Source organism: Arthrobacter sp. Soil_C_60 (assembly GCF_057656375.1).
Genome location: NZ_JBDGKM010000010.1, coordinates 1 through 115343, shown reverse-complemented (window position 1 = coordinate 115343; position 115343 = coordinate 1). Strand labels below are relative to the sequence as shown.

Annotated in this window: 104 protein-coding genes, 2 tRNA genes and 1 riboswitch (1 of these 107 running past the window's edge); of the genes, 30 read left to right on the top strand and 76 right to left on the bottom strand. The window is 65.7% G+C overall.

What is annotated here, in order from left to right; all coding sequences use genetic code 11:
• The 5 genes in view from AC3A4M_RS18325 to AC3A4M_RS18305 are tightly spaced (at most 50 nt apart) and all read right to left on the bottom strand, a layout consistent with a single transcriptional unit that may run on beyond the window.
• Positions 1-1545: the 5' portion of a molybdopterin-dependent oxidoreductase gene (locus AC3A4M_RS18325; protein ID WP_498737523.1), read on the bottom strand. Its footprint begins 96 nt before the window's first position; only the first 1545 of its 1641 coding nucleotides appear in the window; its start codon is at positions 1543-1545; its stop codon lies off the left edge, out of view.
• Between the two features lie 50 nt (positions 1546-1595).
• A complete protein-coding gene (locus AC3A4M_RS18320) occupies positions 1596-2663 on the bottom strand; it encodes a sulfate/molybdate ABC transporter ATP-binding protein (RefSeq protein ID WP_498737521.1) in 1068 nt (355 codons plus the stop codon).
• Positions 2660-3547 (bottom strand): ABC transporter permease, encoded by an 888-nt coding sequence (locus AC3A4M_RS18315; RefSeq protein ID WP_498737519.1) that lies wholly within the window; start codon positions 3545-3547, stop codon positions 2660-2662. Before AC3A4M_RS18315 ends, AC3A4M_RS18320 begins: the two co-directional genes overlap by 4 nt.
• Complete coding sequence (modA, locus tag AC3A4M_RS18310; RefSeq protein ID WP_498737518.1) at positions 3544-4371, bottom strand: molybdate ABC transporter substrate-binding protein; 828 nt, start codon at positions 4369-4371, stop codon at positions 3544-3546. The genes AC3A4M_RS18315 and modA overlap by 4 nt, the downstream gene beginning before the upstream one ends.
• Complete coding sequence (locus AC3A4M_RS18305) at positions 4368-4787, bottom strand: TOBE domain-containing protein (RefSeq protein ID WP_498737516.1); 420 nt, start codon at positions 4785-4787, stop codon at positions 4368-4370. Before AC3A4M_RS18305 ends, modA begins: the two co-directional genes overlap by 4 nt.
• A gap of 114 nt (positions 4788-4901) precedes the next feature.
• On the opposite strand from AC3A4M_RS18305, the gene moaA reads away from it, so the two are divergent.
• Both moaA and AC3A4M_RS18295 read left to right on the top strand, forming a co-directional pair.
• On the top strand, positions 4902-6008 hold the full coding sequence (gene moaA / locus AC3A4M_RS18300; RefSeq protein WP_498737514.1) for a GTP 3',8-cyclase MoaA: 1107 nt from the start codon (positions 4902-4904) through the stop codon (positions 6006-6008).
• Positions 6009-6015: 7 nt separating this feature from the next.
• Complete coding sequence (locus tag AC3A4M_RS18295; RefSeq protein ID WP_498737513.1) at positions 6016-6288, top strand: MoaD/ThiS family protein; 273 nt, start codon at positions 6016-6018, stop codon at positions 6286-6288.
• Between the two features lie 121 nt (positions 6289-6409).
• On the opposite strand, the gene AC3A4M_RS18290 is transcribed toward AC3A4M_RS18295, so the two are convergent.
• The 9 genes from AC3A4M_RS18290 to AC3A4M_RS18250 form a co-directional block, all read right to left on the bottom strand.
• On the bottom strand, positions 6410-7897 hold the full coding sequence (locus AC3A4M_RS18290; protein WP_498737511.1) for an alanine/glycine:cation symporter family protein: 1488 nt from the start codon (positions 7895-7897) through the stop codon (positions 6410-6412).
• 244 nt (positions 7898-8141) lie between these two features.
• Positions 8142-9518, bottom strand: coding sequence for a M16 family metallopeptidase (locus AC3A4M_RS18285; RefSeq protein ID WP_498737509.1), 1377 nt, complete (start codon positions 9516-9518; stop codon positions 8142-8144).
• 66 nt (positions 9519-9584) lie between these two features.
• Positions 9585-11843, bottom strand: coding sequence for a polyribonucleotide nucleotidyltransferase (locus AC3A4M_RS18280; RefSeq protein WP_498737611.1), 2259 nt, complete (start codon positions 11841-11843; stop codon positions 9585-9587).
• A 331-nt stretch (positions 11844-12174) separates the two neighbouring features.
• Entirely contained in the window at positions 12175-12444 is a 270-nt protein-coding gene (rpsO, locus tag AC3A4M_RS18275) for a 30S ribosomal protein S15 (protein ID WP_074702713.1), read from the bottom strand.
• 150 nt (positions 12445-12594) lie between these two features.
• Positions 12595-13575, bottom strand: a complete 981-nt coding sequence (locus AC3A4M_RS18270) for a bifunctional riboflavin kinase/FAD synthetase (protein ID WP_498737507.1) — start codon at positions 13573-13575, stop codon at positions 12595-12597.
• 102 nt (positions 13576-13677) lie between these two features.
• Positions 13678-14121 carry a hypothetical protein gene (locus AC3A4M_RS18265; protein WP_498737505.1) on the bottom strand — a complete coding sequence of 148 codons (444 nt, stop codon included), beginning with the start codon at positions 14119-14121 and terminating at the stop codon, positions 13678-13680.
• Between the two features lie 14 nt (positions 14122-14135).
• On the bottom strand, positions 14136-14510 hold the full coding sequence (locus AC3A4M_RS18260) for a hypothetical protein (protein WP_498737503.1): 375 nt from the start codon (positions 14508-14510) through the stop codon (positions 14136-14138).
• The gene (gene truB, locus AC3A4M_RS18255) at positions 14510-15499 is read right to left on the bottom strand and encodes a tRNA pseudouridine(55) synthase TruB (RefSeq protein WP_498737502.1); all 990 of its coding nucleotides are present in this window, start codon (positions 15497-15499) and stop codon (positions 14510-14512) included. The genes AC3A4M_RS18260 and truB overlap by 1 nt, the downstream gene beginning before the upstream one ends.
• The gene (locus AC3A4M_RS18250; protein WP_498737501.1) at positions 15480-15971 is read right to left on the bottom strand and encodes a nucleoside deaminase; all 492 of its coding nucleotides are present in this window, start codon (positions 15969-15971) and stop codon (positions 15480-15482) included. Before AC3A4M_RS18250 ends, truB begins: the two co-directional genes overlap by 20 nt.
• 188 nt (positions 15972-16159) lie before the next feature.
• On the opposite strand from AC3A4M_RS18250, the gene AC3A4M_RS18245 reads away from it, so the two are divergent.
• Entirely contained in the window at positions 16160-17293 is a 1134-nt protein-coding gene (locus AC3A4M_RS18245) for a ScyD/ScyE family protein (protein ID WP_498737499.1), read from the top strand.
• A 104-nt stretch (positions 17294-17397) separates the two neighbouring features.
• On the opposite strand, the gene rbfA is transcribed toward AC3A4M_RS18245, so the two are convergent.
• The 5 genes from rbfA to rimP all read right to left on the bottom strand — a co-directional run bounded on the left by rbfA (position 17398) and on the right by rimP (position 23044).
• Positions 17398-17868 carry a 30S ribosome-binding factor RbfA gene (rbfA, locus tag AC3A4M_RS18240; RefSeq protein WP_139005976.1) on the bottom strand — a complete coding sequence of 157 codons (471 nt, stop codon included), beginning with the start codon at positions 17866-17868 and terminating at the stop codon, positions 17398-17400.
• Positions 17869-17946: 78 nt separating this feature from the next.
• Positions 17947-20850 (bottom strand): translation initiation factor IF-2, encoded by a 2904-nt coding sequence (gene infB / locus AC3A4M_RS18235; RefSeq protein WP_498737497.1) that lies wholly within the window; start codon positions 20848-20850, stop codon positions 17947-17949.
• A gap of 136 nt (positions 20851-20986) precedes the next feature.
• The gene (locus tag AC3A4M_RS18230; RefSeq protein ID WP_498737496.1) at positions 20987-21388 is read right to left on the bottom strand and encodes a YlxR family protein; all 402 of its coding nucleotides are present in this window, start codon (positions 21386-21388) and stop codon (positions 20987-20989) included.
• A gap of 62 nt (positions 21389-21450) precedes the next feature.
• Complete coding sequence (gene nusA / locus AC3A4M_RS18225; protein WP_498737495.1) at positions 21451-22428, bottom strand: transcription termination factor NusA; 978 nt, start codon at positions 22426-22428, stop codon at positions 21451-21453.
• Between the two features lies 1 nt (position 22429).
• Positions 22430-23044, bottom strand: a complete 615-nt coding sequence (gene rimP / locus AC3A4M_RS18220) for a ribosome maturation factor RimP (protein ID WP_498737493.1) — start codon at positions 23042-23044, stop codon at positions 22430-22432.
• A gap of 113 nt (positions 23045-23157) precedes the next feature.
• Here rimP and AC3A4M_RS18215 point away from each other — a divergent pair, with 113 nt between their 5' ends.
• A complete protein-coding gene (locus tag AC3A4M_RS18215) occupies positions 23158-24396 on the top strand; it encodes a DUF4439 domain-containing protein (protein ID WP_498737491.1) in 1239 nt (412 codons plus the stop codon).
• On the top strand, positions 24393-25376 hold the full coding sequence (locus AC3A4M_RS18210) for an aminoglycoside phosphotransferase family protein (RefSeq protein WP_498737490.1): 984 nt from the start codon (positions 24393-24395) through the stop codon (positions 25374-25376). The genes AC3A4M_RS18215 and AC3A4M_RS18210 overlap by 4 nt, the downstream gene beginning before the upstream one ends.
• Before the next feature lie 30 nt (positions 25377-25406).
• Here the strand turns inward: AC3A4M_RS18210 and AC3A4M_RS18205 are convergent, their stop codons facing one another.
• The 16 genes from AC3A4M_RS18205 to AC3A4M_RS18130 form a co-directional block, all read right to left on the bottom strand.
• Positions 25407-26216, bottom strand: coding sequence for a sulfite exporter TauE/SafE family protein (locus tag AC3A4M_RS18205; protein ID WP_498737488.1), 810 nt, complete (start codon positions 26214-26216; stop codon positions 25407-25409).
• Positions 26213-28012, bottom strand: a complete 1800-nt coding sequence (locus AC3A4M_RS18200) for a proline--tRNA ligase (RefSeq protein ID WP_498737486.1) — start codon at positions 28010-28012, stop codon at positions 26213-26215. The genes AC3A4M_RS18205 and AC3A4M_RS18200 overlap by 4 nt, the downstream gene beginning before the upstream one ends.
• Before the next feature lie 131 nt (positions 28013-28143).
• Positions 28144-29070: a GNAT family N-acetyltransferase gene (locus tag AC3A4M_RS18195; RefSeq protein ID WP_498737484.1), complete on the bottom strand. Its 927-nt coding sequence runs from the start codon at positions 29068-29070 to the stop codon at positions 28144-28146.
• A complete protein-coding gene (gene ispG, locus AC3A4M_RS18190; protein ID WP_139005967.1) occupies positions 29024-30190 on the bottom strand; it encodes a flavodoxin-dependent (E)-4-hydroxy-3-methylbut-2-enyl-diphosphate synthase in 1167 nt (388 codons plus the stop codon). Before ispG ends, AC3A4M_RS18195 begins: the two co-directional genes overlap by 47 nt.
• A gap of 90 nt (positions 30191-30280) precedes the next feature.
• The gene (locus AC3A4M_RS18185) at positions 30281-30571 is read right to left on the bottom strand and encodes a YciI family protein (protein WP_139005966.1); all 291 of its coding nucleotides are present in this window, start codon (positions 30569-30571) and stop codon (positions 30281-30283) included.
• A 34-nt stretch (positions 30572-30605) separates the two neighbouring features.
• The gene (locus AC3A4M_RS18180) at positions 30606-32246 is read right to left on the bottom strand and encodes a hypothetical protein (protein WP_498737481.1); all 1641 of its coding nucleotides are present in this window, start codon (positions 32244-32246) and stop codon (positions 30606-30608) included.
• Between the two features lie 92 nt (positions 32247-32338).
• Positions 32339-33706 (bottom strand): M50 family metallopeptidase, encoded by a 1368-nt coding sequence (locus AC3A4M_RS18175; RefSeq protein WP_498737479.1) that lies wholly within the window; start codon positions 33704-33706, stop codon positions 32339-32341.
• A complete protein-coding gene (gene dxr / locus AC3A4M_RS18170; protein WP_498737477.1) occupies positions 33703-34914 on the bottom strand; it encodes a 1-deoxy-D-xylulose-5-phosphate reductoisomerase in 1212 nt (403 codons plus the stop codon). Before dxr ends, AC3A4M_RS18175 begins: the two co-directional genes overlap by 4 nt.
• Positions 34915-35034: 120 nt before the next feature.
• Positions 35035-35700, bottom strand: coding sequence for an NAD(P)H-binding protein (locus AC3A4M_RS18165; protein WP_498737475.1), 666 nt, complete (start codon positions 35698-35700; stop codon positions 35035-35037).
• A 61-nt stretch (positions 35701-35761) separates the two neighbouring features.
• A complete protein-coding gene (locus AC3A4M_RS18160; protein ID WP_498737473.1) occupies positions 35762-36571 on the bottom strand; it encodes an HpcH/HpaI aldolase/citrate lyase family protein in 810 nt (269 codons plus the stop codon).
• Positions 36571-37125, bottom strand: a complete 555-nt coding sequence (locus AC3A4M_RS18155; RefSeq protein WP_498737471.1) for a MaoC family dehydratase — start codon at positions 37123-37125, stop codon at positions 36571-36573. Before AC3A4M_RS18155 ends, AC3A4M_RS18160 begins: the two co-directional genes overlap by 1 nt.
• Positions 37122-37775 carry a CoA transferase subunit B gene (locus tag AC3A4M_RS18150; protein WP_498737469.1) on the bottom strand — a complete coding sequence of 218 codons (654 nt, stop codon included), beginning with the start codon at positions 37773-37775 and terminating at the stop codon, positions 37122-37124. Before AC3A4M_RS18150 ends, AC3A4M_RS18155 begins: the two co-directional genes overlap by 4 nt.
• A 2-nt stretch (positions 37776-37777) precedes the next feature.
• Positions 37778-38548, bottom strand: coding sequence for a CoA transferase subunit A (locus AC3A4M_RS18145; protein WP_498737467.1), 771 nt, complete (start codon positions 38546-38548; stop codon positions 37778-37780).
• A gap of 39 nt (positions 38549-38587) precedes the next feature.
• Positions 38588-39763, bottom strand: coding sequence for an acyl-CoA dehydrogenase family protein (locus AC3A4M_RS18140; protein WP_498737465.1), 1176 nt, complete (start codon positions 39761-39763; stop codon positions 38588-38590).
• A complete protein-coding gene (locus AC3A4M_RS18135; protein ID WP_498737464.1) occupies positions 39756-41885 on the bottom strand; it encodes an acetyl/propionyl/methylcrotonyl-CoA carboxylase subunit alpha in 2130 nt (709 codons plus the stop codon). The genes AC3A4M_RS18140 and AC3A4M_RS18135 overlap by 8 nt, the downstream gene beginning before the upstream one ends.
• A gap of 5 nt (positions 41886-41890) precedes the next feature.
• On the bottom strand, positions 41891-43495 hold the full coding sequence (locus AC3A4M_RS18130; protein ID WP_498737462.1) for a carboxyl transferase domain-containing protein: 1605 nt from the start codon (positions 43493-43495) through the stop codon (positions 41891-41893).
• A 209-nt stretch (positions 43496-43704) separates the two neighbouring features.
• On the opposite strand from AC3A4M_RS18130, the gene AC3A4M_RS18125 reads away from it, so the two are divergent.
• The gene (locus tag AC3A4M_RS18125; RefSeq protein WP_498728591.1) at positions 43705-44316 is read left to right on the top strand and encodes an SACE_7040 family transcriptional regulator; all 612 of its coding nucleotides are present in this window, start codon (positions 43705-43707) and stop codon (positions 44314-44316) included.
• 34 nt (positions 44317-44350) lie between these two features.
• Positions 44351-44818 carry a GNAT family N-acetyltransferase gene (locus tag AC3A4M_RS18120; protein WP_139005954.1) on the top strand — a complete coding sequence of 156 codons (468 nt, stop codon included), beginning with the start codon at positions 44351-44353 and terminating at the stop codon, positions 44816-44818.
• Positions 44819-44821: 3 nt separating this feature from the next.
• On the opposite strand, the gene AC3A4M_RS18115 is transcribed toward AC3A4M_RS18120, so the two are convergent.
• Genes AC3A4M_RS18115 through pdhA form a run of 3 tightly spaced genes read right to left on the bottom strand, consistent with a single transcriptional unit; the run spans position 44822 to position 48338 of the window.
• Entirely contained in the window at positions 44822-46234 is a 1413-nt protein-coding gene (locus AC3A4M_RS18115; RefSeq protein WP_498737460.1) for a dihydrolipoamide acetyltransferase family protein, read from the bottom strand.
• Positions 46234-47244, bottom strand: a complete 1011-nt coding sequence (locus tag AC3A4M_RS18110) for an alpha-ketoacid dehydrogenase subunit beta (protein WP_498728593.1) — start codon at positions 47242-47244, stop codon at positions 46234-46236. Before AC3A4M_RS18110 ends, AC3A4M_RS18115 begins: the two co-directional genes overlap by 1 nt.
• The gene (gene pdhA, locus AC3A4M_RS18105) at positions 47241-48338 is read right to left on the bottom strand and encodes a pyruvate dehydrogenase (acetyl-transferring) E1 component subunit alpha (RefSeq protein ID WP_498737459.1); all 1098 of its coding nucleotides are present in this window, start codon (positions 48336-48338) and stop codon (positions 47241-47243) included. Before pdhA ends, AC3A4M_RS18110 begins: the two co-directional genes overlap by 4 nt.
• Before the next feature lie 213 nt (positions 48339-48551).
• On the opposite strand from pdhA, the gene AC3A4M_RS18100 reads away from it, so the two are divergent.
• Entirely contained in the window at positions 48552-49031 is a 480-nt protein-coding gene (locus tag AC3A4M_RS18100; protein WP_498737457.1) for an Lrp/AsnC family transcriptional regulator, read from the top strand.
• A 24-nt stretch (positions 49032-49055) separates the two neighbouring features.
• Positions 49056-50147: an alanine dehydrogenase gene (gene ald, locus AC3A4M_RS18095; RefSeq protein ID WP_498737455.1), complete on the top strand. Its 1092-nt coding sequence runs from the start codon at positions 49056-49058 to the stop codon at positions 50145-50147.
• A gap of 6 nt (positions 50148-50153) precedes the next feature.
• On the opposite strand, the gene AC3A4M_RS18090 is transcribed toward ald, so the two are convergent.
• The 3 genes from AC3A4M_RS18090 to AC3A4M_RS18080 all read right to left on the bottom strand — a co-directional run bounded on the left by AC3A4M_RS18090 (position 50154) and on the right by AC3A4M_RS18080 (position 53341).
• A complete protein-coding gene (locus tag AC3A4M_RS18090) occupies positions 50154-51176 on the bottom strand; it encodes an NAD-dependent epimerase/dehydratase family protein (RefSeq protein ID WP_498737454.1) in 1023 nt (340 codons plus the stop codon).
• A gap of 177 nt (positions 51177-51353) precedes the next feature.
• Complete coding sequence (locus AC3A4M_RS18085; protein ID WP_498728597.1) at positions 51354-52970, bottom strand: monocarboxylic acid transporter; 1617 nt, start codon at positions 52968-52970, stop codon at positions 51354-51356.
• Positions 52970-53341: a DUF485 domain-containing protein gene (locus AC3A4M_RS18080; RefSeq protein ID WP_498737452.1), complete on the bottom strand. Its 372-nt coding sequence runs from the start codon at positions 53339-53341 to the stop codon at positions 52970-52972. The genes AC3A4M_RS18085 and AC3A4M_RS18080 overlap by 1 nt, the downstream gene beginning before the upstream one ends.
• 255 nt (positions 53342-53596) lie before the next feature.
• Between AC3A4M_RS18080 and AC3A4M_RS18075 the strand changes: the two genes are divergently transcribed.
• The 4 genes from AC3A4M_RS18075 (at position 53597) to AC3A4M_RS18060 (ending at position 57587) form a co-directional block, all read left to right on the top strand.
• Positions 53597-54799: a histidine kinase gene (locus tag AC3A4M_RS18075; protein WP_498737450.1), complete on the top strand. Its 1203-nt coding sequence runs from the start codon at positions 53597-53599 to the stop codon at positions 54797-54799.
• A 90-nt stretch (positions 54800-54889) separates the two neighbouring features.
• A complete protein-coding gene (locus AC3A4M_RS18070) occupies positions 54890-55609 on the top strand; it encodes a LytR/AlgR family response regulator transcription factor (RefSeq protein ID WP_498728599.1) in 720 nt (239 codons plus the stop codon).
• Complete coding sequence (locus AC3A4M_RS18065) at positions 55606-56097, top strand: hypothetical protein (RefSeq protein ID WP_498737448.1); 492 nt, start codon at positions 55606-55608, stop codon at positions 56095-56097. The genes AC3A4M_RS18070 and AC3A4M_RS18065 overlap by 4 nt, the downstream gene beginning before the upstream one ends.
• Positions 56094-57587 carry a sodium/solute symporter gene (locus tag AC3A4M_RS18060; protein ID WP_498737447.1) on the top strand — a complete coding sequence of 498 codons (1494 nt, stop codon included), beginning with the start codon at positions 56094-56096 and terminating at the stop codon, positions 57585-57587. The genes AC3A4M_RS18065 and AC3A4M_RS18060 overlap by 4 nt, the downstream gene beginning before the upstream one ends.
• A 34-nt stretch (positions 57588-57621) precedes the next feature.
• Here the strand turns inward: AC3A4M_RS18060 and AC3A4M_RS18055 are convergent, their stop codons facing one another.
• From AC3A4M_RS18055 to rpsB, 6 genes are all read right to left on the bottom strand, one after another.
• Entirely contained in the window at positions 57622-58212 is a 591-nt protein-coding gene (locus AC3A4M_RS18055; protein ID WP_498737609.1) for a DivIVA domain-containing protein, read from the bottom strand.
• Positions 58213-58325: 113 nt separating this feature from the next.
• Positions 58326-59252: a phosphatidate cytidylyltransferase gene (locus AC3A4M_RS18050; protein ID WP_498737446.1), complete on the bottom strand. Its 927-nt coding sequence runs from the start codon at positions 59250-59252 to the stop codon at positions 58326-58328.
• Entirely contained in the window at positions 59252-59809 is a 558-nt protein-coding gene (frr, locus tag AC3A4M_RS18045; RefSeq protein ID WP_074702753.1) for a ribosome recycling factor, read from the bottom strand. The genes AC3A4M_RS18050 and frr overlap by 1 nt, the downstream gene beginning before the upstream one ends.
• 113 nt (positions 59810-59922) lie before the next feature.
• Positions 59923-60672, bottom strand: a complete 750-nt coding sequence (gene pyrH, locus AC3A4M_RS18040; protein ID WP_498728603.1) for a UMP kinase — start codon at positions 60670-60672, stop codon at positions 59923-59925.
• Positions 60673-60851: 179 nt separating this feature from the next.
• Complete coding sequence (tsf, locus tag AC3A4M_RS18035) at positions 60852-61691, bottom strand: translation elongation factor Ts (RefSeq protein ID WP_498728604.1); 840 nt, start codon at positions 61689-61691, stop codon at positions 60852-60854.
• 126 nt (positions 61692-61817) lie between these two features.
• Positions 61818-62714, bottom strand: coding sequence for a 30S ribosomal protein S2 (rpsB, locus tag AC3A4M_RS18030; protein ID WP_498728605.1), 897 nt, complete (start codon positions 62712-62714; stop codon positions 61818-61820).
• Between the two features lie 476 nt (positions 62715-63190).
• Between rpsB and AC3A4M_RS18025 the strand changes: the two genes are divergently transcribed.
• On the top strand, positions 63191-63763 hold the full coding sequence (locus AC3A4M_RS18025) for a M23 family metallopeptidase (protein ID WP_498737444.1): 573 nt from the start codon (positions 63191-63193) through the stop codon (positions 63761-63763).
• A 25-nt stretch (positions 63764-63788) separates the two neighbouring features.
• Here AC3A4M_RS18025 and AC3A4M_RS18020 read toward each other — a convergent pair whose 3' ends face one another.
• From AC3A4M_RS18020 to AC3A4M_RS17995, 6 genes are all read right to left on the bottom strand, one after another.
• Positions 63789-64979: an acyl-CoA dehydrogenase family protein gene (locus AC3A4M_RS18020; RefSeq protein ID WP_498737442.1), complete on the bottom strand. Its 1191-nt coding sequence runs from the start codon at positions 64977-64979 to the stop codon at positions 63789-63791.
• A gap of 251 nt (positions 64980-65230) precedes the next feature.
• A tRNA-Ile gene (locus tag AC3A4M_RS18015) sits at positions 65231-65304 on the bottom strand.
• A 91-nt stretch (positions 65305-65395) separates the two neighbouring features.
• Positions 65396-66595, bottom strand: a complete 1200-nt coding sequence (locus AC3A4M_RS18010; protein WP_498737441.1) for a glycosyltransferase — start codon at positions 66593-66595, stop codon at positions 65396-65398.
• A gap of 57 nt (positions 66596-66652) precedes the next feature.
• On the bottom strand, positions 66653-67570 hold the full coding sequence (locus tag AC3A4M_RS18005; protein WP_498737440.1) for a DMT family transporter: 918 nt from the start codon (positions 67568-67570) through the stop codon (positions 66653-66655).
• 57 nt (positions 67571-67627) lie between these two features.
• Positions 67628-68281 (bottom strand): CDP-alcohol phosphatidyltransferase family protein, encoded by a 654-nt coding sequence (locus AC3A4M_RS18000; protein ID WP_498737438.1) that lies wholly within the window; start codon positions 68279-68281, stop codon positions 67628-67630.
• 101 nt (positions 68282-68382) lie between these two features.
• Positions 68383-69225 carry a phage holin family protein gene (locus AC3A4M_RS17995; protein ID WP_498737437.1) on the bottom strand — a complete coding sequence of 281 codons (843 nt, stop codon included), beginning with the start codon at positions 69223-69225 and terminating at the stop codon, positions 68383-68385.
• Positions 69226-69445: 220 nt separating this feature from the next.
• Between AC3A4M_RS17995 and AC3A4M_RS17990 the strand changes: the two genes are divergently transcribed.
• A complete protein-coding gene (locus AC3A4M_RS17990; RefSeq protein WP_498737435.1) occupies positions 69446-70867 on the top strand; it encodes a GH1 family beta-glucosidase in 1422 nt (473 codons plus the stop codon).
• Positions 70868-70962: 95 nt separating this feature from the next.
• Here AC3A4M_RS17990 and AC3A4M_RS17985 read toward each other — a convergent pair.
• The 8 genes from AC3A4M_RS17985 to AC3A4M_RS17950 all read right to left on the bottom strand — a co-directional run bounded on the left by AC3A4M_RS17985 (position 70963) and on the right by AC3A4M_RS17950 (position 81561).
• Positions 70963-71038: transfer RNA gene (locus AC3A4M_RS17985), tRNA-Asn, on the bottom strand.
• A gap of 172 nt (positions 71039-71210) precedes the next feature.
• Positions 71211-73256, bottom strand: coding sequence for a DNA primase (gene dnaG, locus AC3A4M_RS17980; RefSeq protein WP_498737433.1), 2046 nt, complete (start codon positions 73254-73256; stop codon positions 71211-71213).
• Between the two features lie 162 nt (positions 73257-73418).
• Positions 73419-74723, bottom strand: a complete 1305-nt coding sequence (locus AC3A4M_RS17975) for a deoxyguanosinetriphosphate triphosphohydrolase (protein WP_498737432.1) — start codon at positions 74721-74723, stop codon at positions 73419-73421.
• Positions 74707-75888, bottom strand: coding sequence for a tRNA dihydrouridine synthase DusB (dusB, locus tag AC3A4M_RS17970; RefSeq protein ID WP_498737430.1), 1182 nt, complete (start codon positions 75886-75888; stop codon positions 74707-74709). Before dusB ends, AC3A4M_RS17975 begins: the two co-directional genes overlap by 17 nt.
• 125 nt (positions 75889-76013) lie before the next feature.
• Positions 76014-77477: a YibE/F family protein gene (locus AC3A4M_RS17965; protein WP_498737428.1), complete on the bottom strand. Its 1464-nt coding sequence runs from the start codon at positions 77475-77477 to the stop codon at positions 76014-76016.
• Between the two features lie 79 nt (positions 77478-77556).
• On the bottom strand, positions 77557-78468 hold the full coding sequence (locus AC3A4M_RS17960; protein WP_139005928.1) for a GNAT family N-acetyltransferase: 912 nt from the start codon (positions 78466-78468) through the stop codon (positions 77557-77559).
• Positions 78469-78544: 76 nt separating this feature from the next.
• Positions 78545-79933 (bottom strand): glycine--tRNA ligase, encoded by a 1389-nt coding sequence (locus AC3A4M_RS17955; protein WP_498737425.1) that lies wholly within the window; start codon positions 79931-79933, stop codon positions 78545-78547.
• 140 nt (positions 79934-80073) lie between these two features.
• Positions 80074-81561 carry an HNH endonuclease signature motif containing protein gene (locus AC3A4M_RS17950; RefSeq protein WP_498737423.1) on the bottom strand — a complete coding sequence of 496 codons (1488 nt, stop codon included), beginning with the start codon at positions 81559-81561 and terminating at the stop codon, positions 80074-80076.
• A 78-nt stretch (positions 81562-81639) separates the two neighbouring features.
• On the opposite strand from AC3A4M_RS17950, the gene AC3A4M_RS17945 reads away from it, so the two are divergent.
• A complete protein-coding gene (locus AC3A4M_RS17945; protein WP_498737421.1) occupies positions 81640-81921 on the top strand; it encodes a hypothetical protein in 282 nt (93 codons plus the stop codon).
• Positions 81922-82269: 348 nt separating this feature from the next.
• Here the strand turns inward: AC3A4M_RS17945 and AC3A4M_RS17940 are convergent, their stop codons facing one another.
• The 3 genes from AC3A4M_RS17940 to AC3A4M_RS17930 form a co-directional block, all read right to left on the bottom strand.
• The gene (locus AC3A4M_RS17940) at positions 82270-82482 is read right to left on the bottom strand and encodes a hypothetical protein (RefSeq protein WP_498737420.1); all 213 of its coding nucleotides are present in this window, start codon (positions 82480-82482) and stop codon (positions 82270-82272) included.
• A gap of 125 nt (positions 82483-82607) precedes the next feature.
• Positions 82608-83768: a hypothetical protein gene (locus tag AC3A4M_RS17935; RefSeq protein ID WP_498737419.1), complete on the bottom strand. Its 1161-nt coding sequence runs from the start codon at positions 83766-83768 to the stop codon at positions 82608-82610.
• Positions 83765-84772: a DMT family transporter gene (locus AC3A4M_RS17930; protein ID WP_498737417.1), complete on the bottom strand. Its 1008-nt coding sequence runs from the start codon at positions 84770-84772 to the stop codon at positions 83765-83767. Before AC3A4M_RS17930 ends, AC3A4M_RS17935 begins: the two co-directional genes overlap by 4 nt.
• 103 nt (positions 84773-84875) lie before the next feature.
• Between AC3A4M_RS17930 and AC3A4M_RS17925 the strand changes: the two genes are divergently transcribed.
• A complete protein-coding gene (locus AC3A4M_RS17925; RefSeq protein WP_169996527.1) occupies positions 84876-85103 on the top strand; it encodes an RNA-binding S4 domain-containing protein in 228 nt (75 codons plus the stop codon).
• Positions 85104-85239: 136 nt separating this feature from the next.
• On the opposite strand, the gene AC3A4M_RS17920 is transcribed toward AC3A4M_RS17925, so the two are convergent.
• Positions 85240-85890: an alpha/beta hydrolase gene (locus AC3A4M_RS17920; RefSeq protein ID WP_498737415.1), complete on the bottom strand. Its 651-nt coding sequence runs from the start codon at positions 85888-85890 to the stop codon at positions 85240-85242.
• An 88-nt stretch (positions 85891-85978) separates the two neighbouring features.
• Between AC3A4M_RS17920 and AC3A4M_RS17915 the strand changes: the two genes are divergently transcribed.
• From AC3A4M_RS17915 to AC3A4M_RS17905, 3 genes are read left to right on the top strand one after another with little or no spacing between them, the layout of a single operon-like run.
• Complete coding sequence (locus AC3A4M_RS17915) at positions 85979-86818, top strand: SGNH/GDSL hydrolase family protein (protein ID WP_498737414.1); 840 nt, start codon at positions 85979-85981, stop codon at positions 86816-86818.
• Positions 86819-86832: 14 nt separating this feature from the next.
• Entirely contained in the window at positions 86833-88101 is a 1269-nt protein-coding gene (locus AC3A4M_RS17910) for a winged helix DNA-binding domain-containing protein (RefSeq protein WP_498737413.1), read from the top strand.
• 52 nt (positions 88102-88153) lie between these two features.
• Positions 88154-88468, top strand: coding sequence for a hypothetical protein (locus AC3A4M_RS17905; protein WP_498737412.1), 315 nt, complete (start codon positions 88154-88156; stop codon positions 88466-88468).
• A 5-nt stretch (positions 88469-88473) separates the two neighbouring features.
• On the opposite strand, the gene metX is transcribed toward AC3A4M_RS17905, so the two are convergent.
• A complete protein-coding gene (gene metX, locus AC3A4M_RS17900) occupies positions 88474-89553 on the bottom strand; it encodes a homoserine O-acetyltransferase MetX (protein WP_498737608.1) in 1080 nt (359 codons plus the stop codon).
• Positions 89554-89634: 81 nt separating this feature from the next.
• The gene (locus AC3A4M_RS17895) at positions 89635-90954 is read right to left on the bottom strand and encodes a bifunctional o-acetylhomoserine/o-acetylserine sulfhydrylase (RefSeq protein ID WP_498737410.1); all 1320 of its coding nucleotides are present in this window, start codon (positions 90952-90954) and stop codon (positions 89635-89637) included.
• 66 nt (positions 90955-91020) lie between these two features.
• Positions 91021-91135, bottom strand: a riboswitch (SAM riboswitch).
• Positions 91136-91245: 110 nt separating this feature from the next.
• Here AC3A4M_RS17895 and AC3A4M_RS17890 point away from each other — a divergent pair.
• Positions 91246-91887, top strand: a complete 642-nt coding sequence (locus tag AC3A4M_RS17890; RefSeq protein WP_139006617.1) for a VOC family protein — start codon at positions 91246-91248, stop codon at positions 91885-91887.
• Between the two features lie 1367 nt (positions 91888-93254).
• On the opposite strand, the gene AC3A4M_RS17885 is transcribed toward AC3A4M_RS17890, so the two are convergent.
• Positions 93255-94043: a CPBP family intramembrane glutamic endopeptidase gene (locus AC3A4M_RS17885; protein WP_498737409.1), complete on the bottom strand. Its 789-nt coding sequence runs from the start codon at positions 94041-94043 to the stop codon at positions 93255-93257.
• A gap of 143 nt (positions 94044-94186) precedes the next feature.
• On the opposite strand from AC3A4M_RS17885, the gene AC3A4M_RS17880 reads away from it, so the two are divergent.
• Positions 94187-94786, top strand: a complete 600-nt coding sequence (locus AC3A4M_RS17880) for a TIGR03086 family metal-binding protein (protein WP_498737407.1) — start codon at positions 94187-94189, stop codon at positions 94784-94786.
• Positions 94787-94811: 25 nt separating this feature from the next.
• Here AC3A4M_RS17880 and hutI read toward each other — a convergent pair whose 3' ends face one another.
• The 5 genes from hutI to AC3A4M_RS17855 form a co-directional block, all read right to left on the bottom strand.
• The gene (gene hutI, locus AC3A4M_RS17875; protein ID WP_498737406.1) at positions 94812-96044 is read right to left on the bottom strand and encodes an imidazolonepropionase; all 1233 of its coding nucleotides are present in this window, start codon (positions 96042-96044) and stop codon (positions 94812-94814) included.
• Complete coding sequence (locus tag AC3A4M_RS17870) at positions 96041-97471, bottom strand: formimidoylglutamate deiminase (RefSeq protein ID WP_498737405.1); 1431 nt, start codon at positions 97469-97471, stop codon at positions 96041-96043. The genes hutI and AC3A4M_RS17870 overlap by 4 nt, the downstream gene beginning before the upstream one ends.
• Positions 97468-98667 (bottom strand): allantoate amidohydrolase, encoded by a 1200-nt coding sequence (locus AC3A4M_RS17865; protein WP_498737403.1) that lies wholly within the window; start codon positions 98665-98667, stop codon positions 97468-97470. Before AC3A4M_RS17865 ends, AC3A4M_RS17870 begins: the two co-directional genes overlap by 4 nt.
• 61 nt (positions 98668-98728) lie before the next feature.
• Positions 98729-100411 (bottom strand): urocanate hydratase, encoded by a 1683-nt coding sequence (hutU, locus tag AC3A4M_RS17860; protein ID WP_498737401.1) that lies wholly within the window; start codon positions 100409-100411, stop codon positions 98729-98731.
• A 50-nt stretch (positions 100412-100461) separates the two neighbouring features.
• Positions 100462-101166 (bottom strand): IclR family transcriptional regulator, encoded by a 705-nt coding sequence (locus AC3A4M_RS17855; RefSeq protein ID WP_498737399.1) that lies wholly within the window; start codon positions 101164-101166, stop codon positions 100462-100464.
• A 201-nt stretch (positions 101167-101367) separates the two neighbouring features.
• Between AC3A4M_RS17855 and AC3A4M_RS17850 the strand changes: the two genes are divergently transcribed.
• From AC3A4M_RS17850 to AC3A4M_RS17840, 3 genes are all read left to right on the top strand, one after another.
• Complete coding sequence (locus tag AC3A4M_RS17850; protein WP_498737398.1) at positions 101368-102396, top strand: ABC transporter substrate-binding protein; 1029 nt, start codon at positions 101368-101370, stop codon at positions 102394-102396.
• A 48-nt stretch (positions 102397-102444) separates the two neighbouring features.
• Positions 102445-104025: a histidine ammonia-lyase gene (gene hutH, locus AC3A4M_RS17845; protein WP_498728634.1), complete on the top strand. Its 1581-nt coding sequence runs from the start codon at positions 102445-102447 to the stop codon at positions 104023-104025.
• A 64-nt stretch (positions 104026-104089) separates the two neighbouring features.
• On the top strand, positions 104090-105211 hold the full coding sequence (locus AC3A4M_RS17840; RefSeq protein ID WP_498737396.1) for a sialate O-acetylesterase: 1122 nt from the start codon (positions 104090-104092) through the stop codon (positions 105209-105211).
• Between the two features lie 64 nt (positions 105212-105275).
• Here AC3A4M_RS17840 and AC3A4M_RS17835 read toward each other — a convergent pair whose 3' ends face one another.
• From AC3A4M_RS17835 to tdh, 3 genes are read right to left on the bottom strand one after another with little or no spacing between them, the layout of a single operon-like run.
• On the bottom strand, positions 105276-106283 hold the full coding sequence (locus AC3A4M_RS17835; RefSeq protein ID WP_498737395.1) for a DUF695 domain-containing protein: 1008 nt from the start codon (positions 106281-106283) through the stop codon (positions 105276-105278).
• Positions 106284-106293: 10 nt separating this feature from the next.
• Entirely contained in the window at positions 106294-107508 is a 1215-nt protein-coding gene (locus AC3A4M_RS17830; protein ID WP_498737393.1) for a glycine C-acetyltransferase, read from the bottom strand.
• A 10-nt stretch (positions 107509-107518) separates the two neighbouring features.
• Positions 107519-108565, bottom strand: coding sequence for an L-threonine 3-dehydrogenase (tdh, locus tag AC3A4M_RS17825; protein ID WP_498737391.1), 1047 nt, complete (start codon positions 108563-108565; stop codon positions 107519-107521).
• Between the two features lie 272 nt (positions 108566-108837).
• On the opposite strand from tdh, the gene AC3A4M_RS17820 reads away from it, so the two are divergent.
• From AC3A4M_RS17820 to AC3A4M_RS17800, 5 genes are all read left to right on the top strand, one after another.
• On the top strand, positions 108838-110046 hold the full coding sequence (locus tag AC3A4M_RS17820) for a cytochrome P450 (RefSeq protein ID WP_498737390.1): 1209 nt from the start codon (positions 108838-108840) through the stop codon (positions 110044-110046).
• Between the two features lie 148 nt (positions 110047-110194).
• A complete protein-coding gene (locus tag AC3A4M_RS17815) occupies positions 110195-111535 on the top strand; it encodes a GAF domain-containing protein (protein WP_498737389.1) in 1341 nt (446 codons plus the stop codon).
• 19 nt (positions 111536-111554) lie between these two features.
• Entirely contained in the window at positions 111555-113084 is a 1530-nt protein-coding gene (locus AC3A4M_RS17810; RefSeq protein ID WP_498737388.1) for a DHA2 family efflux MFS transporter permease subunit, read from the top strand.
• Positions 113085-113246: 162 nt separating this feature from the next.
• Entirely contained in the window at positions 113247-114770 is a 1524-nt protein-coding gene (gene exaC / locus AC3A4M_RS17805) for an acetaldehyde dehydrogenase ExaC (RefSeq protein WP_498737387.1), read from the top strand.
• Between the two features lie 2 nt (positions 114771-114772).
• Positions 114773-115174 (top strand): DUF779 domain-containing protein, encoded by a 402-nt coding sequence (locus tag AC3A4M_RS17800; RefSeq protein ID WP_498737386.1) that lies wholly within the window; start codon positions 114773-114775, stop codon positions 115172-115174.
• The last annotated feature ends 169 nt before the right edge of the window (positions 115175-115343 follow it).

Genomic DNA, 115343 nt, shown 5'->3' with positions numbered 1-115343 from the left:
GGCGCGGACCTGGAGCCGGTGGCGGCCTGCCGGCGCGTTCCACCGGTACCGGTACTGCCGCCAGGTGTCCGCGGAGATGGGGTCGCCCAGTTCGGCCTCCTGCCAGGCGCCGTCGTCGATCCGCAGCTGCACGGCGCTGATGCCGGTGTGCTGGGACCAGGCCACACCGCCGATGTCCACCTCCCCGGGCTCGAGCCGTCCGCCGTTGCGTGGCGTATCGATCCGCGAGCTCATTTTCACCGGTCCCCGGGCACTCCAGCCCCGGGTGGTCCAGTACGCGGTCTCGTCCTCGAAGCGGGTCAGTTTCAGTTCGGTGACCCACTTGGTGGCGGAGACGTAGCCGAAGAGCCCGGGCACCACCAGCCGCACCGGGAAGCCGTGTTCGAGCGGCAGCGGTTGGCCGTTCATGCCGATGGCCAGCAGGGCGTCCCGCTCGTCGGTCAGCACTTCCAGCGGTGTTGAAGCGGTCCAGCCGTCCACGCTGCGCGAGAGCACCATGTCCGCCCCGGTCTGCGGGCGTGCCCTGGCCAGCAAGTCCCGGACCGGCCAGCCCAGCCATTTCGCATTGCCGATCAGGTCGCCGCCCACCGGATTGGAGACGCAGCACAGCGTGATGTACCGCTCCGTCAGCACCTGGCCCGCCAGCTCATCGAAGTCCAGCTCCACTTCCTCGTCGACCATGCCGGTCACGCGCAGCCGCCACTGGTCCACATTGACCACGGGCACCGCGAGGGCAGTGTCGATCCGGTAGAAGTCCGGATTGGGCGTCACGAGCGGCGTGATGCCGGCTATCGGCAGCGTCGCGCCTGCCGGGATCGCTTCCGCAGGATCAGCCGGGGCGGGAAGCCGGAAGGCCTGGCGGAGGCGGGCAGCGCTCTGCTGGGCGCCGCGGATGCTCGAAGCGACGACGGCGGTCAGCGCCGCCGCTGCCGCGGTACCTCCCAGCCACAACAGGAAGGTGCGGCGGGCCGGGTCCTGCCCCGGACCGGCCGGCCGCGACTGAGCGTCGGCGGCTAGGACGCAGCGCCGGACCAGGACCTGCAGCATTACCAGGGCCACGATGCCGGCGACCACCGGGGCGGCCAACGCCAGCTGCTCCGCCTGCGGGCTGGCCAGCACGGCCGCCGCGCCCGCCGCCGCAAAGGCGAGAATGACAGCGCTGCCGGCGAACCGCCGTCGTACTTCGAGCACTCCGGCGAGGCCGCCGAGGGCCGCGATGACCAGCGCCATGGCCACGAAGAACGCGGCCTTGTCCGCCGTCCCGAAGACCGCGATCGCCGCGTCCTTCACCACCGGCGGCAGCACGTCGATGACGGCCGATCCAACCGCAGTCAGCGGCGAGACGGAAGGGCTCAGGAACGCCGCGGCCAGTTCGCCGGCCGCGGTTCCCAGCAGGGCAGCAGCTGCCCCGGCGGCCGCCGCCCATCGGTTCGGCGCAGAGCTGTGTGGCGAGGAACTGTACGGCGCGGATTCGATCGGTGCCGCTTCGTTGGCCGCCGGTTGGTTCGGTGCCCCTCGGTTCGGTGTCCCTGGATTCGGTGCCATCGGGCCTCCAGCCTCGCGGGTTTCTCCGGCGGTTGCGGCGACCGAACGGGTCAGGCGCCCTTGGCCGGATAAATGCTGACCTCCGCCGCCTTCACGGCGAAGAACATGCTGCGGCCCGGGTAGATATCCAATTCGGCCGCGGCAGCAGCCGTGACCTCCGCGGCGAGCTGACCGGCCCGTACCTTTAAGTGTCCGGCGGCCGGCTCCAGATCGTCAACGGTCACCGCCAGCACATTGCGCGGGCTGCCGTGCGGCCGCTCGGCAAAGACGGAGACGGCAGCGGGGCGGAAGGCGGCCACCGCGGACTCCCCCGGTTCCAGCGGCTGGACTGCTGTCCCCGCCACCGGCGATCCTGAGGGAATACCGGGCTGGCCCTCGCCCGCGCGCAGGCCATCCTCGGCCGCCGTGCCGCCGATGACGTTCAGGCCGGCCAGTTCCGCGGTGAAGGCGCTGCGCGGATGCGCGATGAGCTGCTTCGGCGTGCCCTGCTCCACCACGCGGCCGTGTTCCAGGACCAGGACGCGGTCCGCCAGCAGGAGGGCATCGAGAATATCGTGGGTGACGATGACGGCGCGGCGGCCGGCGAGCACCCGCCGGAGCATGCGCCGGATCACCGGAGCCACTGTGGCATCCAGCGCCGCGAGCGGTTCGTCCAGCAGCAGCAGGTTTGGTTCCGCCGCCAATGCCCGGGCGATCGCCACACGCTGGGCCTGTCCGCCGGACAGCTCGGCCGGGCGGCGCGCGGCCAGGTGCGTGGCCTCGGCCTCCGCCAGCCACTCCAGGGCACGCTTCCGGGCGGCCCGCTTCCGGACTCCCTGGCTCCGCGGGCCGAAGGCGACATTCTCAAGCGCGCTCAGCTGGGGGAACAACAGCGCATCCTGGGACAGCAACGCCACCGACCGCCGGTGCGGCGGCAGGACGGTGCCCGATCCGAACAAGGCGCGCCCGTCCAGCACCGCCTCGCCCTGGTCCGGGCGGACCAGCCCCGCGATGATGGCCAGCACGCTGGATTTCCCGGCCCCGTTCGCTCCCATTAGGGCGACGGTCTCGCCGTCGTTCACCCTGAAGCTGACGTCCAGCTGCCGCTCGGCCAAGGCGGCCTGCAGGGTAAAACTCACTGCCTGCCCCCGTTCCGGCGGCCGGTGCGGCCGTAGGTCAGCGCCACAATGACGACGGCGGCCGCGACCAGCAGCATCGAAAGGGCCACGGCGGCGTCCGGATCCGTCTCGCGCTGGAGGTAGATTTCCAGCGGCAAGGTCCGGGTCACGCCGGTCAGGCTGCCGGCAAAGGTCAAGGTGGCACCGAACTCGCCCAGCGCCCGGGCGAAGCACAGCACCGTGCCCGACGCCAGCGCGGGCAGCAGCAGAGGCAGCGTCACCCGGCGCAGCACTGTCGAAGGACGGGCGCCCAGGGTGGCGGCGGCCTGCTCGTAGCGGCTGCCCGCGCTGCGCAGCGACGCTTCAACGCTGAGCACCAGGAACGGCAGCGCAACGAAGCTCTGCGCGAGGACAACGGCCGTGGTGGAGAAGGCGATCTGGATCCCCCAGAGCTCCAAGGTGCTGCCCAGCAGGCCCTGGCGGCCGAAGGTATAGAGCAGGGCCATACCACCGACGACGGGCGGCAGTACCAGCGGCAGCAGGACCAGCGCCCGAAGCAGCTTGCGGCCCGGGAAACTGGAGCGGGCCAGCACCAGTGACAGCGGCGTGCCCAGCAGCAGGCACACCAGGGTGCTGGCGGACGCGGTGCGCAGGCTCAGGCCCAAGGCGGCCAGTGCGCCGTCGCTCGTAATCAACGGCCAGAAACCGGCCCAGTCCACCCGCAGCGCCATGGCCAGCAACGGCAGCAGCACCAGCACGGTTCCGGCCGCGGCGAAGATGAAGACCGCGGCCGGCAGCCCCGTAGTCCCCCGCCGGCCGGACTGCCGCCCCGCCAGGGGCGGCGGCGCGCCGAGGCCGGCTGTTCCGTCCCGTCCGGGGCGTGTGCCGGCTGGACCGATGGTCATGGCCTGCCAAACCCCGCGTCGGTGAGCACACGCTGCCCTTGCTCACCGGTCACATATTCCACGAACTCCCGGGCGAGCTCCTCCCGGCCGGTTCCGGCGGCGCCGGCAGTAACCGCGATCGGGTAGGTCACCGCGGCGTTCGCGGCATGCGGCACGGGGATGGTCCGGACCTTGTCCCCGGCGCGCACGGCGTCGGTCCGGTACACAAAGCCGGCATCCGCCTCGCCCGCGGTCACTTTCCCGAGGACCGCCGTCACCGAATTTTCCTCGCTGACCGGCGCAAGTCCCACGCCGGCGGCCTCGGCCACTTTCCGGGCCGCAGCACCGCACGGCACCTGCGGGGCGCACAGCACCAGCTTCACGTCCGGCCGTTCCAGGTCCGCCAGCGTTTCGATGCCCGCAGGGTTGGCGAACGGCACCACGAGGGCCGGCGTGTTGGTGGCCAGGTCCTGCACGCTGCCGGCAACTCCCCCGGACTCCTCCACGCGCGCCAAGGTGGCTGCGTCCGCCGAGGCAAAGACATCAGCCGGCGCGCCCTCGATGATCTGGGTGGCGAGATCGGCCGATCCGGCAAAGTTCAGGCGCACGGTGCTGCCCTGGACATCGGCCTCGAAGGATTCCGCCAGCGCAGTGAACGGTGCGGCCAGCGACGCGGCCGCATAGACCGTAATGGTGCTCTCCCCCGCGCCTCCTTGACCGGCTGCGCCGTCCGGACCGGTGCCGCAGGCAGCAAGTCCCATGGTTCCCGCCAGCGCCAGCAGTCCTACGGCAAGCCGCCCGGGCCTTGCAGTCCTCCGGCTGGCCTGCTGTACCGTCGATCTCACGGCCGGCCCCTCACTGGCTGGGCGGCCGGCGTCTGCACGATCACGTTAGTTGCCTTCACCACGGCGGTGGCCACCGAGCCGGGTTCCAGCCCCAGCTCGCGGACGGCCTCGGCGCTCATCAGCGATACGACACGGTGCGGGCCGCACTGCAGCTCCACCTGCGCCATCACCGTGTCCATCACCACGGAGGTCACCAGCCCCACAAAGCGGTTCCGGGCCGAACTGCCGGCCGCCGCCAGGTCCGCCGGCAGGGCGGCCTGTTCTTTGGCCAGGGCGGCCAGCTCCGTCCCGGCGACCACGGTCCGCCCGGCGGCATCGCGCTGCCCGGTCAGCGTACCGGCGTCGATCCATCGTCGGACGGTATCGTCACTGACCCCGAGGAAGCGCGCAGCCTCTGTTACTCGTATTTGCGTCACGAACCTAAGCATAGTTCCGCATCTGCGGGTTGAACAGGTGAATGCCAGCTAGCGGCTGTCCACATGGGGAGACGGGGCTCGGCAAGGCACCCGGCGCTGACGTACCCTCGATACATGAGCGTTAATTTGGGGATGCCGCAGGTCGCAGCCGGCGCCCGCGGCACTGCTGCCTTGGCCGCGCGTCCGGTGGATGCCGGCGCCGGGCTGATTGATCGTTTCGGCCGCTCCGCGACAGATCTGCGCATCTCGCTGACGGACAAATGCAATCTGCGCTGCACTTACTGCATGCCGGCCGAGGGTCTCGACTGGCTGAACAAGGAGCAGGTCCTCACGGACACCGAAATCGTCCGGCTGGTGGACATCGCCGTCGACCACCTGGGTGTGCGCGAACTGCGCCTGACCGGCGGAGAGCCCCTCGTGCGCGCCGGATTGACGGACATCATCGCCGGCGTCCGGAACAACCATCCGGATCTGCCGGTGTCGCTGACCACCAACGGCCTCGGACTGGACAAGAAGGCCCGGATACTCAAGGACGCCGGTCTGACCCGCATCAACGTTTCGATGGATTCCCTGCATCCGGAAACCTTCGCCCAGCTCACCCGCCGGCCTTTCCTGGACCGCGTGCTCAAGGGGATCGAAGAAGCACACCGGGTGGGCCTCGGTCTGATCAAGATCAACGCGGTACTGATGCGCGGCATTAACGACCAGGAAGCCGCCGGCCTGCTGGAATGGGCCGTCAGCCACGGCTACGAACTGCGCTTCATCGAGCAAATGCCACTCGACGCAGACCACGGCTGGACCCGGAAAAACATGATTTCGGCCGCCGAGATCCGTGCCCTGCTGGAGCAGGAGTTCGTCCTCACCGCTGATCCGCGGCGCCGTGACGGCGCCCCGGCGGAAAGGTGGGAAGTACGACGGCGCTCTGCCCCCGGCGTCGTAGTCGGCACCGTAGGCATCATCGCCTCGGTTACCGAGCCTTTCTGCGCGGACTGCCGCCGGACCCGGGTCACGGCCGAAGGCAAGGTCCGTTCCTGCCTGTTCTCCCATGAGGAAACTGATCTGCGCGATCTGCTCCGCAGCGGCGCCGGGGACGATGCCGTCGCCGAACGGTGGCGGGAAGCGATGTGGGCCAAACCACGGGCACACGGAATGGACCATACCGGGCTGGGCGCCGAAGACTTCGTCCAGCCCGAGCGAAGCATGAGCGCGATCGGCGGTTGATTTGTTGTTGTTGATCAGATACTTCGGCGCGGCCCAGGCCGCGGCCGGCGTCGAAGAGGAAAAGGTTGTCCTGCCCGAAGGCGGCACCCTGGCCGACGTTTTGGACGTGCTGGTCCGGGAACACCCGCACGCAGGTACAGAGTCCAAGGGTGCACCGGCGCTGGAGTCGGTGATCGCGCGCAGCAGTTTCCTGCGCAACGAGATTGCCTGCAAGGACCGTTCGGCAGTCCTTGAAGATCAGGACATCATCGACATCCTCCCGCCCTTCGCCGGCGGCTAACCACCCGTGTCGAAGGGTGGCCGTCAGGCAGCGTACTTCGGCAGAATCCTCAAACATGAAGGCCCCGTTTCCGGTAACCAGAAACGGGGCCTTCATCGCAGCTAGACGCCGCTGTTGAGCGCTATCGGCCCCCGCCCTGCGGCACCTGACGCTCATGATGGTGCGAGGACCCGACCACGTCGCCGGCCTTCCACTCGTCCCAGCCGGGCTGGTCCCGCATGAATGCCTCGATCTCGTCCTTGTTTGCCTTGAGCTCCGGATCATGCTTGAGGTAGTGCCGGGTCTCGCGCACAATCAGGCCGGAGAGAATGAGCAGCCCGAGGAGGTTAGGCAGGGCCATCAGGCCATTCATCACATCGGAGAAGTTCCAGACCACCGCCAGCGGAACCGTGCAGCCGATGAAGACCACCAGGGAGAAGACCACCCGGTAGGGAGTCACGCCGCGCCGGCCGAACAACCGCTCAACGTTGCGTTCGCCGTAGTACGCCCAGCCAAGAATCGTCGAAAAGGCGAACAGGACCAGCCCGATGGTGACGATCCAGTGGCCCCACTCGCCAGGCAGGCCGTGGCTGAACGCCTCGCCGGTCATCAGCGCTGCCGAATCGCCGCCGAGATCCCAAACGCCCGTGGTGATTATCACCAGCCCGGTGCAGGTAACCACGATGATCGTGTCGATGAAGGTCTGCGTCATGGAGACCAGGCCTTGACGTACCGGATGGGTTGTCTGCGCTGCAGCAGCCGCGATCGCGGCCGACCCCATGCCCGACTCATTGGAGAAGATGCCGCGGGCCACGCCCATCTGGATGACCAGCATGATAGCGGAACCGGTGAACCCGCCAACGGCAGCCGTGCCGGTGAAGGCGTCGGTGAAGATCAGGGCCAGGGCGGCAGGAACGCCGTCGATGTTAGCAATCAGGATGTAGATGGCCCCGAGCACGTAGAACACGATCATGACCGGAACAAAGCCTGCCGTCACGCGGCCGATGGACTTGATTCCGCCCACCAGCACCAGCAGCGTCAGGACGGACAGCACTGCGCCGGTGACCCACAGCGGGATGTTCCAGCTGCTCTCAACGTTCGTCGCGATGGAGTTGCCCTGGGTCATGTTGCCGATACCGAAGGAGGCCAGGAACGCGAAGACGGCGAAGGAGAGGGCCAGGATCTTACCGAAACGGTTCTTGATGCCGCGCTCAAGGTAATACTGCGGTCCGCCCGACTTTTCGCCGGCATCGTCGGTGGTGCGGAACCGGACGCCCAGGAAGGCCTCCGAGTACTTCGACGCCATCCCCAGCAGCGCGGTCACCCACATCCAGAACAGGGCGCCGGGGCCGCCGATACCAATAGCGGTGGCGACGCCGACAATGTTGCCCGTGCCCACGGTGGCAGCCAGGGCCGTCGTCAGCGCCTGGAACTGCGAAATATCGCCCTCGGCCCCTGCGTCCTTGCGCGTGAACAGTCCGAGCCGGAGCGCCACGCCCAGTTTCAGGAACTGCATTCCACCCAAGCGGATCGTCAGGTAAAGACCGGTGCCCAGCAGCAGCGGTATGAGCAGAAATGGACCCCAGACAACCGAACTAACGGCCGATAGAAACTCCGTTAAGTCTTCCAAAACATTCTCCAATTGCGGTGCGGTAGATGCATGTGACTGCAGTCACCCACAGCCGGAATCAGTCTAGTACGCCGGTGGAGTCCATTCATATTTCCTGCCCGCGACAGGCCCGCTACACGGCGGGACGTGTGTCATGTAGCGCGGAATACCCCGCAGGCTCGTCCCGCAGGCGCCCAAAATAACGGCGGCCGGGTGCCCGGTTTCTTTCCCGGACACCCGGCCGCCGGGTGGAAATTACGGAACCTCAGAGACCAAAGTCCGCCGGTGAATCAAACGGACCGACGACGGTTACCGTGCGCGGTGCGGCGGCCAGTTCGGCAGCCAGCGCCTGCACTTCCTCCGGCGTGACCACGCGGATCCTCGTCAGCGTCTCGTCCGCGTCCAGGAACTCTCCAGAGACGAGTTCCGCCCGGCCAAGCCGCGACATCCGCGACCCGCTGTCTTCCAGCGCCAGGACGATGCCGCCGGACAACTGCCCGACTGCCTTGCGCAGTTCTTCGGCCGTAATTCCGTCCGAGGCCAGCTTGTCCAGCTCGGCACCCAGCAGTTCGATAACCTGCTTGGTCTTCGCCGGAGAGCAGCCCGCGTACATACCGAAGTAGCCGGCATCCGCGTAGGACCCCGCGAAGGAGTACGTGGCGTAGACAAGCCCGCGCTTTTCCCTGACTTCCTGGAACAGCCGCGACGACATGCCGCCACCAAGGACGGCGTTGAGGACGCTCATCACGAACCGGCGCTCGTCGGTGGCGACTATGGATTGGCAGCCCATGACGATGTTGGCCTGCTCGACCGGACGCCGGTGGACGTGGATGCCGGCTACGGAGGTGATCTCCGTGCGCTCGGCGGAGCGGCGCTGTACCGGTGCGGCTCCGGGTTCGAGTACCCAACCCGCGCCTTCCAGAGCCTGCAGAACCAGCCGGCAGACGTCGTCGTGCTCCAATCCTCCCGCTGCGGTCACAACCAGCTCATCCGGACGGTAGTACCGCTGGTAGTGGTCCCAGACAGCGGTGCGGGGCACGGCCATGATCGCCTCGGGAGTACCGCCGATGGGCCGGCCAAGGGGGTGGCCGGCCAGGACGGCCTCGACGAACTTCTCGTGGCAGACGTCCGAGGGGTCGTCATTGTCCATCGCCAGTTCTTCGAGGATGACGTCGCGTTCCTGCTCCAGCTCGCTGTTGTCGAGCACGGCGGAGGTGATCATGTCCGCGATGACGTCGATGGCCATCGGCAGATCGGTGTCGAGCACGCGGGCGTAGTAGCAGGTGTTTTCCTTCGCCGTCGCGGCATTGGATTCCCCGCCGACCTCGTCAAAAGCCGACGCGATGTCGAGCGCCGTGCGCCGCTTCGTTCCCTTGAACATCAGGTGCTCCAGGAAGTGCGTCGAGCCGTGCTGGCCCTCCGCCTCGTCCCGGGAGCCAACGCCGACCCAGAAACCGATGGTCGCCGAACGCTGTCCGGGCATCGCTTCGGTCAGCACTCGGACGCCGCCGGGGAGCACGGAACGCCGCACAACGGAGCCGCCCGGATCACCGTGGATCAACGTGGGATCGGCCCCGCCGAGATCGGTGGCGTCCGTATGGCCTTCAGTGGCGGATAAGGGCAAATGGATTCCTCGGGACATAGCGGAACTCCCCGCCGCAGAGCGTGACTCTGCAGCGGGGAGTTCGTTGCCAAATGCTTCAGGCATTTACTCTGCGGAACCTTCCGCCGGCTCCAGGACGTCCTCGCCGGAAGCCTCGTCGCCGGCCGCCTCTTCGGCAACTACCGGGGACAGCGAGAGCTTTCCGCGGTCGTCGATCTTGGTGATTTCGACCTGGACCTTCTGACCTACGGAGACAACTTCGTCGACATTGTCCACCCGCTTGCCGCCGGCCAGCTTGCGCAGCTCGGAGATGTGCAGCAGGCCGTCCTTGCCCGGTGTCAGAGACACGAAGGCGCCGAACGTGGTGGTCTTGACGACCGTGCCCAGGTAACGCTCGCCGACCTCGGGAACCTGCGGGTTCGCGATGGCGTTGATGGCGGAGCGGGCTGCCTCGGCGGAGCCGCCGTCGGTGGCGCCGATCAGCACGGTGCCGTCATCTTCGATGGAGATGTCTGCGCCGGTGTCCTCCTGGATCTGGTTGATCATCTTGCCCTTCGGGCCAATGACCTCGCCGATCTTGTCCACGGGGATCTTCACCGAGATGATCCGCGGCGCGAACTCGGAAAGCTCGTCCGGGGTATCGATCGCGGCCTCGAGTACGCCCAGGATGTGCAGGCGCGCTTCGCGGGCCTGCTTCAGTGCGGCGGCCAGAACCGAGGCGGGGATGCCGTCCAGCTTGGTGTCGAGCTGGATCGCGGTGACGAATTCGGCAGTACCGGCAACCTTGAAGTCCATGTCGCCGTAGGCATCTTCGGCACCGAGGATGTCGGTCAGCGCCGCGTAGCGGGTTTCGCCGTCGACCTGGTCGGAAACCAGACCCATGGCGATGCCGGCAACCGGAGCCTTCAGCGGCACACCGGCGTTGAGCAGGGACAGCGTCGAGGCGCAGACCGAGCCCATCGAGGTGGAGCCGTTGGAGCTGAGAGCTTCGGAGACCTGGCGGATGGCGTACGGGAATTCTTCACGCGAGGGCAGCACCGGAACCAGGGCGCGCTCGGCGAGGGCACCGTGGCCGATTTCGCGGCGCTTCGGCGAACCGACACGGCCGGTCTCACCGGTGGAGTAGGGCGGGAAGTTGTAGTTGTGCATGTAGCGCTTGCGCGTTACCGGCGACAGCGAATCGATCTGCTGTTCCATCTTGAGCATGTTCAGCGTGGTGACACCCATGATCTGGGTTTCGCCGCGCTCGAAGATGGCTGAACCGTGGACGCGGGGCAGAACCTCTACCTCGGCGGTCAGCGTGCGGATGTCCGTCAGGCCACGGCCGTCGATGCGGACCTGGTCCTTCAGGATGCGCTGGCGGACTACCTGCTTGGTGACGGAGTTGAAGGCAGCCGAAACTTCCTTCTCGCGCCCGGCGAACTGGGCTTCCTCGGAGCCGCCGAACTGCGCCAGGATCTCGGCCTTGAAGTCGTCCGCAGCATCGTTGCGGGTCTGCTTGTCGGCGATCGAGAAGATCTCGGTCAGCTTCGTGGCAGCAGCGGCTTCCACGGCAGCGAACACATCGTCCTCGTAGTCCTTGAAGACCGGGAACTCGACGGTCGGCTTGGCAGCGGCCGCGGCCAGCTGAGCCTGAGCGTCGCACAGGGACTTGATGAACGGCTTGGCCGCTTCCAGACCCTCGGCAACAACCTCTTCGGTCGGGGCGGGGGCGCCCTCTTCCTTGATCAGCTGCCAAGCGTTGTCCGTAGCTTCGGCCTCGACCATCATGATGGCAACGTCGTCACCGGCGACACGGCCGGCAACAACCATGCTGAAGACGGCCTTCTCCAGTTCGGTGTGCTTCGGGAACGCAACCCACTGGCCTTCGATCAGCGCCACGCGCACGCCGCCGATGGGGCCGGAGAACGGCAGGCCCGAGAGCTGGGTGGACATGGAGGACGCGTTGATCGCGACGACGTCGTACAGCACGTCCGGGTTGATCGCCAGGACGGTGACAACGATCTGCACCTCGTTGCGCAGACCCTTTACAAAGGCCGGCCGCAGCGGGCGGTCCATCAGGCGGCAGGCCAGGATGGCTTCTGTGGACGGTCGGCCTTCGCGGCGGAAGAACGATCCGGGGATGCGGCCGGCGGCGTACATGCGCTCTTCGACATCCACCGTCAGGGGGAAGAAGTCAAAGCCCTCGCGCGGGGACTTGCCGGCGGTGGTGGCGGACAGCAGTGCGGTGTCTTCGTCGATGTAGACCATCGCCGAGCCTGCGGCCTGCTGAGCAACGCGGCCGGTTTCAAACCGGATAACGCGCTTGCCGAAACGGCCATTGTCAATGACCGCTTCCGAGAACTGAATTTCGGGACCCTCCAAGAGAGTCACCTCCGTTTCTGTGGTGTCGGAGGTAACCAGCATCGGCCCAGACTTGCCTGCTTCCCTCGGTGGGAAGCGCCTGCGGCTGGCCATGGGGCCTGTCAACACCCGGTCTTCGATCGAGACCCCCGGGCGGCTGTGCATTTGCTGCACCGGCCACTCCCGGAAATCACTACCGAGGACCGCGAATGCTTACGACGCCGGTCACTCCTGTTTTGTAATTATGGTTGCCCACCTGCCGGATCCCGGCCGGTGGGTTTGCGCCAAGCAAAGCGAAGGCGGCTCTTTCCTATGCCTTCAGCAGTTCAGAAAGAGCCGCCTTCACAGCAGACTAGCGGCGCAGGCCGAGACGCTCAATGAGCGCACGGTAGCGCGTGATGTCGGTGTCGCGCAGGTAAGCCAGCATGCGGCGACGACGACCAACCAGGGCCATCAGGCCGCGGCGGGTGTGGTGGTCATGCTTGTGCATCTTCAGGTGTTCCGTCAGGTCCGAGATGCGGCGGGACAGAACTGCAATCTGTACCTCGGGTGAACCCGTGTCGCCCTCGTGGGTGGCGTATTCCTTGATGATTTCCTGCTTGATAGCGGCGTCCAATGCCACAATAACTCCTAGAAGTTGTGCCGTGAGGCCCGTTTCAGCACTTCGCTGCCGGGGTCTCCGCGCTCGGCCGGGATTGCCGGAGCGAGCATAGAGAAATCCAGCCGCCACGGACCGCAGCCGAATTCAGCCCTCAGTTTACCTGTCCGGGCGTTAGTCTGTCGAAAGCAGGGCCCGGGACTGGTCGACGTCGATCTCCATTTGGGCGATCAAAGCCTCCGGTCCGGTGTAGGCCACCATGCCGCGCAGCCGGTGGACGAACTCCACCACGACCTGCTGGCCGTAGAGGTCGAAGTCCCCGTTCGCTTCCTTCGGGCGGTCGATCACGTGGGCCTCGACCCGGCGGCTGGCGCCTTCGAAGGTCGGGTTCGAACCCACCGAGATGGCGGCCGGCCAGCGCCGACCCGAGGCGTCGATCAACCAGCCGGCGTAGACGCCGTCAGCGGGGATCAGCCCGCTGGCATCCGGGGAAAGGTTAGCGGTCGGGAAACCCAGTTCGCGGCCGCGGGCATCCCCATGGACCACCTCGCCGCGCACCCGGTGCAGCCGGCCCATCACCTGGGCAGCCGTCACCACGTCGCCCTCGGCCAGTGCTTCCCGGACCCAGGAGGAGGAACAGCGCCTGCCCCTGAGGTGGGACTCCGGCGCGTCCGGCTGGTCCGAGCCGTATTCTTCGATGACGTCGACGGCGAAGCCGAACTGCTCACCGAGTTCCTGCATGGTGTTCAGGTCACCGGAATTGCCCTTGCCGAACCGGACATCGTGGCCAATAACGACGGCGGACGCCCCCAGCGCTTCAACGAAGACTTTGCGGACAAACTCCTCCGGCGTATCCGCTGCCAGTTCGAGCGTGTAGGTCATCATGAGCAGGCCGTCGATACCGGTCTCTTCGAGCGCCTCGATACGGTCCTGCAGCCCCATAATCTGCTGGGGCGCTGCCTCCGGCCGGTGGATCTGTGCGGGATGGGGGTCGAACGAGATGGCGACGGCGTTGGCGCTGTGGCGTGCGGCAGTCTCCACGAGTTTGGCCAGCACCTGCTGGTGGCCGCGGTGCACGCCGTCGAAATTGCCCAGCGTTACCACTGATGGACCAAAACCGGAAGGTACTTCGGCCAGGTCTTTCCAGTAGTGCACAGCAGGCTCCTCGCATCGTTAGCTATTCATGAGCTGTTCAGTCTCGGCGCACCGGTAAAAATCCGGCGGCGCCGTTGTCCATTATGGACGATCGCGGCGGTATTACCGCATTCGTTCCTGCCCGGCCCGGTGCCGCCAGAGCCACCAGAGTCCGAGCAGCGGCAGAACCAGCGGGATGTAGCCATAGCCTTGCCCGAAGCCGGACCATACGGTGTCCTCCGGCAGCAGGGCCGGATCCAGCAGGCTCAGCAGACCCACGGCGACAACGCCGAGCAGTTCAATACTGATGGCAGCGACGGAGATCCAGTACCAGCGCAGGCCCTTCTTGGCCAAAGCAACGGTGGCCAAGATATAGACCAAGGCGGCAAAGGCCGAGAGCAGGTAGGCAACCGGTGCCTCGGCGAATTTCGTGGCGATCTGATAGGACGCGCGGGCCGTGGCCGAGATGGCGAAGACACCGTATACGGCCACAATCAGCCGACCCGGTCCGCTTGAACGGGAGCCGGTTTCCACCGGTTCTGCCGGGGTTTCCTGAGGGGAAGTCATGCTGTTCTCCGCTTTCATACTGCCAAGGCTCCGTCCCAAATCTGCTCCATCCGCACGAGCATCACGAAAATGGTCAGGCCCACCGCACCCAGGATCAGGTTGCTCCAGCGGGTTCGCTCCAGAATGGACCACCAGAAGGCCGCGACCGGGACCAGCAGGGCGGTAATCCAGTACCCCCAGAACTCCCAGACCTCTCCCGCGACTGCCTCTCCCCCGGCCTGCCGCACGATGGCGGCAATGCCGTACACCAGCAGGAAGAGCTCGACGGCGGCTACCGAAAGGATCGTGATGTCATTGGGCGGCTGCTTGATCACCGCAGCGACAAGGCAAATCAGTGCGGCGAGGAGGCAAACGACTGCTCCGGTAATGAAAAACCCGTCGACGACCACTAACGCTTACCCTCATCATTCCCGGCGGCGAACACCAGCAGGGGCTTGGCCGTTTCGCCTTTGTTCTCCAAAAGTGCAACCAAAGTTCCATCCGGCGCAAACGCTGCCACCGGCGCCGGGTCCTGCCCGGCGGAGATCCGCCGTCCATGGGACAGATCGGCTGCTTCGGCGTCGTTGAGTTCACGTGCCGGGAACAGTGCGCGCGCAGCATCGTCCAGCTCGAGCATCTGCAGTTCCTCTGCCAGTTCCTCCAGCGTTGCTGCTGCCTCGATGCTGTACGGCCCGACCTGCGTGCGGCGAAGGGCCGTCAGGTGCCCGCCCACTCCCAGCGCATTGCCGAGGTCGCGGGCGAGGGCACGGATGTACGTTCCGGACGAGCATTCCACGGTCACGTCCACGTCGAGCAGTTTGCCGCCGCGTTCGCGCCGGATCTGATGGATATCGAAACGGCTGACGGTCACCGGCCGGGCAGCCAGTTTCACCTCGTTGCCGGCCCGGACCCGTGCATATGACCGCTCGCCGTTGACCTTGATGGCGGAAACGCTGCTGGGAACCTGCTGGATTTCTCCCGTCAGCGTGGCGACGGCGGTATGGATCTCCTGTTCGGTGACCGCGGCGGCAATGGTTTCGTTGAGGACGTCCCCCTCGGCGTCGTCCGTGACGGTCGACTGGCCCAGCCTGATGGTTGCCGTGTAGGTCTTCGAGGTGCCTACGATGTAGGTCAGCAGCCGGGTGGCCCGGTTGACGCCCACCACCAGCACACCGGTGGCCATCGGGTCCAGGGTGCCGGCATGGCCCACTTTTCGGGTCCCCGCCAGCCGCCGCATGCGGCCCACCACGTCATGGCTGGTCCACCCCTGCGGCTTGTCCACGATTATTAGTCCTGAACGGACCGGCCCGGAATTCACGCCTTTCAGTATATGGGGTTGGCTGCCCGGTCCAGTCAAGCCGGCGGCGGCCCCGGGAACCTCAGTACTCCGTTTTGGCATCGAGTTGTTCCCAGCTGCGGAAGGGTTCTTGCGAGGTCGGCACCACAATCTGCTCCACCGGCATGAGACTAAGATCTCCCCGGCCCTGGATGTAGTCGTAGAAGGCGGCGTCGTCAAAGCCGGCCCGGGCAGCATCGTGGCGGTCGGCGGCAAAGTACACCCGGTCCAGCCTCGACCAGAGCGCAGCGGAAAGGCATAGCGGACACGGTTCGCAACTGCTGTAGAGGGAGCAGCCGGTCAGATTGAAGGTTCCGAGTTCGCTGCAGGCATGGCGGATGGCCACGACTTCCGCATGCGCCGTCGGATCATTGTTGGCGGTCACACGGTTACTGCCCTCGAAGATCCTTCCGTCAGGGGCCACCACAATCGCGCCGAAGGGCCCACCTTCGGCATCGACGTTGCGCACGGCCAGGGCTACCGTCCGGGCCAGATATTCGGCTACGCGATCAGCATTGTTTTCCATAGTTTCCATTAATCCTTTGATCGTTGACAGCGGGATAACGCAGGACTACCTTGACCCTACTGCTATCAGGGAAGCAGCCGTTGGGGAGCACCGAGGGCCGCCGGTGCTGTTGCCTCATAGGCATTAACATCTTCATCCAACAGGCCCCATCCGTGCCTGCCGGGCACGCCTGCCGGTCATGCACAGGAGCAATAGCTGTGAAAAGCACCAAGCTATACATCGCCTTGCCCATCGCCCTTGGAATGGTTCTGACCTCCGGGATCGCCCCAGATAACGCGGCGCACGGTGATGATCCCCGTCCGCGCCACGTCGAAACGCTCACCGTGGATCCCCCGCTGTTCTCTCCGTTGAGCCTGGCGACTGGCAGGCACAACACCGAGGTTTACGTGACACAAAACTTCGCTGGCGCCCTCGACCGCATCACGGAGGACGGGGACTTGCGCAATGTCTATAAAACGGCACAGAAGGGCACGGAAGTCGGCGCGGTATCGCGCTTCCGTGACACCTTGTATTTCATGGAGGGTACCGGTGCCGGCGAACACGATCCTGCACCGAACGTCCAGGTGATCAAGTCCCGGTCCGATGACGGCAGGATCCATGACATCGCCGATGTTGCCAAGCATGAGGCCAAGCATAATCCGGACGGGAACGTGACCTATGGCTTCCGCCACGTCGACAGCAAGAGCTGCCTCGACAGGATCAAGATGCCCATGGACCGGCCCGACAAGTACAAAGGCGGCGTGGATTCGCACGCCTATGCCACGGCGGTGAACCGGCGCAGTATCTTTGTGGCCGATGCCGGAGCCAACGCGATCTTCAGGATCAACAAAGATTCCGAACGGGTGAGGACCGTTGCGGTACTTCCCGCGACCAGGGTCAAAATCACCGAGGAGCTGGCCCGGGAGAAGAAACTGCCGGACTGCGTTGTCGGTGAACGTCTGTATCTTGAGCCGGTACCTACCGACGTGGAAATCGGCGACGACGGTTGGCTGTACGTCAGCACGCTGCCCGGCGGGGCCGAAGACACCAGCTGGGGAGAACTCGGCGCCGTCTACAAGGTCCACCCGAGGACGGGAAAGACTATCGAAATAGCGGACGGATTCGCCGGCGCCACCGGGCTGGCGCTGAGCAGGCGCGGGGCTATTTATGTGGCCGAGATGTTCGGCGACAAGATCTCCGTCGTCAAGGAGGGCAGCGACAGAGTGCGTACGTTCCTCAAGACCAAAGTCCCGGGAGCGGTGGAGATCGAGGGCCGGACCCTTTACGCCACCATGAACGCTGCACCGCAGATGCCTGCGGCCGGACAGGTGATCAAGGTCCGTCTCCGGTAACAGCACGGCGTCACGCTAGGTGCAGCCACCATCGGACTGCCGGGGACACCCAGAAGGCGGCAGACGTAAGGTCTGCCGCCTTCTGCACTGCGGATCGGCGTAGGCTACTTGGCTGCCTCGTCCGGTTCGTCGGTAAAGCCCTCTTCGTCGTCGTCCTCTTCGTCCTTGCGGTAAGGATCGGATTCGCCGGCGAAAACTGCGCCTTCTGCCAGGGCCGCAACCTCGGCATCGCGGGCCTTGGCGGCCCGCAGCAGTTCCTCCAGATGACTGGCGTTAACCGGGATCTCGTCCGGGACGAACTCCAGGGTCGGGGTCAGCCGTACCGTGATGTTCTTGCCCACCTCGGAGCGCAGGACCCCCTTCGCGGACTCCAGCGCCTTGCGGGTGTCCGCTTGCTGGGTCTCGTCGCCGAAAACCGTGTAGTAAAGCGTGGCGTGCTGCAAGTCGTTGGTGACGCGGGCGTCCGTAATGGTGACAAAACCGAGCCGCGGGTCCTTGACCCTGCGCTCCAGCGCTTGTGCAACCACAACTTTAATCCGGTCTGCCAGTTTTGCGGCGCGTGCTGGATCGGCCATAGCCCCTCCTCATGGTGTGTTGGTGAAAGTGCAGGCGCCCGGCGGTCGTGACCGCCAGGCGCCTGCATCGGAGAATCCCTAGGCGCGCGGCTTCTCGCGCATCTCGAAGGTCTCGATCATGTCGCCTTCCTTCAGGTCGTTGAACGACCCCAGGCCGATACCGCACTCGAAGCCTTCGCGGACCTCGGTGGCGTCATCCTTGAACCGCTTCAGCGAGTCAACGTTGAGGTTGTCGCCGATGATCTTGCCATCGCGGCTGACACGGGCCTTGGTATTACGCCGGATGATGCCGGAGCGGACGATGGAACCTGCGATGTTTCCATGCTTGGACGAACGGAAGATCTCGCGGATTTCAGCCGTACCAAGCTGGAACTCCTCGTATTCCGGCTTGAGCATGCCCTTGAGGGCCAGCTCGATATCGTCGATGGCCGAGTAGATGACCGAGTAGAAGCGCATGTCAACGCCCTCTCGGTCAGCCAGTTCAGCCACGCGCTCGGCGGGCTTGACGTTGAACCCGATGATGATCGCGTTATCGACCGTCGCCAGGTTGACGTCGTTCTGCGTGATGGCGCCGACACCGCGGTGGATGACGCGCAGCTGTACATCTTCGCCAACGTCGATCTTGAGCAGCGAGTCTTCCAGAGCTTCAACCGCACCGGAAACGTCACCCTTGAGGATGAGGTTGAGGGTATCAACCTTGCCCTCGGCAACAGCCTTGTCGAAGTCTTCCAGGCTGATGCGCTTGCGGCGCTTGGCCAGGGCGGCGTTGCGGTCCGCAGCCTCACGCTTCTCAGCGATCTGGCGGGCGGTCCGCTCGTCGTCGGTAACCAGGAAGGTGTCGCCGGCACGCGGCACGGTCGACAGACCCAGGACCTGGACCGGACGGGACGGCTCCGCGGCTTCGACCGTGTCGCCGTTCTCATTGAACATGGCGCGGACGCGGCCGTGGGCAATACCAGCAACGATCGTGTCGCCGACATGCAGCGTACCGGACTGGACCAGCACGGTTGCCACCGCACCACGGCCCTTGTCCAGGTTCGCTTCGATAGCGATACCGCGGGCGTCCTTGTTCGGGTTGGCACGCAGGTCCAGCGCAGCGTCTGCAGTCAGCAGCACGGCCGAAAGCAGATCGTCGATGTTCAGGTTCTGACGCGCAGAGACGTCCACGAACATCGTGTCGCCGCCGTACTCTTCCGGAACCAGACCATACTCGGTCAGCTGGCCGCGGATCTTGTCCGGGTTGGCGCCTTCCTTGTCGATCTTGTTCACGGCCACGACGATCGGCACATTGGCCGCCTGGGCGTGGTTGAGCGCCTCGATGGTCTGCGGCATGACGCCGTCATCGGCTGCGACAACCAGGATGGCGATGTCGGTGACCTTCGCACCACGGGCACGCATGGCGGTGAACGCCTCGTGGCCCGGAGTATCGATAAAGGTGATCCGACGGTCGCGTCCATCGTGCTCGACGCCGATCTGGTATGCACCAATGTGCTGGGTAATGCCGCCGTGCTCGCCTTCGACAACCTTGGTGTTGCGGATGGCGTCGAGCAGTCGGGTCTTACCGTGGTCAACGTGGCCCATGACCGTGACAACGGCCGCACGCTTCTCCAGCTCTTCATCGCCCTCAGCCTCGAGTTCGGCTTCGAGGTCGATGTCGAAGGAGTCCAGCAGCTCGCGCTCTTCGTCCTCGGGGGAAACAACCTGGATCTTGTAGCCCAGTTCCTCGCCCAGCAGTTCGAAGGTTTCCTCGTCCAGCGACTGCGTGGCCGTGGCCATTTCGCCGAGGTGGAACAGCACGGTGACCAGTGCGGCCGGGTTTGCCTCGATCTTGTCGGCAAAGTCCGTGATCGAAGAACCACGGCGCAGGCGCACAACAGTCTTCCCGTCGCCGCGGGGTACGCTCACGCCACCCAGCGACGGAGCACTCATCTGCTCCAGTTCCTGACGCTTGGCGCGCTTGGACTTGCGCTGCTTGCCGCGGCCGGCGCCTCCCTTACCGAAGGCGCCCTGGGTGCCACCGCGTCCGCGGCCACCCTTGCCAAAGCCACCGCCGGCGGGCGCACCGCCACCGGGACCACCTGTACCTGGACGGCCGGGAGCACCCGGACGGCCCGGAGCACCGCCGCGGCCGGCAGGTGCCGGACGCTCGGTACGATTCGGCATCATGCCCGGAGTCGGACGTGCACCGCCGGGACCGCCGCCCGGACGGGGAGCACCCGGACGGGGAGCGCCGGGACGCGGGGCACCCGGACGGGGAGCACCCGGACGCGGAGCACCGGGGCGGGGACCGCCCTGGCCTGCAGCCGGACGCGGCCCGCCCTGTCCTGCTGCCGCCGGACGGGGAGCCCCGTCACGACCGCCGCGGGGCATGCCCTGGGACGTTGCAAAAGGATTGTTTCCCGGACGCGGTGCACGCTCGCCATCACGCTCGCGGTCGCCACGGGCGCCGCGGGGCATGCCCTGCGAGGTAGCAAACGGGTTGTTGCCGGGGCGGGGGGCGCCACCTGCACGAGTGCCGCCCGGACGCGGAGCAGCGGCGCCGGGCTTCGCCGGTGCTGCTGCGCCTGGCTTCGCCGGTGCCGGAGTATCGGCCTTGGCAGCCGGAGCCGCCGGTGCTGCAGGCGCGGCCGGAGCCGGAGCCTGGGGAGCCGGTGCTGCAGGAGCCGGAGCCTGGGCGGCCGGCGCAGCAGGCGCTTCGGGCGCACTGGGTGCGGCCGGCTGTGCGGCAGCTGGCTTCGCTTCGGTTTTGGGCCCGGGCGTCGGAGCAGCCGCCGGCTTCGGTGCAGCCTTGGCTGCCGGAGCGGGGGAAGCATTCTTCGCCGGAGCGGCAGGGTAGGCGTCGCGAAGTTTCTTCACGACGGGAGCCTCAATCGTGGATGAGGCGGACCGGACGAATTCGCCCAGTTCCTGCAGTTTTGCTACTGCATCTTTCGAGGTAATACCGAGCTCTTTCGCGAGCTCGTGTACGCGGACCTTGGCCACATTTCTCCTGTCTCGGTCCGCACCGAGCCAGGCACGAACCGTCTATTTCTTGCTGCGGCCTTCCGTGCCGTGCAGAACGCACATCGCACTCAGACCGTGGGCAGCGCACAACAGATAAGTCATCGTTGGGCACTCATCACTTGGCACTCATCGGGTTTCCATCAGTTTTCTGACCCGCTTTCAGGTTGGACGGTTGGTGTGATCCGGTCGCGTTTTCCGCGGCCGGATCAAGTGCTTGGAAGTAACCTTCCACGGCACGGCTATCAACTTTACCCCTAAAGGCCCTGTTGAAGGCACGCCGCTTCACAGCCATTGCCAGGCATTCGGGTTGGGGATGCAGCCAAGCACCCCGCCCGGGCAGGCGGCGAAATTGATCTACGACGACGGTGCTCGCACCATCTGCTGTGACCAAACGCAGCAAACCGGCCTGGTCATCCCGACGGCGGCAGCCCACGCAGGTGCGCTGCGGCGAAGCCGCAACGGTGTCCTGCTGGCGGGAATCACGCCCACCGGGCTGGAAGTCGGAAGACCGGACCATGTTTATTCTAGCGCTTTCCCTAGCCAGTCTACGAACTGGAGCTGCGGCCGCAGTGCCGGAGGCTACTGCTGGACCGCCACAGCATCGGACACGATGTCGATCCGCCAGCCGGTGAGCTTGGCAGCCAAACGGGCATTCTGTCCTTCTTTACCAATGGCGAGGGACAGCTGATAGTCCGGCACGACCACCCGCGCGGCACGCAGGTCAGCGTCCGTGATGGTGACCGAAGACACGCGCGAGGGAGAGAGGGCATTGCCGATGAACGTCGCCGGGTCCTCGCTGAAGTCCACGATGTCGATCTTCTCATCGTGCAGTTCGGTCATGACGGCGCGCACGCGGGAACCCATCTCGCCGATGCAGGCGCCCTTGGCGTTGAGCCCGGGAATGTTGGCCTTCACAGCGATCTTGGTGCGGTGGCCCGCCTCGCGCGCCAGCGCCACGATCTCGACGCTGTTGTCCGCGATCTCCGGGACCTCCAGTTCGAAGAGTTTGCGGACCAGGCCCGGATGCGAGCGGGAAAGCGTAATCGAGGGACCCTTCATGCCACGGTGCACATCCACTACGTAGGCACGCAGGCGCGCACCATGCGGGTACTTCTCCCCCGGCACCTGTTCAGGCGGTGGCAGCAGTGCCTCGACGGTGCCGAGGTCAACCTGGACCATGTTGGGATTGTGGCCCTGCTGGATCAGCCCGGAGACGAGCTCGCCTTCCTTGCCGCGGAAAATGCCGAGCACGTTGTCGTCCTCGGCGTCCCGCAGGCGCTGCAGGATGATCTGGCGCGCGGTGGAAGCCGCAATGCGGCCGAACCCGCTCGGGGTGTCGTCGAACTCGCCGACAACGGTGCCGTCCTCGTCCATTTCGGCGGCCCAGATGGTCACATGCCCGCTCTTGCGGTCCAGCTCGGCGCGGGCTTTATCGATCGAGCCCGGCGTCTTGTGGTAAGCCACCAGCAGCGCCTGCTCAATCGTGGGAATGAGCAGGTCCAGGGGGATTTCGCGTTCACGTTCCAGGAACCGCAGGGCGCTCATGTCGATATCCATGTCAGGCCTCCTCATCTTCTAGTTCGCCGCGCATTTCCGCTGCGGCCAGGTCTTCATCCAAGTGCGTGAATTCTATTTCCACCTTGCCGCTGCGGATGTTCGCAAAGGCCAGTTGGACGGGTTCCCCGTGCTTGGGCTTCATGCCCTTCTTCACGGGGATGTCGGGCCGTATCGTGACGGATTCGTCCCCGACTTCCAGCAGTCGCCCGGTGACGTTGTCGCCGTCGAGAACTTTCACCGACACCTTGCGGCCGAGATTGCGGCGCCAGTGCCGCGGCTCGGTCAGCGGCCGGCTCACGCCGGGGGAAGAAACTTCAAGATCATAGGGGGCGCCCTCATCATGCGGGTCCTCGTCCAGCGCCGCGGACAGGCTCTGCGAGACCTCCGCAATCTTGTCCAGGCTCACGCCGCCCTGCTGGTCCTCGGGCAGATCCACGATCACGTGTACGGTGCGCTGGGTTCCGGCGATGCGCACTTCGATGTCTTCCAAGTACAGGTCGCTGGCAGCCACGGTGGGGGCCAATAGTTCCTTCAGCCGCGACGCTTCCAATTGGGTCTGGGCGCCGGATGGTTTCCCCGACTGGAACACGCCGGTGTGATCGGGTCGATCCGCCATAGCTGCCTCCCGCTAGATGTTGTTGTAGCTACTAGACTAGCGACTTTCTCAAGCCCTCGTGACACGCTGATGAGCCACGCGCCGCACCGTGTGGTGCGTCCGTGCCTGCTGCCATGACATTATCAACTGTTGTGGGAACAACGTCAGGACGGCCGGCCAAGGGCACGGCCGGCACCAAGGCCGGCGGCAGAGCCGGCCGCTTTTTCCGGCGCACCTTACTGCTTTTGCTTGCCGCCGCACTGGTCGTCAGCATCGGCACCGTCGTCACCAGCCTGGAGACCGTCCCTCCTCCGCTGAGCACCACCGAACAGGCGCGTCTGGACGCCGAGCAGCGGCTTCTGGCGGTAGCCGGAGATCTTCGTCACCTCGCTTCGGTTGACGGCAATTCAAACAACGACGACGGCGCCTCGGCACCGCTGCTGACCGCCGCTTCCGCGCTGGAACAGCAGGCCCGCCTGTTCCCGCTGCAGACCTCCTGGCCGTCGGGAGCAGCCGCCCCGGAGCCCGGTCCCGGGAACGGTCCCGGCATCCTCGATGCAGAGACACCCAGCCCCACAACCACCAAGCGGGCCTCGCGCGAAGCCGGGGCGCCGACGCTCGACGGCACGCTTCAACGGCTGGCCTCGACCTCCCGTTTCCTGCTCTCCGCGTCCTTGGACGTGGACCCCGGCCTTGCGCGCCTGCTGGCCTCCGTCGGCGCATCGGCCTTCAGCCAGGCATCCTTGCTGCACGAGGCTTATCCGGACACCAAACAACCGGTGCCCTGGAAATCCGATGTGGTGGATCCGCCGACCGAATGCGGCCGGCCCGACGCTGAAGACCAGGAGTCTCAGTCATCGGCTCCCGGGGGTGGACTGCCGGCGGAAGCACAGGCCGTATCCGCCGTCGTTGTCAGTGAATACAAGCTGGCGTTCCTGTACCAGACCGCGCTGCCCCGGATCACGGGTGCACAGCGTGAAGCCGCGGCGGAGAACTATGCAGCGCATCGGGACCTGATGGAGCGCTGGGAGGAGCTGGCCGCGGACTCCTGCGTGGACCTGCCGCTCCGCGAGCCGGCCTATGCACTTCCCGAGGGCTTCCTCGACGAGCCGTGGCAGGGGCTCGGCGATGCGGAAGGCGAGGCGGCGCTGGCGCTGGGCGATCTGGTGGCCCTCGGCGACGGCGCACTGCGGGCGGCCGCGGCCTCGGACCTGCAGGGAGCAGTTGAGCGGATCGCGGCCACGACCGGGGAGCCGCCGCTCACCCCCGGCCTCGACCTTCGGGCAAGCGGCAGCCCAGTCTCCCCGTCCGGAACGTCCGAAACTGCCGGTGCGGCATCGCCGGCGCCGCCCACGAAGGACGGCCCGCAATGATCCCGATGGAGCTCCCGGCCGACCTGCGGCTCAACGCGCTGCAGTTGCCCGGCGGCTCCCGCTGGCTCCAGGAGTTCAACAATCTGTGCGCTGCCATGTTAGACAGCTGGCAGTTGGAGGCAGACCCCGCCGACGGCGGTCCCTGGTTCGGCCAGCTGGCGGCAGTGGTGCCGGTGCGCACCCCATCCGGCAGACCAGCGGTGCTGAAGCTCGCGGTTCCGCACGATGAAGCGCTGCTCGAGTCCGCTGCGCTGCGGATCTGGGACGGCCGCGGTGCCGTAGCCCTGCTGCGTAGCGAGGAGGACCCTTTTGTGCAGTTGCTCGAGCGGCTGGACGGCGACCGGTCCCTGCTCGATGTCCCGCTGGACGAGACTGCGGCAGTGTGGGGACCGTTGGTGCGGCAGCTGCACCGGTCCCCCGAAGCGGCAGAGATCTGGCCGCCCTTTGAGACCGTAGCGGCGATGGCCGAGCAGTGGTCGGATTCGCTGCCTGCGGACTGGTCTGCGCTCGGGGAGCCCTTTGACCGCTGGCTGCTCGAATGCGCGCTGGAGGTCTGCCAGGTCCGGGGCACGGTAGGCCGCCGTGAAGCCCGTGATGTTCTGGTCCACACCGACCTGCATTACGGGAACGTGCTGGCCCGGACGCATCCTGCAGGCAGTTTCGCGGCCATCGATCCGAAGCCCATGCTGGGCGAGGCGGAATTCGAGGTGGCGCCGATGCTCTGGAACCGGATACCGGACCTGCATGCCACGGATCCGGAAGCCCACCTGGTCCGGCGCTGTGAGGAACTCTGCGCGGCGGCGGAATTGGAGACAGAGACCGCACGGCAGTGGAGCATCGTCCGCGAGGTGGCCAACGCACTGGACTATCTGCAGCACGGCAACAGCGGCCACGCGCAACGGTCCCTCTGGGTTGCCTCCACGCTCGCCGGACGAACCCTCCCCGGGCTTCCGCCGGCACATGAACTGCAACTGCCGTAAGCGGGGCGGCACCGTAGCATGCCCGGCTGCCTAAGCTGCCGGGTCCCCCAGGAAATTCTCCTGCACCACGTCGTAGCCCAGCTTGATGATCAGGGCCGCGACCACGAGCAGGAAGACCACGCGGATGAATTTGCTGCCCTGGGTTACCGCCATCCGGGCGCCCAGATAGCCGCCGGCCATGTTTGCCAGGCCGAGAATCAGGCCGAGTCCCCACAGCAGGGCGCCGCTGGGCAGGAAGAACAGCAGGGCGCCGAAGTTGGTGGCCATGTTCACGATCTTGGCCTTCGCACTGGCGGCCAGGAAGTTATATCCGAGCATGGCCACCATCGCGATGATCAGGAACGAGCCCGTTCCGGGGCCGATCAGCCCGTCGTAAAACCCGATGACTAGTCCGATGCCGGCGGCGGTGCCGAAATGCCGCACCCCGGTGTAGCGCAGTTTGGTGAGGGTGCCCGCCGTCGGACGCAGGGCAGTAAAAATTGCGACGGCGATGAGCGCCGCTACGATGATCGGCTTGAACACTTCCGAGGGCAGCACCGTGGCGACGATGGCGCCGCCGAAGCTGCCCGCCAGCGCGACGCCGGCCATGGGCAGGGCGGTCTTCAGGTCGGGGTGCGCGCGCCGGTAATACGTGATGGCGCTCGTGGTGGTCCCGAAGATCGAGCCCATCTTGTTGGTCGCCAACGCCTGCACAGGGCTGATGCCGGGCACCAGCAGCAGCGCCGGCAACTGGATCAGGCCGCCGCCGCCGACCACTGCATCAACCCAGCCGGCGGCGAAACCGGCCACCACCACAAGGATGATGGTGGCCAGTTCCAGTTCCTCCAGTCCGGAGATCACTTCCCGGCGAGGGCGGCCACCTGTGCGACGGCCCCCTCCAGAGGTACGTTCTGCGCTTCGCCGGTGGCGCGGTCCTTGACCTCGACGACACCGTCGGCCAGGCCGCGGCCGACCACGAGGATGGTCGGCACCCCGATGAGTTCCGCGTCGCCGAACTTCACACCGGGGGAAACCTTGGGCCGGTCATCGTAGATGACTTCCAGTCCGGCGGCCGCGAGCTCTTCGGAGAGCTTGTTCGCGGCGTCGAAGATTTCCTGTCCGCGGCCGGTTGCGACGACGTGGACGTCAGCCGGGGCGACGTTGCGCGGCCAGATCAGTCCCTTGTCGTCGTGGTTGGATTCGGCGAGGGCGGCCACGGCACGGGTAACACCGACGCCGTACGAACCCATGGTGACGGTGGCCAGCTTGCCGTTCTTGTCCAGCACCTGCAGCCCCAGCGCCTCGGCGTACTTGCGGCCCAGCTGGAAGATATGGCCCATCTCGATGCCGCGGGCAGCCTCGAGCGGACCGGAGCCGTCGGGCGCTTCGTCGCCGGCGCGCACATCGACACTCTCGATGACGCCGTCCCAGGTGAAGTCCCGACCGGCCACCAGCCCGAAGACGTGCTTGCCGTCGACGTTGGCACCCGTGATCCAGCTGGTCCCGGAGACCACTCGCGGGTCCACCAGGTAGAGCAGTCCGGTCTTGCCTTCGGTGCCGAGCACTGCAGCGTTCAGGCTCTCGCCCGGGCCGATGTAGCCCCGGACCAGTCCCGGGTGCTTCTTGAGGTCGTCCTCGTTGGCGGCCTCGATGCCGATTTCCCCGCCGATCGGCAGGAAGCCCCCGATGTTGGCTTCGACCCGCTTGAGGTCCACAGCGCGGTCGCCCGGCACGCCGAGCACCACGACCTGGCGCTCCCCGGTCGGCAGGGTGACGGCCAGAACCACGTTTTTCAGCGTGTCGGCAGCCGTCCATTCGCCCTCCGGACGCGGTGCCAGCTCGTTGGCCGCGGCCACGAGGGTGTCGATGGTAGGGGTGTCCGGGGTGTCCTTGACCTCCGCCTCGGGCAGGTTGGTGAAGTCGATCTCCGCCGGAACCACGGTGGTGACCGCTTCGACATTGGCCGCGTAGCCGCCGGCCGAGCGGACGAAGGTGTCTTCGCCGACCTCGGTCGGGTGCAGGAATTCCTCGCTCTTGGACCCGCCCATGGCGCCTGCCGTGGCCTTCACGGGCACTACTTCGAGTCCCAGCCGCTCGAAAATACGCAAGTAGGCTCCGCGGTGGGCCTGATAGCTGTCCTCGAGTCCGGCGTCGTCAATATCGAAGGAATACGAATCCTTCATGATGAACTCCCGGCCGCGCAGCAGCCCTGCACGGGGACGCGCTTCGTCGCGGTACTTGGTCTGGATCTGGTACAGGCAGACAGGCAGATCCTTGTACGAGGAGTACAGATCCTTGACCAGCAGCGTGAACATTTCCTCGTGCGTGGGAGCCAGCAGGTAGTCCGCGCCCTTGCGGTCCTGAAGGCGGAAGAGCCCCTCGCCGTACTCGGTCCAGCGGTTGGTGGCCTCGTACGGTTCGCGCGGCAGCAGCGCCGGGAAATGGACTTCCTGGGCACCGATGGCGGACATCTCCTCGCGGATGATGGTTTCCACCTTGGCCAGGACCTTCAGCCCCAGCGGCAGCCAGGAGTAGATGCCGGGAGCCGCGCGGCGGATATACCCGGCGCGCACCAGCAACCGGTGGCTGGCCACCTCGGCGTCGACGGGATCTTCGCGCAGTGTGCGCAGGAACAGGGTGGAGAGTCGCAGGACCACGCTTGGTTTCCGTTTCTAAAGTTCGTTGTGTCGCAACAGCAGATCAGTAACTAATCCTACGGTCGCCGGACGGTTCGGGTGAATTTGGGGCAGAGTGTCGCCGGCAGCGCATCCTGTTGGACGGCAGCTTCTTAGAAGAGCACGGTGGCGAAGGTGCCGACCTGCTCAAAGCCCACACGCTGGTAGGCGGCAACGGCGCGCTGGTTGTAGTCGTTGACGTACAGGCTCGCTACCGGGGCGAACTTGCGCGAAAGTTCGACGACGGCGGCCATGTACGCTGCCGCAAGACCCTTGCCGCGGTAGGCCGGGTTCATCCAGACGCCCTGAATCTGCACCGCATCGGCCGAGACGTTGCCTAACTCGGCCTTGAAAACCACGTCACCGCCTGGCTCGCGGTAGACCAGGGAGTGCCCCTTGTCGATCAGGCTCCGCACGCGCTGGCGGTAGTGGTGTCCGCCGGCAGCCATGGGGGAATAGCCGACTTCCTCTTCGAACATGGCCACGCAAGCCGGCAGCAGCACGTCCAGATCCGCCCCGGTGGAGAAGCGGACCGCCGGATCCGCCGCTACGGCGGGCTTACCGCGCAGTTCCATCAGCGGCTGGTTGGGCCGTACGTCGAAAGGACGGGTGGAATTGTGCTGGAAGGAACTCCAGATACCCAGTACGGCTTCCGCCGGGCCGAAGATGGACGAGGTCCGGCGGTTGCTGGAGGCTAGAAACTGACCGAGGTTGGCACCCTGTTCGGCGCTGAGCGCAGTGGGCACCAGATTGACCCCGCTCCAGCATGCACCGGCCAAAGCGCCGTCGGCGAAGTAGCCGAGGATTTCTGCGCCCGAGGGGGTGGGCGCAGCCGTTTTTGTGGATTCCAGATGCGCGGCGAGGAACACGTTGGACACCGGATCCTGTTTCACCAACTCCCAGAGCCGAGGCGTGTCCCCTTCGTCGAGGACCCGGATTTCGGCATGCCCCAGCGCGACCGCGGCTTCGCAGCCGGAATCCGTGCGCAGCCGGTTAGCTGACGTTAACCACGGGGCTACCCTTGACAGCATTTTCGCCATCGGTCTCCCCCATTTCCTCCGCAATTCTCATTGCTTCTTCGATGAGTGTCTCAACAATCTGGTCCTCGGGCACAGTTTTGATGACTTCGCCCTTCACAAAGATCTGGCCCTTGCCGTTGCCGGAGGCTACGCCCAGGTCCGCCTCGCGGGCTTCACCAGGGCCATTGACAACGCAGCCCATAACAGCCACGCGCAGCGGAACTTCCATGCCTTCCAGCCCGGCGGTGACCTGGTCAGCGAGCGTGTAGACATCAACCTGGGCGCGGCCGCAGGACGGGCAGGACACGATTTCCAGCTTGCGCGGACGCAGGTTCAATGACTGCAGGATCTGGTTGCCAACCTTGATCTCCTCTACCGGCGGTGCCGAGAGAGAAACACGGATGGTGTCGCCGATGCCCTTGGACAGCAGGGCACCGAAAGCGGTGGCGGACTTGATGGTGCCTTGGAAAGCCGGACCGGCCTCGGTAACGCCCAGGTGCAGCGGCCAGTCGCCCCGCTCCGCCAGCAGTTCGTAGGCGCGGACCATCACTACCGGGTCATTGTGCTTGACGGAGATCTTGAAGTCGTGGAAGTCATGCTCTTCGAACAGCGAAGCCTCCCAGACGGCGGACTCCACCAGGGCCTCCGGGGTGGCCTTGCCGTACTTTTGCATCAGGCGCGGATCCAGCGAACCGGCGTTGACGCCGATCCGGATGGACACTCCGGCGTCCTTGGCGGCCTTGGCAATCTCTTTGACCTGGTCGTCGAATTTGCGGATGTTGCCCGGGTTCACCCGCACCGCCGCACAGCCGGCGTCGATCGCAGCGTAAACATACTTCGGCTGGAAGTGGATGTCCGCAATGACCGGGATCTGCGACTTCTTTGCGATGATGGGCAGCGCCTCGGCGTCGTCGGCGCTGGGGCACGCCACTCGGACAATATCGCAGCCGGAAGCCGTCAGTTCGGCGATCTGCTGCAAGGTGGCATTGATGTCCGTGGTCGGTGTGGTGGTCATGGACTGGACGCTGACCGGCGAGTCCGATCCAACGCCAACCGAGCCGACCTTGATCTGGCGCGTTTTACGGCGCGGCGCCAGGACAGGCAGCGGTGCGTTTGGCATTCCAAGGTTGACCGAGGTCAAAACATCCTCCAGGGGGCAGTGTGCAGAACAGCTTTCATTATCCTCCGGCAACCCGGATCTTGCGAAGATACCGGCCAGCTGTGGGAAAGATCATGCGTAGTCGGCGAAAGCTCCGGTCACGGGCTTCCACTCCGTTACCCGCAGGCCGGAAACGAAGTTCTGCACATTGAACGGGTCCTGCTTCAGTTCCTCCAGCAGGGCGGCTTCGCTCCCGGCGGTGAACAGCAGCAGCGCGCCGGTGCCGTCGGCGTACGGGCCCGAAGCCAGCAAACGGCCTTCGTTGACGAAACCCTTCAGCCATTCGCGGTGGGCGGCACGATGCGTGTCGCGGCCCTCTTCGGTATCGGCGGCGTAAACATACTCGACGGCAAAAACACTCATGCCGACACCTTACCTGCCCTCGGGGCCGTGTTAATCATTGGTAGGACACGAACCAAGGCGCCGGTTTGACGTCGCCGTAGGTCCGCTCCGGGGAGAACATCGGGGTGTCCTCATCGTAGAAGTTCTTCCAGCCCATCCACACGTCGTCGGGCAGGTCCTGCCGCAGCGCGCGCCAGGTCTCCAGCTTCTGTCCCGGTCCGCCGTGGCCATCGGCGTGGATGACGACGGCGAGCTCGTCATGCCCGGTCTCAAGCTGCTCCCGGTTGGAGATCATCCGCAACTGGAACTGGTGCAGGATCAGCACCTTCTGCGGCAGGTTGTTCTCCCGCGTCAACCCGGCCAACCAGTCGCCGACCTGGTTGATCTCTGCTGCGGTGACCGAGCCGATCTGCTCCATGTGCCGCTCGCCGTCCCGCAACCGCCACTCCGGGTCCAGGGCCAGGCCGACATGCGGTTCCTTGAGCAGTTCCTCGTACGCCTTGGCCTGGGTAAGGAAGTCGGTTCGGCCGGGCTGCAGGTCCAGCACCACGTACACGCCGGCTTCGCCTGCGGCATCTACCCAGGTCCGCAGCAGGTCGATGTCCGTGGCGGAAGAATAATCGCCGTCCTCGCCGGCGGATCCGGTGGCGACCGTGGCAATGATCTCGAACGCCGGAATTACCGGCTCGTCGCTCAGGCCCTTGTACTCGCCGGCCAGCTTCTTGGCCCGGTCGATGGCGGCGTCCACATCCTGTTCGCCGAGGGCACCCAGCGCGGGACCGGACGGGTGGCCGTAGAGCGCGACCATCCGCCGCGTCGGGAAGGCCAGCATGCCTCCGCCGGGCAGTTCCGCTGCCATCAGGGCGGTTTCGGTCCGGGCCGCGAACTGTGCCGTATTGCCGAAGTCCCCGCCGATGGCGAGAATGTTGTGCTCCGGTTCGGCGCGCAGGAAGTCTACGGTTTCGGGGTTGGCCCGGGGGTCGGCCGCGGCATCGACGTGGGTGCGCACACCGGCGGCCTGAAGCACGGCCACGGTGGCAGGGAGTTCTTTCCTGGCGTCTTCGCCAAGCAGCACCGAGAACGGTGACGCTTCTTCCGGCCCAGCAACCTCGTCCATTGGCTGGCCCGGACCAAGAATCTCGACGCCGCCCAGTACGCTTTCCCACTCCGCCGCGCCGGAGCCTGCCGCGGATCCGGAGGCTGCGGCGGTTCCGGTGGGTCCCGGCGACCCGGATGGCGCGGCAGACGCCTCAGGAGCCGCGGATTCGGCAGCTCCGGCCGGCGCACCGAAAGTCTTGACCTGGCGGACACCAAGCCGCTCCAGCTCGGCCTCGAGCCCGTCCACTGCCAGCAGCAGCGGCACTCCGGCAGAACTGGCCTCGGCGGCGGCAGCTTCGATGGCAGCGGCGTCCCCTTCCGGGGCCACCACAGCCACCGGGCTGGACTGGAACAGGGTTTGGCTGGAGGCCAGCGCCGCCTCGGCGTCGCTCCCTGTGATGACAGCAGGCTCCGCGGCGCCAGTGTTGAGGTAGACCCGGTTGTCGTCCCGGTCGGACCCGCTTTCCGCTGCGGACCCGGACGCGCCGGGCCTGCCGTTCTGTCCGGCCGTGCACCCGCTCAGCACCAGCGCCGCGACCAGTGCGGACGCGGCCAGTATCCGGGGCCAGCCGGACTTGCCGCTGCCGTGCTTGGACATGCCACCTCCATACGTCGATTCTGCTGCCAGTGTATCCAGCGGCTCCGCCGTCGTTGTGGAGGTTCTGATGCAGGCGGTTCGGGCCTGCGCTGCTACCCGAAGATGTTGACCGGTTTGACGATGTCGGCGTAGATCAGCAGGGCGCCCATGCCCATCATCAGGATGGCCACCGCGTAGGTCAGCGGCAGCAATTTGGCAATGTCCACCGGGCCCGGATCCGGCCTGCGGAACAGCTTGGCGAAGCCGCGCCGAACTGCTTCCCACAGCGCCCCGGCGACGTGTCCGCCGTCGAGCGGCAAAAGCGGGATCAGGTTGAACACGAACAGGGCGAGATTCACCGAACCGACCAAACCGATCAGCGACGCCGCCCGTGCCTCGAAGGGAATTTCTTCCATGGCGCTGATCTCGCCGGCAATCCGGCCCACGCCCACCACGCTCATCGGCCCGTTGGGATCGCGCGGGGCATCGCTGAAGGCGGCCTCGGCAACGTCGGCCAGCCGCTGCGGCAGATTAAGCACGACGCCGGCAATCGCCTGCAGGTTCTCCCCCACCGCGGGCAGCACGGCCGTGACCGGCTGCGGCACCAGTTCCTGGGTCGAGCCCATGCCCACGAAGCCGACCTCTTCCATTACCGGGTCGCCGTTGGCATCGAGCACCAGCTCGTTGGAGTCGTCGAAGACCGGACGTTCCGAGAGCACGGGCGTGATGGTGGTGCTGATGCTCTGCCCGTCGCGCTCAAGCGTGATGGGCGTTGCCTGGCCGGCGGCGTCCCGGATCCAGCGGGTGAGTTCGTACCAGTCAGTTACCGGCTTTCCGTCGAAGGACGTGACGGTATCGCCGGGCAGGATTCCCGCGGCCGTTGCCGGTGCCTGCGGGTCCGACGGCAGGCAGTCGGTCTGCCCGGTTTCGGCCTGCTGCGCGGCGCTGACAACGCATTTGTTGACCTCGCTGATGGTGGTGCTGGGCTGCGCCGAGCCGAAGCCCACCATCACGATCCCGAGCAGGACCACGCCGATCACCAGGTTCACGAACGGGCCGCCGAGCATGATGATCATGCGCTTGTAGACCGGGAGCTTGTAGAACACGCGGTTGTCATCGCCCGGTTGCAGCCGTTCCGCCTCGGCCTGCCGGGCATCGTTGGCCAGCTGCTGGAAAATGCCGGTGCTGGACTGGCGCACTGATGCCGCCGCGCCGGACGCCGCCGCTCCCGCCTTGACCTTCGCCGGCGGGTACATACCGATCATGGAGACATAGCCGCCGAGCGGAATCGCCTTGACGCCGTACTCGGTTTCGCCCTTTTTCTTCGACCAGAGAGTCTTCCCGAAGCCCACCATGTACTGGGTGACCCGGACCTTGAACAGTTTGGCCGGCAGCAGGTGGCCCACTTCGTGCAGCGCGATGGAGAGCGCAATGCCCACCGCGACGAAGAGGACTCCGAGAATAAAGAGAAGTACGGTCACATCATTCCTAAACGTTTGCGGGCCTCGGTTCGTGCCCACGTTTCTGCCGCCAGCACGGACTCCACGGTCAGTTCGGCGGAGCCGGCGTGGTCGGCTACTACTGCGGCGACGGTATCCACGATATCCACAAAACCGATCCGGCCGTCGTGGAAGGCATCCACCGCTTCCTCGTTGGCAGCGTTGTAGACGGCCATGAAGGTGCTGCCCTGGGCGGCGGCCTGCTTGGCCAGCCGGACCGCGGGAAACACCTCGTCGTCCAGCGGCTCAAAGGTCCACGTCACCGCGTTGGACCAGTCGCACGGCCTCGCCGCCCCCGGAACCCGCTCCGGCCAGCCGAGCCCCAGCGCGATGGGCAGGCGCATATCCGGTGGCGACGCCTGGGCGATGGTCGAGCCATCCGCGAACTGGACCATGGAGTGGACCACGGACTGCGGGTGCACCACCACATCGATCTTCTCCAGCGGCACGTCGAAGAGCAGGTGCGCCTCGATGACTTCAAGCGCCTTGTTGACCATGGTGGCCGAATTCGTGGTCACCATCCGGCCCATGTCCCAGGTCGGGTGCGCCAGCGCCTGCTGCGGGGTCACGGCGCGCAGTTCGGCACGGGTCCTACCGCGGAACGGCCCGCCGGACGCGGTGACGATCAGCCGGTCCACCTCGGCCGCCGAGCCGGAGCGCAGCGCCTGGGCCAGTGCGGAATGCTCCGAGTCCACCGGAACCAGCTGGCCGGGTTTGGCCGCGCGCTTGACCAGCTCGCCGCCGGCGATGAGGGACTCCTTGTTCGCCAGCGCCAGCAGATGGCCGGCTTCCAGCGCAGCCAGGGTCGGCACTAGGCCGATCGAACCGGTAATGCCATTGAGTACGACGTCGGCATTCGGCCAGGCGGCGATCCTCGCCGACGCGTCGTGGCCGGCAAAGAGTTCCGGTTCGTAGCCGCTGATGCCTGCGTCTGCGGCCGCTGCCTTGATCGCCGTTGCCAGGTCCTCCCGCGTACCGTTGGCAATCCCTACGGCTTCCGCCCGGGTGTGGACGGCCTGCCGGGCAACCAGTTCCAGATTGCCGCCGCCGGCCGCTACGGCCGTCACCTCGAAACGCTCCGCGGCGCCGTCGATCACGTCGATGCCCTGGGTTCCGATGGAACCGGTGGACCCCAGCAGCACTACTTTCCGTGGTCGGCCGGCTGCCTCTGGGTCGCTAAGAAAATCCATGTCTTCCAGTATCCCGCACCCGACCGCGGCCGGAAGCACCCGGAGAAGAGGCAGCGCTCGGTGCGAGGGCACCGCACCGGGCGCTGGGACGGCTCAGAAATCTGCAGCAATCCTCCGCAACTAGGCGAAGGCGGCTACTGCTTCCTTGACCGGAACATCTCCGGAGATCAGGTTGAGCAGCTGGCGCTCACCGGCGCCCGTGCGCAGCAGTTCCGCCAGCACCGTGGCAACGTCGGCGCGCGGCACGGGACCGCGTTCCTCGACCAGGTCCAGGCGGACGAGACCGCTGCCGGCGTCGTCGGTCAGTTGGCCGGGACGGACGATGGTCCACTTCAGGTCGCGAGTTTTGAGGTCTTCTTCGGCTGCCAGCTTGGCCCGCAGGTAGGCAACGAAGACCTCGTCCATGCCCTCCGGGGTAGCGCCGCCGCGAACCAGGTCATTGCCCATCGAGGAAATCTGGATGAAGCGTTCGACGCCGGCGGCCTCGGCGGCATCCGCCAGCAGCACCGCGGCACCCAGGTCCACGGTTTCCTTCCGCTCGACCCCGCTGCCCGGCCCGGCTCCGGCTGCGAAGACCGCCGCATCGGCGCCCTTCAGGATTTTCGCGACCTCGTCCACCGAGGCGCTCTCCAGATCCACCACCTCGGGGATGGCGCCGTCCACCATCAGATCGGCGCTCTGCTCCGGTTTGCGGATCAGCCCCACCACCTCATGCTGGTCCGCGGCCAGGATCCTGGTCAGTTCGCGTGCGATTTTTCCATGTCCACCTGCAATAACTATGCGCATGACCGGTGCAACCACACTTCGCTGCAGGCTATTCCAACCCGGCGCTCGTCCTCGTTTCCCGTCATCCTGCCAGCCCGGCCCGGCGCAGGGTCTGCTCGGCGTGCTTGATCAGCGGGCCGTCCACCATCTTGCCGCGGAAACGGAACACACCCGGTTCCGTCCGGGCCGCCTCCAGCAGCGCCGCGGCATCGGCGACGGCCGCCTCGGAAGGGAGGTATGCGGCGCGGATGACCGGTATCTGGCTTGGATGGATCACGGCCTTGGCTCCGAATCCGCAGGCCACGGCGTCGTCGGCCTCGGCAGCCAGTCCGTCCAGATCCGGAATGTCCACGTAGACCGAATCGATGGCCGTCTTGCCGTAGGCGCCAGCCGCCAGCAGGACCTGCGAGCGCGCCTGCCGGGCGACGTCCCGGTACGTTCCGGCGGGGTTCCGGCTGGAGGTTCCGCCGAGCGAGGCCAGCAGGTCTTCCGCGCCCCACATCAGCGCGACGACGTTCCCGGTGCGCGCGATGTCCGGGGCGGCAAGGATGCCCAGCGCCGTCTCGCACAGCGCCACGACGCCGTACCCTGCCAGCCCGGCAATGGCCTCCGCGTTCTCCGATTTGGCCAGCATGATGGTGGTGTAGCCGGTACGCTGCAGTGCCGCCATGTCCAAGGCGTGGTCTTCGGTTCCGAGCGGATTGACCCGCACGATGGTCCGCTCCGGATCCAGCGGGTTGTCGACGACGGCTTGCCGGGCCTGCGCCCGATCCGCCGGTGCCACGGCGTCCTCCAGGTCCAGGATGACCGCATCCGCGCGGTCCGCCGCCTTGGCATATCGCTCGGGCCGGTCCGCGGGACAGAACAGGATGGCCGGGCCCATGGTAAACATCAGCCGAGCTCCTGGTTCCGGAAGCGGTTCCTGGCCTCCGGCTCGGTCTGGCTCTGCCGGTGCCCTTCTTCGGTCCACATCAGGCAACTGCGGACCGCCGTGGCGACAATGTCCTCGTGCTGGTTCCGGCCGGTATGGCTCATGGTGACAATCCCCTGGCCGCGCCGCGAGGCCGAGAGCCGTTTGTCCGTCACGATCGTCTCCGTGTACAGCGTGTCGCCGTGGAAGAGCGGATGCGGAAAGTTGATGTCCGTCAGTCCCAGCTGGGCCACGATGGTGCCCTGCGTGAGCTGGGTAACGGATTGGCCCACCACAGTGGCGAGCGTAAACATGGAGTTCACCAGCCGCTGCCCGAACGGCTGCGACGCGGACCAGTCGGCGTCCAGGTGCAGGGCCTGGCTGTTCATGGTCATCGTGGTGAACAGGACGTTGTCCGCTTCGGTGATGGTCCGGCCCGGCCGGTGCGCGTAGACGGTGCCGGGCTGGAGCTCGTCGTAGTAGAGGCCGCGCTGCGTGATGGTGGTCCGCAGATCCTCGCCGCTTCCGGTGCTCATACGTCGTCGACCTCGTGCTCCTCGATGTTCAGGTCCGCACCAGTGGCGGCCACGACCTCGTCCACGCCGACGCCCGGCGCTACTTCACGCAGCACCAGTCCGTCTTCGGTCACATCGATGACGGCCAGGTCGGTGATGATCCGGTCCACGCAGCCCTTGCCGGTCAGCGGGAGCGAGCAGCTCTTGAGGATCTTCGGGTTGCCCTTCCGGTCCACGTGCTCCATCATCACGATCAGCCGCTTGGCGCCGAAGACCAGGTCCATGGCCCCGCCCATGCCCTTGACCATCTTGCCCGGCACCATCCAGTTGGCCAGGTCTCCGTTTTCGGCGACTTCCATCGCGCCGAGGACCGCCACGTCCACGTGTCCGCCGCGGACCATGCCGAAGGAGGTCGCCGAGTCGAAGATCGCCGCACCCCGGTTGAGCGTGACCGTTTCCTTGCCGGCGTTGATCAGATCCGGGTCAAGGTTCTCCTCGGTGGGATAGGGCCCGACGCCGAGAATGCCGTTCTCGGAATGCAGCACCACCTCCACGCCGTCGGGAATGTAATTGGGGATGAGGGTGGGCATCCCGATGCCTAGGTTCACGTACTGGCCGTTGCGCAGCTCCTTGGCTACGCGGGCGGCGAGTTCGGTGCGCGTCAGTGCCATCGTCAGTTCCCCTTCCCCGTGCCGGCCTCGGTGACCGTACGCTTCTCGATCCGTTTCTCCACGTCACCGGCCACCACCACGCGCTGGACGAAGATACCCGGCGTGTGGATGTGCTGCGGATCCAGCTCGCCCGGTTCCACCAGTTCCTCCACCTCGGCGATGGTGACTTTGCCTGCCATCGCCGCCAGCGGATTGAAGTTCATCGCGGTCACGTGGAAGACCAGGTTGCCCAGCCGGTCGCCCTTCCATGCATGCACCAGACCGAAGTCCGGCCGCAGCGACTCTTCGAGCACGTAGTCCGCGCCGCCGAAGCTCCGCACCTCCTTAGGTGCCGAAGCAATCGCAACGTTCCCCTCGGCGTCGTACTTTTGCGGCAGTCCCCCCTCGCTGACCTGTGTGCCGACCCCCGCCGTCGTATAGAAGGCCGGAATGCCGGCGCCGCCGGCGCGCAGTTTCTCGGCCAGCGTGCCCTGCGGGGTCAGCTCCACCTCGAGTTCGCCGGCGAGGTATTGCCGCGCGAACTCCTTGTTCTCGCCCACATAGGAGCTGATGGTCCGGCGGATCCTGCCGTCCGCCAGCAGCACGCCGAGACCCCAGTCGTCCACGCCGCAGTTGTTGCTGATGGTTTCCAGGTCCTTGGTGCCGCGGTCGTGGAGGGCCTGGATCAGGGTCACCGGGATGCCGCACAGGCCGAAACCTCCCACGGCCAGCGAGGCCCCGTCCTGGATATCGGCCACGGCTTCCGCCGCGCTGCCTACAACCTTCTTAATCACGTTGTCCCTAGCCTTCCGTCGATCGTGGCTGGTGCGCGGTCAGAGCCCCAGTTCGCGGGCGATGAGCATCAGCTGCACCTCGGTGGTCCCTTCGCCGATTTCAAGAATCTTCGAGTCCCGGTAATGCCGTGCCACCCGGGACTCATTGATGAACCCGAACCCGCCGAAGATCTGCGTGGCGTCGCGGGCGTTGTCCATGGCCGCTTCGCCTGCCACCATCTTTGCAATAGCGGAGTGGGTTTTGAAGGGCTTGCCGGCAAGCATCCTCGCCGCGGCGTCGTAGTAGGCCAGCCGGGCGGTGTGGGCGCGGGCCTTCATGCGGGCGATCTTGAACTGGATCGCCTGGAAGGAACCGATATTGGTCCCGAAGGCCTGGCGGTCCTTGGCGTACCGCACCGATTCGTCCACGCAGCCCTGCGCCGCGCCGGTGGCGAGCGCGGCGATCGCGATGCGGCCCTCGTCCAGGATCTGCAGGAAGTTGGCGTAGCCCCGCCCGCGCTCCCCCAGGAGGTTGGCTTCGGGCACATGCACGTCCTTCAACGTGAGCGGATGCGTGTCCGACGCATTCCAGCCGACCTTGTTGTAGGCCTTCTCCGCGGTAAAGCCGGGCGTGTCCGTAGGCACCAGGATGGTGGAGATTTCCTTCTTGGTGGTCCCGTCCTGCCGCTCCGAGGTGCCCGTGACCGCCGTGACGGTGACCAGCTTGGTGATGTCCGTGCCGGAGTTGGTGATGAACTCCTTGCTCCCGTTGATGACCCATTGGCTGCCCTGGTCCCCTGCCACCAGCTGGGCCCGGGTCTTGGTGCCGCCCGCGTCCGATCCGGCCTCGGGTTCCGTCAGGCCGAAGCCGGCGAGCGCCTGGCCGCTGGCGAGCATGGGCAGCCACGCAGCCTTCTGCTCCTCCGTGCCGAAGCGGTAGATCGGCATGGCGCCCAGCGAGACGCCGGCCTCCAGAGTGATGGCCACCGACTGGTCCACCCGGCCCAGCTCCTCCAAGGCCAGCGCCAGCGCGAAGTAGTCCCCGCCCATGCCGCCGTATTCTTCCGGGAAGGGCAGCCCGAAAAGGCCCATCTCGCCCATCTGTTTGACCACCTCGTAGGGGAAGGTGTGGTCTTCGTCGTGTTTGGCGGACACCGGGGCCACTACTTGGTCGGCGAAGTCCCGGACGGTGTCCACCAGGTCCTGGTGGTCCTCGCTGAGGGAAAAATCAGGCATGCTCGGCTTCCTTCTGTTCCGTTGCTTCCGTCCCGCCGGCAGGATCTGCTGCGGCGACGACGGCGACAATCTGGCCGGCTTTGACCAGATCGCCGGGTTTGAGATGGACACTTACTTCTCCGGCCACGGCCGCGGTGAGCTGGTGCTCCATTTTCATGGCTTCCACGGTCAGCACGGTCTGCCCTGCCTCCACGTGGTCCCCGTTGCTCACGGCGACGGCGGTCACGGTGCCCGGCATCGGCGAGCGCACCTCGGGTGACAGCTCGCCCTCCTCGCGGTGGATCCGCTCCAGCGCCTCGGCCAGGCGGCGCTTCCGGTCCCGTACCGTCAACGCGGCACTGAAGCCGGCGTCGGCGAGCCAGACCGTGCCGGTGCCGGGATCCACGGCGTGGCGGAAGGGCTTGCGCACCCCATTGACGACAGCGGCGCCCGCCTCATGCTCAAGGCTCACCTTAAAGCTGCTCCCGGCTACTTCCACACGGAAGCTTGCCAGGCTGCCCGGGCTCCCGGAATCCAGTCGGGTCAGCGCAACCTCGCGCGGTTCCCCGTGGGGCATGGCAAAACTGATCACGGTGGGCACGGCGCCGCCCACCCGCCAGCCATCGCCGGCGGTCCACGGGGAATCAGCCCGCAGGGAGCCAGACTGCGGGGAGCCAGCCCTCAGGGACTCCGGCGGCCCGGTTTCCTGCCTGGCCCGTCTGCCCTCCAGCCAGGCCACCCCGGCAACCGCGAGTTCGCCGTCGCTGATCCGGCGGAACGCCAGGTGCGGCAGTTTCCGTTCGATGAGCGTGGTGTCCAGGCGGCCGGCGCGCACGTCGTCGTCGTTCAGGAGCAGCCGCAGGTACTCGACGTTGTTGGGCACGCCCAGCACCACGGTCTCCCCCAGCGCCCGGTCCAGCCGGTCCAGCGCCTCCTCCCGGTCCTCGCCCCAGGCAATGACCTTGGCGAGCATCGGGTCGTAGCTGCTGGAAATTTCGAGCCCGGGCAGCAGCGAACTGTCCACCCGGATGCCGTCGCCGGATGCTTCGTGCAGCGCCAGCACCGTACCCGCGGAGGGCAGGAAGTCCTGTTCCGGATTCTCCGCATACAGGCGCGCTTCCACCGCATGTCCGATGAGAACGACATCGGACTGGGCTATCGTCAGCTGCCCGCCTGCTGCGATGCGCAGCTGCCATTCGACCAGATCCAGCCCGGTGACCAGTTCCGTCACCGGGTGCTCCACCTGCAGCCGGGTGTTCATCTCCATAAAGTAGAACTCGTCCGGCGCCTCGTCGGAGACCAGGAATTCGACCGTGCCGGCCCCGCTGTAGTCCACGCTGCGGGCGGCGTTGCACGCGGCCTCGCCGATCCGGGCGCGGGTGGCCTCGTCGAGCAGCGGCGAGGGGGCTTCCTCGATCACCTTCTGGTGCCGGCGCTGGAGGGAGCATTCGCGTTCGCCCAGGTGGATGACGTTGCCGTGGTTGTCGGCCAGAACCTGCACCTCAATATGGCGCGGGCTGCGGATCAGCTTCTCCAGGAACAGCGTGTCGTCCCCGAAGGCGGACGCAGCCACACGGCGGGCAGTGGCCAGGGTCGCCGGCAGCTGGTCCGGGCCGTCCACAACGTGCATGCCCTTCCCGCCGCCGCCGGCCGAAGGCTTGATCAGCAGCGGGTAGCCCACGCCGTCGGCCGCATTGACCAGCTGCTCATCGCTCAGCCCGGGTTCGGCCAGGCCGGGCACCACCGGCACTTGGTAGCCGGCCACGTGGTTCTTGGACCGGATCTTGTCCCCCATAACGCCGATGGCCTTCACGTTCGGCCCGATGAAGGTGATGCCGGCGGCCTCCAGCGCCTCGGCAAAGGCGAGGCTTTCGCTCAGGAAACCGTAGCCCGGGTGGACGGCCTCGGCGCCGGTTTCGCGGCAGGCGGAGATGATGGCCTCGATGTTCAGGTAGCTGGCCGTCGGCGCCGGCGGGCCGATCCTGACCGCAAGGTCGGCTTCGCGCACGTGCCGGGCATCGGCGTCGGCGTCGGAATAGACGGCGACCGTTCTGATGCCCAGCCGGCGGCAGGTGCGGATCACCCGGCAGGCTATTTCCCCGCGGTTGGCGATCAGTACCGTAGTGAAGAGCTGTTCGGGCATGGCGCTCACATTCTGAACAGGCCGAAGGACGTCTCCGGCAGCGGCTGGCGGGCACAGACATCCAGCGCGAGGCCAAGGACCCGGCGCGTGTCCGCCGGGTCGATGATCCCGTCATCCCAGATCCTGGCGGTGGAATAGTATGGGTTGCCCTGCGCCTCGTACTGCTCGCGGATGGGTGCCTTGAAGGCTTCCTCCTCCGCGGCCGGCCATTCGCCGCCCGCGGCTTCGATCTGGTCGCGCTTGACGGTGGAGAGTACCGACGAGGCCTGATTGCCGCCCATCACAGAGATCCGGCTGGCCGGCCACATCCAAAGGAAACGCGGCGAGTAGGCGCGCCCGCACATGGAGTAGTTGCCCGCGCCGAACGAGCCGCCGATGATGACGGTCAATTTGGGCACGCGGGCGGTGGCGACGGCGGTGACCATCTTGGCACCGTGTTTGGCGATGCCGCCTGCCTCGTAATCGCGGCCGACCATGAACCCGGAGAGGTTCTGCAGGAAAACCAGCGGGATGCCGCGCTGGTCGCAGAGCTCGATGAAGTGGGCCCCCTTGAGCGCGGACTCGCTGAACAGCACGCCGTTATTGGCCACGATCCCGACTTGGTGCCCGTGGATCCGGGCGAAGCCGGTGACCAGCGTGGCCCCGTACTCCCGCTTGAACTCGTGGAACAGGCTCCCGTCCACCACCCGGGCGATTACCTCCCGGACGTCGTAGGAGGCGTTCACATCCGTGGGGACCGTCCCATAGAGCTCCGTGGGATCGGCCGACGGCGGTTCGGCGGCTGCCACGTCCCAGGCCGGCTCGACTACGGGCAGGGTGGAAACGATGTCCCGGACGATTTCCAGGGCGTGCTGGTCCGTTTCGGCCAGATGGTCCGTTACGCCGGAGACCTTGGCGTGGACGTCCCCGCCGCCGAGGTCCTCGGCACTGACCACTTCGCCGATGGCAGCCTTCACCAGTGGCGGACCACCCAGGAAGATGGTGCCCTGGTTGCGTACGATGACGCTTTCGTCGCTCATCGCCGGCACGTAGGCCCCGCCGGCCGTGCAGGAACCCAGGACGGCCGCGATCTGCGGAATCTTGCGCGCCGAGAGATTGGCCTGGTTGTAGAAGATCCGGCCGAAATGCTCCCGGTCAGGAAAGACCTCGTCCTGTTTGGGCAGGAAGGCTCCGCCGGAATCCACCAAGTAGATGCACGGCAGGTTGTTTTCCAGCGCCACTTCCTGGGCCCGCAGGTGCTTCTTCACCGTCATCGGGTAATAGGTTCCGCCCTTGACCGTGGCGTCATTGGAGATCACCAGGACATGGCGCCCGTGCACGAGCCCGATCCCGGTGATGATCCCGGCGCCGGGCGAATCGCCGTCGTACATTCCGTCCGCGGCCAGCGGTGAGAGCTCCAGGAAGGGGCTGCCCGCGTCCAGCAGGGCATCGACGCGCTCGCGCGGCAGCAGTTTGCCGCGGTCCACGTGGCGCCGCCGGGACTTTTCCGGACCGCCAAGCGCCGCCGTCGCGAGCTTGCCGCGCAGTTCCTCAACCAGTGCGCATTGCGCCGCTTCGTTCTCCAGGTAGCCCGGGCTGGTAGTGTCCACCCGGGAAGGCAGTGTCTCCATCGACATCTTTCTTCGCGCGGTAGGTGCCGTTTTCCAGTCCCGCTGCCGTTCAGCAAGCTGGCCAACGAAACGCTTTTGGTTAGTCTGTACTAACTGAAATTCAGGTTAGTTCGCGTTAACCGGATTGTCCAGCATTCATCCGAACAGGAGGGACGTACGTGTCCCCTAGCTCAGCCACCGGAACCGGCTCACCAGCGGGCCCAGGGCCTGTGGCCAGTGCCGACACGGGCAGGGTCACCGGCCGGAGCCTGGCGAAGGCCTCGCGCCGCGCGGCCCTGCTGAGCGCCGCCGCGAAACTCTTCGCGGAGCGCGGCTTCAACGGCGTCTCGATCGAGGACCTCGGCTCCGCCGCGGGTGTCAGCGGTCCCGCCGTCTACCGGCACTTCAGCAGCAAGCATGCGGTGCTGTCCGCCCTGCTGACCGGGGTGAGCCAGGACCTGCTCGACGGCGGAAAGGCCGTGGTGGAAAATTCCCCCGGTCCCGAAGAGGCCCTGCGCGGACTGATCGAATTCCAGGTGGACTTTGCCCTGCGCAATCCGGACGTCATCCGTGTCCACGACCGCGATCTGGACAGCTTGCCGCCGGAGGATTCACAGACCGTGCGGGCCCTCCAGCGGGCCTACGTCGAAGTCTGGGTTGCTGTCCTTTCCCGGCTGCTTCCCGAGCACGAGCCCGCCCGCTTGCGGGTGCGCGCCCATGCCGCCTTCGGCCTGATCAACTCCACGCCGCACACCACCCACCGGGGCAAGGCGGTGCGCGACAAGGCGTGGCGGCGCAATCTGCTGGAAACAATGGCATGGGCGGCGCTGAAAGCCGAGTAGGCTTCAATAAAGACCCCTAGCCGAAAGGTTCGCCATGATTGAGCTTCGCCCCGTGGAACCTGCCGACCTCGACAAGTTCTTCGAGTACCAGCAGGATCCCGACTCCAACCGTATGGCTGCTTTCACCGCCAAAAATCCCTCCGACCGTGGAGTTTTCAACCACCACTGGCAGAACATCCTCAACGACGAGGCCATCACTGTCCGCACCGTCACCGCCGACGGCGAAGTGGTTGGCAGCGTCATGGCCTACCCCTCGGACGGCTACCCGGAACTGACGTTCTGGACCGCGAAGTCGCACTGGGGGCACGGCATCACCACGGCAGCGGTGGAGAAGTTCCTCGGCGAATTCACCGCCCGCCCCATCCGCGCACGGGCCGTCAAGGACAACCTGGGCTCCATCAAGGTCCTGGAGAAGGCCGGCTTCAAGGCCATCGGCGAGGCCCAGGGCTTTGCCAACGCCCGGGCCGCCGTGGTCACCGAAGAAATCCTGGAACTGGTCTAGCCCTCACACCATCGTCAGGACCATCCCCGGCTCGGCCAGGATGGTCCCGACGTCGGCCAGGAACGTCGCCCCCTGCTGTCCGTCCACGAGGCGGTGGTCGAAGGACAGGCTGAGCGTGACAACCTGGCGCAGGGCAATGCCGCCCTGGTATTCCCAAGGTTGCCTGCGGACCGAGCCCATGGCCAGGATCGCCGCCTCCCCCGGATTGATGATGGGTGTGCCGGCGTCGATGCCGAAGACACCGATGTTCGTGATCGAAATGGTTCCGCCGGACAAGTCTGCCGGGACTGTCTTCCCCGATCTTGCCGCGCCCGTCAGCTCCCCCAGTGCCTGTGCGAGTTGACGCAGGTCCATTGTGTTAGCGTCCTTGATGTTGGGCACGATCAGTCCGCGTTCGGTCGCGGCGGCGATGCCCAGATTCACATAATTCTGCCGGATGATCTCCTGGTTGTCCTCGTCCCAGCGCCAGTTCAGCGAGGGATTACGCTCCAGCGCGATGCACATAGCCTTGGCCAGGACGGTCAACGGCGTGACCTTGATGTCCCTGAAGGCACGGCTCTCCCGCAGTTTGGCCAGCAGCTCCATCGTCGGCGTGACATCCACGGTCAGGAACGACGTGGCATGCGGGGCAGTAAAGGCGCTGGCCACCATCGCGGCGGCGGTATGCTTCCGCACGCCCTTGATCGGAATGCGGCTTTCGCGCTCCGCGGCACCCGCCAGCCATCCCCCCGCCCGCGTGGTGGCGGCTTCAGCCGGCTGCTCCTTACCTCGTTCGCCGTCTCCACCAGCGCCGGCGTGGAAACGCTCGACGTCGGCCCGCGTGATCAACCCCTGCTCACCCGTTCCGGTTACCTTAGCGAGATCAATACCCAGATCCCGGGCCAGCTTGCGGACCGGAGGAGTGGACCGCGGCCGCTCCTGCACGGATTCCGCCCCCTCCCCGGCGGGCCCGGCGGTCGCTGCAACAACGGATTCGCGTGCCCGAAGCGTGCTGTCCGCCGCAACCGCTCCCCCTGCGTCCACGGCACCGGCACGACGGCGGCGCCTGGGCGCGCCTGCTGCTTCGGCCCGTGCGCCGTACCCCACCAGATTCGCCTCGCGGCCACCCGCCGTGGCGGTTGCCGACGCGTTCGACGATTGGCCACCGGTGCCGTTCTCGGACGGGTCGCCGGAGCCGGCCACTTCGAAGGAGACAATCGGTTCTCCCACGTTGACCGTACTGCCCGGTGCTTCATGCAGGGCGGTGATAACGCCGGCAAACGGGGACGGCAATTCCACGACGGCCTTGGCGGTTTCCACTTCGCCCAGGATCTGGTTCAGCTCCACCCTGTCGCCCTCGGCAACGTGCCAGCTGACGATTTCCGACTCGGTGAGCCCTTCGCCCAGATCCGGCAGCTTAAAAACCTTGATTCCCATCAATTCCCCTCCAGCCCGCTGAGCGAATTCGTCCGGCCCAGGACGCGGTCCACGCCATCCAGAATCCGGTCCAGATCGGGAAGATGGTGGTGTTCCATCTTTGCCGGCGGGTAGGGAATATCGAATCCGGTGACACGGACGGGTGCGTGTTCCAGATGGTAGAAGCACCGTTCGGTGATGCTCGCCGCCACCTCCGCACCGAGCCCTCCGGTCATGGCCGCTTCATGGGTGATGACCAGGCGGCCGGTCTTGCGGACCGAGCTCTCCAGTGTGGCGAAGTCCAGCGGGGAGAGCGAGCGCAGGTCGATGACTTCCACCGAGATACCTTCTTCCCGCGCGGCCAGGGCAGCGTCCTTGGCAACCTGCACCAGGGCGCCGTACGCCACCAGGGTCACGTCTTCGCCGGGGATCTCCACGCGAGCCTGCTCGAGGGAGAAGGATTCCAGGTCAACCTCTTCGTCCACCTCCCCCTTGACGTGGTACCGCCGCTTGGGTTCGAAGAAGAGCACCGGGTCATCGCAGGCTATGGCCTGCTGGATCATCGCGAATGCATCCTGCGGATTGGATACCGAGATCACCCGCAGGCCGGAGGTATGCATGAAATAAGCCTCCGGCGATTCCGAATGATGCTCCGCCGCTCCGATTCCGCCGCCGAACGGAACCCGGATAGTCAGCGGCATCTTGACCCTCCCCTGGGTGCGGTAGTGCAGTTTGGCTACCTGGCTCACTATCTGGTTGAAGGCCGGATAGATGAACCCGTCAAACTGTATTTCGCACACCGGCCGGTATCCGCGGTACGCCATACCCACGGCTGTACCCAGAATGGCGGATTCCGCCAGCGGGGCATCGATGACCCGGTGGGCACCGAAGTCTTTCTGCAGTTCATCGGTAATGCGGAAGACACCGCCCAGCTTGCCGATGTCTTCGCCGATCAGCACGACCTTGGAATCATGTTCCATCGCCTTGCGCAGGCCGGTATTGATAGCCCGACCAAAAGTCATGGTGCTCATCGCGTGCCTCCCCCTGCCGCCTCGAACGAGGCGAGATAACGGGAATAGTGCTCCCGTTGGCGCTCCAGCACCGGGTGCGGTGTGGTGTAGACGTTATTGAAGACGTCCAGTTCGCCGGGCTCTGGCAGGGTCACACAGCCGTGCCGCAGTAGCCCGGCGACCTCGTCCGCCTTGGCGTTCACCCGATCGGTGAAGTCACCGGCCAACAGCCCTTCGGCGTCCAGCAGTCTGGCCAGCCGGTCGATCGGATCGCGGCCCTTCCAGTCTTCAAGTTCGTTCGGGTCCCGGTATCTGGTGGGATCGTCCGCCGTCGTATGCGGACCCATGCGGTAGGTGACCGCCTCGATAAAGCTCGGCCCGCCGCCGCTGCGCGCCCGCTCCAAAGCCTCGCGCGTCACGGCCATGCAGCCGAGGACATCGTTGCCGTCCACACGCACGCTCGGAATGCCGAAGCCGGGGGCACGGTCCGCGATGTCCCGCTGCGCCTGGAGGGTGACCGGTTCCGAAATGGCCCACTGGTTGTTCTGGCAAAAGAAGACCACCGGCGCCTGGAAGCTGGCAGCGAAGACCATGGCCTCGTTGACGTCGCCCTGGCTGGTGGCCCCGTCGCCGAAATACGCTACGGCGACAGAGTCTGCGCCGTCCAACTTGGTGGCCATGGCGTAGCCGGTTGCGTGCAGGGTCTGGGCCCCGATAATTACCTGCGGCGTGGCCATGTTGATCTCATACGGGTCCCAGCCGGAGGGTGCGTTCCCGCGCCAGACTCTGATCATGTCCGTGTAGTCGACCCCGCGGCAATAGGCCACGCCATTCTCGCGGTAGCTGGAAAAGACGAAATCGTCCTGGCGGAGCGCGCGGCCCGATCCGATCTGCGCCGCCTCCTGCCCCAGCAACGGGGGCCAGAGCGCCAGTTCACCCTGTCGCTGCAGGGCGGTCGCCTCCTGGTCTACCCGGCGCACCACCACCATGTCTTCGTACAGCCCCTGGAGGCGGGCCCCGTCGATATCCGCTACCCATTCATCGTAAGGACCGGCAGCCCGGGTTCCCTCCGGTGTCAGCAGCTGGACGAGATTTTCCCCGGATACTGACCTCATGCCATGTAAGGACACTTGATGCACGCAACCTTTTCTCGTTGTGTCGGTCCCGCGGATCTTGTGGATCCGGCGGCACCTTTGCAGACCTTCCGGCGCCTTTGCCGGCAGGTAGTTGTGACGATACTCACAGAATGCAGCAAGCGCAATAACCCCAGCCAAAACTGGGCATTATGCTCTGTCGCAGCAGTTTTGACCGTGCTAACGTTGCGCATTATGCAGCCTCTGGATGGCACCGACACGCGATTGCTGATGGCCTTGGCGCAGGACCCGCGGCGTACCGTCGTGGCCCTGGCCCAAGAGCTGGGACTGTCGCGCAATACGGTCCAGGCCCGCATGAGCCAGCTGGAGAAGAAATCCGTTTTCCTCTCCTTCGACCGCCGCATCAGTCCGGCTGCCCTCGGCTACCCGCTTGCTGCCTTCATCCACATCCACGTCCAGCAGCCCAAGCTGGAGCAGATCACTAACGAGCTGGCCCTGATTCCCGAGGTACTGGAGGCCTTCGGCATTACCGGACAGGCCGACATCCTGGCCCGGGTAGTCTCCACCGGCGCCGAAGACCTGTTCCGGATCAACGGGAAGGTCCTGGCCATCGACGGCGTGGAGCGCACGGACACTTCGCTGGCCATGCATGAGCTGGTGCCGTTCCGCATCGGGCCGCTGCTGCAGCGCGCCGGCGGACCGGACGCGGACTGACGTAAAGAGAAAGGCGAAGATGCCATGCGAGTCGGTGTTCCCCGTGAAGTAAAGAACAACGAGTTCCGGGTCGCCATTACTCCATCCGGTGTACACGAGCTCACGCTGGCCGGCCATGACGTGCTCGTAGAAACCGGGGCAGGCAACGGCTCCTCCATCACGGACGAGGATTATGCCGCCGCCGGCGCCACGGTGCTCGGCTCGGCGGACGAGACGTGGGCGCGGGCCGAGATGGTGCTGAAGGTCAAGGAACCGGTGGCGGAGGAATACTACCGGCTGCGCGAGGACCTGACCCTCTTCACCTACCTCCATCTGGCCGCCGATGCGGCGCTGACCAAGGAATTGTGCGACCGCGGCGTGACGGCCGTGGCCTACGAAACGGTGCAACTAGCGGACCGCTCGCTGCCGCTGCTGGCGCCGATGTCCGAGGTGGCAGGCCGGCTCGCACCGCAGGTCGGGGCCCACACACTGATGAAGTCCCAAAGCGGGCGCGGGATCCTGCTCGGCGGCATCCCCGGCACGCACGCGGCCAACGTCGTCGTTATCGGTGCCGGTGTGGCGGGCTCCAACGCGGTTTCCATCGCCGTCGGAATGCGGGCGAATGTCACGGTGCTGGACACGAACGTCCGCCGGCTGCAGGAACTCGACGACCTCTACCACGGCAGGGTCAATACCATCGTCAGCAATGCGTTGGAACTCGACGCCGCAGTCAGCGACGCGGACATGGTCATCGGCGCGGTGCTGGTGCCGGGGGCCAAAGCGCCCAAGCTGGTCAGCAACGAACTGGTCAGCCGGATGCGGTCGGGGGCGGTGCTGGTGGACATCTCCATCGATCAGGGCGGCTGTTTCGAGGACTCCCGTCCCACCACCCACGCGTATCCCACCTATCCGGTCCACGACACGATGTTCTACTGTGTGGCCAACATGCCCGGGGCGGTGCCGCGCACCTCTACCTACGCGCTGACCAATGCCACCCTGCCCTATGTGAAAGCGATAACGCAGGACGGGTTGGACGCGGCCGCCCGCAGATTGCCCGAGCTGTTGCCCGGCATCAACACCCGGGACGGCCGCATTGTCTCCGAGCCGGTCCGGCTGGCCCACCCGCAGCTGGCCTGACCCCGGCTACGCCACGGCGTATTTGGCCGGCAACCGTCCGGACTCCACCAGCCAGCGGACAGTGTCCCGGATCGTTTCGTCAAAGGGCCGGGCATGCACATCGAACTCGTCGCTGGCTGCCGACGTATCGAACTCCGTTCCGCGGCGGAGGATGTCGATGCTCTCCGCATAGGCCGGCAGAGTCCACCGTCCGGGCAGCCGGCGCTGGAGCAGGCCCATGGGCTGCAGCATCGCCAGCATCATCGGGGCCGGTACCGTCACGAACGGATACCTGCGCCCCGTCACCCGCTCGAGCGCGCCGAAGATCATCTTGCCGTCCACGAAGTGGCCGGGAACTACATAGCGCCGCGGTTCGCGGCTCTTGTTGACGACGGCGGCAACCAGCGCCGCGACGTCGCGCACGTCTGTGTAGTGGGTACGGCCGGAGGGCCAGGTTGGCAGCCGTCCGGCCGCCAGCCAGCGAAGCCGTTCACTCTGGTCGCCGCGGTAAGGATCATGCGGCCCAAGCGTCGAACCTGGGTAAACGGTCACCACCGGGTTTCCGGCAGCCTGGAAACCGCGGGCCACCTGCTCCGAGAGGATTTTCGAGCGGGTGTAGGGATAGTCAATGTCACCCAGCGGAAGCGATGGATCGGTGCCACCCTTCCGAACCAGAACGGCATAGGTGGAAATGTGCACCACCGGTGAAAGCTGGGCCCGGACGGCCTCGCCCAGGACGTTCTCCGCCGCCTCTACATTGGTCCGCTCGATCTCGGCGGACCGCCGCGGATCCAGCGAATAAATGGCTGCCGCATGAACGACGGCGTCACATCCGTTAACGGCGTCCCTCACCGCCTGTGGATCCAACACATCGCCCACCACGACGTCCTGCTGCGCGGCAGCAACGACGTCGGCGCCAAAGGGTGCCAGCGAGGCCTGCGTTTTGTCCCGGTCACGCACCAGCAGCCGCACACTGTGCCCCGCCTGAACCAACGCCGCCACAATATGGCAGCCGACGAAACCCGTGCCACCGGTCACCAGGACTCTCATGCCTCAAGCATGGACCCCTTGCACACGCCTGCATAGACGCCGTCGGACTTGGAAATTCCGCTCGCTCAAAGACGCATCTGGAAACCGGCCAGGAAAGCACGAAGCGGGCCCGGAAATGTCCGGGCCCGCCGTGTTGCCGTATGGCTGTATCTGCCGTACAGCAGTGCAGCCGTCCGGCTAGTGGTCGACTGCCTTTTCGGCGCCGACGCCCGTCAGTGAACGGACTTCCATTTCCGCCTGCTTGGCCGGATCCTCGACGCGCTTGTCGAGGACAGTGCCCAGCCAGCCGAGGAAGAACGCCAGCGGGATCGAGATGATGCCCGGGTTCTTCAGCGGGAACCAGGCGAAGTCCGCACCCGGGATCATCGAGGTCTCCGTGCCGGAAACCACCGGAGAGAACGCGATCAGGAACAGCGCAGCGGCCAGACCGCCGTACATGGACCAGATGGCGCCCTGGGTGGAGAACTTCTTCCAGAACAGCGAGTAGATGATGGTCGGCAGGTTCGCCGAAGCCGCCACCGCGAAGGCCAGCGCCACCAGGAAGGCGATGTTCTGGCCCTGGGCGCCGATGCCGCCCAGGATAGAGAGGACACCGATGACCACCACGGTACGGCGGGCAACCTTCACTTCGCCGTCGGCGTCCACCTGGCCCTTGCGGACCACATTGGCGTAGATGTCGTGCGCAAAGGAAGCCGCAGCAGTGATGGTCAGGCCGGCCACCACGGCCAGGATGGTCGCGAACGCGACGGCGGAGATCAGTCCCAGCAGCAGCGGGCCGCCGAGCTCGAATGCCAGCAGCGGCGCAGCGGAGTTCACGCCGCCGGGAGCGGCCTCGATGACATCCGGTCCGATCAGCGCGCCGGCACCGTAGCCGAGCACCAGGGTGAACAGGTAGAAGGCGCCGATCAGCCAGATTGCCCAGACCACGGACTTGCGGGCTTCCTTGGCGGTGGGAACGGTGTAGAAGCGCATCAGCACGTGCGGCAGCCCAGCGGTACCGAGGACCAGCGCCAGAGCCAGCGAGATGAAGTCGAACTTGGAGGTTTCGCTGGCACCGTACTGCATTCCCGGATTCAGGATGTCAGTGGTTCCGGCCGTCGCAGCGGCATCGCCGAGCAGGGCCGAGAGGTTGAAGCCGTACATCGCCAGCACCCAGATGGTCATCACGAACGCACCGGCGATCAGCAGGCAGGCCTTGATGATCTGCACCCAGGTGGTGCCCTTCATGCCGCCCACCAGTACGTACAGGATCATCAGCGCACCGACCACCACAATGACGATGGACTGGCCAAGCCTGTCGTCGATGCCCAGCAGCAGCGAGACGAGTCCGCCCGCGCCGGCCATCTGGGCCAGCAGGTAGAAGAAGCAGACCGCCAGCGTCGTCGTTGCCGCGGCGATGCGGACCGGACGCTGCTTCAGCCGGAACGAGAGCACGTCCGCCATGGTGAACTTGCCGGTGTTGCGCAGCAGCTCCGCAACCAGGAGCAGGGCTACCAGCCAGGCGACCAGGAAGCCGATGGAGTACATGAAGCCGTCATAGCCGTTGATGGCGATCGCCCCGCAGATCCCGAGGAAGGACGCGGCGGAGAGGTAGTCGCCGGCAATCGCGGTGCCGTTCTGTCCGCCGGTGAAGGAGCGGCCGGCCGCGTAATAGTCGGCGGCCGTCTTGTTGTTGCGGCTGGCCCGCAGCACGATCACCATGGTGATCGCCACGAAGAGGCCGAAAATGGTGATGTTCAGCCAGGGCTCGCCGACCTGCGTCTCGGCCTGCGTGGTGGTGGTCAAGGGAAGCATCAGTTCTTTTCTCCTGCCTGGGGCTTGACGGCCGCGGACTCAAGCTCGCTGCGCATCTCGGCTGCGATCGGATCCAGCTTCTTGTTGGCGAAGCTGACGTACCACATGGTGATCGCGAACGTGCTGACGAACTGCAGCAGTCCCAGGATCAAGCCGACGTTGATGTTGCCGATCACCTTGGTGGACATGAAGTCGTGCGCGTAATCCGCCAACAGGACGTAGGCGAAGTACCACAGCAGGAATGCAATGGCCATGGGGAACACGAAGCTGCGGTGCCGGCGCCGCAGCTCCTGGAACTTCGGTTCCTGCTGGACTTTCTCGAAGTCCACGGCTGCCGTGAAATCGGCCTCCGGGGTGGGATTTTGTCCCATGTCTCCTCCTCTTGGGGATTTTGTGACTGCAATCACTCTCTTATGTGATTCAGTACATGTCTTCATGCCGGGCGGGAGCGATCGGTGAACGGCAACCGGCCTGCGGTGAACGGCGGCCCGCTGCGACGAACAGCACGCGACGAGGGAACTTCCCTGCGCCGGCGCGGCAGCGGCCGTGCGCTTTCCGGCGCCCTACGGTTCAACCAACGACGGCGGCGCCCGGGTGACGCTGTCACGAGGGCTTATCGTGGAGGAATGTTCAGCACGGCCGTCGACATCGCGCTCATTGTGGCCATCGCGGCCGTCACGGTGGCGGTCATCGCACTGATCGGCTTCAAGCTCGCCCGCTCCAGCCGGGATCTTGGGTCCGAGGCCGAGCTGGCCACGTACACCACCTTGCACACCGCCGGCCTGGCGGCGCCGTTCCTGCGCACCGGGCTCTCCCCCGCCGGCGCCGGCAAGGCCGCCCGCTACCTGCGCGAAATGCTCGGCAGCAACGACCTGGTCATCACGGACGAGTCCTCGATGCTGGCGTGGGACGGCGCCCACGGACCGCGGGAAGAAGAGGCCATGGCGCTGGCGCGCAAGGTGCTGGACAGCGGCCGGACCCAAGTCTTCCGCAAGCCCAGGCTCGCCGTTTCCGGCGCGGATCTGCGCGAAAACCCCGTGACGGAGGCCGTCTTCTCCCCCATCCAGGTGCAGGACCGTGTGGTGGGGACGGTCGGTGCCTACACCGAGCATGTCGGGGCATCGCTGGTCCGGGCCGCGAATGAGGTAGCTGGCTGGGTAGCCACGCAGATCGAGCTGGCGGAGCTGGACGCCTCGCGCACCTTGCTGATGGAGGCCGAAGTCCGGGCCCTGCGCGCGCAGATCAGCCCGCACTTCATCTACAACTCGCTCAACGCCATTGCGTCGTACATCCTCACTGACCCGGTGCGCGCCCGCGAACTGGTCATCGAGTTCGCCGACTTCACCCGCTACTCGTTCCGGCGCCACGGCGACTTCACCACCGTGGCGGAAGAACTGACATCCATCGACCGCTACCTGCTGCTGGAACGGGCGCGTTTCGGCGACCGGCTCAAGGTCAGCCTGCAGATCGGCCCCGAAGTGCTCAGCACGGTAATTCCCTTCCTGTCCCTCCAGCCGCTGGTGGAGAACGCCGTCCGGCACGGACTGGAGGCGAAGGAGGGCACCGGCCACATCACCATTACCGCCCACGACGCCGGCGCCTACGCCGTCGTCACTATCGAGGACGACGGCGTGGGGATGGATCCTGAGCATCTGCGGCAGGTGCTCGCCGGGCACACCGAAGGCGATCACGTGGGCCTGCGCAACGTGGACTCCCGGCTGCGGCAGGTGTACGGGGACGAACATGGCCTGGTGGTGGAAACCGCTCCCGGCCAAGGCACCCTGATCACCATGCGGGTGCCCAAGTTCCAGCCGGACAACGTCGTCTAGGCGGAGACAATCCCTTCCAGGCGGTGACAGTCCGTCCGGGCGGCGCCGTGCAAGCGGGGCATGAGTGCGTGACGCAATAGACTGTCATGCATGGTCAACGTTGTCATCGCGGATGATGAATTCCCTGCCGTCGAGGCCCTTGCCTACCTGCTATCCCGCGATCCGAGGATAGAAAACATCTACAAGGCCATGAGCGGTGCCGAGGCATTGCGGGCGCTGGAAAACCACGATGTTGACGCGCTGTTCCTGGACATCCACATGCCGGCGCTTTCCGGGCTGGACATTGCCCGTGTCATTTCGCGCTTCAGCCGGCCGCCCGCCGTCGTATTTGTGACCGCCGACGAGGACCAGGCGCTGCAGGCGTTCGAACTGGCCGCGGTGGACTACCTGCTCAAGCCGGTCCGGCCGGAGCGGCTGGCCGAGTCCGTGCGCCGGATCTGCGAGCTGATCGAAGACGGCGACACGAAACCCGAGGTCATTACGGTGGACCAGGGCGGCATCACAAAGATGATCAGGCGTGACGAGATCAAGTACGTACAGGCCCAGGGCGACTATGCCCGGCTGCACACGGCCGAAGCCAGCTACCTCATCCGGGTTCCGCTGAACGATCTCGAGCAGCAGTGGGAGGACGCTGGCTACCTGCGCATCCACCGCTCGTATCTGGTGGCCATGAACCAGGTACAGCAGGTGCGCCTCACGGCCGGCAAGGCATCCGTGCTGATCAACGGCGCCGAACTGCCGGTAAGCCGGCGGCATCTGCCGGCCGTGAGGGACAAGCTCGAAGCCAACCGGGTCAGGCCGCGCGGATGACCGGACAGCCCGAGCGGCCCAAGGATCAACCGGACCGGTCCGCACCGCTGGAAGGCGTCCGTGAACCGCACGCGGACCGTCCCGAGCGCGTGCGGGTGACCGCGCCGCGGTCCAAAGCACCGCTGGTGCCGGGCCGCTACAGCGTTTCGCGCGAGCTGGCTGAGCAGTCCGAGGTCGGCGAAATCTTCATCCGGTCGCTGATCCGCTCCCAGCTGCGGCTGGCGCTGGTGGTCGCCGGCGGATTCGGCGTGATCCTGGCCGGAGTGCCGGTGCTGATGGTCCTCTTTCCGCGCATCAACGACATCACGCTGTTCACCGTCCCGCTGCCCTGGCTGCTGCTGGGCGTGGGCATCTACCCGGTCATCCTGGTCAGCGCAGCGCTCTACAACCGCGCCGCGGCCAGGAACGAGCGCCGTTTCCGCCAACTGGTGGACGATGACCGCCTTGCCCGCCCGGGTTGGCCGGGCTCGCCGGGAGGGGCTGAATGAACCCGGCGGTCGGTCTTGCCGCGCTGGCCGCGGTCTGCGCGGCAACCGTGCTCATCGGCGTCTACGGGCTGCGGATCTCTCGCACCACCGGGGACTTCTACGTTGCCTCGCGCACGGTGCGGCCGTGGTGGAACGCCTCGGCGATCGGCGGCGAATACCTCTCGGCTGCCAGTTTCCTGGGCGTGGCCGGGCTGATCCTGGTCTCCGGCATCGATGCGCTGTGGTTCCCCATCGGCTACACCGCCGGCTACCTGATGCTGCTGCTCTTTGTCGCGGCCCCGCTGCGCCGGTCAGGGGCCTACACCATTCCGGATTTTGCCGCCGCCCGGCTGGATTCGCACCCGGCCCGCACCGTCACCAGCCTGCTGGTGGTCATCGTCGGCTGGCTCTACATCGTCCCGCAGCTCCACGGCGCCGCGCTGACCGTGCGGATCACTACCGGCCTGCCCGGCTGGGTGGGCGCCGCCGCCGTCGTTGTTGTGGTGGTGCTTTCGGTGGTGACCGGCGGGATGCGCTCGATCACCTTTGTGCAGGCCTTCCAGTACTGGTTGAAACTAACCGCGCTGGCCGTGCCGGTGATCTTTGTGCTGCTGGCCCTCGGGGGCACTTCGCAACCGATTACCGACGGCGGCGCGGTCTTCCACAGCGACCTCGATGTCTCCGACGAGGCGTCGCTGTACCGCAACATTTCGCTGATCACCGCGCTGCTGTTCGGCACGCTGGGCCTGCCGCATGTGCTGGTGCGTTTTTACACCAACCCCGACGGCCCCACCGCCCGGCGCACCACGGTCATTGTGCTGGGGCTGCTCTCGCTGTTCTACATTTTCCCCACGCTGTACGGCGTGCTTGGCCGGATCTACACGCCGGATCTGGCCACCGGCAGCCAGGCGGATGCGACGGTCCTGCTGCTGCCGGCCCGGATTTTCGACGGCGCCGCCGGGGACCTGCTCTCGGCCCTGGTCATTGCCGGCGCATTTGCCGCGTTCCTGTCCACCACGTCGGGCCTGGTGGTGTCGCTGGCCGGCGTGGTCAGCCAGGACCTGTTCCGGGGCAGCGTCCGCGGTTTCCGCTGGGCCGCCGCACTCTCCGCCGTCGTGCCGTTGGGGGTAGCGCTGGCCACGGACTCGCTGGCGCTGGCCGGAAGTGTGGGCACGGTGTTCGCCTTCACCGCTTCCACTATCTGTCCGTTGCTGCTGCTGGGCATCTGGTGGCGCGGGCTGACCGACGCCGGAGCCATCGCCGGCATGGTCACCGGGGCGGTGCTGTGCGGGGCTGCGGTCATGCTCGCCGCGTTCGCCGGGAGTGCGTTGGGCCGGTTCGAGGAACTGCTCGCCCAGCCGGCGGCCTGGAGCGTGCCGGTGGCGTTCATGGTCACCATTGCCGTGTCGAAGCTGACGGCATCGCGCCGGCCCCTGACCGTGGCACGGGTGATGGCGCGGCTGCACTCGCCCGAACACCACCACACGGCGCCGCGCTCCGTGGGACGTTAACGCCCACTGGACCTTAACGAACGCCGGTCGCTAATCAGTCGATAGCGGCCATGAGTTCGACAACACGGTCCAGGAACGCATCCACCTGGGTTTCCTCGTAGCCGTCCGGGCCCTTGGCCTCGCGGAACACCGAACGGCGGACAATATCGACGCTCAGCGGCTGGTCGTTTTCAAAGTAGGCAAGCAGTTCGGAGCACAGCGCGTCCACGTCCTGCACGTTGTAACTGGTGGCGTTGCGCTTGGCTGGACGGCGGAATCGGTCCCCGGGCTCGCGGTGGAGCCGGGCGCGGAGCACGGCCGAAACGCGGCCGATCTGGGCCAGCCAGGCCTGCTCTCCCTCGGCGGCGATCAACGCGTCGCGCTCACGCTGGGCGAAGACATCCTCCAGACGGTCCAACGCGGAGTCGACCGCGCGCGGGTCATAACCGCCGCGAGCAGGTTCAAAAGTCATCGCGCGCACGTCGCGGCTGGTGATCTGCCCGCTGTCCGGGTCGTTGGCGTTGTAGTACTCCCGGGCGCGGGCCAGGAACTGGTCCACCTGGCGGACGTTGTAGCCGTGCTCGCGGCGCCCCACGCGCTCGAAGGGTGCACTGCCTCGGCCAGCCTCATTCTTTTGTCGCACCATCGTCGTCGATGCTTCCCTCTTCAGTAGTGACATCTGCTGTGCCAAACTCCCCAATACCTGTGCCCGGCGTGCCCGCCGGAACGCGTTCTTGAATTATTTATGCGGATGCCCGCTTAGATCGCCCCGGGAGCCAGCAGCACGGCGAGCACATAGGCCACCGGCGCGGCGAAAACGATCGAGTCGAGCCGGTCCATGACGCCGCCGTGGCCGGGCAAGATGTTGCTCATGTCCTTGATGCCAAGCTCGCGTTTGACCATGGATTCGGCCAGATCTCCTGCGCTGGATGCGGCGACGGTGGCAATAGCCAGCACCAGCCCGAACCACCACTGCAGGTCAAGGATGAACACCGAGCAGAGAATCCCAACAACGACGGCGCCGCCCACCGATCCGGCGAAACCCTCCCAGGATTTCTTCGGGCTGATCTTCGGAGCCATCGGATGCTTGCCGAACAGTACTCCCACCAGATAACCGAAGGTGTCGTTGGAGACAACCAGCAAGAGCATGGTCATCACTTTCAACGCGCCGTTGTCCTCGTCCAGCAGCAGCACAGCAAAACTGATGAACAGCGGTACCCAGCAGAGGACGAACACTCCGCTCATGATGCTGCGCACGGCATCCTGTGCCCGGTCCAGGCATTTGTAGACCATGACCGCAACTGCCGTCGCCACCAGCGCGAATGCCAGCGCTTCCGGGCCACCGTAGTAGGCGGCGAGCGGCATGGCGAAGGCGCCGGCATACAGCGGCACCTGCGGCACGAAGATGCCCTTGACCGTCAGTGCACGGGAAACTTCCCAAACCCCGATCAGCGCGAAAACCGATACCAGCACCACAAACGCGTCAGGCAGGAAGAAGAGCCCCACCAGGACCGCCACGAGGAGCGCCAGGCCGACGATGATGGCGGCGGGAAGGTTGCGCCCTGCCCGTGAAGGCGTGGCCGCGGCCCGCAGCGCCCGTCGTCCTGGTCCGGCCTTCTGAGACCCGGAACCAGCCTCAGGTGCCGGCGAACCGCCAGCCTGGGTGGAAGGCTGGTCGGTACCCATCAGACTTCGAGCAGCTCAGCTTCTTTGCGCTTGAGCAGCTCATCCACGTTGTCCGTGTGGGCCTTGGTCCGGGCGTCCAGTTCCTTTTCGGCCCGCGCTCCCTCATCTTCACCGATGTCGCCGTCCTTGACCTGCTTGGCGATGTTGTCCATCGCCTTGCGGCGGATATTGCGGATGGAGACCTTCGCGTCCTCGGCCTTGCCCCGGACAATCTTGACGTATTCCTTGCGGCGTTCCTGGGTCAGCTCCGGCAGCACCACGCGGATGACGTTGCCGTCATTGGCCGGGTTGGCGCCGACGTCCGAATCCCGCAGGGCCTTCTCAATGTCGTTCAGCGCCGACTTGTCGAACGGCGTGATGAGCAGGGTGCGTGCCTCCGGGTTCTGGAACGAAGCCAGCTGCTGCAGCGGGGTCGGAGAACCGTAGTAGTTGACGGTGACCTTCGAAAACAATGCCGGGTTCGCGCGGCCGGTACGGATCGTAGCGAAGTCTTCCTTCGCCACTTCCACCGCCTTATCCATCTTCTCGGCAGCCTCTAGCATTGTTTCTTCGATCACGGCGTCTCCTTAGACAATTATGTCCGCCTTCATGGCGGCAAGGACTCTGTTATCCATCCTAGGCTATCCGGAACCGCTGACGGGCAGGCGCTCCGGGTTGTGCGCGGGTGCGCTTAGGCGGACACGAAGGTCCCGATCTTCTCGCCCAGGATGGCGCGGCTGACATTGCCCTCGCCTTCCATCCCGAAGACCACCATGGCCAGCTTGTTGTCCTTGCACAGGCTGAAGGCCGTCTGGTCCATGACACGGATATTGCGGCGCATCGCGTCGTCGTAAGTGAGGCTGTCCAGCTTTTCGGCCGCCGGATCCTTCTTCGGGTCCGCCGTGTAAACCCCGTCTACCCCGTTCTTGGCCATGAGTACGACGTCGGCATGGACTTCCAGCGCACGCTGGGCAGCAACGGTGTCAGTGGAGAAATACGGCAGGCCGGCGCCGGCGCCAAAGATGACCACGCGGCCCTTTTCCATGTGGCGGATGGCGCGGCGGGGAATATACGCCTCGGCAACCTGGCCCATGGTGATGGCGCTTTGGACACGGGTGTCCACGCCGGCCTGTTCGAGGAAGTCTTGCAGCGCGAGGCAGTTCATGACGGTGCCCAGCATCCCCATGTAATCGGCGCGGGAGCGGTCCATCCCGGACTGCGAGAGCTCCGCGCCCCGGAAGAAGTTACCGCCGCCGACCACGATCGCAACCTCGACCTGTCCCACAGTTGCCGCGATCTGCTTGGCGATTCCGCGGACGGTGTCCGGATCGACGCCGAGTTTGCCCCCGCCGAAAACTTCGCCGGAGAGCTTGAGCAGAACGCGGCGCCGCTTGGGCTCCACCTCGGCGGAATGGGTTTCGGTTGCGTGCTGGGGTTCCATCGTGCCTCCCGGGCGTGCTGTCGGTCCTGGGAAAAAGGACCTGTAGGGACTGAACTGGACTAAAGTCTGTGATTCTGGGCAGGAAAAAGGGGCGGCCACCTGTGGGTGACCACCCCCTCCTCGCTACACGGTGCTGCGCCGCGGACGGCGCATGCCATTATTTGCTAAGCGCGATGCTATCAGGCGCCTACGCGGAACCGGGCGAAACCGGATGCGTTCGCACCGGCCTGCTCGAGGACCTTGCCAACATTGACCTTCGGGTCCTTGGCGAACGGCTGGTCAAGCAGCACGATCTCCTTGAAGAAGCCGTTAAGGCGGCCTTCAACGATCTTCGGCAGCGCAGCCTCAGGCTTGTTCTCGGCGCGAGCGGTCTCGTCGGCGATCCGGCGCTCGTTCTCGACCGTCTCGGCCGGAACTTCTTCGCGGACCAGGTAGGTCGGCGAGAAGGCAGCAATGTGCACGGCCACGTCGTGCGCGGCCTCGACAGCAGCCTCACCCACGGCGTCAACAGCGAACAGCACGCCAACCTGGGCGGGCAGGTCCTTGGACGTCTTGTGGAGGTAGGCGTCAACGGTCTTGCCTTCGAGGCGTGCCAGACGGCGGACAACAATCTTCTCGCCGAGGATTGCGCCCTCTTCGACGACAACCTCGCTCAGCGGCTTGCCCTCGACGTCGGTGGCCAGCAGTGCGTCCAGTTCGGCAGCGCCGGACTCGACGGCAACCGAGAGAACCTTATCGGCCAGTTCGATGAACTTGGCGGACTTGGCAACGAAGTCGGTTTCGCAGTTGACTTCGACCATGACACCGACGGTTCCGTCGATGACCTTGGCGGCAACCAGGCCCTCGGCGGTGGAGCGGCCTTCACGCTTGGTAGCGCCCTTCAGGCCCTTGATGCGGATGAGCTCCATGGCCTTGTCGGCGTCGCCGTTGGCCTCGTCGAGAGCCTTCTTGACATCCATCATGCCAGCGCCGGTGCGCTCGCGCAGAGCCTTAATATCAGCAGCGGTGTAATTCGCCATTTGGACTCCAGTCCCTCCGTAATAAGTAGTTGCGTATTCCGCCAGTGCGGCCGGCCGAAACTCGGCCGGCCGCACCAGCAGACATCCTCCGCAGGTGGCTAGGTCACCTGCGGCTGAAGATCAGATTTACTTGTCGGTCTCTGCAGCCGGAGCTTCAGCAGCCTCGGCCGGCGCAGCTTCCGCGGCAGGAGCCTCTTCGGCCGGGGCCTCGGCGGCGGGTGCCTCTTCGGTCTTGGCTTCAGCGGCCGGAGCCTCGGAGTTACCTTCGAGCAGCTCGCGCTCCCACTCGGCCATCGGCTCGACGGGTGCCTCGGTGTTGCCGGCAGCCTTGTTCTGGCGGGCGATCAGGCCCTCGGCAACGGCGTCGGCGACAACGCGGGTCAGCAGGTTGACGGAGCGGATGGCGTCGTCGTTGCCCGGAATCGGGAAGTCGACCTCGTCCGGATCGCAGTTGGTGTCGAGGATGGCAACAACCGGGATGTTCAGCTTCTGCGCCTCGTCAACAGCGAGGTGCTCCTTCTTGGTGTCCACGATCCAGACCACGGACGGAGCCTTGGTCAGGTTGCGGATACCGCCGAGGGTGGTTTCCAGCTTGTTCTTCTCGCGCTGCAGCAGCAGGAGTTCCTTCTTGGTGCGGCCGGAGCTGGCAACATCCTCGAAGTTGATCTCTTCGAGTTCCTTCAGACGCTGGATCCGGCGGGAAACGGTCTGGAAGTTGGTCAGCATACCGCCGAGCCAGCGCTGGTTCACGTACGGCTGGCCAACACGGGTGGCCTGCTCGGCGATTGCTTCCTGAGCCTGCTTCTTGGTACCGACGAAGAGCACGGTGCCGCCGTGGGCGACAGTGGCCTTGACGAACTCGTAGGCGCGGTCGATGTAGGACAGCGACTGCTGCAAGTCAATGATGTAGATGCCGTTGCGCTCGGTGAAGATGAAGCGCTTCATCTTCGGGTTCCAACGACGGGTCTGGTGACCAAAGTGAACGCCGCTGTCGAGCAGCTGGCGCATGGTAACGACTGGCATGTCGTCACTCCTTCCGGCAGGATTCCCGGCTTCAGCGCGGGTAGATTCTGCCAATAGACGGTTATTAGCTCGGCGCCCGGGTTCGGGCGAAGCTCCTGGCTTCCGTCAGTCCTGTTCGCGAACGGGACGTAAGTCCGGACCGGCTTTACCGGACCGCCTGGACATACCCCTGCCGTAGAAGACTCTGCGGCGGGAAACGGAAACGCGTAGTCAGTTCCCCCACCATGTATCCCGGTCGTAAATTCCAAATGGATAAACGGGACCAAGACATGACTCATGGAGGCAGAAAACTGCTTTGCCTAGTGTACTACACGTCGGGGCTCGCACTTCGCCGCTCTTCCTCCCCCGAAACCTGCGTACTTCGGCCGGCCGTTCCACCCTTCCTGCACAACTGCCGCACGCGGCGGCTGTGCGCACATCCGGCGCCGGGACCCTCGCGCCGCTGCATCACAACGCGCAGCATCGACCCTATGGAAATGCCCGGCACCCATGAACAGTCCTCCCGAAGGACCCAGCTGCCCTTCTCGCACATTCTTCGGCTGGCGTGGGCAGCCGCCGTCGTTCTCCTGCTGACTGCAGCCAACGTCCCATCGCCCGGCACATCGCCCACCACGGGCACGGCCGGAAGCTACGCCCCGATATGGAACTGGCCGACGGATCCGAAGCCTGCCGTACTGGCGGGATTTGATCCCCCGCCGGAGCCCTGGTCGCGCGGGCACCGAGGGGTTGACCTGAAGACGCACGACGGCGCTTCGGTACTCGCTCCGCAGGACGGTACTGTCAGCTTCGTCGGCTGGGTTGTGGACCGCCCCGTCATCACCATCGACCACGGCAACGGACTGCGCAGCAGCTTTGAACCTGTCTCCAGCGAATTGAAGAAGGGCGATCCGGTGGACAAGGGCGCCGAGCTGGGGACCGTGGACGGGGCATCGCACTGCCCGCCCGGCTGCCTGCACTGGGGTGTGCGGCAGGGGGAGGAATACATCAACCCGCTGCAGTTCGTTATGGACATGCGGCCCTCGGTCCTGCTCCCCCGGCCCATGGAATGAAGCTGTACGCCTACGGAGAAGGCGACTAAACGAAGGCGGCGATGCCCGTGATGGCCCGACCGGTAACCAGCGAGTTGATCTCCTGGGTTCCCTCGTAGGAGTAGATAGCCTCGGCATCAGCGAAGATCTTGGCCATTTCGTAGTCGGTGACAATGCCGTTGCCGCCGAGGATGCCGCGGCCCAGCGCCACAGACTCGCGCATGCGGGCCGTAGTGAACGCCTTCGCAAGTGCAGACTGTTCGTCCTTCGCGGCCCCCGCATCCTCCAACTGGGCCAGGCGCACCATCATGCCCATGGACGCCACCGTGTTGCCCAGAATCTGGACGAGCTGTTCCTGCACCAATTGGAAGGAGGCCAGCGGTTTGCCGAACTGGTGCCGCTCGACCGCATAGCGGCGTGCAACGTCGAAGGCGGCCATTTGCTGCCCAACCGCCTGCCACGCCACAGCCAGCCGGGTCACCTTCAGCACCTTGTTGGTGTCCTTGAAGCTGTTGGCGCCCTTCAGGTGGAATTCATCGGGCACCACCACGTTGTCGAGAATAATGTCCGCGTTCTGCACCGTGCGCAAGCTGATCTTGTTCTCGATCTTCGTGGCTTGGTAGCCCTTCAGCGTGGTGTCCACCAGGAATCCCTTGACCTGGTTGTCCGCCACATCCCGGGCATAGATCACCACCCAGTCGGCGAACGTGGCATTGCCGATCCAGCGCTTGGCGCCGTTGAGGATCCAGCTTCCCCCGTCCCGGATGGCGGTGGTGCGCGTGCCGCCGGCAACGTCCGAACCACCGAGCGGTTCGGTCAGCCCGAAAGCCCCGATCTTCTTCAAGGAATAGATGTCGGGCAGCCACGCATCCTGCTGTTCCTGCGAGGCCAGAGCCTCGACGGACCCGGTGAACAGCCCGTCATGGACTCCCATGAAGGTGGCGATGGAGGTATCCGCACGAGTGAATTCCGCATGCAGCAGCCCGGCCAGCAAGTTCGAATATCCCTGCCTGCGGACAGGGCTGACGACGTCGAGCTCGGCCAGTTTCGGGATGATTTCCATGGGGAACTCTCCCCGGTTCCAATAGTCCACTGCGATCGGCCGGACTTCCTTTGCCAGCCAGTCCCGGACTTCATGCAGCCGAGCACGCTCCGGGGCGGAGAGAACTTCCTCGAAGGCATAGAAGTCCCCATTGGCATAAGGGAGTTTGTTCGGATCAACGGCAGTCTGGCCCATGGGTGCATCCTTTGCTGACGGATTCAGGATGCAACAACACATCCCGGTCATTATGTTACTCGCCAGTAACATAACCTATTCGTCAGACGCGGGGCAACCTTGGTGCGGTGGAACCCGTTCAGCAACAAGGGGCATCCTCGGCAACTGGGAACTGGGAACAGGGATAACGTCGGACACGACAAAGGCCCCGGCTCGGATCCCGAATCGGATCCGGCCGGAGCCTCTTGCCCAGCACCGCTGGCGTCTTGCTGTAGGGCGACTGGGACTTGAACCCAGGACCAAAGGATTATGAGTCCTCTGCTCTGACCTGCTGAGCTACCGCCCCGTGACTGCCTCGCGATCAGCTGCGAGCAGTTTCGACGTAGCCATCCTAATGGCTACGCGCGGCCCCGCGCACCTTGAGACGCCCGGCGCCGTCAGCTCGGCAAGAAGTCGTCCACCGATCCGCCGCGGTACAGCTTCTCGAAGGTGTCCATGGTCTTGTCGATGGCGTGTTTGGCCGCCTTGTCGTGACTGGCCTCGCCCATGGCCTGGATGTCCTCCGGTGACTGCTTTAGCACCAGGTCCAGTTTGGCGGCCAGGTCGACCGGATCCCGCGGGGTGAAGAGGTAACCATTTACGCCGTCGTCGACCAAGTGCGGCAGGGCCATGGCATTGGCCAGGACCACCGGCTTGCTCGCGGACATGGCCTCCAGCGAGACCAGCGACTGCAGCTCCGCCGTACCCGGCTGGCAGAAGACGGTCGCCCGAAGGTACGCCAGCCGCAGTTCATCATCGTCGACGTGGCCCAGGAACTTCACCCGCCCGGCCATACCGAGCTCGGCCACCTTGGCGTCAAGCATCGGCCGCACTTCGCCCTCCCCGACAATTTCCAGGTGGACGTTGAGATCAGGGTCCGTCAGTGAGATCGCTTCGATCAGCACATCCACGTGCTTCTCCTGGGCCAGCCGCCCCGCAAAAAGCACCGTGGGATGGTCAGGTTTCTCAACGACTTCGCCCGGCGCCAGTTCGTAATGAGCCGAGTCAATGCCATTGGAGAGCGGAAGCACTTTGTGCAGGAAGGCGTGCTCCTTCATGGCCTTCGCGGCCAACGGCGTTGGAGTAGTAACAACAGCTGCCTTACCCATGATCTTGCCCATGTCGCGCCAGGAATTCTTGGCCACGATGTCAAGGAACCACTGCGGGAACGGCAGGAACGGCTCGAGGTTTTCTGGCATGAAATGGTTCGTAGCGATGGCCCGGATTCCGCGGCGTACCGCTTCGGCCATCGTGGCCTGGCCGATCATGTAGTGGCACTGGATGTGGACCACATCGGGCTGGACTTCGTCGAAGATCCGCTTCATGTCCCGTTTGATCTCCCAGGGGAAGCAGATGCGCCATAACTCGTGCGTGGGTACCGAATGCGAGCGAAGCCGGTGCACGGCCGCCTCAGGGCGCTTCTCCACATAGCTGATTCCCTGCTCCGGGCGCGCCGCGATCACATGCACGTCATGCCCTCGCTTGGACATGGCCTGGGCCAGCCGCAAGCCGAAGACAGCCGCTCCGTTAACGTCCGGCAGATAGGTATCGGCAGCGATCAAGATCTTGAGCGGCCTCGGTCCCTTGTTCTCACTCACCTGGCGCAGAACTCCCTGGTCGGTTGTGGCGATGCTGTTCATATGATCTGTTCGTACCTAAGGCTTCCTGGTTGCGGCGGTCTGGGCCCGCCGTCGTGCTTCTTCTCGTTTTTGCAGTACGTCCGGATGATGTCTTGAAAGGGCAATGACCCCCACAATAGCAACCAAACCCGCCCCAATCATGGCAATCGCGATGACGGGTTCGACGTCGGGTTTCAGCTCCCCCAGCAGGAAAATGCCGATGGCTATACCCACAAGTGGGTCGATGACGGTTAGTCCGGCGATCACCAGGTCCGGAGGTCCGCTGGAGTACGCGCTCTGGACAAACCACGCTCCCAGGCCCGCAGTGGCAATGATCGCGATGATGCTGTAAACCGGCACGTTGGCCAGCAAGCGCCCGTTGGGATCGAACAGGTGCAAGCCGATGATGCGTACCAGGACCGCGACAAACCCGAAGAGCATCCCGGCGCCAACGATATATGCGAAGGCGTTGAGCCGGTGCCGGAACATCAGTTCCAGCGAGAGGAAAACCGCAACAACGACGGCGAGCAGCAGCACCGTCGAGAGTTCTTCCGCCGCCGTGACCCGGTGGCTTTCGCCGGTGACATTGACCGCCAGCAGCACGAAACCGGCGCTGCCCGTCACGCAAGCGGTGATCGCCACGATGGTCATCCGGTTCAGCCGGATCCCCTGGTCCTTCGAATTCACGATAGTTGTGATGACCAGGGCTATGGCACCGATCGGCTGGACGACGGTGAGCGGAGCGCTGACCAGAGCGAAGACATTCAGGCCCATGCCAACGCCCAGCAGCAGCAGCCCAACAACCCAGCGCGGAGTCCGCAGCAGGCGCAGCAGTCCGCTGCCACTAAGCGAAAGCCCGCCGGTGCTCGCCTGCACCGCACTTGCCTGGCGCTGCGTTCCGAGGGCCAGGAAGAATGCGCCTGTCAACGCACAAAGGATCGCTAGCCAGACCATGTGGTCCTGACTGCCGTTGTCCCGGGTGCACTAGGTTTCCCGCCTGCCGGTGGACCGTCAACCATTCGTGTGCCCGTTGACAGCGGAGCCGGCGGGATTGTCCGGCTGTTGCCCCCGCCTGACAAGGTGTTTCCGCCAAACCCCACGCATATATCCCCACCACGCCAGCAGATGTCCCACGCAGCCGAGGACGAGGATTGTGTAGGCGACTGCCGCCAGCCAGTCCTCGCCGGGTTCGAGGGCCTTATGCAGTAGCAGCAGCGGAGTTCCGACCAACAGCAGGGCCGTCCGGATCTTGCCGATGTTGGTCACCGGCAGGTTTGGATTGCCGTGGAAAAGAGTGAGCGAGAACGCCAGCAGGATCCCGTCCGGGATGACGATGGCCAGCAGCAGCCAGAGGGGCGCGATGCCGGCGACAACGAACGTGATGGCTACGATAATCAGCGCCAGGCGGTCCGCGACCGGATCCAGCCATTTTCCTATCGAGGACACCTGGTTCAAGCGGCGGGCCAGGTAGCCGTCAATCCAGTCCGTTGAGCCGAGGATCACCAGCACGATGGTGGCCGCTGCGTAATCCTCCAGCATGATGTACCGGATAAAGAGCGGGACGGCGAGGAAGCGAAGGACCGTGATGATGTTCGGTACCGTCCAGAAGGTTTGCAGTTCCCGGTATTCGTAGTTGTCCCGGGCACCGGCACCAATCAGCTTCATTACCCCTCCCCTCTTCGCTGATGCGCCTCCGGCCGGAACGGCGGGGGCGCTGATATGCAGTTATGCAGCCTGCGATGTACGGTCCAACCGAAGGCCGTCGGTTACTGACGCAGCAGTTTGCGCAGCAACACGAAGAACGCGGTCAGAGACGCAGCCAGTGCAGCCAGCGGCTTCCAGCGGTCCTGCAGGTCATCCTGAAGACCTGACGCGGAACCGGCTCCCGTAGCGGATGTGTGGGCATGCGAGCCCGAAGCCGATCCCCTGACCGCCGCCATACGGGTCTCGGCCGCTTCACGGGCCTTGGCGGCAGCCTCGCTGGCATTGGCCTTGATCCTTTCGCTCTGCGGCTTGGGATCAAGCTTCTCGCCCAGTCCATCGCGGATCCGCGCGAGGTGTTCGCGGCGCTCCCCGGAGCGGTTACGCAGTTCTTCGACGGAAGGAGCGGGCTCCTTGGGTGTTTTATCTTCCTCAGCCTGCTCCGGCTTTTCCTGCTTCACCGGCTTCTGATCCAGCGTGGCAGGATCGAAGCTGCGGCCCTCCTTCAGCACGCCAATGTCGTACTTGATGCCACGCAGGGCATGCTCGGGCAGCAGCGGCATGGTCTTCTTCAGCCGCAGGGCACCGATCAGGCCCACGATGGCGGCCAGGACGAGGAACAGCAGGGCCACGAGCAGAGCCGCCAGCCAAGGCTCCATAACTTCGCCGAGCCCCATAATCCCGGCCACGAGCAAGGCAATAACCATGAAGGCAACGAACACGAGAGCGACAGCAAGAAGGGCTGCGGCTACACCAACCTTGACGCCTTTGCCCTTAAGCTCGGCAGCAGCCAGGGAAAGCTCATCGCTGATCTGGCGAGGCACCAATCTCCCGGCCATTTTGACCAGTGACACCAGGGAGGATCTGCTTCCAGCAGTAGTGGTCCTGGTGTTGTCAACGCGAGTCATGGGCTCTGCCTCCATTGCTAGTTTGGTAGTGCTCGAGTGTCCACAGTCTAAAATTATCATTCTGCCTGAATTCAACCCCTCAACCATGAGGACGACATTCAAACGCGAAGATCTTCGGCAATTGCAATGCTTCCGAGACAGTAAACGCTTACGCTCCGGTACTTCCAACACTATGCTGACAGCCAGCCATTGACACCATCAGCACAGGTCGGAGCCCGATATGAGCGAAGTGTTGCATTTCCCCAAGGGCTTTCTCTGGGGAGCCGCCACCGCGGCCTACCAGGTGGAGGGCGCCGCTCGCGAAGACGGCCGGGGCGATTCGATCTGGGACACGTTCTGCCGGCTTCCCGGCGCCGTCGTCGACGGACACACCGGAGACGAAGCCTGCGACCACTACCACCGCTACCGGGAGGATGTCGCACTGATGCGGTCGCTGAATCTGGGCTCCTACCGGTTCTCGACCTCTTGGTCCCGCATCCAGCCCGATGGCCGGAAGTCCAATACCGCCGGCCTCGACTTCTACTCCCGCCTCGTCGATGAACTGCATGCTGCGCAGATCAAGCCGTGGCTGACGCTCTATCACTGGGATCTGCCGCAGGCGCTCGAAGACGACGGCGGTTGGGCCAACCGGGATACCGCCTACCGCTTCGCCGAGTACGCGCTGGCCGTCCACGAGGTGCTCGGCGACCGCGTGGATGTGTGGACCACGCTGAACGAGCCGTGGTGCTCGGCGTTCCTCGGCTATGGTTCCGGGGTGCACGCACCGGGACGCCAGTCCCGCCCGGACGCCCTCGCCGCCATGCACCATTTGCTGCTGGGACACGGGCTTGCCGTGACTGAGTTCCGGCAACGGGCGCCCAAGGCCAAGCTCGGCCTCACACTCAACTTCACGGTGGTCGATCCTGTCGATCCCGGTGACCCAACGGATCTGGATGCGGCGCGGCGCATCGACGGCCAGTTCAATCGGGCCTTCCTCGACCCGGTGTTCCACGGCGCCTATCCGGCGGACTTCCTCACGGACGTCGCCAAATACGGACTCGAAGAACGCATTCTGCCCGGAGACATGAACACAATCAGCGCATGCATCGACACACTGGGAGTGAACTACTACCACGGCGAAGCGGTAACCGGACATCCCCGGGCGGATGCAGGGAATGCACATGCCGCGCCCGTGGAACGTCCGCTGGCGCCGCCCTATACGGCAGCCGACCAGGTTTCCGTGGTTCCGCGGGGGCTGCCGACGACGGCGATGGGCTGGGAGGTACAGCCGGAGGGTCTGTACCGTCTGCTGACACGGTTGCAGGAGGACTACAGCGGCCCAGCAGGCACGGCGCTCTACATCACGGAAAACGGAGCAGCCTATGACGATGCAGTCGGCACCAATGGTGCCGTTGAGGATCCGGACCGGCTCGAATTCATCCGTGCGCATCTGTTCCAGTGCCACAAGGCGATCAGCGCGGGAGTAGACCTACGCGGCTACTTCGGCTGGTCACTCATGGACAACTTCGAGTGGGCCTGGGGATATCACAAGCGTTTCGGCCTCGTGCGGGTGGACTACGCAACCTTCGAGCGGACGGTCAAAGCCAGCGGCTCCTGGTTTGCCAATGTGGCCGGCACCAACAGCGTGCGCGCGGGCGCTTAGGAGAACCAATCGGCTGATAGTCCCCGAACCGGCAGCCGCCGGAAACGGGCAATAAAGAATCCCCGTCCTGGTAACAGGACGGGGATTCTTTATGGTGGCTCCCCCGACTGGACTCGAACCAGTAACCCTTCGATTAACAGTCGAATGCTCTGCCAATTGAGCTACGGGGGAAAGCGGCAGATACAACCTTACAAGGCTTTTTCCCGGAAGTGAAATCCTGAACTTTTCGAGTTCCTAACGTAAAAAACGTCGGTTCAGAACACCATTTTCGGAAGCTTTGCGGCTCCATCAAGGCCTCAATGAGTTTACGTAAACCTGACCGGAAATGCCAAATCGACGTTCGCTATTCCGAGCGCAGCGCCCGGCGCTGCATTTCGAGCTCCATCAATTCCCGGTTCAGCTGCTGGAACAGCTCCGGATCCGCCGACGGGTCCATCCGCTGGAGCTGGCCCATTTTTTCGGCTTTAAGCTGGGTGATCTGCAGGTCGAACAGCCGGTTCAGGATGCCTTTGCAGTACGACTTCAGCGCATCATCGTTGTGCGCCGGCAAGGGCGTAACCGCCAACTCGGACACAAGCGAGCGAAGTTCCTCGGGAACTTCCTGTCTGACGCTTTCCACCCATTGCGACGGCGTAGCCCCGGCAAACCCGGCAGCCCGCACCGCATCATGCACCAAGGCATGGGCGGGAGTGCGGAACCTCACTTCGGTAAAGCTCTGCCATTGTCCGGCGTCCAGCAGACCAGGCTGCTGGAGCGCGACTTCGAGCGCCTCCCGCTCCATGCGCGCCACCGGATCCCTAGGGTCGGGACGAGTGAAGGCGGGAGCGGGCACAGGATTATCGGAACCTGCCCCTTGTTGCCTGGTTTCGTAGGGATCTGCCGGATACTGCCGGCCGTCCGGGTGACGTTGGGAAAACTGCCCGGAGCGTCCACGCTGGCCCGGGTACCGGTCCTGGCCCGCTTTCCCCTGCTGGCCCGATCCGCCCTGCTGGGTCTGCTGCGCCGCGCCCGGTCTTGCCTGGCTGTTGCCGGCGTCGGTGGGTTCCTGTTGCTGCTCCCGCAGGCGCTTGGCTGCGCCTGAGACAGCACGCAGCACCTCGTCCACTTCCATACCGAGCCAACCCGCCAGTTCACGGGAGTAGGCAGGCCGCATCGCGGAGTCGCGGATCTGTGCCACCACCGGTGCCGACGACCGCAGCGCCTGGACGCGGCCTTCAACCGTGTTCAGGTCGAACTTCTTCAGGGTCGCCTTGATGGCGAATTCGAACAGCGGTCGCCGGGATCCGATCAGATCCCTGACCGCCGCCTCACCCCTGTTAAGCCTCAAGTCGCAGGGATCGGCCCCGTTGGGTTCCACCGCCACAAAGGTCTGGGCGATAAATCGCTGGTCCTCGTCGAAGGCCCGCAGAGCAGCTTTCTGGCCGGCGGCATCACCATCGAAGGTGAAGATCACCTCACCGCCCGTGCCGTCGTCGGAAAGCAGCCGCCGGGCGATCTTGATGTGGTCCGTGCCGAAGGCGGTACCGCAGGTGGCAACCGCGGTACCGATGCCGGCCAGGTGGCAGGCCATGACATCCGTATACCCTTCCACGACGACAAGCTGGCGGTTCCGGGCAATGTCCCGCTTGGCGAGGTCGATCCCGTACAGCACCTGGGATTTCTTGTAGAGGGTGGTTTCCGGCGTATTCAGGTACTTCGGTCCCTGGTCGTCCTCGAAGAGTTTGCGTGCACCGAACCCGACGGTATCCCCTGCAATATCCCGGATAGGCCAGATCAGGCGGCCGCGGAAGCGATCGTAGATGCCCCTGTTGCCCTCGGAGAACATACCGGTCAGCTTCAGCTCATCCTGGGTAAAGCCCCGGCCCGTGAGGTGTTTGAGCAGCGAGTCCCAGCCCTGCGGGGCGTACCCCACGCCGAAATGGTCTGCGGCCGCCTGGTCGAAGCCGCGTCCGGACAGGAACTGCCGTCCGGTGGCACCGCCAGGTGTCAGCAGCTGCTCCCGGAAGAACTCCGCCGCGATCTTGTGGGCATCCAGCAGCCGCTGCCGCTTGCCGACGTCTTCGCGGCGCGGCCCGGTGCCGCCGTCTTCATAACGCAGGGTGAAGTTGATCCGGTGGGCCAGTTTCTCCACCGTCTCGCTGAACGTGCTGTGGTCCATCTTCTGGACGAAGGAAATTACGTCGCCACCCTCTCCGCAACCGAAGCAGTGGTAGCTGCCTACCTGCGGGCGGACATGGAACGAGGGTGAGCGCTCGTCGTGGAACGGGCAGAGGCCCTTGAACGAACCGATGCCAGCGGATTTGAGCGTGACGTATCCGTCAACAATTTCCTTGATGTCTGTACGCTGGCGGACCTCATCGATGTCTTCACGTTTTATCAGTCCAGCCATGCAACCAGTTTAGGCAATCGCTCCAAATCGTCCCGCGCCCCGCTGCCGCCTGTGCACAGCCACACCGCCGCGGCCGGGTGTGCAGGGATGGTGCACACCCGGGCAGGACGAGTTCACGAGGAGATGGGAAGGTGCGCCGCTGCGCGGCCCTCCCGAGGAGTATCAGAGCAGGGTCCGGTGCGAGCCCATCAGGCGTTCATGCAGTGCGATTGCCGATACATCCGTCAACGATGCAATCTGGTCGATGACCACCCGAAGCCGGGCGCCGTCGTCGTTAGCTGCGTGCCAGTCGGCGACGAAGGGCTGCTCGAGATGCTGCGCGCCGGTTGCGTGGAGTTCGTGCACCAGGTCCGTGAGGATTTCCTGCTGGCGCTCGTAGATGGGCTGGCGCAGGTCCGTGGTCATGACGAACGTGGTGGCCAGGCCCTTCATGACGGCGATCTCCATGACCGTTTCCTGCGGGACGACCAGTTCCGCAGCATACCTGGTCAGTGAGTCCGGACCGTAGATGGAGCGGGTGGCTTCCATGGCGCTGGAGCAGAAGCGGCCGATCAGCTGGCTGGTCATGTCCTTCAGCGCGGCCATCGCCCTGCGGCTGCCGTCCGCTTCCGGCACCCACACGCCGGAGGCCTGCAGGCGCGAAAGTGCGGCGTCGACCTCCACCGGGTCACTGTGCGGCAGGTACCACTGCTGGGTGTAGCCGATGACGCGGCTGCGGTGGTCCGGATTTTCCATCCACTTCAGCTGCACGCGCCCTGCCACGATGGCGTCCTCGACGTCATGCACGGAGTAGGAAATATCGTCGGCCAGATCCATGACCTGCGCCTCGATGCAGGAGCGCCGCTCGGGCGCACCCTCCCGCAGCCAGTTGAAGACTGGCAGGTCGTCCTCGTACGCGCCGAACTTGCTGGTGCGCTTGCCGTGGATGACCGGTGCGTCCGCCACCGACCACGGATACTTGCAGGCCGCATCAAGGCTGGCGCGGGTCAGGTTCAGCCCCGCGGGGGAACCGTCCGCATGCAGCACCTTCGGCTCCAGCCGGGTCAGCAGGCGCAGCGTCTGGGCGTTGCCCTCGAACCCGCCTATGGCGTGGGCCGCGGCGTTGAGTGCGGTCTCCCCGTTGTGTCCGAAGGGCGGGTGCCCGAGGTCGTGCGCCAGGCAGGCGGCATCCACCACGTCAGGGTCGCAGCCCAGGGTGCGGCCGAGTTCGCGGCCGACCTGCGCGACCTCCAGGCTGTGCGTCAGCCGGGTGCGGACAAAGTCATCCGTGTCCGGAGAGACCACCTGGGTTTTCGCCCCGAGCCGGCGCAGTGCCGAAGAGTGCAGCACGCGGGCACGGTCCCGCTCGAAATGGGTGCGGTAGGTGCTCTTGGCGGGTTCGGCGACCCAGCGTTCCTGGTCCGTTTCCGTGTAGCCGGGCATCAGCGGCGCCGGAGTAATGACGGTGTTCTCAGCCACCGGAAACATCCAATTCGGCAGCCGAGATATCCGCCTGCTGTGCGTCGTTGAGCAGCCGAGATTCCAGCCACTTCTCCGGCAGCGCGGTGCGCTTAGGCGAGCCTGCGCGGCCGCGCGGCCCCTCGGCGTCGGCACCCGGATAGAGGGCGCTCATGTCCAGAGTGTCCAGCAGCTCGCGCAGCACCTCAAGCGTGGGAACGGTGGCCAGTTTGGCGCGCAGTTCGCCGCCGACCATGTAGCCCTTGAAGTACCAAGCCATGTGCTTGCGGATGTCCCGCAGCGCCTTGCCCTCGTCGCCGAAGGTTTCGATCAGCAACTGCGCGTGGCGGTAGACGCTTTCCGCAACCTCTTTCAACCCGGGACGGTAACGCCGGTCGCTGCCCTCAAATGCGGCCTGCAGATCGCCGAAGAGCCATGGCCGGCCCTGGCAACCGCGGCCGACGACGATGCCGTCCACCCCGGTTTCGCGGACCATGCGGATGGCGTCCTCGGCGCTCCAGATATCGCCGTTGCCGAGCACCGGAATGTCAGGCAGTGCTTCGCGGAGCTTGGCAATGGCGGACCAGTCCGCCTTGCCCGAGTAGAACTGGGAGGCGGTACGGCCATGGAGCGCGACGGCGGCAACCCCGGCGTCGCGCGCGATCCGGCCGGCGTCCAAATACGTCAGATGGTCGTCGTCGATCCCCTTGCGCATTTTGATGGTCAGCGGGATGTTGCCCTTGGATGCTTCCTTCACCGCAGTCTGCACAATCCCGGTGAACAGGTCCAGCTTCCACGGCAGGGCCGAGCCGCCTCCCTTGCGGGTTACCTTAGGCACTGGGCAGCCGAAATTGAGGTCGATGTGGTCCGCGCGGTCCTCTTCGACCAGCAGCCGCACAGCGGCACCGACGGTCTTGGGGTCCACGCCGTACAGCTGAACGGAGCGGACCTTCTCGTCCTCGTCGTGCGAAATAATGCGCATCGACTCCGGACTGCGCTCGACTAGCGCGCGGGAGGTCACCATTTCCGATACGTAGAGTCCGCCGCCGTGCTCGCGGCAGAGCCGGCGGAATGCCTTATTGGTGATCCCGGCCATGGGCGCCAGGATCACGGGAGCATCAACGGTCAGGGGCCCGAGCTTGAGCGGAGGCAGCTCCAAGCGGGTGTCCGACGTGGGTACAGCGGTAACAGTCACTCACCTATTCTCTCAAAACCACGCAAATCTGCCGAACCACTGTGGATAATGCCCAGCGCCAGCGGAAACCCGGTGATTGGGCGGCGCGATGGCAGGCAGGAGCAACACTCTTCCCGGTGCTCTGCTCAGCCCTCTTCCGCGCGCCGCCGTCCGCGCCGGGTGGGCAGCTCAGGTTGAGTAGGAAGTTCGTGCTGACTGGGCAGCTCAGGCTGATTAGGCAGCCCATGCTGAGGGTGTGCCCCATGCCCAGGTGAGCTGCCGCCGTCGTTGGTTAGATGGACACGCTCGGCCGCCTGTCCACGGTCTATACCCGCGACGGCGAGGGCCTCTCCCCCGGCTACTCCCACGGTGACCTCCTCGGTACGGCGGATGCCGGTGGCCTTGACCACCAGCACGGCGATCAGGGTGGTCACCGGGATCGCCAGCACCAACCCGATGGAACCGACCAGGGTGCGGACGATTTCCTCCGCAAGCTCGCCGCTGGTCAGCGTGTCGAACAGCGGACGCTCGTAGAGCGAGACCAGGATCAGCACCGGCAGCGCGGCTCCGGCATAGGCAAACGCGATGGTGTAGACGGTGGAGGCAATGTGGTCGCGGCCAACGCGCATGGCACCTGTAAACAGCCGCTTCGCCGATGCTCCCGGCGCCAGCTCGTACATCTCCCAGACGGCGGAGGACTGCGTGATGGTCACGTCATTCAGCACGCCGAGCCCGGAGATGATCAGTCCGCACATGATGATGCCCGAGAGCGACATCTGTCCGCCCATGTTGACCAGCTGATAAGTGTCCTCGTCCCCCACGCCGGTCAGATAGGCAGCGTCCGTGGCCCAGGCCGACATCACCGCCGTAATGCCCAGCCCGAACAGCGTGCCCAGCAGCGCGGTGGAAGTCCGGGCGGAGAAACCATGCGCGAAATACAGCACGCCCACCATGATCACAATCGAGCCGATCAGTCCCAGCAGGAGCGGCGGTTTGCCCTCCACCAGCCCGGGCAGGATGAACTGCGCCATCACGATGAACCCGCCGACCAGCCCGAGCATCGCCCGGAAGCCGCGCCAGCGGGCCACTGAAACAACGACGACGGCGTACAGCACGGCAAGCAGCACGATCGGAATGCTGCGGACGAAGTCCACGAAAATGAAGGTGCCGGGCTGGTCCGGCATGATCTCGCTCAGGTTCAGGTAGCGGATCTTGTCCCCCGCTTCTACCCCGCGGGACTGGGCGATCTCCGGCGTCACCTCTACCTGCAGCGGCGAGCCGCCCGCCTCGGGCTGGGTGTAGGCGACCATGCATTCCTGCGCTTCCGCCCCCGCCTCAACGGCTGCAGCCGAGGACGGGCAGGTTTCGATCGCCACGCGCTGCACGGTTCCGACGTCGAAAGTCACGCCTGGCGCCGTGGCATACGGATCAGTGACGGCAACGCCGGTACTGTCACCTGACGGCCAGAGCGCGATCATGCCGATCAACGTCAGGACGGTAATCGGCAGCAGGATCGCGGCGAGCAGGAGGTTGGCCTTGCGCCGGGCAGCCAGTGTTTCGGCACTCGGCGGCCCTTGATCCTCGGTTGCATGGGAGTGGGAGTGGCCCAAGGAAATCCTTCGCGCGGGAGGGTGGATACTGCAAGATGGCGCGGCGCTCCAGTGGTGGCGCACGTGCAGCTGTGGAGGGTCAGTCGCTGACGATTGAGGTTACCGGGCCGAGTTGCTGTGCCGTGCCGGCCGCGAGCAGCGGTTCCAGCACGGCCACCACGGCCGTCATGGACTCATCCACTTCCAACTGCACCGGGTACTGGTGCACCAGCATCGCAAGCAGTTGACGGACGGCCTGCTGGGCCGTCTCCGGTTCCAGCGCCGTGTCGTAGCCGAGCAGCACGTCTGCCGGAGCGTCCGTCCGCTCCTGCGTGTAGCTGACGGCGAAAGCACTGATGGTTCCGCCCTTATCCCGGGGCGCGCTGCGCAGCACCACGGCACCGGAGGCACCGGTCGCGTCGCTGAGCAGCATCTGCTGGGCGCGCCCGAGCGTCATATCCGCCCGGTCCCAGACGTGCACGGAGTTGTAGAAGTCCGTCACCGCCGTCGTCAATTCCACAGATCCAGTGGCTGCTTCTTCCAGCTGCGGACCGTCCGCTTCGGTCAGGTCCGGAAGCGGCAACGCGCCCGGCTGCACGACGATCACCCGCGAGGTCTGGATTGGCGTCAGCCCGGAGGCCTGTGCGAAGCCGGCACCGCTGCTCTCCGGCTCCACCTTGGCGCGCAACCGCGTAACGCCCGACGGCGATTGCTCGGCTTCCTTGCGCAGCATGCCCAGGAGGGTGCTCGCCAAACCGGCACGGCGGTGGTCCCGCGCCACCTCGACGTAAGTCCACAACCGCTCCGGATGCAGGCTCGTTTCATAGACCACGCCGGCAGCGACGGCGATACCTTGGTCCTCGGCAACTATGCAGCGGGACCACGGCTGATCCGACGACGGACGCAGCACCCCGCGGAAGTGCTGGACCTGCGTGGTTTCCGGGTCGCCCCAGATTTCCAGCAGGGCCAGATCATCCCCGTCGCGCCATTCACGGTAGTTCAGCTCTGCCATGGTTACTCCTAGCGAAATTGCTTAAGGTAGGTGCCGGTTCGCCGGCACCTACCGGGTGAAGCTCAGCGCGGGTACGTTACGCGCCGATAAGTCGTGCGGCCAGGTAACCTTCGACCTTGTCCAGGCTCACCCGCTCCTGCGCCATCGAGTCGCGTTCGCGGATGGTCACCGCGTGGTCCTCAAGGGTGTCGAAATCAATCGTGATGCAGAACGGCGTACCGATTTCGTCCTGGCGGCGGTAGCGGCGGCCGATTGCGCCGGCGTCGTCGAAATCGATGTTCCAAGTGCGGCGCAGCTGGGCGCCGAGATCCTTGGCCTTCGGCGACAGGTCCTCGTTGCGGCTCAGCGGCAGCACGGCGGCCTTGATCGGAGCCAGCCGCGGATCCAGCTTGAGTACCGTGCGCTTGTCCACGCCGCCCTTGGCGTTGGGAGCCTCGTCTTCCGCGAACGCGTCCACAAGGAATGCCATGAATGAACGCGTGAGTCCGGCAGCCGGTTCGATGACGTACGGGGTGTAGCGCTCGTTGGTCGCCTGGTTGAAGTAGCTCAGGTCCGTACCGGAGTGCTTAGTGTGGGTGGAGAGGTCGAAGTCCGTCCGGTTGGCAATGCCTTCGAGCTCGCCCCACTCCGATCCCTGGAAGCCGAAGCGGTACTCGACATCAGTGGTGCCCTTGGAGTAGTGGCTCAGCTTGTCCAACGGGTGCTCGAACAGACGCAGGTTGTCCGGGTCGATACCCAGATCCACGTACCACTGCAGACGGTTTTCGATCCAGTACTTATGCCATTCTTCATCCGTGCCCGGCTCGACGAAGAACTCCATTTCCATCTGCTCGAACTCACGCGTGCGGAAAATGAAGTTACCCGGAGTGATCTCGTTACGGAAGCTCTTGCCGATCTGGCCGATGCCGAACGGCGGTTTCTTCCGCGAAGTGGTCAGCACATTGTTGAAGTTCACGAAGATGCCCTGCGCGGTTTCCGGGCGCAGGTAATGCAGCCCCTCTTCGCTGGCAACCGGGCCGAGGAAGGTCTTGAGCAGACCGGAGAACTCTTGAGGTTCGGTCCATTCACCCTTCGTGCCGCAGTTGGCGCAGGCGATATCCTTCAAACCATTTTCGGGCGCGCGGCCCTTCTTCTCTTCGAATTCTTCTTCAAGGTGGTCCGCGCGGTAACGCTTGTGGCAGCTCAGGCACTCAACCAGCGGGTCGCTGAAGACGTCCACGTGGCCGGACGCTTCCCATACCTGGCGGGGCAGGATTACCGAGGAATCCAAGCCGACGACATCGTCCCGGCCGCGGACAACGGACTGCCACCACTGGCGCTTGATGTTTTCCTTGAGCTCGACGCCGAGAGGCCCGTAGTCCCATGCCGAGCGGGATCCACCGTAGATCTCACCGGCCTGGAACACGAAGCCGCGGCGCTTGGCCAGCGAGATGATCGGATCAAGCTTGGATTTGGCTGCTGCCATCAGGTGGTTCTCCAGTCTCTACAGGGCCGCTGGGTGCGGTCCGGCTCGGTTCGGGCGCAGATCGAAATGAGCCTGCGTTTGCAGGTAGTCAGGACGGTCTTTGCGCACAGGTCAGTGCGTAGCGAAGCTACTAGGTTAGCCTACCCAAGTCCTGCCGACTCCCCCGACACCGGATCCGTGACATGACGTGGTTGTGATGAAAACGGCTTGCTGAAACCAGATGCTCGTTCAACAGGCACCGTCAATAGAGTATTCAGCACAAACGCACGCCAGCCGCTGCACCATTGGTCAGAATGGTGGTTCTTTTTCGTCGTCGGGTGGTTCCGGTGGTGGTGGTTTTTTGCGTTTGAGGCGGCGGCGGAAGTCGTCGGGCAGCGCGTCGAGGACCCGGTCGGTGAAGGATGGTGGTCCGGCGCCGGTGTCGCCGGGTCTGGTGGTGTAGGTCTGGTTCCCGGCGTGGTGGTAGTGAATTCGCCGGGCCTGGCCTGGGTGACTTTCCACCCGGCGAGGGATTTGAGCCGGTGGTCCGAACCGCAGCGCGGACCGAGGTTGCCGAAATCCGTCCGGCCGTGCCCGCCGTTCGCATGGTAATCGATGGTGTGGTCCAGGTCGCAGTCCTTCGCCGGGACATGGCAGCCCGGCGCCGTGCACGTGGTGTCGCGGTGCCGGACCGCGCGGGCCAGGTCCGCCGGCGGCCGGTACACGGTTTTGCCGTAGGAGAGGGTGGTCCCGGTCTCGGGATGCGTCAGGATCCGGTAGAACGACGTGGCGCCCTCGCAGAGTTTCCGGGCGGCGCCGGCGGGGATCGGCCCGTACCCGTCGAGGGTGGCCGGTTCCTCGTCCAGGCCCAGCAGCGTGAACACCGGCACGGTGAGCGCGACCTCGGGCCGGATCCCGGCCGCCGGCCCGGACTCCATCCCCGCGTGCAGGAGCAGCTCGCTGAACACGTCCGCGCGCAGCTGCCCCACCATGCGGGTCTCCGCCCCGGTCTGCAGGCCCCGCGCGGCCTGGGTGAGGCGGTCGTACGCGGCGTACGCTTCCTCGGCGGGCAGGTACGCGCCCAGGAACGCCATCCCGTCATCCGCCGGCTCCAGGTACACGCTCCGGCACTTTTCCTGCCGTTCGCGGCGCACGGTGATGGTTTCCGGATTCAGTTTCTCGCGCTGCTTCCGCGCCGCGTACTGCAGCTCGCCCGGCGTTTTGTCCGGCGCCTCCCCCAGCAGCGCCTGCTCGAAGCCGGGTTTCGCCTCGTCGGGGAGGGTGTCGCCCTGCCGGGTGATCACGCCCGCGTGTTCCAGGTCCAGCTCCCCGGCGGTGAGCGCGGCCAGCGTGCCCGGATAGTGTTCGCACAGCTCCTGCGCGGTCTCGTACCGGCCGCGGGCCTGCTTCTCCGTGATCCGGTACAGGCAGGCCAGTTCCCTGATCACGGACTGCCCGGCCAGCTCCTCCAGCCCGGCCCGGCTGGCCGGCGGCGTGCCCGGTTCCCGCGGCGGCAGCTCCTCGACGGCTGTCTGCCCGATCCGGTGGGTCAGGCGCACCAGGCCCGCGTCCAGCCAGGCCGTCAGCCGCCGCCCCGCGGCCAGCTGCTCCACCGCCGACCGGTAATCCAGCTCCGCAAACCCCCGCACCCCGGCGCCGGCTGCATCACCGCCGTCGGCAGCATCAACGGCATCACCGGGGTTGGTGGTGCTGGCGTTGGCGGTGGCGTGGAAGAGTTTGAACCAATCGGCCGGGGTGCCGGCGGTGATCCGGCGCAGGCGTTCGGCGTAATACTCCCCATGCGTTTCGGTGAACAGGTCCCCGGGCAGCCCCTCGAGGTCCTCGGCCGGACCCCAGCTGGCGGGGAACGGGCCGGACGGCGGCCAGCAGGCCCAGGCTTCCTCGCGCTCCCAGGCCGCGAAGTCATCGAGGCCGGCGCTGGCACCCAGATGCTCCGGCTCCCCGACCCGGCCGGGACCTCCTGCCCGGCCAGCGGGTCCTCGCCGTAGGACTCCAGGGACGGCGGGTCCAGCACCGGGCCGCGGGCCTCTGCGTAGATCTCCTCCATGTAACCGGCCATCGTGGCATGCTTCGGGGGTTTGCCGGCCGCAATGTATTCGCGGGCCTGGGCCAGGCCGCGTTTGCGGTCCTGCGCAGCATGCAGGTCCAGACGCTCCAACGCCTTGCGCAGCGCTTCCTGCCGCTGCGCGGCGGTCGTGGGCCGGCCCTCCTGAATGCAGCGCACCGTAAACCCGTGCTCCGCAAGCCCCTGCGCCCCGGACTCCTGCCCCGCGGACTCCTGTCCGGGGGCCGGGGACCCGGAAACCGGTGCAGACTGCTCTTCCGCTGCCATAACCTCAGTCCATCATCCGGCTGTGACAACCAAGAGGGATAAACACCACGTCTTCCGGCTTCGACGAAAGTTCTTCAAAAATCTTTTCCGCAACAGTTTTCCCCAGCCCGGCAGGAAGCACGCCGGGGCGGACCACGCCAGCGCGGACCGCGCGGCGAGGCTGCAGCTCGGCCGCTGGTATCCCGGGAACCGATGACGAAGACTTCTGCGTTGCCATGACTCCAGTCCATCAGCCGGCTGTGACAGTTCGGAGGCTTATTCACAGCGTCTGACGGGTTCCACCGATATTCTTCAAAATTCTTTCCGCCGCCGAAAGCAGCACCGTCGAGGTGGCCGGCGGGATTAGGGCAGGATGCCGGGGAAGCTTTCGATATTCTCTTGGCCGGTAATGCGCCGGGCAACGCTCTCCATAGTCACGGGTTCGCTGTCGATGCCAGCATGTTCCCTGGCATCCGAACGGCTGTCTAAGGGGCCGGCCAACTGCGGCGACCAGATCGCCTGGACCCGAGCATCCGCCCCGCCGAACATTTCACGCAGCACGGGATCCGCTTCCACGTTTTCCTGCAGCCCGAGCAGCGGTGCGTCCTCTGCGTCCTCCAGTGCGTGATGAACCAGATACAGAAGGGACTTGTTATAGAAGGTGATGTTCAGCAACTTGCACTCGTCATCCAGCGCCCTCTGTTTACCCAGGGCGAAAGTAGACAAGGCATGGATGCCGTTGCCGTTGCCGATGCGCGGCACAATGTCCCGTTTGAACTCCTCGATCAGGATGGCCGGGTCGAGGAAAATAAAGGACTCAAACGCCGGCACGCATTCCTCGAACGCCGCATGCAGGAAATACGAGTGGAAGATGGCTCCGGCGCTATGACCGACGGCGTGCAACGTGACCGCGCCAGGGTTCTGCCGGAGGAACTCCGCCAGCTTCCGCGCCACATATCGCGCTCCGCCCTCATCGACTCCGATGCCGACTTCGACGACATCAGGACCGGCACCGCCTGCCGCAGCATCGCCGTCGTAAGCAATAGGACTTGGACTATCGGCGCGGTCAACGGACCGGGCTGCGCTGGCTTTGAGGTCGGCCCAGACTGATTGGCCTCCGGCATGCCTGGCGATCCACTCGACGAACTTGTCGGCGGCCTCTTCGACGGGCACAGCTGGCCGCAGCCGATCGATGCCATTCCGGATCCTGGTTCCCAGGGCTTCAAGCAGACCGGTTTCCCAGACGAAATAGAGCGGGTAGACGCCGTTGGCCAGCCACCAGGGAACATGATGTGCCGCGGCTGCGAGGCCGGTCCGCTCCGGCACCAGACCGCCATGGGCCCAGAACATTAACGGCACCGGGCTGCCGGGATGCTCGGCGATGAACCGGGGCAGGTGGACCTCGAAAATCCGGTCCACTTCCTCAGCCGTGGTCGAGGCCAGGCCGCCGGCAGTCAACCGCCCGTTCCGCAGGTTCACCAAATGGGGGTCCAAGGACATGAAACTGTCGTCCGACGTCGTCATCGGTTCCTCTCCCCTGTTCCAACGAGGGCTTTGCGGCGCAACGGATTAAACGCTGTCCGCGGCCACGGCAGCGTGGCGAGCACCATCGCCACGAGAGTCAGCAGCGTACCCAGCACCGTCGCCGTCGTAATAATGGTGCCGGGCGCGGGAAACACTACATCCAGCAGGAGGGAGCCGAGCACCTGTCCGGCAATCATGCCCAGGCCGGTCAGCAGCACGCCCAAGGAGCGGACCAGCACGGCAGCGAGGGCAAGGAAGAGGCAGCCGATCGGGCCGCCAAGGTAGTACCACCATTCGTCCGGCAAGGGATTTCCGATGCCGGCGACCGCCACTTTCACGAACCAGGCGGCGACCAGCAGCACCATGCCGACGGTGAGGTTGACCAGCGTGGCGGGCAGCGGCGAGCCGAAATGCAGCGTCTGGGTGCCGTTGAAAGCCTGTTGGAAACTTTGCATGAATCCGGCAGCCAAGGGCAGCAGCACCGGGAGCAGCCATTCGCTCAGGTCGGAACCGGCTGAAAACTTCGGCGAAACGGCCCAGGCCACAGCGGCCACGGTCAGCAGTGCGCTGAGCACCCGCATAATCGTGACCGGTTTCTTGCCAGCGGGGCCAAGGCCAAGCCGGTCCACCAGCAGTCCGCTCAGGGACTGCCCGGTCACGGCGGCAACGGTGAAGAGGGCGACGCCGATCAACGAGATGGTTATCCCCTGGCTCACCACCAGAAAGGCGCCGCTGAGGCCGGCCAGCAGGTACCAGCGGGGGAACTTTTTCTGCTGTATTGCCGGTGCGATGCGCCGCACTCCGGCGCGGCCGCTGGGCACCAGCAAACAGATCAGGATCATCAGGATCAACCCGGTGCCGAAGCTCACGACCGCGGTTGCGAGTCCGTCGTTAAGCACTTCCCCGAGCGCCCCGTTGATTCGGCCCTGCACAGGCATGCAGAGGCCCGTCACCACGGCCAGCGGCAGGCCTAGCGCAAGCGGCATTCTGGGAACGTGGGACACGGTTTCACCCTACGTCAGGGGCACCGCCGCGACGGGCACAACGCACCCGGCTCCACCACAATGTGGCGAGCACCATGGCCGCTGCGTCAGGCAGAATGTACCTATGGCCTCTGATGACATCAATGACATTTCCATCCGCGACGACATGATCCGGCTGGGACAGCTGCTCAAGCTGGCGAACCTCGCCGAGGACGGGAACGAGGCCAAGGAGTTCGTCGAGCACGGCATGGTGCAGGTCAACGGGGAGATCGAGACCCGCCGCGGCCGCCAGCTGCACGCCGGGGACACGGTCACCGTCAACGGCGAGACCGTCCGCGTGGTTCACGAGTAGGCCGGGCAAGTCGCGCCGCCGCGGTTAAGCCAAGCGTCGCGGTTAAGCCAAGCGCCGCCGTCGTTCTTCGGCGGCAGCGCAGGAGCGCTGGATAACCCAATAACGACGACGGCGGCACGGGCTTGCGTGCGAGGTTTTACTTCGCGTTGAGCACCTTGTAGGTCAGGAATTCCTTCACGTGGGCAAGTTCCTGCGCGTTGATGCCGTGGCCGATATTGGCGTAGAGCACCTTGGTCAGGTCGACGTGCTCGTTGAGCCACGCATGGCTGTACTCGATCTTGTCCGGCGTGATGACCTGGTCCTCCTGGTCGCGGCCCCAGAACACTGCGGGCTTGAGCGACTTGACCGCCTCGTCGTCGAAGAACGGGTCGCCGTCGGCGGGGATCACGAAGCCGGAGAGGCCGATAACTGCGGCGATTTCCTCGGGGCGGTGGCGCATGATGGACGTCGCAACGGCCATGCCCATGGAGAACCCGAGGACGGAGACACTGCTGTGCTGGTCCTTGACGGTGTCCAGCCAGGACCATACATCAGCGGCGGCCTTGGTGACCTTGTCCACGGAGAAATCCGGCTCGTGCATCAGTGGGAACCAGGAAAAACCCGGGCCCAGGGCGACGGGGGCGCGGACGGCGGCAACGGTGAAGTCTTCGGGCAGCCCCGGAACCAGGCCCATCAGGTCCTCCTCGTTGGAGAGGTAGCCGTGGAAGAGCACCAGCAAGGGAGTGCCGGCCCGCTCGGCTTCAGGCTTGGACCAGACGACGACGGGCTTATAAGTAGTTTCGGTCATGCTGCCATTCTGACACACCGATACTTGAAGCTTCAAGTTGGATGCTCCGGTCTTTGCCATCGAAGGGCCGCTGGAGCAGGATGAACTTGTGAGTAACTTGCCTGCGGCAGCTTCGCGATCGCTCGAAAGCGCCCGTCATCCCTGGAGCCGCTTTGTTGCCATCGGAGACTCGTTCACGGAGGGGATCGGCGATCCGGATCCGGACAGCCCCGGCGGTAACCGCGGCTGGGCCGACCGCGTTGCCGAGGAGTTGGCACGGGACCACCCGGATTTTGCATACGCCAATCTCGCCATCCGCGGGCGGCTGCTGCAGCAAATCATCGACGAACAAGTCGGTCCGGCCGTTGAGCTCGCACCGGACCTGATCAGTTTCTGCGCGGGCGGAAACGACGTCATCCGGCCAGGCTCGGATCCGGACGCCCTGGCCGAGAAAATCGATGTTGCCATCGAAACGCTGGCGGCAACGGGGGCAACCATCGTCCTGTTCACTGCACCGGATGTCGGCGATACGCCCCTGATCGGCAGCGTCCGCGGCAGGGCTGCCATCTACAACGAGAACCTCCGCACCGTGGCTACCCGGCACGATGCGGTCATCGCCGACATGTGGGCGCTGCGGAAACTGAAGGACCCGCGGATGTGGGCCCCGGACCGCCTGCATTTCTCGCCCCTGGGCCACCACACTATCGCCGCAATGGTGCTGGACGCATTGAACGTGGAGCACAGTCTGCAACCCGAAATTCCCAAGCCGCTGCCGCCGAAGAACTGGCGCACCGCCCGCGTCGAGGATCTGGTCTGGGCCCGCCAGCATCTGTTCCCTTGGGTCCTGCGGCGCCTGCGTCACCAGTCACTGGGCGACGGGATCTCCCCCAAGCGCCCGACTGCCGGCCCGATGTTTGGCCCCGGCATGCCGCCCGGCGCGGCCGGATGAAAGGCGGGCTGAGCGTGGATTCCACGGGCAGCGCGCTTGGCGGCCAGAAGATTTCCGGTGCTGGTGGGCTCAACGACGAGTCTGCGCTGGCAGCGGGGATTGTCCGGCACCGGCTGCTCGCGCAACAGCTGTGGGGAGATGGAGCGTACGACGCCGGGTCCTCCTTGCGCTCATTGCTCGCCGTGCAGGCGCAGGAGTATGCGTATGCCCGGTGGACGTTGGCGCAACGGTGCCGGGGACAGGCCAGGGACAACGCGGCAGCCGTGGATGCCGCCATTACAACCGGCACAATACTGCGGACCCATGTGCTCCGGCCGACCTGGCATTTTGTCCTTGCGGAGGACCTGCGCTGGCTGATGACTTTGTCCGGCCCGAGGCTCAGGGCCGGCAATAAAACCCGGGACCGGCAGCTGGGACTCGACGCGGAGACGATTGGCCGCAGCAACGACGTCCTCGGTGCGGCCGTAGCCGGCGGCCGGCACCTGACCCGCGACGAGCTGGCCGCGGAACTCGAACGGACGGGTCTGCTGGAGGACACCGGCGAGCGGCTCAATGGGGCGCCCCTGCGCGGCCAGCGCCTGGGCCATATGGTTTTCCACGCGGAAATGGACCAAGTGCTTGTCAGCGGCGTGCCTCGGATCAGCGAAAGCGGCGCGGTCCGCCAGACTTACGCGCTTTTCGACGAACGGGTGCCTGCCCTGGCAGCGGACTTCGACCGCGACCAGGCACTTGCCGAACTGACCCGGCGCTACTTTTCCAGCCGCGGACCGGCCACGGTCAAAGACTGCGCCCTGTGGTCCGGACTGACGCAGACGGACGTCCGGCGTGGACTGGCTGCAGCGGGCGGCCGTTCCCAGCTGCAGTCGTTCAGCGCTGATGGTTACGAATTTGTCATGGCCTCCGGCCACGCACACTCTGCCACGGAAACCCCCACCGCTACTTCAGATGCTGGCCTCGCACCACCCGGCTCTGCGCCGTCGGCTCCTCGGATCGACTTGATCCAGTGCTACGACGAATATGTCATGGGCTACACACCAACCAGGCATTATCTGGGCGGGACGGCTCCTGCCGCGGTGGCCAGCAAGCAGCCCAGTCACGTCGTCCTGCTGGACGGGCGCATGATCGGAAACTGGCAGCACACCCTGAAGCCGGAGTCCGCCGTCGTTAGTATCTTGCTGTACCGGACGCTGACGCAGGCGCAGAAATGCGCACTGGATACCGCCGTCGCCCGGTATGAGACTTTCCTGGGCCGCCCCGTCACGGTGGACCTGCTCGATTCCTGAGGGGCCGGGCTGGCTAGACTGTCGGAACCATCAACATTTTCAGGAGGACGCAATGGCTGCGGCGGTCAATCCACTGGTGCCGAGCATCTGGGAGCTCGCGATGCCGGCGCTGAGTGTCGTTTTCCTGCTGGCCCTGATCGGGATTGTTGTGGTGGTTATCCGCGGCGCAGTTCTCAACATGTCACACGGCAAGGAACCGATCGGCGGGCGCGAGGCCACGCGTTCGCGGGTTCCCCTGCCGACGCGCGATGAGCGGCTCGCGGACCTGAAGGAACTCCATGGCAAAAGCCTGTTGACCGATGCACAGTACGATCTGGCTGTACAGGAAACCCTCCGCGATTACCCCGTGCGGCAGCCCGGGACGTAGCCGGATCAGCTGCGCGGGAAGAACCGGGCAACCAGCTCATTGTGCAGCTGGTGGATGTCCGTCAGGAATCCGTCGTGGCCGGTGGGCACCTCGATCATGTGCACCTTGGGCGGCGTGGGCAGCGCTTCGGCCAGCTGGCGCGACTGCTCCGGGAAGTACAGCCGGTCGGAATCCACCGCCGCGATGAAGAAATCCGTCTCAACGTCGGCCAAGGCCTGCTGCACCGAGCTGCGGCCGCGCGCAACGTCGTGGCTCATCAGGGCTTCGGTCATCAGGATGTAGCTGTTCGCATCGAACCGGCCCGCCAGTTTGCTGGCCTGGTGGTCCAGGTAGCTTTCCACGGCATACCGCCCGCGCTCTGCCGGGTTGGCGCTGCCGAAGGGCTGCTCGGTCCCCTGGGCGTTGCGGCCGAAGCGGTACTCGAATTCGGGCTCGGACCGGTAGTTGATGTGCGCGATCCTGCGGGCGATGCCGAGGCCGGCGTCGGGCGCGGGCCCTTCGTAGTAGTCGCCGCCGTTGAAGTTCGGGTCCAGCCGGATGGCCAGCACCTGTGCCTGGGCGAAGGCGATCTGCTCCGCGGTGCTCGCCGCACCGCAGGCAATCACAGCACAGCGGGCGGTCCGCTCCGGGTAGGTAGCGGCCCATTCCAGCGCGCGGGCTCCGCCCATGGAGCCGCCCAGAACAGCATGCCAGCGCTGGATCCCCAGTTGGTCGGCCAGCCGCGCCTCGGCGTGGACCGAATCGCGAATGGTCACCAGCGGAAAACGCGAGCCCCAGGGTTTGCCGTCAGGTGCCGGTGAGGACGGGCCGGTGGAACCGTAGCAGCCACCGACCATATTGGCCGCCACCACGAAGTACTCATTGGTGTCGATCGTGGCGCCGGGCCCCACCAGGGGATCCCACCAGCCCGCCTCATCCGTATCTCCGCGAGCCACATGGGTGCTGCCGGTCAGGGCATGCGCAATGAGCACGGCGTTGGATGCATCCTCGTTGAGGGTGCCCCAGGTTTCGTAGCCCAGAACGACCTCGGGCAGAAAACCGCCCGTTTCCAGCTCGAGGGCGCCGATGGACGCGTAACGCAACATGCCGTCCGCCGCCGTGTCCAGCAGTTCCTGTGGTTGCAGAGTTGTCAATGCTATGCCTGTGATTCCTTCATGATGCCGCGTTCAGGCGGCACCCTTGGATGCGCGGAAACCGGCTTCGAGGTCCGCAAGAATATCGTCGATGTGCTCGATGCCAACGGCCAGCCGGACCAGGCCCGGCGTGACACCGGCGGCTTCCTGCGCCTCCGGAGACAGCTGGGCGTGGGTGGTCGACGCCGGGTGGATCACCAGCGAGCGGACGTCGCCGACATTGGCCACATGGGAGTGCAGTTCCAGTCCGTCGACAAAGCGCTTGCCGGCCTCGAGCCCACCGGAGATTTCGAATGCGATGATGGCGCCAGTGCCCTTGGGTCCGTACTTGCGGCCACGCTCGTACCACGGGCTGGAAGGCAGGCCGGCGTACGCAACGGACGTAACGGCGTCGTGCTTTTCAAGCCATTCGGCCACCCTCTGCGCGTTCTCCACGTGGCGCTCCACCCGCAGGCTCAGTGTCTCCAGACCCTGGGCAATCAGGAACGCGTTGAAGGGAGCGGCGGAGGAGCCGAGGTCGCGCAGCAGCTGGACGCGTGCCTTGAGAATGTAGGCCAGGTTCGCGCCGAGCGCCCCGCCGACGCCGAGGTCGCGGGCGAAGACCAGGCCGTTGTAGCTCTCGTCCGGGGTGTTGAAACCGGGGAACTTCGCCGGATCCTTGGCGAAGTCGAAGTTGCCCGAATCCACGATCACACCGGCGATGGCGCTGCCGTGGCCGCCGAGGTACTTGGTGGCCGAATGGACCACGATGTCGGCGCCCCACTCGATCGGGCGGATCAGGTACGGGGTGGCCAGCGTGTTGTCCACGATCAGCGGCACGCCTGCTTCGTGAGCGATGGCGCTGATGCCTTCGACGTCGAGCACGTCCTGGCGCGGGTTGGACACGGCCTCGCCGAAGAACGCCTTGGTGTTCGGCTTGACGGCCGCGCGCCACTGGTCCAGGTTGTCCGGATCCTCGACGAAGGTCACCTCGATGGCGAACTTCTTCAAGGTGTTCTTGAGCAGGTTGTACGTGCCGCCATAGAGGCTCGGGCTGGCGACGACGTGGTCACCAGCCTCGGCAACGTTCAGGATGGAGAACGTGGACGCAGCCTGGCCGGAGGACAGCAGCAGCGCACCGACGCCGCCTTCCAGATTCGCGATCCGGTTCTCCACGGCCTCCGTGGTCGGGTTGCCGATCCGGGTGTAGATGGGTGCCAGTTCGGCCAGCGCGAAACGGTTGGCCGCGCTTTCGGCACTCGGGAAGACGAACGACGTCGTCTGGTAGATGGGCAGGGCACGCGCGCCTGTTGCGGTGTCCGGCTCCTGGCCTACATGGATCTGGCGGGTTTCGAATGACCAGTCGTTTGACATGTGGAACTCCCTCTTGTCTCAAAGGGGTCTGCCCGGGAACCGGATTTCCGGCATTTTTCCTCGGGTGACCCGCGCTTGCGTCCCGCCTGCTGGCGGGAGCCTGGTCCTCACCCGGGGCACCCCACCGCGGTTGGAGGGTTGCCGGCCAGCTAGCCGGGGCTTGTTGCTGGCACTCATGACCTGTATCTAGGTTCGGCGACGGGCACTTTTTCAGCAAGTATGTGACGGCGTGTGAATGTCAGTTAGGACACCCTTAGTCGAGAGGCACATCACAAAATGCCAAAATGAGGCATGCGTTTCGATCATGTCTCATATGCCTGTGAACCCGATGGCCTGGCGGCTACAACCGAACGGATTTCGGCAGCCCTGGGTATCGAAGCCGTCAAGGGCGGCGTCCATCCCCGCTTTGGAACCCGCAACATGATTTTCCCCCTGACGGACCATCATTATCTTGAGGTCGTCGAGGTGCTGAACCACCCGGCGTCGGACAAGGCGCCCTTCGGCCAGGCCGTGCGTGCCCGCTCCGAAGCAGGCGGTGGCTGGATGGGCTGGTGCGTCGAGGTTGACGATCTGGCTCCGTTCGAGGAGCGCTTGGGGCGCCATGCGGTACCGGGCGGCCGCAAGTTCCCGGATGGCCGCGAACTGACCTGGCAGCAGATCGGCATTAAGGGCCTCATCGCGGACCCGCAGGTTCCGTACATGCTGCGCTGGGACGACGGCACCGAAGAACTGCACCCGTCGAAGGCCTACCCTGCAACGGCGAAGCTGATCGGATTGACCATCGGCGGCTCCTCCACCCGCGTCGCGGACTGGCTGGGAACACCGATCGATGCGCTCCTGGACGACGTCAAGGTTGCCTGGACGGCGCCGAACGGCACCCCGGGCATCATGTCCGTACGGTTCGAGACCGACAAGGGCGTCGTCGAACTCTAACCGCTCCTTTCGGAGGATTCGCTCCGCTTTGGGGCGACGCTTCGATTTGGGATTCTGCCTCGCCTGCGCGGTGCAGGCGGAATCCCGAATCGAAGCGTTTCCCTTTAACAGTCCTCCACAGCGGCTGTTCAGACCGCGTCGTCCACATGTGCCCGCACTGCAGGAGACCAGCCGCTCGGACACGATCAGGGTTGAAGAATGTGTTCTCAACTGATCTTTTCCCATGACTACGACCTCACGGGGATCGGCCGAAGAAGCCTTGCCGAACGTTGCCGGACCGGGGAACTGACGCGCGTCCGTAACGGTGTCTACATCCCAACCCAGCTCTGGGCAAGCATGCCTTGGTGGGACCAGTACCGGATCCACGTTGAGGCGGCTGTGAGCAAAGGACGCTCAACCCGGGTGCTCGTATGGCAGTCTGCTGCAGTCATCTGGGGAATGCCGGTAGTGGGCAAGAGCACCGAGGTGCAGTTGCTAGCATCTGAAGGTTGTCATGGATTACGCCGTGCCGGTATGCGATGGCACGCCTCGAGGCTATTGGAACCGTTGGAGACAGTAGACGGATATACCGTAACGTCACGGGCACAAACCGCAGTCGACATAGCCGGACATTTGTCGTTTGAGCATGCCGTCCCCGTCCTGGACCATGTTCTCCGGCCGGATAGGAAACGGAACCTGCCGGCGTTGAAAAGATCCCACCTGCATGCATTGGCAGACCAACTTCCTACCCAGGCTAAATCGCTGCGAGCTCACAGAGTCATTGACTTCGCGGATCCGCGTGCGCAGTTGCCGGGCGAATCCCTGTCTAGAGCCCTAATGTACGTGTTTCATTTTCCGGCCCCGGAGCTGCAATACACATTCCATGACACGGATGGCAGGACGGTAGGAATCACCGACTTCTATTGGAAGGAGAAACGCCTCGTCGGGGAGTTCGACGGTACAGCCAAGTACTCCAATGGAGAGTACTTGAAGGGTCAGACCCCCGTGGACACGGTCGTGGCAGAGAAGAAACGCGAGGACCGAATTCGCGCATGCGGCGTCAATTTCGTTCGATGGACGTGGGACGCCGCGTGGCAGCCTGAGTCCCACCGGCCAAGCGGCCTCGTGAAGTTGCTGCTCAATGCTGGCCTCAAGCAGGATCGATGGAACAAACGGTGGCCGAGAGTCGCTCCCATCAGCAGTCGATGAAGATTCAAGCTGCTCTGGCGAGGTCGTTGTTGGCCACGCACTTCGGGTCCCTGCGTGGTGCTGCGAAATGGGACCAAGCTGCGGTTCGGGGAAAGACGGCCTTTCTGCCACCGCAGCACTATCCCGAATCGCAGCCGAATGGCTGAGGCAGGGGCGGGAAGACGCCGCGGCGGGAGAAGTTATTCGCCGATGCCGATGGCGGAGCCGAAGAGGGCGTAGCCAACGAACCCTGCGATGTCGAGCAGGGCATGGGCTATGACCAGGGGCATCACGCGTTTGGTGCGGGTGTAGGCATAGCCAAAGACAAGGCCCATCAGGAAGTTGCCGACGCCGGGCCCGATCCCCTGGTACAGGTGGTAGCTGCCGCGGATTGCAGCGCTAGTGAAAATGATTGTCCAGGTGCCCCAGCCCAGCTTGGCCAGCCGGTTGAAGAGGTAGCCGACAACAACGACTTCCTCCAGCACCGAGTGGCGCAAGGCGGACAGAATCAGGACCGGGACAGTCCACCAGTACTCGTCCAGCGCGGCCGGGACTATCGCCGTCGTAATGCCTAGGGCCCGTCCGCCCGCATACACGCCCAACGTGCCCGCAGCGATCAACAGTGCCAGTCCGAAGCCCAGTCCAAAATCCACGCCGGGCCGGGCGAAGGTAAACCCGATCTTCCGGAAGGCCTCGCGGGCTCGTTCACCCGGAGTTGCCAGTAGGAACAGCACCAGCGCCACAGGGATCAGGGCAAAGACGATTGCCAGCAGTTGGTAGAGCAGGTCGAACAGCTCCCGCTCGTTCAGGACCGGGTTCAGCGCCGTGGTCTGCGATCCCAGTGGCGCCCGCGTCATCTTTTCCAGCAGGTTCACAATGGCATAGACGGCGGACTGGCCCAGGGAGAGCCCCAGAACGATCAGCACTTCAGCCCGGTAGTAACGGCGGGTGCGGGGCACGGTATCGGTGGCTGCGGTCTGGCTCTGCATGGGTCTATCTTGCCAACTCCTGCTGGGAGCGCGCTCAACAAGGACGGATTAGCGCAATCCCGCGGTCTGGCTCTGGACGCCGGGGAACCTGCGTGCGAAGGTCAAAAAGACAAATAAACAGCCAAAGGACAGGGAGGCCCGGCGTGCTCAATCTGGAACCAGCCGCGCGGCAGGTGGCGGAAATCGTCAAGGGCATCGGCGACGGTCAGTTGGCCGGGCCGACGCCCTGCGAGTACTACAGCGTTGGGGACCTGCTCGATCACTTCATGGGCCTGACCGTCGCCTTCAGGGACGCGGCGACCAAAGCGTCGATGGAGCCGGGATATGACTCTGTACCGCCCGACGCCCCGGATAATCGCCCCTCGGCCGCGAACCTGGACCCGGATTGGCGGAACCTTCTCCCCCAGCGCCTGGATGACCTGGCTGCTGCCTGGCAACATCCGTCTGCCTGGCAAGGTATGGCACAGGCGGGCGGCGTGACCATGCCGGCCGAGCTCATGGGCCTGGTGGCTACCAACGAGCTGGTGGTGCACGGCTGGGATCTGGCCGCTGCCACGGGCCAGACGTTCGACGCCGACACAGCCAACCTGCAGGCGGCCTACGAATTTGCCGAACTCTCCGCCAAGGACGGAGAAGATCGCGAGGGCTTGTTCGGCCCGGTCATCGAGATTCCGGGCGATGCACCGCTGCTGGACCGTTTGCTGGGGCTGACCGGACGAAATCCCGGCTGGACCGCGAAGTAGCGGACAAGCAACTCACCAGCGAAAATCAGCGCACTTTCACGCCCGCTCGCCAGACCGCGGCAGTCAGCGGCATGCCAGGCCGGTAAGCCAGATGCGTGGCGGAGGGCGCGTTGAGCAGATGCAGGTCGGCCCGGTGTCCGACGGCGATCGAGCCCACCGCCCGCTGTCCATCGACGTCGGTGCCAACGTGCTTGCCCAGGGCAAGGGCGCCCGCATACGTCGCCGCCCGGACTGCTTCATGGACGCTCAGTCCCATCTGCAGGACCGCCGTGGTCACGCAGTAGTTCATCGAGCTTGTGTAGGACGTGCCCGGGTTGCAGTTGGAGGCAAGGGCAATTTCGACGCCGGCATCCAACAGCTGCCGCCCCGGCGCCAAGGGCTGTCTGGTCGAGAGATCGCAGGCCGGCAGGCACGTGGCCACGGTGCCGCGCTCCCCTGTCCCGGCCACGCGGTCCCAACCGGACCAGCTGTCCGCCAGTGCTTTGACGTCGGTGTCCGCCAGATAATTGACATGGTCAACGCTGGCGGCGCCGAACTCGACTGCGAGCTGGACGCCCGGCCCCTCGCCCAACTGGTTGCCGTGCACGCGGAGTCCGAGTCCGGCATCGCGGCACGCGGCCAGCACGCGACGTGACTGCTCCTCGTTGAAGGCGCCTCGCTCACAGAACACGTCAGCCCACTGCACGTAGGGCCGGACCGCCTCAAGCATCTCGCCACAGACCAGCTCGGTGTAGGCATCCGCGTCCATCCCGTCCGGGACCAGATGGGCACCCAGATACGTCACCTGGTCTGCCACCGTGGAGGCAATGCGCGCGGACCGCGCCTCGTGCTCCACATCCAGCCCGTAGCCGGTCTTCGTCTCCAAATAGGTTGTTCCGCCGGCGACCGCTTCGGCGACCCGTCCCATCAGCAACCGGGTCAGGTCGAAGTCGTCGGCAGCACGGGTGGCCCCGGTGGTCACGGCGATCCCGCCGGCCGCATAGCTCTCCCCCGCCATCCGTGCCTCGAATTCAGCGGTGCGGTCCCCGGCGAACACCAGGTGGGTGTGCGAATCAACCCAGCCCGGCAGCACCGCGCGGCCTTCGGCGTCGTACATTCCATCTGTTTGCGGCGCCTGGCCGGCGGGTCCGATCCAGCTGATCCGTTCCCCCTCAATAACGACCGCGGCATCGCGGATCACTGAACCGGCCTCGCGAGCCGGGTCCTGCGTCATGAGTTCGCCGATGTTGGTGATGAGTGTGGACTGCGTAGCGGTCATCTTTGGAGAGCTCCCTTGGCTGCGGTATCGCCGGTTCCTGCGGCGTCGACGTCGGTGATGGCTGCCGCGAGCAGCCGGGCGGGATCGCCCAGCGTCGCGTGGATGCCTTGGCGGGCGGCAAGGCGGCCGCCGATGACAACGGTCCTGACGTCCTGGGCGGTGGCGGAAAGCGCCAGTTGGTCGGGCTGCGAGCCGATGGTGCGCAGGCTGCCAGGATCCACCGCCATCAAATCGCAGTACTTCCCCCGTTCGAACCCGGGCAGCCTTCTGCCCTGCGAGCGGGCGCCGGCATCCGAGGCCGCCTCGTGCAAGGCCTCGGGCGGGAACCAGCCGCGCTGCCCGGACCGCAGCCGTTCGCCATGTTCGAGCGCGCGCATTTCCAGCCACGGATCGACGACGGCGTGCTGGTCCGTGCCGAGCGCGATGCGCGCTCCTGCATCGCGCAGTGCTGCGGCCGGACCGATGCCGTCCGCCAGGTCCGCCTCCGTGGTCGGGCACATCACCACGGTGGCATGGGCTGCTCCGAGCATGGCGATGTCCTGCTCCGTCAGGTGGGTGGCGTGGACGGCCGAAAGCCGGCGGGTGAGCAGGCCGCTCCGGCGCAGCAGCGCCGTAGGCGTCAGCCCGGTGGCCTGCAAGCAGGCTTCGTTTTCGGCCGGCTGTTCGGACAGGTGGATGTGCAGCGGAATCTGCGGCGGCAGCTTCTCGGCGATAACCGGCAGCACGTCGGCGGGCACCCCGCGCACCGAATGCAGGGCGGCACCCACAGTGACCTGGTCCGGACTGAATTCCCGTGAGATAGCTTCGCGCAGGGACTTCAGCCGCGACAACCACGCGTGGACATCAGGATCGCCGAAGCGCAGCTGTTCCGGCGAGAGCTCCTGCCCGATGCCGCCGGCGAGGTAGCAGGTGTCCAGCAGCGTCAGCCTGATCCTGGCGTTGACCGCTGCCCTGGCCAAGGCGAGCTCCATGGCATGCGGACCGTCTGCTCCGTTCGGGGAGGCGCTGCCGGCGCTTCCCGGGCTCCCGCCACTGCCGTACGGCGTGCCGTCCGGGCGATGGTGGACGTAATGGAATTCGGCCACGCTGGTCCAGCCCGTCACCACCATTTCGGCAAAGACGGCGGTAGCCAGCTGCTCATACAGCGCCGGAGTCAGCGCCCCGGCCGCGCGGTACATCTGTTCCCGCCAGGTCCAGAAACTGCCCACGCCCATGTCATGCGTGCGGCCGCGCAGAACGCGGTGGAAGGCATGCGAGTGCGCGTTGGAAGCAGCCGGAAAGGCCACGCCGGAGACGGGCAGGTCCGAAGCCTTCCGCTCCGCGCCCAGCTCCAGCCGGGTCACGATTCCGGCCTCGTCCACCTCCACGCGCACACCCGGCACCACACCGCGTCCGCGGATCCAGGCGGCTTCGCACCAGACGCTCACAGCAGCCCCTCCAATACATCGGCCAGCGCACCCGCGCCCGCGTCGGCGTCGTCGTCCTCAACGTGTTCTTCCGGCGAGTGGGAGATGCCGGTCGGGTTGCGCACGAAGATCATGCCGGAGGGCACATAGCCGGCCAGCACGCCGGCGTCGTGGCCGGCACCCGTGGCCAGCACGGGTGCCCCGGGCAGCGCATTTTCGAGCTGCCGCTGCAGCGCCGGGTCGAAGTGGACCGTGCCGGAATAGGACTCCTCGGTCAGCGTCACCGAGCAGCCTTCGAACGCCGCGATCTTCTGCGCCTTGCCGTGGATCGCCTCCACGAGCGCGGCGGTCACGGCGTCTTCCGGATGCCGGACATCGAGCCATAGCTGGACCCGCGAGGCGATGACGTTGGTGCCACCGGGGATCGGTTCCAGCCGCCCCACCGTAGCGCGGGCGTCCGGCTGGGCGGCGGCCGACTTCTGCACGGCAATGATGATCTGGGCTGCCGCCACCATGGGATCCGCCCGGTCCTGCATCAGAGTGGTTCCGGCATGGTTGCCCTGGCCGCTGACCGTTAGCTTCCATCGGCCGTGGCCCAGGATGGAACTGCCGACGGCGATCGCCGGCCCCTCCTCGCCGAGGCCGCGGCCCTGCTCGACATGCAATTCGACAAAGTCGCCGATCCGCGCCAGCGCTTCCTCGTCCCGCCCGAAGTGCTCCGGGTCCAGCCCGTTCCCCTGCGACACCTCCGCAAAGGTATTGCCGTCCGCGTCGCGCAGGTTCCGGGCCTTGTCCGGGTCGATGGCGCCGGTCAGCAGCCGCGAGCCGAGGCAGGCCACGCCGAAGCGTGAGCCCTCCTCCTCGGGGAAGACCGTGATGGCGAGGGACCGGTTGGGCTGGACCCCGCGCTGCCGCAGAACATCGACGGCGGCAAGTGCCGAGGCCACGCCGAGCGGCCCGTCGAACGCGCCACCGCCGGGGACCGAGTCCAGGTGGCTGCCGGTGACCAGCGCACCCTTTTCCGGCGCACCCCACCAAGCCCAGATGATGCCGTTGCGGTCCGTCTCCACCTCCAGCCCGCGCCGGCCGGCCTGCTCGACGAACCAGCCGCGCAGGTCAAGCTCCGCCGTCGAATACACCGGACGCGAGTATCCGCCGCGGGCAGTATCACGACCGACGTCGCTGATTGACTCGAGCAGCTGGGAAACGGTTTCCAAAGAGGACCTCCGGATGGGGACGGGCGGACAGGACAGGACGGACGGATGGGACGTGGCAGGGTCAGGACTCGTTCATCGGTACCCGCACCCCGCGCTCGGCAGCAACCTCAACGGCCCGATCGTAACCCGCATCCACGTGCCGGATCACTCCCATGCCCGGATCGTTGGTCAGCAGCCGTTCCAGCTTCTGCGCCGCCAGTTCGGTGCCGTCGGCCACGGAGACCTGGCCGGCGTGGATGGAGCGGCCGATGCCGACGCCGCCGCCATGGTGGATGGAGACCCAGGTGGCGCCGGAGGACGTGTTGACCAGGGCGTTCAGCAGCGGCCAGTCGGCGATCGCGTCCGATCCATCGGCCATGGATTCGGTCTCGCGGTAGGGGGAGGCCACGGAGCCGGAGTCCAGGTGGTCGCGGCCAATCACGATCGGCGCGGAGACCTTGCCCTCGGCCACCAGCCGATTGAACAGCAGCCCGGCCTTCTGGCGCTCGCCGTAGCCCAGCCAGCAGATCCGTGCCGGAAGACCCTCGAACTCGACGTGCTCCTGTGCGGCGTCGATCCAGCGGTGCAGGTGTTCGTTCTCGGGGAAGAGCTCCTTGATCGCCTCGTCGGTAACGCGGATGTCCTCCGGATCGCCGGACAGGGCCACCCAGCGGAACGGGCCGAGTCCTTCACAGAACAAGGGACGGATGTAAGCCGGGACGAAGCCGGGGAACTCGAACGCGCGGTCGTAGCCACCCAGGCGGGCCTCGTCGCGGATGGAGTTGCCGTAGTCGAACACCTCGGCACCGGCATCCTGGAACTCCACCATGGCCTGCACGTGGCGGGCCATCGACTCCTGTGCCTTCTTGGTGAAGCCCACGGGATCCGCCTTGGCCTCGGCGTCCCACTGGTCCACGGAGTATTCCAGCGGCAGGTAGCTCAACGGGTCATGCGCCGAGGTCTGGTCCGTGACAATGTCCACGCTGATCTCGCCGGCCTTGTGCCGGCGCAGCAGCTCCGGGAACACCGCGGCGGCATTGCCCACGTAGCCCACGGACAGCGGCCGCTTCTCCTGCTTGGCACGCATGACCTTGGCCAACGCGGCATCAAGATCCGTTTCCACTTCGTCCAGGTAGCGCTTGCCGGCGCGGCGGCGCAGACGTGTCTCGTCGACGTCGACAATCAGGCACGCTCCGCCGTTAAGGGTCACGGCCAGCGGCTGTGCACCGCCCATGCCGCCGCAGCCGCCGGTGAGCGTCAGCGTTCCGGCCAGCGTGCCGTTGAACCGCTTGTCGGCGATGGCGGCGAAGGTTTCGTAGGTGCCCTGCAGGATGCCCTGCGTGCCGATGTAGATCCAGGACCCGGCGGTCATCTGGCCGTACATCATGAGCCCTTCGGCCTCGAGCCGGCGGAACTCCGGCCAGTTGGCCCAGTCCCCCACCAGGTTCGAGTTGGCAATCAGCACCCGCGGCGCCCATTCATTGGTGCGGAAAACGCCCACCGGTTTGCCGGACTGGACCAGCAGGGTCTCGTCCTTCTCAAGGGTGGCCAGCGTGCGCACGATCGCATCGTAGGCCTCCCAGCTGCGGGCCGCGCGGCCGGTGCCGCCGTAGACCACCAGGTCCTCGGGGCGCTCGGCGACCTCGGGATCCAGGTTGTTCATCAGCATCCGCAGCGGCGCTTCGGTCTGCCAGCTCTTGGCCGTCAGCTCGGTGCCGCGGGCGGCGCGGACAGTGCGGGAGGAATCATGTTGCGTGAAGGTCATTTCTGAAAGCTCTTTCTCTGAGGGAAGCGGGTATTTATCCGGCTGTCAGGTTAGGAAGTTCGGGGACTAACGACGACGGCGTCCCCGCCTGGGGCGGCAAAGACGCGGCCTGCTTCGGCAGCCAGCAGGGCGCCGAAGGTTTGCGCGGCTTCAGCGGTAGTGCGGTAGCTCGGCGCGACGATGCTCAGGGCCGCGACCACCTTGGAACCGGCCATCACCGGGGCGGCCACCGCGGTGATGTCGGGCTCGACGCCTTCGGCCACGACGGCGAAGGACCCGGGCGCCACCTTCCCCTGCAGGGCTTCCCCAGCGGCGCTGCCGACCATGGGAAACGTGCGGCCCACCCAGTTGATGTGGCGCACGGTGTGCGTGCCTTCCTCGATGGCCAGGTACAGCCCGTCGGTGCTGCCGGCGGCCACGCTGAGGTAGGCGGATTCGCCCGTCCGGGCAACCAGTGAGCGCAAGGCATCCTGGCTGGTCGCGACCAGCGATTCGTGGCTCAAGGCTTGGACGCCCAGCTGGACCATGCGGAACCCGGGCCGGTACAGGCCGTCCTCGCGCTTGGCTGCGAAGCCGTTGGCCTCCAGGGTCCGCAGCAGGCGAAGTGCCGTGCTCGCCGAAAGGTCTGCCGCCTTGGCCGCATCGGCGAGTTTGACGCCGTCGTTCTCGCAGACAACGCGCAGCAGACCCAGGGCGCGGTCGGCGGCGCGGGTTGTAGCGTCCGGCGCCGCAGCGGTCTCTGTAGTGGTGTCCACCATGGAGTACCTTTCCGGTCGGGATCGTCATTTCACTGACGTTGCACTTAGTAAAACATCAATTTCATCTAGTGGCAATGCCCCTTTTCCGCCCGACCATTGACGGCAGCCGGATCGCTCTGTACCTTTTTCCCTATCAGCCCATAAATTTTACTGTCTGAAATGGCCTTGCCATTCAGCGGCAGAACTGGAGAAACTCCCATGGAAAAGCTCTTCCGCGGATCCACCATCCAACGCCGTACGTTCATGACGGGCGCGTCCGCCGCCGCCCTCACGGGTCTTCTGGCGCTGACCGGTTGCGGATCAGGCAGCCCGTCAGCTCCCGAGGACGCCCCGAACTCCAACGGCGCTGCACCCCAGGAGGGACTGGACCAGGTGAGCGTGGGACTCATCCCCATCACCGACGTCGCCCCCATCTATCTGGGCATGCAGGAGGGCTACTTCGAGGACGAAGGCATCCAGCTCTCCGTCCAGCTCGCCCAGGGCGGCGCGGCGATTGTGCCGGCCGTGATGACCGGTGAATACCAGTTCGGCTATTCCAACGTCGTCTCGCTGCTGATCGCCCAGGACAAGACCTTGCCGGTGAAGGTGGTTTCCAACGGCTCGAGCTCCACCAACGTGCCGGGCGAGGACGTCACCGAAGTCGCCGCCATGCCCGACAGCGGCATTGAGTCCGCCGCGGACCTCGTGGGCAAGACGGTGGCAGTCAACGCCCTGAACAACTTCGCCGACGTGACCATCCGCAACTCCATCGAAGCAGCCGGAGGGGATCCGCAGGACGTGAACTTCGTCGAGATGCCGTATCCCAACATGCCCGCCGCATTGGAGCGCGGGGACGTTGACGCGGCCTGGACCACCGAGCCGTTCCGCACGCAGATCCTGGAGGCCGGCGGCGAGATCGTGGCCAGCCCCATGACGGATCTAACCGAAAACTTCGATTCGGCCTTCTACTTCACCTCCGAACAGACCCTGCAGGAAAACCCGGAGCTGGTGGAACGATTCCAACGCGCGCTGGAAAAGTCCTTCACCTTCGCGATGGAAAACGAGGACGAGGTCCGCACGATCATCCAGGACTACGCGAAGATCACGCCTGAGCTGGCCGAGACCGTGGAGATGTCCAAGTGGTATCCCGAGATCAACATGGACGGACTGCAGAAACTGGGCACCGCGGCCCAGAAGTACGGAGTGCTGGAAAACGAACCGGACTATGATGCCCTGATCGTCAAGTAACCCTATCCGCCCCGCCAGCCACGCCTCCCACCTTCGATGAAAGGCACCATGTCCCAGCTTCAGCCCGTCACCATCTCCACCGGCCCGCTCACGCCGGAGGAAGTCGTCGCCGTCGCACGCCACGGTGCACCGATCGAGCTCAGCGCCGAGTCCCTGTCAGCCATGGCGGAGTCCCGCGCGGTGATCGACGCGCTGGTCACCGATGACAAACCGCACTACGGTGTTTCGACGGGCTTCGGCGCCCTTGCCACCAAGCAGATCCCCATCGAGCTGCGCACCCAGCTTCAGCGCAGCCTGATCCGCAGCCACGCCGCTTCCTCCGGCATAGAAGTGGACCGCGAGGTGGTCCGCGGCCTGATGCTCAACCGGCTCTCCACCATGGCCACCGGCCGCACGGGGGTCCGCCCGATGGTGGCGCAGGGCTATGCCGCCATGCTCAATGCCGGCATCACCCCCGTGGTCGGCGAGTACGGATCGCTCGGCTGCTCCGGGGATCTGGCGCCGCTGGCACACTGCGCGCTGGCGCTGATGGGCGAGGGCGAAGTACGTAATAACGACGGCGCGCTGGTGCCTGCCGCCGAGGCGCTGGCTGCCGCCGGGCTCGAGCCGGTGGAACTGCGGGAAAAGGAAGGCCTGGCGCTGATCAACGGCACGGACGGGATGCTGGGCATGCTCATCATGGCCTCGGCGGACCTGCACCTGCTGCTGAAGACCGCGGATCTGGCCGCCGCGATGAGCATCGAGGGCCTGCTGGGCACGGACTCGGTCCTGGCCGAGGACCTCCACGCGCTGCGCCCGCACCCCGGGCAGATCGCCGCCGCGGCCAACATGCGCCGGATCTTGGACGGGTCGCCGCTGATCGCCGAGCAGAAGTCGTCGGACAATGGCGACGGCCACCGCTTCACCCGCGTGCAGGACGCCTACTCGCTGCGCTGCGCCCCGCAGGTGCACGGTGCCGCCAGGGCCACGCTGTCGCACGTGGAATCCGTGGCCGGCTACGAGCTGTCCTCCGCCATCGACAACCCGGTGGTTACGCCGGACGGCCGGGTGGAATCAAACGGGAACTTCCATGGCGCGCCGGTCGGCTACGCCCTGGACTTCCTCGCCATCGCCGTGGCCGACCTGGCCTCGATGAGCGAACGGCGGACGGACCGGTTCCTGGACAAGGCCCGCAGCCACGGGCTCAACGCGTTCCTGGCCGACGATCCCGGCGTGGATTCCGGCCACATGATCGCGCAGTACACCCAGGCGGGCATCGTCTCCGAACTCAAGCGGCTAGCCAACCCGGCTTCCGTGGACTCCATCCCGTCCTCCGCGATGCAGGAGGACCACGTGTCCATGGGCTGGTCCGCCGGGCTGAAGCTGCGCCGGGCGCTGGATGGGCTGACGCGTGTGCTGGCCATCGAGCTGCTCACCAGCGCCCGGGCCCTGGACATGCGCGACGGCGGACTGGACTCCTCCCGGAGCGCCCCGGCCGTCACCGCGGTCCGGCGCGAAATCCGCAAGGTGGTCGAAGGCCCCGGAACGGACCGCTACCTCTCCCCCGAGATCGAAGCGGTGCGCATCCTGGTGGACAGCGGCGTGCTGATCGAGGCCGTCCAGCAGGAGCTCGGGTCGGCGCTAAACTGATCGGAGTAATTTTGCCAGCCGGCGGGTGAGCCCTCCGGCGCCCGGTCTGGAGGGGGACGCGAGCATGGGCACGGACGAGCCTGCCGCAGCGCAACAATCCGGCTCCCCAGCCGGCAGCCCTGCCAGTCCCAGCCGCCGGACCCTGTTCCGCCGCGCCGCCCCCATCATCGCGGTCGGTCTTGGTTCCGGGGCACTCGGAGCGGGAGCAGCCCATGCCGCCGCCCGCCCGGGCAGCCCGCTGCCGGGGAGCCTGGGGCTGCCCTCCGACGAGGACATCGCCCGGCTGATCGCCGATCCCGAATCAGCCACGCACCGGGCGCTGGCCAACCTGCTTAGCCCCGCCCAGCCGGCCGGCGGGCAAGGCATCCAGAGCGCCGAGAATGTCGCCGGAGCTGCCGTGGGCAACGGCCGCACCGACCCGCGAAAGTCCGGCGCCGACGTCGTTCTCTTGCTGGGGCAATCCAACATGCAAGGTTCGGGGCTGCCCTATGATCCGGCCATCGACATCAGGCTGGAGGGCATTGACCAGTTCGCCGGCTCGGGGCCGCAGGCCGGGACCGTGATTCCGGCCGCGGATGCGCTGTTCCACGTCACCCAGAACCTGCGCGACGGAGCGCCCACCATCGGCCCCGGAATGGAATTCGCCCGGCAGCTCTGGCTCAACCAAGCGGCGGACCGCAAGGTGCTGCTCGTGCCGGCGGCCCTCGGCGGCACCTCGATCACCGGCAACGCGGACTATTCCTGGGACCCGTACAACACCACAGCCTCCGTGAACCTGGCCCGCCGGGGACTGGACGCGTGCCTCCGCGCCCTCGCGCTCAACCCCTCGCACCGGCTGGCGGCCATCCTGTGGCACCAAGGCGAATCGGACGCGCTGCCCAAAGTGGGCCAGGACTGGTACCGGCGCAAGCTGCTGCAGATCATCGACCTGTACCGCGCAGAACTGGGCCCGGTCCCGTTCCTCATTGGCGGCATGGTGCCCGAATGGATCGCCGCGGACAAGAAGATCCGCGGCCCGATCGACGCAGTGCACCGTTCCATTCCCTCCCACCGGCCGCAGACCGCCTTCGTCGAAGGACCCGCCGGTGCCAATGGTGCAAACGACGGCATCCATTTCAACGCTGCCGGCGCCCGCGAACTCGGCCTGCGCTACTACCGGACTTTCTCCGGCATGGCCGCCAGCTGACCACGCCGCGAACGTCATCAGAGCGTACGACGGCGGGGGCTGCGCGCCGCGATGACCTCACGCCCTATCTGATCCTCAGGTGGTTGACGCCGGACCACCCGGGATCGAGTTCCGCACCGACACCGGTCTGTCCCTCTTCCCATGCCGTTGCGGCCGCTTCCAGGTCCCAGCCGGCGGAGGTGGTCGAATCCACGTAGAAGTGCAGGATCCGGCGGCCGTCCGTTGTTTCGGCCGCAACCAGCCGGCCGTTGCCGTTGAGCGCTTCGGCGAGCGCCTGTTCCATCGCCTGCAGCCGGCGCCCCGATTCCTCGCCCGGGAGCCCGTCGTCGAGGATCTGGGCGTAGCCGAGCTGCACGGCCACATGCTGGTCGAAGTCGGGCCAGAACGCCGGGACCAGCGGAACCTGCACATAGGCGGTGATGGGGCGGTCCTCGACCGAGCGGCCGTGCAGCTCTTCCCAGATGGGCTCGCCGTGCCCGTCGAACGCGCCGGCGCGCAATTGCTGCACGACGGCCGGCAGGTCGCTCAGCGGGATGTCCCCCGGATGCGGCTGCAGCACCGGTTCGATGATGCCGATCCATGCGTTCACGTCCTGCTGGCCGATGGCATGGTCCAGCATGATGGCCACCGGGACCAGCCGCTTGTCTTCGGGGAGCCGGCCCAACTTCGGGTGGTAGACCGAGATGTCCGCCGAATACCGGTTGCGCATCAGGCCCACCCGGAAGTCCTCGCCCGCGAACTCCTCGCCGCCGACCCCCAGCGTCAGGTCCTCGAAGCGCGCGGCCGCCTGCCGGGCATCCGCGTACTCCCAGTGCCTGTCCGGTGCCGGAGCAGCCTTGAGCACCCGCCGGGCCAGCGCCGCGTGTTCCGGGCTGTCGGGGAAGATGACCAGTTCGTGTTCCGCCGTCGCTCCGGGACCGAGCTCCCAGGCGAGGCCCGGATCGATCCTCGCGATCCGCTGGCCCAGCTGTTTGACGTAGTTTTCGGCGTAGCCCTCTGCGCCCTGTGCGATGCGCCCGGCGGCGTCCGCTTCCCACCAGGCCCAGAACTCCCCCACGGCATCTACGTCCATGCTCCCTGGCCTACCCGCTTACTGCGTCCCGCGAGGCGACGAACGCGCGCACACAAGCTTCGACGTCTTCCGGGCTGTGGGCGGCGGAAAGCTGCACGCGGATCCGGGCGGCGCCCTGGGGAACCACCGGGTAGCTGAAGGCCGTCACGTAGACGCCGTGGGCCAGCATCTGGTCCGCCACTTTGCCTGCCAGCACGGCGTCGTGGAACATCACCGGGATGATCGCATGTTCTCCGGCCAGCAGCTCGAACCCTTCATCGGCCATCCGGCGGCGGAAGAGGGCCGCGTTTTCCTGCAGCCTGGATCGCAGTTCACCGGATTCGCGCACGAGCTCCAGCGCCCGGAGCGTGGCTGCGACGATGGCCGGGGCCACGGAGTTGGAGAACAGGTAGGGCCTGGCACGCTGCCGGAGCATCGCCACGATCTCCGCGCGCCCCGAAACGTACCCGCCGGAGGCGCCGCCCAGGGCTTTGCCGAAGGTCCCGGTGTAGATGTCCACCCGGTCCGAGACCCCGGCGTGTTCGGGTGTACCGGCGCCGGTGGCGCCCATGAACCCTACGGCGTGCGAGTCATCCACCATGACCAGCGCGTCGTACTGTTCGGCGAACGCGCAGATGTCCTGGAGCGGGGCGAGGTAGCCGTCCATGGAGAAGACGCCGTCGGTGACGATGATCCGGCGACGTGCCCCACCGCCGTCGTTCATTGCCGCGGTTTCCTGCAGCTTGGCTTCCAGCTCTGCCATGTCCCGGTTGGCGTAGCGGAACCTGGCCGCCTTGGACAGCCGGATGCCGTCGATGATGGACGCATGGTTCAGCGCGTCCGAAATGATGGCGTCCTCCGGCCCGAACAGGGACTCGAAGACGCCCCCGTTCGCATCGAAGCAGGAGGAGAACAGGATGGTGTCCTGGGTACCGAGGAATTCGGAGACCCGGCGTTCAAGCTCCAGGTGCAGGTCCTGGGTGCCGCAGATGAAGCGCACGCTGGCCATGCCGAAGCCGCGCTCGTCCAGGGCTGCCTTGGCCGCGGCGATCATATCCGGGTGATCAGCCAGGCCTAGGTAGTTGTTGGCGCAGAAGTTGAGCACTTGGCGGGCCGGGCCGTCCAGACTGCCGGCAGTGATGTGGCTGGACTGCGGGGAGCTGATCCGGCGTTCGGCTTTGAACAGCCCCGCGGCGCGGATTTCGTCCAGTTCCGCGGCCAGCTGGTCCTTGAGGGCAGAGTACATGCGAAGCTCCTTAGATCCTTCTCCAGTCGAGGACAACCTTGCCGCCCATGCCGTGGCGGGCGGTTTCGAAGCCCCGCTCCCACTCGGCGGCCGGCAGCACGTCCGTGATGACTCCCGAAATGGCCTCGTGCAGCACCGGGTTCGATTGCAGCATGGCACTCATCGCGTACCAGGTTTCGAACATCTCCCGCCCGTAGATGCCCTTGAGCGTGAGCATGTGTGTGACCACCTTGCCCCAGTTGATGGCGATGTCTTCGGTGGGCAGGCCCAGCAGCGCAATCCGCCCGCCGTGGGTCATGTTGTCGATCATTTCCCGCAGGGCGCTCGCCCGGCCGGACATCTCCAGCCCGATGTCGAAGCCCTCGGTCAGGCGCAGTTGCTCCTGGGCCTCGGCCATCCGTTCATGGCTGACGTCGATGGTCATGTCCGCGCCCATCCGCTTGGCCAGGTCCAGCCGGGACGCAGAGATGTCGGTAATGGCGATGTTGCGGGCGCCTGCGTGCCGGGCAACGGCGATCGCCATCAGCCCGATCGGCCCGGCCCCGGTGATCAGCACGTCCTCGCCGACCAGCGGGAAGCTCAGGGCGGTGTGGACGGCGTTGCCGAACGGATCGAAGATGGCGCCGAGTTCAGGGGTGATGGACGGATCGCGGTGCACCCAGACGTTGGTTTCCGGAATCACCACGTACTCGGCGAAGGCCCCGTCCCGCTGGATCCCGACGCTGACGGTCCGGATGCACATCTGCCGCCGGCCGGCCCGGCAGTTGCGGCAGGTACCGCAGACAATGTGCCCCTCGCCGGAGACTCGGTCCCCCATCTGGACGTCCCGGACCAAGCTGCCCGTTTCGACCACCTCGCCGTAGAACTCATGCCCGGGGATCAGCGGCGTGGGAATATTCTCCTGCGCCCACGGGTCCCACGCCTGGATGTGCAGATCAGTCCCGCAGATTCCGGTGGTCATCACTTTGATCTTGACGTCGCCCTCGCCGGTTCGCGGCTCGGGACGGTCAACGAGCTCGAAGCCGGCCTGTGGCCCGGACTTGAACAGCGCCTTCACTGACACTTCCTTCCGATTCGGATTGCCGCGGCCCGCGGGCGGACCGGGATCGCCGGCCCCCTCACGTGACCGCGGTCACGCAATGAAACCACTCTACTTAAGCGGTAGGACAGTTGGGACATTGAATCCGGTCACGTTGATGATCGGCCGAAAACTCACGACGGCGGGTGGCAGCCGCCGTCGTTAGTTATCAACATGGGGCGGATGCTGCTAGTGATCGGGGCGTTTGGGCGATAACTTGTCAGCAGGACTGCAGAGAAAGTGAGGCCGCTGTGACCGAAGTGCTGGCGTACCCGGATGTCCAGGTGCTGGGCGATGACCCGTATTCGGACGGGAACCTGGCGGATCCGTACCCGCTGTTCGAGCGGATGCGCGAGGCCGGGCCGGCGGTCTACCTGCAGAAATACAACGTGCTCGCGTTCGCCCGCTACGAGGAATGCCGGGACATTCTGGCGGACCACCAGACGTTCATCAACGGGGCCGGGGTGGGACCGAAGAACCTGCACAAGGAGACGTCCTGGAAACCGCAGGGCATTCTGGATTCGGACCCGCCCGTCCACACCCGGCTGCGCAAGGCCATGGCCTCGGTCATCTCGCCCAAGGGAACACGTGCGTTGCGCGCCGGCTTCGAGGCCTTCGCCGCGCAACTGCTGCCGCAACTGCTGGAGCGCGGGGAGATCGACGGCGTTCAGGACCTGGCGCAGGTCTACCCCCTCCGGGTTTTCGGCGACGCGGTGGGCATTCCGCGCGAGGGCAGGGCGGAGAACCTGATCAGCCAGGGCGCCATGAGTTTCAGCTACTTCGGCCCGGAGGACGAACGCCAGCAGCACTTCATCGAACAGGGCGCCGGCACCTTCGAATGGGTCATGGAACATACCGAACGCGCCAGGCTGGCACCCGGCGGGCTCGGCGCACAGCTATGGGACCGCGCCGATGCCGGGGACATCAGTGCGGAAGCGGCGCCGCTGCTGGTCCGGGCGCTGCTCTCCGCGGGGCTTGACACCACCGTGATCGGACTCGGAAACGCGCTGAAGCTCCTCGCCGAGCATCCGGACGAGTGGGCCAAGCTCCGGCAGAATCCGCGGCTGGTCAAATTCGTCATCGACGAGGTGCTCCGGTTCGACTCGCCGTTCCAGTCCTTCTTCCGCACCACCGGCGCCGACACGGTGTTCCGTGGCATCCCGATTCCGGCCGGAACGAAGATTGTGCTCTTCCTCGGGTCAGCCAACCGGGATACGGCGCAGTTCGGCCCGGACGCCGGCGAGTTCCGGATCGAGCGCGACGCCGCCAGCATGATCGCTTTCGGCAACGGCATCCACCGCTGCGTCGGCCAGCCCATCACGAGGCTGGAAATGGAAGTGGTGCTCGGCTGGCTCGCCGAGCACGTCGAACGACTGGAGCCGGCCGGCGAGCCCGTCCCCTACCTGCACAACACGCTCAGGGGTTGGGAATCCCTCCCGCTGCGGCTCATCCCGGCGTGAGCGACCGGAGGCCCGGCGGGCTGGGTATCCCGGGCCATGGGAGACAGCGAACGACGGCGGCGCCCGACTTGCGCTGCTGGGTAGACTGTGAGGCACGCCACTACTTCTCTTCCAGACCTGGTGGCTGATCTCAGCGAGCGGAGCAACGGTGCATTCCCACGTCCGATCGGCCTCCCGGCCTATCCAGCAGCAGGCTTACGCTGCCCATGAACTCCTTGACGACGCAGTCCGCAGGATGCCCCTCGCCGGCACCGCCACGTTGTCCGGCTTACGGCAGGTAGTGCGAGAATCCTGGGAACGCTCCATGACCTTGGTTCCGGACCCGGAAGACGCGCTGGCACGGGTGGATCTGGTGGACGAGGAGCTGGAGGAGTACCGGCTGAGCCACCCGCTGGCGGCGATCATGCCCGTCATCCACCGACTCCTAGTGCTGCCCAGCCACGACACAGGAATGCTGGTGGCGGTCGGCGACGAGAACGGCCGGCTGCTCTGGGTGGACGGGGATGCCCGGCTGAAGCGCCAGGCCGAGAAAATGACCTTCATTGCCGGCGCGGACTGGTCCGAAGGCACCGTAGGCACCAGCGCCCCGGGCACGGCGCTGGCAATGGGCCGCGGAGTGCAGATCTCCGGAGCCGAGCATTTCAGCCGCATTGTCCATCCGTGGAGCTGCACCGCCGTCCCAGTGCGCGATCCGGATTCGGGCGCCGTCCTCGGCGTCGTGGATATTACCGGCCGCGAAGAGGCGGTCGCCCCGCACACGCTCTCCTTGGTGCAGGCCACCGTGGCCGCGGCAGAAGCGCAGCTGCGCATCGAACGCCTGCAGCGGGGTCAGGCACAGCCCGCGGCCAAACTGCTGCATAATGCGCAGGCTCCGGGCGGGACCTCGAGGCCCCGGCTCTACAGCAACACGCTGTCCATCACCGGCCGGGACCAGGGCCAGCTGAGCCTGGAGGGCCATACGCTGGATTTGTCCCTGCGTCACACGGAGATCCTCACGCTGCTCGCCCTGCATCCGCGCGGCCTGACCGCGGACGCACTTGCCGACCTGCTCTATCCGGATGCCCAGAGCACTACACTGCGGGCCGAGATGGTCCGGCTGCGCAAACTCATCGGCTTGGCCAACCCGGAGGCGGTTCCGCAGTCCCGGCCATACCGGCTGCCGCAGGAATTGATCCTCGACGCCAAACAAGTCCTCAATTACCTGCAGCGCGGTGCCCACCGCCTGGCCCTGAACATTTACCAGGGGGCACTGCTGCCCAATTCGGAGGCGCCCGGCATCGTCCGCTTCCGCGAGGAGGTCAGCGCGAACCTCCGCGAGGCCGTACTCAGCGATGCCTCCGCGGAAACACTGCTGCGTTACCTGCAGCTGCCGGAAGCAGAGTACGACGCCGAGGCCTGGCTCAGTGCCCTGCGCGTCCTCCCGGCGCGCTCGCCCAGGCGCACCGCCGTCGTCGCCCATCTTGAACGGCTCGAGACCGAACTGCGCTGAGCCGTGGTAAGTTCCAGCGGTGGATAACGTCAGCCGCCCCTGGCCCGCGCTCTGGTCTCTGGTCATCGGGTTCTTCATGATCCTGGTGGATACCACGATTGTTTCGGTGGCCAACCCGGCGATCATGCGCGGCCTGCAGACCGACATCAACTCGGTCATCTGGGTAACCAGTGCCTACCTGCTGGCCTACGCCGTGCCGCTGCTGATCACCGGCCGGCTGGGCGACCGCTTCGGGCCGAAAAACCTGTACCTGACCGGGCTCGTACTGTTCACGGCGACCTCGGCCTGGTGCGGTTTCGCCAACGACATCCAGATGCTGATCCTGGCGCGCGTCTTCCAAGGGCTGGGAGCGTCCATGATGACGCCGCAGACGATGTCCGTCATCACGCGGATCTTCCCGCCGGACCGCCGCGGGGCGGCGATGGGAATGTGGGGCGCGGTGGCCGGACTGGCCGCGCTGACCGGTCCCATCCTCGGCGGATTGCTGGTGGACTCGCTGGGCTGGGAGTGGATTTTCTTCGTCAACATCCCGGTGGGCCTGCTGGGCTTCCTAATGGCCTGGCGCTTTGTCCCTGCCCTGCCCACCCACTCGCACACGTTTGATCTCGCCGGTGTGCTGCTCAGCGCCGCCGGAATGTTCCTGCTCGTTTTCGGCATCCAGCAGGGCGAAACCTACCACTGGTCAACGATCGCCGGGCCAGTCACCGTTTGGAGCCTGATCCTCGCCGGAATTCTGGTCCTGGCCGGGTTCGTCGTGTGGCAGTCCCGCAACCGGAAGGAACCGCTGCTGCCGCTGAAGATTTTCCGGGACCGCAATTTCTCGCTGGCCAACGGCGGCATCACCACGGTCGGTTTCGCCGTCACCTGCATGTCCCTGCCGTTGATCTTCTTCTTCCAGAGCGTCCGCGGCCTCACCCCCACCCAGTCGGCGCTCATGCTCGCGCCCACCGCCATCATCTCCGCTGTACTGGCACCGCTGGTCGGCCGAACCATCGACAGGGTCAATCCCAAATTTTTCGCCACGGCGGGGCTGGTGCTGATGGCCGGCGGCCTGGGCTGGTACGCCTTGCTCATGACACCGACGACGGCGGTGGGCCTGCTCCTGCTGCCCGCCGCGGTGCTGGGGTTGGCCAATGCCTGCGTGTGGGGCCCGATGTCCACCACCGCCACGAGGAACCTGCGGCCCGCCGATGCGGGTGCTGGTTCCGGCGTCTACAACACCACCCGCCAGATCGGCGCGGTCCTGGGCAGCGCCTCCATCGCGGCCTTGATGCAGGCCCGGCTCGCCGAGGAACTGCCCCGCGGAGCGACTGTTTCCGGCGCGCAGGCCGAGGCCGGCGCAGCGGTCCTGCCGGACTTCCTGCATGCAGGATTTTCGACGGCGATGGCCCAGTCACTGCTGCTTCCGGCGGCGGTGGCACTGGCCGGCGCCGTAGTGACACTCTTCTTCGCCCGGCCGCAGCCTGTCTCCGGCTGGGGAGAACCTGCGTCCGGAACGCCAGGCTCGGCGGCGGGACGCCAGGCCGGGATCCCGCGCCGGCAGCGGTAACAAACTCCGATTGCGGTAGCAGGCTCCGGTGCTGTGGCCGCACCGGCTCGGCAGCCGCCCCAATGCACCGTGCAACCTTGGTGCAACGTTGCGCCGCCTAGGCTGTGGTGCATGAGCGGGAGTCGACGATGACGCGCTCAAACCACGCTGAAGGAGTTAGCAATGACTGTTTACGCACAGCCGGGCCAGGATGGTTCGAAGGTCAGCTTCAAGCCGCGCTACGAGAACTGGATCGGCGGCGAATGGGTTGCCCCGGCCAAAGGCCAGTACTTCGAGAACATTTCCCCCGTGACCGGCAAACCCTTTTGTGAAATAGCCCGCGGCACCGCCGAAGACATCGAACTGGCCCTCGACGCCGCGCACAAGGCGGCCCCGGGCTGGGGCAAAGCGTCCGTGGCCGAGCGCGCCTCGGTGCTGAACCGGATTGCGGACCGGATCGACGAGAACCTGGAGATGCTCGCCGTCGCCGAGACCTGGGACAACGGCAAGGCCGTGCGCGAGACCCTCGCCGCCGACATCCCGCTGGCGGCGGACCACTTCCGCTACTTCGCCTCCGCCATCCGGGCGCAGGAAGGCCGGCTCTCGCAGCTGGACGACGACACCACCGCCTACCACTACCACGAGCCGCTCGGCGTGGTCGGCCAGATCATCCCCTGGAACTTCCCGATCCTGATGGCCGTCTGGAAGCTGGCCCCCGCACTCGCGGCCGGAAACGCCGTCGTGCTTAAACCTGCGGAGCAGACCCCGGCGTCCATCCTGGTGCTGATGGAACTGATCGCCGACATCCTGCCCGCCGGCGTCGTCAACGTGGTCAACGGCTTCGGCGTCGAGGCCGGCAAACCGCTGGCCTCCAGCCCGCGGATCCGCAAGATCGCGTTCACCGGCGAGACCACCACCGGCCGGCTGATCAGCCAGTACGCCAGCCAGAACCTGATCCCCGTGACGCTGGAGCTCGGCGGCAAGAGCCCGAACATCTTCTTCTCCGACGTCGCGGCCGAAAACGACGCGTTCTACGACAAGGCACTCGAGGGCTTCACCCTCTTTGCCTTCAACCAGGGCGAGGTCTGCACTTGCCCCTCACGTGCGCTGGTCCAGGGCTCCATCTACGACTCGTTCATGGCCGACGCGCTGGCCCGCACGGAGAAGATCATCCAGGGCAACCCGCTGGACACCACCACCCAGATCGGCGCGCAGGCCTCCAACGACCAGCTGGAAAAGATCCTCTCCTACATGGACATCGGCAAGCAGGAAGGCGCCAAGATCCTCACCGGCGGCGAGCGGAACCTCCTCGACGGCGACCTGGCCGAGGGCTACTACGTCAAGCCGACCATCTTCGAGGGCACCAACGACATGCGCGTCTTCCAGGAGGAGATCTTCGGTCCGGTGGTCTCCGTGACCCGGTTCAACGACTACTCCGAGGCGCTGCAGATCGCCAACGACACGCTCTACGGCCTGGGCGCCGGCGTCTGGTCCCGCAACGGCAACGTGGCCTACCGCGCCGGCCGCGAGATCCAGGCCGGCCGGGTGTGGGTCAACAACTACCACGCCTACCCGGCCGGCGCAGCGTTCGGCGGCTACAAATCCTCCGGCATCGGCCGCGAAAACCACGCCATGATGCTCGACCACTACCAGCAGACCAAGAACCTCCTGGTCAGCTACAACGAGAACAAGCTCGGCTTCTTCTAAACATGGCCGACCTCGTCAATCTCGACGCCGCGGCAGCGATACCCGGGGAAGACTTCTCCCGGGTAGCGCTGACACCGGCCGCGGTGGAACTGTTGCAGAAGCTGTGGGGAATCCACGGACCGCTGATGTTCCACCAGTCCGGCGGCTGCTGCGACGGCTCCTCGCCCATGTGCTATCCGGACGGCGAGTTCATCACTGCCGAAGCGGATGTGCTTATGGGGGTCTTCGAATTGCCCGAGTGCGGGTCGATTGACTTCTGGATGTCGCGGGAGCAGTTCGCCTACTGGCGGCACACCCACCTCACCGTTGATGTGGTCGACGGCCGCGGCAGCGGGTTCTCGGTGGAGGCCCCGGAAGGCAAACGGTTCCTGATCCGGTCTAGCCTGATCGACGTCGCGAACTGAACCTTTTTCCGACCCGGACGGCGGCTGTGCCTTGCGGCGCGGCCGCCGTCTGTGCGATTGGTGAAGGAGAGGTGCGGACTTTCGACGGGGGTCCCCGGGGAATCATGTCAAGATGCCCGCTTCGATTGATTCGTGGAATCATCTGATTTTGCCCGGATAGCAGGTTTGG

Excerpts from the sequence above, each read along its gene's own strand:
- AC3A4M_RS17850 (WP_498737398.1), top strand. The coding sequence starts at position 101,368 with ATGGAAAAGCTCTTCCGCGGATCCACCATCCAACGCCGTACGTTCATG.
- rimP (WP_498737493.1), bottom strand. The coding sequence starts at position 23,044 with ATGGCGGATCGACCCGATCACACCGGCGTGTTCCAGTCGGGGAAACCA.
- AC3A4M_RS18110 (WP_498728593.1), bottom strand. The coding sequence starts at position 47,244 with ATGAGCACCATGACTTTTGGTCGGGCTATCAATACCGGCCTGCGCAAG.
- AC3A4M_RS17835 (WP_498737395.1), bottom strand. The coding sequence starts at position 106,283 with ATGGACGTAGATGCCGTGGGGGAGTTCTGGGCCTGGTGGGAAGCGGAC.
- AC3A4M_RS18155 (WP_498737471.1), bottom strand. The coding sequence starts at position 37,125 with ATGAGCACCGGAAGCGGCGAGGATCTGCGGACCACCATCACGCAGCGC.
- AC3A4M_RS18005 (WP_498737440.1), bottom strand. The coding sequence starts at position 67,570 with ATGGTCTGGCTAGCGATCCTTTGTGCGTTGACAGGCGCATTCTTCCTG.
- AC3A4M_RS18050 (WP_498737446.1), bottom strand. The coding sequence starts at position 59,252 with ATGGGTACCGACCAGCCTTCCACCCAGGCTGGCGGTTCGCCGGCACCT.
- AC3A4M_RS18135 (WP_498737464.1), bottom strand. The coding sequence starts at position 41,885 with ATGCCCGAACAGCTCTTCACTACGGTACTGATCGCCAACCGCGGGGAA.
- AC3A4M_RS17990 (WP_498737435.1), top strand. The coding sequence starts at position 69,446 with ATGAGCGAAGTGTTGCATTTCCCCAAGGGCTTTCTCTGGGGAGCCGCC.
- AC3A4M_RS17940 (WP_498737420.1), bottom strand. The coding sequence starts at position 82,482 with ATGGCAACGCAGAAGTCTTCGTCATCGGTTCCCGGGATACCAGCGGCC.
- AC3A4M_RS18025 (WP_498737444.1), top strand. The coding sequence starts at position 63,191 with ATGCCCGGCACCCATGAACAGTCCTCCCGAAGGACCCAGCTGCCCTTC.
- AC3A4M_RS18020 (WP_498737442.1), bottom strand. The coding sequence starts at position 64,979 with ATGGGCCAGACTGCCGTTGATCCGAACAAACTCCCTTATGCCAATGGG.
- AC3A4M_RS18060 (WP_498737447.1), top strand. The coding sequence starts at position 56,094 with ATGAACCCGGCGGTCGGTCTTGCCGCGCTGGCCGCGGTCTGCGCGGCA.
- AC3A4M_RS18180 (WP_498737481.1), bottom strand. The coding sequence starts at position 32,246 with ATGTCCAAGCACGGCAGCGGCAAGTCCGGCTGGCCCCGGATACTGGCC.
- AC3A4M_RS18150 (WP_498737469.1), bottom strand. The coding sequence starts at position 37,775 with ATGGCACTGACGCGCACCGAACTCGCCGCCCGCGTAGCCAAGGAGCTG.
- AC3A4M_RS17840 (WP_498737396.1), top strand. The coding sequence starts at position 104,090 with ATGGGCACGGACGAGCCTGCCGCAGCGCAACAATCCGGCTCCCCAGCC.
- AC3A4M_RS18070 (WP_498728599.1), top strand. The coding sequence starts at position 54,890 with ATGGTCAACGTTGTCATCGCGGATGATGAATTCCCTGCCGTCGAGGCC.
- AC3A4M_RS18195 (WP_498737484.1), bottom strand. The coding sequence starts at position 29,070 with ATGGCGAAAATGCTGTCAAGGGTAGCCCCGTGGTTAACGTCAGCTAAC.
- AC3A4M_RS17800 (WP_498737386.1), top strand. The coding sequence starts at position 114,773 with ATGGCCGACCTCGTCAATCTCGACGCCGCGGCAGCGATACCCGGGGAA.
- AC3A4M_RS17955 (WP_498737425.1), bottom strand. The coding sequence starts at position 79,933 with ATGGCAGCAGCCAAATCCAAGCTTGATCCGATCATCTCGCTGGCCAAG.
- metX (WP_498737608.1), bottom strand. The coding sequence starts at position 89,553 with ATGTTGCGTTACGCGTCCATCGGCGCCCTCGAGCTGGAAACGGGCGGT.
- AC3A4M_RS18250 (WP_498737501.1), bottom strand. The coding sequence starts at position 15,971 with ATGGAAACTATGGAAAACAATGCTGATCGCGTAGCCGAATATCTGGCC.
- AC3A4M_RS18065 (WP_498737448.1), top strand. The coding sequence starts at position 55,606 with ATGACCGGACAGCCCGAGCGGCCCAAGGATCAACCGGACCGGTCCGCA.
- AC3A4M_RS18085 (WP_498728597.1), bottom strand. The coding sequence starts at position 52,970 with ATGCTTCCCTTGACCACCACCACGCAGGCCGAGACGCAGGTCGGCGAG.
- ald (WP_498737455.1), top strand. The coding sequence starts at position 49,056 with ATGCGAGTCGGTGTTCCCCGTGAAGTAAAGAACAACGAGTTCCGGGTC.
- AC3A4M_RS17925 (WP_169996527.1), top strand. The coding sequence starts at position 84,876 with ATGGCCTCTGATGACATCAATGACATTTCCATCCGCGACGACATGATC.
- tsf (WP_498728604.1), bottom strand. The coding sequence starts at position 61,691 with ATGGCGAATTACACCGCTGCTGATATTAAGGCTCTGCGCGAGCGCACC.
- AC3A4M_RS18160 (WP_498737473.1), bottom strand. The coding sequence starts at position 36,571 with ATGTTTACCATGGGCCCGGCCATCCTGTTCTGTCCCGCGGACCGGCCC.
- hutH (WP_498728634.1), top strand. The coding sequence starts at position 102,445 with ATGTCCCAGCTTCAGCCCGTCACCATCTCCACCGGCCCGCTCACGCCG.
- AC3A4M_RS18140 (WP_498737465.1), bottom strand. The coding sequence starts at position 39,763 with ATGCCTGATTTTTCCCTCAGCGAGGACCACCAGGACCTGGTGGACACC.
- AC3A4M_RS17935 (WP_498737419.1), bottom strand. The coding sequence starts at position 83,768 with ATGACGACGTCGGACGACAGTTTCATGTCCTTGGACCCCCATTTGGTG.
- AC3A4M_RS17905 (WP_498737412.1), top strand. The coding sequence starts at position 88,154 with ATGGCTGCGGCGGTCAATCCACTGGTGCCGAGCATCTGGGAGCTCGCG.
- dnaG (WP_498737433.1), bottom strand. The coding sequence starts at position 73,256 with ATGGCTGGACTGATAAAACGTGAAGACATCGATGAGGTCCGCCAGCGT.
- AC3A4M_RS17830 (WP_498737393.1), bottom strand. The coding sequence starts at position 107,508 with ATGTACTCTGCCCTCAAGGACCAGCTGGCCGCGGAACTGGACGAAATC.
- dxr (WP_498737477.1), bottom strand. The coding sequence starts at position 34,914 with ATGGATTTTCTTAGCGACCCAGAGGCAGCCGGCCGACCACGGAAAGTA.
- rpsB (WP_498728605.1), bottom strand. The coding sequence starts at position 62,714 with ATGCCAGTCGTTACCATGCGCCAGCTGCTCGACAGCGGCGTTCACTTT.
- AC3A4M_RS18090 (WP_498737454.1), bottom strand. The coding sequence starts at position 51,176 with ATGAGAGTCCTGGTGACCGGTGGCACGGGTTTCGTCGGCTGCCATATT.
- pyrH (WP_498728603.1), bottom strand. The coding sequence starts at position 60,672 with ATGGAACCCCAGCACGCAACCGAAACCCATTCCGCCGAGGTGGAGCCC.
- truB (WP_498737502.1), bottom strand. The coding sequence starts at position 15,499 with ATGCCAAAACGGAGTACTGAGGTTCCCGGGGCCGCCGCCGGCTTGACT.
- AC3A4M_RS17895 (WP_498737410.1), bottom strand. The coding sequence starts at position 90,954 with ATGTCAAACGACTGGTCATTCGAAACCCGCCAGATCCATGTAGGCCAG.
- AC3A4M_RS18000 (WP_498737438.1), bottom strand. The coding sequence starts at position 68,281 with ATGAAGCTGATTGGTGCCGGTGCCCGGGACAACTACGAATACCGGGAA.
- moaA (WP_498737514.1), top strand. The coding sequence starts at position 4,902 with ATGAGCGTTAATTTGGGGATGCCGCAGGTCGCAGCCGGCGCCCGCGGC.
- AC3A4M_RS17890 (WP_139006617.1), top strand. The coding sequence starts at position 91,246 with ATGCGTTTCGATCATGTCTCATATGCCTGTGAACCCGATGGCCTGGCG.
- nusA (WP_498737495.1), bottom strand. The coding sequence starts at position 22,428 with ATGGATATCGACATGAGCGCCCTGCGGTTCCTGGAACGTGAACGCGAA.
- AC3A4M_RS18100 (WP_498737457.1), top strand. The coding sequence starts at position 48,552 with ATGCAGCCTCTGGATGGCACCGACACGCGATTGCTGATGGCCTTGGCG.
- AC3A4M_RS18055 (WP_498737609.1), bottom strand. The coding sequence starts at position 58,212 with ATGGTGCGACAAAAGAATGAGGCTGGCCGAGGCAGTGCACCCTTCGAG.
- AC3A4M_RS18130 (WP_498737462.1), bottom strand. The coding sequence starts at position 43,495 with ATGGAGACACTGCCTTCCCGGGTGGACACTACCAGCCCGGGCTACCTG.
- AC3A4M_RS18210 (WP_498737490.1), top strand. The coding sequence starts at position 24,393 with ATGATCCCGATGGAGCTCCCGGCCGACCTGCGGCTCAACGCGCTGCAG.
- AC3A4M_RS18115 (WP_498737460.1), bottom strand. The coding sequence starts at position 46,234 with ATGGGAATCAAGGTTTTTAAGCTGCCGGATCTGGGCGAAGGGCTCACC.
- AC3A4M_RS18315 (WP_498737519.1), bottom strand. The coding sequence starts at position 3,547 with ATGACCATCGGTCCAGCCGGCACACGCCCCGGACGGGACGGAACAGCC.
- hutU (WP_498737401.1), bottom strand. The coding sequence starts at position 100,411 with ATGACCTTCACGCAACATGATTCCTCCCGCACTGTCCGCGCCGCCCGC.
- AC3A4M_RS17885 (WP_498737409.1), bottom strand. The coding sequence starts at position 94,043 with ATGCAGAGCCAGACCGCAGCCACCGATACCGTGCCCCGCACCCGCCGT.
- AC3A4M_RS18215 (WP_498737491.1), top strand. The coding sequence starts at position 23,158 with ATGACATTATCAACTGTTGTGGGAACAACGTCAGGACGGCCGGCCAAG.
- hutI (WP_498737406.1), bottom strand. The coding sequence starts at position 96,044 with ATGACCGCTACGCAGTCCACACTCATCACCAACATCGGCGAACTCATG.
- rbfA (WP_139005976.1), bottom strand. The coding sequence starts at position 17,868 with ATGGCCGATCCAGCACGCGCCGCAAAACTGGCAGACCGGATTAAAGTT.
- AC3A4M_RS17995 (WP_498737437.1), bottom strand. The coding sequence starts at position 69,225 with ATGACTCGCGTTGACAACACCAGGACCACTACTGCTGGAAGCAGATCC.
- AC3A4M_RS18075 (WP_498737450.1), top strand. The coding sequence starts at position 53,597 with ATGTTCAGCACGGCCGTCGACATCGCGCTCATTGTGGCCATCGCGGCC.
- AC3A4M_RS18185 (WP_139005966.1), bottom strand. The coding sequence starts at position 30,571 with ATGAGTGTTTTTGCCGTCGAGTATGTTTACGCCGCCGATACCGAAGAG.
- AC3A4M_RS18265 (WP_498737505.1), bottom strand. The coding sequence starts at position 14,121 with ATGACTTCCCCTCAGGAAACCCCGGCAGAACCGGTGGAAACCGGCTCC.
- AC3A4M_RS17975 (WP_498737432.1), bottom strand. The coding sequence starts at position 74,723 with ATGTTTCCGGTGGCTGAGAACACCGTCATTACTCCGGCGCCGCTGATG.
- AC3A4M_RS18285 (WP_498737509.1), bottom strand. The coding sequence starts at position 9,518 with ATGTCCCGAGGAATCCATTTGCCCTTATCCGCCACTGAAGGCCATACG.
- AC3A4M_RS17920 (WP_498737415.1), bottom strand. The coding sequence starts at position 85,890 with ATGACCGAAACTACTTATAAGCCCGTCGTCGTCTGGTCCAAGCCTGAA.
- AC3A4M_RS18230 (WP_498737496.1), bottom strand. The coding sequence starts at position 21,388 with ATGGTCCGGTCTTCCGACTTCCAGCCCGGTGGGCGTGATTCCCGCCAG.
- AC3A4M_RS18120 (WP_139005954.1), top strand. The coding sequence starts at position 44,351 with ATGATTGAGCTTCGCCCCGTGGAACCTGCCGACCTCGACAAGTTCTTC.
- pdhA (WP_498737459.1), bottom strand. The coding sequence starts at position 48,338 with ATGAGGTCAGTATCCGGGGAAAATCTCGTCCAGCTGCTGACACCGGAG.
- AC3A4M_RS17960 (WP_139005928.1), bottom strand. The coding sequence starts at position 78,468 with ATGGCAGAGCTGAACTACCGTGAATGGCGCGACGGGGATGATCTGGCC.
- AC3A4M_RS18165 (WP_498737475.1), bottom strand. The coding sequence starts at position 35,700 with ATGCGCATAGTTATTGCAGGTGGACATGGAAAAATCGCACGCGAACTG.
- AC3A4M_RS18080 (WP_498737452.1), bottom strand. The coding sequence starts at position 53,341 with ATGGGACAAAATCCCACCCCGGAGGCCGATTTCACGGCAGCCGTGGAC.
- exaC (WP_498737387.1), top strand. The coding sequence starts at position 113,247 with ATGACTGTTTACGCACAGCCGGGCCAGGATGGTTCGAAGGTCAGCTTC.